Source organism: Leptospira adleri, assembly GCF_002811985.1.
Taxonomy (GTDB): domain Bacteria; phylum Spirochaetota; class Leptospiria; order Leptospirales; family Leptospiraceae; genus Leptospira; species Leptospira adleri.
In genome coordinates this window covers 1-86,405 of the sequence record NZ_NPDU01000012.1, presented here as the reverse complement: position 1 = coordinate 86,405, position 86,405 = coordinate 1, and the positions used below count along the sequence as shown (strand labels likewise).

General features: G+C 42.6%; 71 protein-coding genes. 23 read left to right on the top strand and 48 right to left on the bottom strand.

The features are described 5' to 3' along the window. From CH376_RS06565 to CH376_RS06555, 3 genes are all read right to left on the bottom strand, one after another. Positions 1-1,711: chloride channel protein (locus CH376_RS06565; RefSeq protein ID WP_100788027.1), on the bottom strand; the 1,711-nt coding region annotated here is incomplete at its 3' end. Positions 1,712-1,774: 63 nt separating this feature from the next. Continuing rightward, positions 1,775-2,542: a hypothetical protein gene (locus CH376_RS06560; protein WP_165781700.1), complete on the bottom strand. Its 768-nt coding sequence runs from the start codon at positions 2,540-2,542 to the stop codon at positions 1,775-1,777. Further along, positions 2,539-3,450 carry a CPBP family intramembrane glutamic endopeptidase gene (locus tag CH376_RS06555; protein ID WP_100784637.1) on the bottom strand — a complete coding sequence of 304 codons (912 nt, stop codon included), beginning with the start codon at positions 3,448-3,450 and terminating at the stop codon, positions 2,539-2,541. The genes CH376_RS06560 and CH376_RS06555 overlap by 4 nt, the downstream gene beginning before the upstream one ends. A 62-nt stretch (positions 3,451-3,512) precedes the next feature. On the opposite strand from CH376_RS06555, the gene CH376_RS06550 reads away from it, so the two are divergent. Both CH376_RS06550 and CH376_RS06545 read left to right on the top strand, forming a co-directional pair. After that, complete coding sequence (locus tag CH376_RS06550) at positions 3,513-4,433, top strand: LysM peptidoglycan-binding domain-containing M23 family metallopeptidase (RefSeq protein ID WP_100784636.1); 921 nt, start codon at positions 3,513-3,515, stop codon at positions 4,431-4,433. Beyond that, complete coding sequence (locus CH376_RS06545) at positions 4,426-5,508, top strand: SMP-30/gluconolactonase/LRE family protein (protein WP_100784635.1); 1,083 nt, start codon at positions 4,426-4,428, stop codon at positions 5,506-5,508. The genes CH376_RS06550 and CH376_RS06545 overlap by 8 nt, the downstream gene beginning before the upstream one ends. Before the next feature lie 5 nt (positions 5,509-5,513). On the opposite strand, the gene CH376_RS06540 is transcribed toward CH376_RS06545, so the two are convergent. The 6 genes from CH376_RS06540 to CH376_RS06515 are packed head-to-tail and all read right to left on the bottom strand — an operon-like array spanning position 5,514 to position 11,544. Next, positions 5,514-7,199 (bottom strand): NADPH-dependent assimilatory sulfite reductase hemoprotein subunit, encoded by a 1,686-nt coding sequence (locus tag CH376_RS06540; protein WP_100784634.1) that lies wholly within the window; start codon positions 7,197-7,199, stop codon positions 5,514-5,516. A 42-nt stretch (positions 7,200-7,241) separates the two neighbouring features. After that, positions 7,242-7,844, bottom strand: a complete 603-nt coding sequence (locus tag CH376_RS06535; RefSeq protein WP_100784633.1) for a precorrin-2 dehydrogenase/sirohydrochlorin ferrochelatase family protein — start codon at positions 7,842-7,844, stop codon at positions 7,242-7,244. Next, positions 7,834-8,637: a uroporphyrinogen-III C-methyltransferase gene (cobA, locus tag CH376_RS06530; protein WP_100784632.1), complete on the bottom strand. Its 804-nt coding sequence runs from the start codon at positions 8,635-8,637 to the stop codon at positions 7,834-7,836. Before cobA ends, CH376_RS06535 begins: the two co-directional genes overlap by 11 nt. A 5-nt stretch (positions 8,638-8,642) precedes the next feature. After that, on the bottom strand, positions 8,643-9,893 hold the full coding sequence (locus CH376_RS06525; RefSeq protein WP_100784631.1) for a sulfate adenylyltransferase subunit 1: 1,251 nt from the start codon (positions 9,891-9,893) through the stop codon (positions 8,643-8,645). Beyond that, a complete protein-coding gene (gene cysD, locus CH376_RS06520) occupies positions 9,893-10,798 on the bottom strand; it encodes a sulfate adenylyltransferase subunit CysD (protein WP_165781711.1) in 906 nt (301 codons plus the stop codon). Before cysD ends, CH376_RS06525 begins: the two co-directional genes overlap by 1 nt. 8 nt (positions 10,799-10,806) lie before the next feature. Continuing rightward, on the bottom strand, positions 10,807-11,544 hold the full coding sequence (locus tag CH376_RS06515) for a phosphoadenylyl-sulfate reductase (RefSeq protein WP_100784629.1): 738 nt from the start codon (positions 11,542-11,544) through the stop codon (positions 10,807-10,809). 418 nt (positions 11,545-11,962) lie between these two features. Between CH376_RS06515 and CH376_RS06510 the strand changes: the two genes are divergently transcribed. Next, positions 11,963-12,874, top strand: coding sequence for a CPBP family intramembrane glutamic endopeptidase (locus tag CH376_RS06510; protein ID WP_100784628.1), 912 nt, complete (start codon positions 11,963-11,965; stop codon positions 12,872-12,874). A gap of 355 nt (positions 12,875-13,229) precedes the next feature. Here CH376_RS06510 and CH376_RS06500 read toward each other — a convergent pair whose 3' ends face one another. Next, positions 13,230-15,134 carry a hypothetical protein gene (locus CH376_RS06500; protein ID WP_100784626.1) on the bottom strand — a complete coding sequence of 635 codons (1,905 nt, stop codon included), beginning with the start codon at positions 15,132-15,134 and terminating at the stop codon, positions 13,230-13,232. Here CH376_RS06500 and CH376_RS06495 point away from each other — a divergent pair. From CH376_RS06495 to CH376_RS06465, 7 genes are all read left to right on the top strand, one after another. Next, complete coding sequence (locus CH376_RS06495) at positions 15,133-16,266, top strand: lipocalin-like domain-containing protein (RefSeq protein WP_100784625.1); 1,134 nt, start codon at positions 15,133-15,135, stop codon at positions 16,264-16,266. The genes CH376_RS06500 and CH376_RS06495 overlap by 2 nt on opposite strands. A gap of 95 nt (positions 16,267-16,361) precedes the next feature. Beyond that, positions 16,362-17,372, top strand: coding sequence for an ABC transporter permease subunit (locus CH376_RS06490; RefSeq protein WP_100784624.1), 1,011 nt, complete (start codon positions 16,362-16,364; stop codon positions 17,370-17,372). Then, positions 17,369-18,412 carry an ABC transporter permease gene (locus CH376_RS06485; RefSeq protein WP_100784623.1) on the top strand — a complete coding sequence of 348 codons (1,044 nt, stop codon included), beginning with the start codon at positions 17,369-17,371 and terminating at the stop codon, positions 18,410-18,412. The genes CH376_RS06490 and CH376_RS06485 overlap by 4 nt, the downstream gene beginning before the upstream one ends. Continuing rightward, complete coding sequence (locus CH376_RS06480; RefSeq protein ID WP_100784622.1) at positions 18,409-19,404, top strand: ABC transporter ATP-binding protein; 996 nt, start codon at positions 18,409-18,411, stop codon at positions 19,402-19,404. The genes CH376_RS06485 and CH376_RS06480 overlap by 4 nt, the downstream gene beginning before the upstream one ends. Positions 19,405-19,413: 9 nt before the next feature. Continuing rightward, entirely contained in the window at positions 19,414-20,376 is a 963-nt protein-coding gene (locus CH376_RS06475) for an ABC transporter ATP-binding protein (RefSeq protein ID WP_100784621.1), read from the top strand. Continuing rightward, the gene (locus CH376_RS06470; RefSeq protein WP_100784620.1) at positions 20,373-22,424 is read left to right on the top strand and encodes an AsmA family protein; all 2,052 of its coding nucleotides are present in this window, start codon (positions 20,373-20,375) and stop codon (positions 22,422-22,424) included. Before CH376_RS06475 ends, CH376_RS06470 begins: the two co-directional genes overlap by 4 nt. Before the next feature lie 14 nt (positions 22,425-22,438). Then, on the top strand, positions 22,439-22,864 hold the full coding sequence (locus CH376_RS06465; RefSeq protein WP_100784619.1) for an LIC_13387 family protein: 426 nt from the start codon (positions 22,439-22,441) through the stop codon (positions 22,862-22,864). 214 nt (positions 22,865-23,078) lie between these two features. Here the strand turns inward: CH376_RS06465 and CH376_RS06460 are convergent, their stop codons facing one another. Both CH376_RS06460 and CH376_RS06455 read right to left on the bottom strand, forming a co-directional pair. Further along, on the bottom strand, positions 23,079-24,911 hold the full coding sequence (locus tag CH376_RS06460) for a MutS family DNA mismatch repair protein (RefSeq protein WP_100784618.1): 1,833 nt from the start codon (positions 24,909-24,911) through the stop codon (positions 23,079-23,081). Beyond that, positions 24,908-25,144 carry a hypothetical protein gene (locus CH376_RS06455; protein WP_010573237.1) on the bottom strand — a complete coding sequence of 79 codons (237 nt, stop codon included), beginning with the start codon at positions 25,142-25,144 and terminating at the stop codon, positions 24,908-24,910. The genes CH376_RS06460 and CH376_RS06455 overlap by 4 nt, the downstream gene beginning before the upstream one ends. A gap of 175 nt (positions 25,145-25,319) precedes the next feature. Here CH376_RS06455 and CH376_RS06450 point away from each other — a divergent pair, with 175 nt between their 5' ends. Beyond that, positions 25,320-25,526, top strand: coding sequence for a hypothetical protein (locus tag CH376_RS06450; protein WP_100784617.1), 207 nt, complete (start codon positions 25,320-25,322; stop codon positions 25,524-25,526). Between the two features lie 302 nt (positions 25,527-25,828). On the opposite strand, the gene CH376_RS06445 is transcribed toward CH376_RS06450, so the two are convergent. The 4 genes from CH376_RS06445 to CH376_RS06425 form a co-directional block, all read right to left on the bottom strand. Next, entirely contained in the window at positions 25,829-27,451 is a 1,623-nt protein-coding gene (locus CH376_RS06445) for a caspase family protein (protein WP_100784616.1), read from the bottom strand. A gap of 371 nt (positions 27,452-27,822) precedes the next feature. Beyond that, positions 27,823-28,713, bottom strand: coding sequence for a porin OmpL1 (locus CH376_RS06440; RefSeq protein WP_100784615.1), 891 nt, complete (start codon positions 28,711-28,713; stop codon positions 27,823-27,825). Positions 28,714-29,406: 693 nt separating this feature from the next. Continuing rightward, complete coding sequence (gene ilvC, locus CH376_RS06430; RefSeq protein ID WP_069608911.1) at positions 29,407-30,408, bottom strand: ketol-acid reductoisomerase; 1,002 nt, start codon at positions 30,406-30,408, stop codon at positions 29,407-29,409. A gap of 362 nt (positions 30,409-30,770) precedes the next feature. Next, positions 30,771-32,360: a methyl-accepting chemotaxis protein gene (locus CH376_RS06425; RefSeq protein WP_100784613.1), complete on the bottom strand. Its 1,590-nt coding sequence runs from the start codon at positions 32,358-32,360 to the stop codon at positions 30,771-30,773. A 323-nt stretch (positions 32,361-32,683) separates the two neighbouring features. Between CH376_RS06425 and CH376_RS06420 the strand changes: the two genes are divergently transcribed. Further along, a complete protein-coding gene (locus CH376_RS06420; RefSeq protein WP_100784612.1) occupies positions 32,684-33,133 on the top strand; it encodes an OsmC family protein in 450 nt (149 codons plus the stop codon). A 10-nt stretch (positions 33,134-33,143) separates the two neighbouring features. Here the strand turns inward: CH376_RS06420 and CH376_RS06415 are convergent, their stop codons facing one another. From CH376_RS06415 to CH376_RS06405, 3 genes are all read right to left on the bottom strand, one after another. Beyond that, positions 33,144-36,311, bottom strand: coding sequence for a SpoIIE family protein phosphatase (locus CH376_RS06415; RefSeq protein WP_100784611.1), 3,168 nt, complete (start codon positions 36,309-36,311; stop codon positions 33,144-33,146). A gap of 185 nt (positions 36,312-36,496) precedes the next feature. Next, positions 36,497-37,960 (bottom strand): NAD-dependent succinate-semialdehyde dehydrogenase, encoded by a 1,464-nt coding sequence (locus tag CH376_RS06410; protein WP_100784610.1) that lies wholly within the window; start codon positions 37,958-37,960, stop codon positions 36,497-36,499. A gap of 153 nt (positions 37,961-38,113) precedes the next feature. Then, entirely contained in the window at positions 38,114-39,889 is a 1,776-nt protein-coding gene (locus tag CH376_RS06405) for a GMC family oxidoreductase (RefSeq protein ID WP_100784609.1), read from the bottom strand. A gap of 118 nt (positions 39,890-40,007) precedes the next feature. On the opposite strand from CH376_RS06405, the gene CH376_RS06400 reads away from it, so the two are divergent. The 4 genes from CH376_RS06400 to CH376_RS06385 all read left to right on the top strand — a co-directional run bounded on the left by CH376_RS06400 (position 40,008) and on the right by CH376_RS06385 (position 44,728). Continuing rightward, a complete protein-coding gene (locus tag CH376_RS06400; protein ID WP_100784608.1) occupies positions 40,008-41,447 on the top strand; it encodes a flavin-containing monooxygenase in 1,440 nt (479 codons plus the stop codon). Between the two features lie 106 nt (positions 41,448-41,553). Further along, positions 41,554-42,465 carry an alpha/beta hydrolase gene (locus CH376_RS06395; RefSeq protein WP_243394677.1) on the top strand — a complete coding sequence of 304 codons (912 nt, stop codon included), beginning with the start codon at positions 41,554-41,556 and terminating at the stop codon, positions 42,463-42,465. Between the two features lie 105 nt (positions 42,466-42,570). Continuing rightward, positions 42,571-43,896 carry an alkaline phosphatase D family protein gene (locus CH376_RS06390; RefSeq protein WP_100784606.1) on the top strand — a complete coding sequence of 442 codons (1,326 nt, stop codon included), beginning with the start codon at positions 42,571-42,573 and terminating at the stop codon, positions 43,894-43,896. 7 nt (positions 43,897-43,903) lie between these two features. Beyond that, the gene (locus CH376_RS06385; protein WP_207767163.1) at positions 43,904-44,728 is read left to right on the top strand and encodes an alpha/beta hydrolase; all 825 of its coding nucleotides are present in this window, start codon (positions 43,904-43,906) and stop codon (positions 44,726-44,728) included. A 6-nt stretch (positions 44,729-44,734) separates the two neighbouring features. On the opposite strand, the gene mtnP is transcribed toward CH376_RS06385, so the two are convergent. From mtnP to folE, 8 genes are all read right to left on the bottom strand, one after another. Next, positions 44,735-45,598, bottom strand: coding sequence for an S-methyl-5'-thioadenosine phosphorylase (gene mtnP, locus CH376_RS06380; RefSeq protein ID WP_100784605.1), 864 nt, complete (start codon positions 45,596-45,598; stop codon positions 44,735-44,737). A gap of 107 nt (positions 45,599-45,705) precedes the next feature. Continuing rightward, a complete protein-coding gene (locus CH376_RS06375; protein ID WP_100784604.1) occupies positions 45,706-47,274 on the bottom strand; it encodes a methyl-accepting chemotaxis protein in 1,569 nt (522 codons plus the stop codon). A gap of 136 nt (positions 47,275-47,410) precedes the next feature. Further along, entirely contained in the window at positions 47,411-48,979 is a 1,569-nt protein-coding gene (locus CH376_RS06370) for a methyl-accepting chemotaxis protein (RefSeq protein WP_100784603.1), read from the bottom strand. A gap of 135 nt (positions 48,980-49,114) precedes the next feature. Next, on the bottom strand, positions 49,115-50,224 hold the full coding sequence (locus tag CH376_RS06365; RefSeq protein WP_100784602.1) for an alpha/beta hydrolase: 1,110 nt from the start codon (positions 50,222-50,224) through the stop codon (positions 49,115-49,117). 114 nt (positions 50,225-50,338) lie between these two features. Continuing rightward, a complete protein-coding gene (locus CH376_RS06360; RefSeq protein WP_100784601.1) occupies positions 50,339-51,178 on the bottom strand; it encodes a methylated-DNA--[protein]-cysteine S-methyltransferase in 840 nt (279 codons plus the stop codon). Between the two features lie 295 nt (positions 51,179-51,473). Further along, positions 51,474-52,271: a cobalamin-binding protein gene (locus tag CH376_RS06350; RefSeq protein WP_100784599.1), complete on the bottom strand. Its 798-nt coding sequence runs from the start codon at positions 52,269-52,271 to the stop codon at positions 51,474-51,476. Next, positions 52,259-54,223: an acetate--CoA ligase gene (gene acs / locus CH376_RS06345; RefSeq protein ID WP_100784769.1), complete on the bottom strand. Its 1,965-nt coding sequence runs from the start codon at positions 54,221-54,223 to the stop codon at positions 52,259-52,261. Before acs ends, CH376_RS06350 begins: the two co-directional genes overlap by 13 nt. A gap of 118 nt (positions 54,224-54,341) precedes the next feature. Continuing rightward, on the bottom strand, positions 54,342-54,893 hold the full coding sequence (gene folE / locus CH376_RS06340; RefSeq protein WP_100784598.1) for a GTP cyclohydrolase I FolE: 552 nt from the start codon (positions 54,891-54,893) through the stop codon (positions 54,342-54,344). 191 nt (positions 54,894-55,084) lie between these two features. Between folE and CH376_RS06335 the strand changes: the two genes are divergently transcribed. Next, a complete protein-coding gene (locus CH376_RS06335; protein ID WP_100784597.1) occupies positions 55,085-56,296 on the top strand; it encodes a glycosyltransferase family 4 protein in 1,212 nt (403 codons plus the stop codon). 115 nt (positions 56,297-56,411) lie between these two features. On the opposite strand, the gene CH376_RS06330 is transcribed toward CH376_RS06335, so the two are convergent. From CH376_RS06330 to CH376_RS06315, 4 genes are all read right to left on the bottom strand, one after another. Next, positions 56,412-56,615: a DUF1289 domain-containing protein gene (locus tag CH376_RS06330; RefSeq protein WP_100784596.1), complete on the bottom strand. Its 204-nt coding sequence runs from the start codon at positions 56,613-56,615 to the stop codon at positions 56,412-56,414. Further along, on the bottom strand, positions 56,616-58,379 hold the full coding sequence (locus CH376_RS06325) for a cation:proton antiporter (protein ID WP_100784595.1): 1,764 nt from the start codon (positions 58,377-58,379) through the stop codon (positions 56,616-56,618). 307 nt (positions 58,380-58,686) lie between these two features. Next, complete coding sequence (hpt, locus tag CH376_RS06320) at positions 58,687-59,232, bottom strand: hypoxanthine phosphoribosyltransferase (RefSeq protein WP_100784594.1); 546 nt, start codon at positions 59,230-59,232, stop codon at positions 58,687-58,689. Then, positions 59,229-59,774, bottom strand: coding sequence for a SixA phosphatase family protein (locus CH376_RS06315; protein WP_100784768.1), 546 nt, complete (start codon positions 59,772-59,774; stop codon positions 59,229-59,231). The genes hpt and CH376_RS06315 overlap by 4 nt, the downstream gene beginning before the upstream one ends. A gap of 48 nt (positions 59,775-59,822) precedes the next feature. On the opposite strand from CH376_RS06315, the gene CH376_RS06310 reads away from it, so the two are divergent. Then, positions 59,823-60,500, top strand: a complete 678-nt coding sequence (locus CH376_RS06310; RefSeq protein WP_100784593.1) for a hypothetical protein — start codon at positions 59,823-59,825, stop codon at positions 60,498-60,500. 47 nt (positions 60,501-60,547) lie between these two features. Here the strand turns inward: CH376_RS06310 and CH376_RS06305 are convergent, their stop codons facing one another. From CH376_RS06305 to CH376_RS06275, 7 genes are all read right to left on the bottom strand, one after another. Further along, a complete protein-coding gene (locus CH376_RS06305; protein ID WP_100784767.1) occupies positions 60,548-61,120 on the bottom strand; it encodes a hypothetical protein in 573 nt (190 codons plus the stop codon). Between the two features lie 34 nt (positions 61,121-61,154). Continuing rightward, on the bottom strand, positions 61,155-62,600 hold the full coding sequence (locus tag CH376_RS06300; RefSeq protein ID WP_100784592.1) for a M43 family metalopeptidase leptolysin: 1,446 nt from the start codon (positions 62,598-62,600) through the stop codon (positions 61,155-61,157). Positions 62,601-62,730: 130 nt separating this feature from the next. After that, positions 62,731-63,837, bottom strand: a complete 1,107-nt coding sequence (locus tag CH376_RS06295; protein WP_100784766.1) for a quinone-dependent dihydroorotate dehydrogenase — start codon at positions 63,835-63,837, stop codon at positions 62,731-62,733. Between the two features lie 26 nt (positions 63,838-63,863). After that, a complete protein-coding gene (locus CH376_RS06290) occupies positions 63,864-64,946 on the bottom strand; it encodes an ABC transporter permease (RefSeq protein WP_100784591.1) in 1,083 nt (360 codons plus the stop codon). After that, positions 64,943-65,896 carry an ABC transporter ATP-binding protein gene (locus CH376_RS06285; protein ID WP_100784590.1) on the bottom strand — a complete coding sequence of 318 codons (954 nt, stop codon included), beginning with the start codon at positions 65,894-65,896 and terminating at the stop codon, positions 64,943-64,945. Before CH376_RS06285 ends, CH376_RS06290 begins: the two co-directional genes overlap by 4 nt. 72 nt (positions 65,897-65,968) lie before the next feature. Continuing rightward, positions 65,969-66,700, bottom strand: a complete 732-nt coding sequence (locus CH376_RS06280; RefSeq protein ID WP_100784589.1) for an SDR family oxidoreductase — start codon at positions 66,698-66,700, stop codon at positions 65,969-65,971. 61 nt (positions 66,701-66,761) lie between these two features. Beyond that, the gene (locus CH376_RS06275) at positions 66,762-67,652 is read right to left on the bottom strand and encodes a fructosamine kinase family protein (protein ID WP_100784588.1); all 891 of its coding nucleotides are present in this window, start codon (positions 67,650-67,652) and stop codon (positions 66,762-66,764) included. Positions 67,653-67,761: 109 nt separating this feature from the next. Between CH376_RS06275 and CH376_RS06270 the strand changes: the two genes are divergently transcribed. Continuing rightward, positions 67,762-68,691 carry a glycosyl hydrolase family 18 protein gene (locus CH376_RS06270; protein WP_165781699.1) on the top strand — a complete coding sequence of 310 codons (930 nt, stop codon included), beginning with the start codon at positions 67,762-67,764 and terminating at the stop codon, positions 68,689-68,691. Here CH376_RS06270 and CH376_RS06265 read toward each other — a convergent pair. Next, the gene (locus tag CH376_RS06265; protein ID WP_100784587.1) at positions 68,688-69,398 is read right to left on the bottom strand and encodes a hypothetical protein; all 711 of its coding nucleotides are present in this window, start codon (positions 69,396-69,398) and stop codon (positions 68,688-68,690) included. The two genes, CH376_RS06270 and CH376_RS06265, sit on opposite strands and share 4 nt — an antisense overlap. 397 nt (positions 69,399-69,795) lie before the next feature. Here CH376_RS06265 and CH376_RS06260 point away from each other — a divergent pair, with 397 nt between their 5' ends. Then, on the top strand, positions 69,796-71,211 hold the full coding sequence (locus CH376_RS06260; RefSeq protein ID WP_100784764.1) for a hypothetical protein: 1,416 nt from the start codon (positions 69,796-69,798) through the stop codon (positions 71,209-71,211). Here the strand turns inward: CH376_RS06260 and CH376_RS06255 are convergent. Further along, positions 71,204-72,184, bottom strand: coding sequence for a GlxA family transcriptional regulator (locus CH376_RS06255; protein ID WP_100784586.1), 981 nt, complete (start codon positions 72,182-72,184; stop codon positions 71,204-71,206). The genes CH376_RS06260 and CH376_RS06255 overlap by 8 nt on opposite strands. A gap of 159 nt (positions 72,185-72,343) precedes the next feature. Between CH376_RS06255 and CH376_RS06250 the strand changes: the two genes are divergently transcribed. Further along, the gene (locus CH376_RS06250; RefSeq protein WP_100784585.1) at positions 72,344-72,730 is read left to right on the top strand and encodes a DUF1304 domain-containing protein; all 387 of its coding nucleotides are present in this window, start codon (positions 72,344-72,346) and stop codon (positions 72,728-72,730) included. Positions 72,731-72,867: 137 nt separating this feature from the next. On the opposite strand, the gene CH376_RS06245 is transcribed toward CH376_RS06250, so the two are convergent. From CH376_RS06245 to CH376_RS06210, 8 genes are all read right to left on the bottom strand, one after another. Beyond that, entirely contained in the window at positions 72,868-73,689 is an 822-nt protein-coding gene (locus CH376_RS06245; protein ID WP_100784584.1) for an NADH-quinone oxidoreductase subunit B family protein, read from the bottom strand. After that, positions 73,686-75,098 carry a hydrogenase large subunit gene (locus CH376_RS06240; protein ID WP_100784583.1) on the bottom strand — a complete coding sequence of 471 codons (1,413 nt, stop codon included), beginning with the start codon at positions 75,096-75,098 and terminating at the stop codon, positions 73,686-73,688. The genes CH376_RS06245 and CH376_RS06240 overlap by 4 nt, the downstream gene beginning before the upstream one ends. Further along, positions 75,099-76,307, bottom strand: a complete 1,209-nt coding sequence (locus tag CH376_RS06235; protein WP_100784582.1) for a proton-conducting transporter transmembrane domain-containing protein — start codon at positions 76,305-76,307, stop codon at positions 75,099-75,101. Further along, positions 76,304-76,924 (bottom strand): formate hydrogenase, encoded by a 621-nt coding sequence (locus CH376_RS06230; protein WP_100784581.1) that lies wholly within the window; start codon positions 76,922-76,924, stop codon positions 76,304-76,306. The genes CH376_RS06235 and CH376_RS06230 overlap by 4 nt, the downstream gene beginning before the upstream one ends. A 16-nt stretch (positions 76,925-76,940) precedes the next feature. Next, complete coding sequence (locus tag CH376_RS06225) at positions 76,941-77,828, bottom strand: NADH-quinone oxidoreductase subunit H (RefSeq protein ID WP_100784580.1); 888 nt, start codon at positions 77,826-77,828, stop codon at positions 76,941-76,943. Further along, positions 77,795-79,516 (bottom strand): proton-conducting transporter transmembrane domain-containing protein, encoded by a 1,722-nt coding sequence (locus tag CH376_RS06220; protein ID WP_100784579.1) that lies wholly within the window; start codon positions 79,514-79,516, stop codon positions 77,795-77,797. Before CH376_RS06220 ends, CH376_RS06225 begins: the two co-directional genes overlap by 34 nt. A 23-nt stretch (positions 79,517-79,539) precedes the next feature. Continuing rightward, complete coding sequence (locus tag CH376_RS06215; protein ID WP_100784578.1) at positions 79,540-81,501, bottom strand: alginate export family protein; 1,962 nt, start codon at positions 81,499-81,501, stop codon at positions 79,540-79,542. A 164-nt stretch (positions 81,502-81,665) separates the two neighbouring features. Next, a complete protein-coding gene (locus tag CH376_RS06210; RefSeq protein ID WP_100784577.1) occupies positions 81,666-82,634 on the bottom strand; it encodes a sodium-dependent bicarbonate transport family permease in 969 nt (322 codons plus the stop codon). 716 nt (positions 82,635-83,350) lie between these two features. Between CH376_RS06210 and CH376_RS06205 the strand changes: the two genes are divergently transcribed. Both CH376_RS06205 and CH376_RS06200 read left to right on the top strand, forming a co-directional pair. After that, the gene (locus tag CH376_RS06205; protein WP_243394684.1) at positions 83,351-84,934 is read left to right on the top strand and encodes a helix-turn-helix domain-containing protein; all 1,584 of its coding nucleotides are present in this window, start codon (positions 83,351-83,353) and stop codon (positions 84,932-84,934) included. A 224-nt stretch (positions 84,935-85,158) separates the two neighbouring features. Continuing rightward, entirely contained in the window at positions 85,159-86,313 is a 1,155-nt protein-coding gene (locus CH376_RS06200; RefSeq protein WP_420843527.1) for a FecR family protein, read from the top strand. The last annotated feature ends 92 nt before the right edge of the window (positions 86,314-86,405 follow it).

Below are 86,405 nucleotides of genomic sequence, written 5' to 3'. Positions count from 1 at the left end.
CCAGAGAATCTTCCGGTTTTCCAAAGGAAGCAGAAGTATCGGTCACATCCCCGACCGTTATCAGATTGCCCGCGACATTCCGTGATTCCAGAGTATGTCTTACTTTTCGAAGAGAAAGAATTCCCAGGTATCGATCCTCCTTATCCAAGACAATGTAATCGCTCGCTTGAATTTTTAGGGCTTCCTCTTCCAACTCGGAAAGAAGAAGATAATCTCTCGTTACCGCTATCTTTCGTAATCGATCTTTCCAAGTCTTTACTTGAATCTCTTCCAAAAAGTCCCGATTCATATCCCAAAAGTGAGCCGGAGATTGAAATCTAGTTTCCTTCTGCGCTCTGTATAAACTCAACTTATGACTTAGGACAAAAGTCAAAATAGAAACGACCATCAAAGGTGGAAGCAGCGTATAACTTCCGATCATCTCGCAGATCATAATCATCCCCGCGATCGGTGCGCTCGCTACTCCCGCATAGAACGCGCCCATTCCGACCAGTATAAAAGACGCTACCGAAAGATCAGGATACATTAGAATTTTCGCAAGTGTTCCAACACCTCCGCCCAACATACCTCCGATAAACAATGAAGGACCGAACATTCCCGCAGAACCTCCGGTTCCGATGGTAAAGGAAGTTGTAAGAATCTTCATTCCCGCCAAAATAAAAAATAAAACGACCAGCCAAAGCCCGGTGCCTTGGTAGACGGAGGAAAACAATCCTTGAGTTCCGATCGGATCCTTTCCGTCGAGAGCAACTTGTAATATTCCCGCTCCGGTTCCTATCGTTTCCGGAAGAAATAATCCGACCGTACCGACAAAAAGACCGCCTAACGCAGGTTTAATGATCGGAGAAATTTTTAAGGTCCCGGAAAACGACTGAACTCTTCTAAAAATTCTTATAAATATATCGCCGCATAAAAAGCATAGAACTCCGAGTCCAAGATAGAAGATGAGATCCGTATAACGGAAGAATTCGTTGTCTGCAACTCGATAAACGGTTCTAAAACCGTTGAGGCTCGAATACACAAGATACGCGGAAACGGAAGAAATGATACATGGTATCAAAGAATCACTTTCGATATCCTCTCTATAGATCATTTCCACCGAAGTCAGAGCTCCTCCCAACGGAGCGTGAAAAATCGCGCCCAATCCGCCCGCGGTTCCCGCAAGCAACAGAGTACGTCTCGCCCTTGCCCCCGCTTTGAGAAGAGTCGCGAGCAAGGATCCGAAGCCTGCTCCGATCTGAGAAATAGGCCCTTCTTTCCCGCCGCTTCCCCCGCTCGCGAGAGTAAAGACGGTTGCAACGGATTTGATAAGCGACACGACCGGATTCATCTTTCCTTCTTGATTGTGAAAGGAATCGATCATCGCGTCCGATCCGGTGCCGCCCGATTCCGGTGAAAAACGATTCACGATCCAACCGGTCAAAAGACCTCCCACGATCGGTAAGAAAAAAACCAACCAGGGACGATATTCATCCGTAAAAGGAATTCCCCAGTTCACAGTGTCTTTAGATTCTATGAGAAATTCTCCGGAGGCGCGGGGAAGAGCCAAACCGGCGGCGCGGTCTAAAAACAAATATTCGGATACGGCGAGAAGTCTCGAAAAAAGATAAGCTCCCAAACCGGATACGATGCCTGTCAGAATACAATAAAAGTATAATGATCTTCTTCCGCTGATTCTAAATAAGGGTTGTTTTACTTCTTTCATCTTCATCGCAGAATAAGATCGCTCCGTTTCAACGAAGAACGATCTTTTTGAAAAAGAAATTCTTTAACTTCAGTATTTAAAAGAATAAGACAATTCAAACAAACGATTGTGAGTCGTGGTGTCTTCCAAAGCGCCCATCGCGCGATAAAACCGGGGAATTGCGACCGCGGCGATAAATATTCCGCTGTATTTTGCATCAAAGACGTTTCCGCTCGGACCGTGTTTGTTAAGAAGATTGTCCATCGCGCTTTTTTTATCGTTATTGCTCATGACGAAATAATAAGCAAGACCGCCGATGAGCAAGTCCGTAAGCAAATAAAAGGCGGATCTCGAAAACGCGTCATTCGAAGTATAAACCGGAGATTTGCTAGCGTTATACATCACTGAAAATGCCGGAGAAATCAAGTTTAGTCCTTGCGAAACGATATGGGACTTCTTCTCCAACTTTTCAAGACGTTCATCTCCGGTCGAGGACGTCGCCGTTCCGATTCCGTTCGCATCCTTTTTCTGCAATTCTTCCTGAAAATAATTCCGAAATACCTTTTCCATTCCCGATTTCGGGGCTTCGATCCGCATGATACTCACGTTATCCCGCTTTGCGAATTCTCCCAAATAAACGTTAAACGCATATCTTGAATACCAAGGAGTTGTATAATGATATTTGAATCCTTTTGTTTTCTTGCTTAGTTTTACCGAACCTTCGGCGAACTTATTCAACGCCGCGAAAACTCTCATATTATTGTCTTCGATTTTTCCCTCGATCTCGATGACTTCGGATGCAAACGCAGGAACCGTTGCCAAAAAGAATAGAATCGAAACGATAGAAAAGCGTCTCACTGAATATCTCCCCCTTTGAAAAAGGCGATCAACAACATGATGGAATTGTAACTAACGTGGGCGGAGATAGAATACCAAATGTTTCCCGTTCTTAAATAAAAAAGTCCGAAGAACATTCCCACAAAACTCAATAGAATGGGAACGCTGACCGAAGATTGACCGCTATAATGAACAAGTCCGAAAACCACCGACGTAAACAAAAGACCCGGCATTTCCAAACCTCTCGCCTGGAATTGTTTGAGACAAAACCCTCGAAAGAAAATCTCTTCAACGATTCCGGTAATCAATCCTACGCTGTACAATGACCATAGCAACAAGGATCGATTCCCTTTCATCTCCCTAAATAGAACTTCCTGAAATTCGTTCGGAGATTGTTTTCCAAAAATTTTGGTGAGAAAGAATCCGAATACAATAACAAAAAGAAAAACCAAGGCTCCGAGTCCCGCACCGGTGAACATCGTCTTTAGAGTAAATGGATCGCTCAGATTGGAATATTCGGCTTTAAAAAAACGAACGAGTATAAAATACGCGGGAAGAATAAAACAAAGAGCCCAGATCAATCGATCGACGATCAAAAGCCAGGGTTTTTCCTTTACCATCACTTCGATGTAACGTTGATAAATCTGCTTCGTATCGGTCTGAATTTCCTTCTGAAATTTTTCCGTGGTTTCCTTATAAATCTCAGCTCGAGTTTCGGCGTCCAAATAAGGAAAGTCGCTCGGTAATTCTTTGGAAATCAAGACCGTAAGAACGATCGAAGTGGCGATCAACGGAAGAAGAACGTAAGTCCCGAGGATCAGAACAAGAAGTTGTTGAAATGCGATAAATACCGGTTCAAACGGTTTGTTTTTCGGGTTACCGGTAGTTTCTAAGGATTCCATTGGATCGGGAGTCTCGGTTACAAGCATTTCTGTCTCTTTTTTTGCGTCATTGTTTTTTTAGAATCGGCCGATTCTACAAGTATAAGACCATGATACGATCTCTCAGGTATCCAATCGGAATAATTACTGTGATCCTCGCGGTTATTTTTTTTAAGAATCCGATCCACTCCCGTCAGAAACCGGAGCTTCTTCGAAATCTGGATTATAACAACCAATCCATCAAACGTCTGCGGGAAGATGTGAAAAACAATCTTAGAATTTCGGTCTCCAATCTAGAGAGATCGGAACTGACTTCTCTTGAATTCTATCGATATGTGGTGAAGAAAGAAGATAACTTCTTCAAGATCATGGCGAGAACGGGAATGGATATCGACACACTTTCTTCCGTAAATAGTCTTTCCTCTCCTTACGACATTTATCCAGGTATGGAACTTATGATTCCGAATATGCGCGGAATCTACGATTCGGACGAAAAGGAAAATTCCCCGTCCGTCCAAAGAAAACTTTCCAAAAAATACAATCTCGCGGAGAAGTTTGTAAACTTCGACGAAAGCAAAGGAATGTGGTTCATTCCCGGCAAAGGACTTCCCAAAGAAGAAAGATCTTTCTTTTACGGAATGGCTTTTTTTCGTCCGCTCGGCGACGAGGGAATTATATCTTCCAAGTTTGGTAAAAGAAAAGATCCGTTCACTAGAAAGGAAACCTTTCACGGAGGACTCGACATCGCCGCTGAAGAAGGAACGGACGTCTTTGCTTCGGCAGACGGGGAGGTTTCCTTTTCCGATAAAAAAGGCGGTTACGGTAACTTGATCGTTTTGAATCATCGACTCGGCTACGAGACGTTATACGGACATTTGAGTTCGATTTCGGTTCGGCCCGGTGAAAAGGTACGAAAGGGTCAAAAGATCGGAGAAGTCGGCCAAACGGGAAGGGCCACCGGAAATCATTTGCATTTTGAAGTGAGAAGATTCAACCAAAGACAAAAACCCGTTTTTAGAGACCATGCTTAAAAAGACCGCCATCTTCCTTTTCGTCCTAGGTCTGACGTCCCTAACTTTTGCCGGAATTTTATTCCTTCGCTCGGGAAAATTTGAAACGGAGAGTTATCTGCCCGATTCTCCTTTTGAAACATTAAAAAACAATCATCTGCTGGAAGCGGAATGGATTCATAAGGACGTTTTAGAAAAGCCTTATGGGATCGCGGTCGATACCTCGGGTTTTATTTATACCGGCACTGAAGATAAAAAAATAATCCGAATTCGCACAAACGAAAAGACCGAAGTTTTTGCAACGTTAGGCGGAAGACCCTTAGGGATGAATTTTGATCGCCAAGGAAATCTTTTAGTCTGCGTTGAAGAAATAGGAATCGTTTCCATCTCCAAAAACGGCGTTCAAAAGATTCTTATTTCAAAACTTCCTGACGGAAGTCCTTTGCGTTTTCCTCATGCGATCGAGATAGCGCGCGACGGAAGAATCTATTTCACCGTTTCTAGCAAAACTCATTCCTTTAAAGAATCTTTTTTGGAAGAGTTGTCCGCGCTTCCGAACGGAATGATTCTCACGGCGGATAAGAATCTAAATTCATTAGAAATATTGAATGAAGAATTGTACTACCCGACCGGAGTCGCTTTGTCTTCAAAGGAAGATTTTCTCCTGGTGACCGAACCGTTTCGACACAGGATTTCTTCGGTTCCTCTTTTCGGGCCGAAACGAGGAGTTGAAAAATTCTTTCTAACAAACATCCCGGGAATTCCGGGTTTGATCTCGAGTAGCGGCGGATCTTTCTGGATAGGAGTTCCATTCTATCGAAACGAACTTCTGGATAAGGTTCAAGAATATCCTGAAATCAAAAATTTATTAGCAGGACTTCCTGGTTTTCTACATGCGAAAAATTCGCCGATGGGATTTGTGATCGCGATGAACGATTTCGGAGACATCACCGCGAACTATCAGGATTTTACGGGAACCTCGATCAACGGAATCACGGCGGTTTTAATCCACGCCGGCAACGTTTACCTGGTTTCTTCGACTCAGGGCAAAATCGCTAAGATGAAACCCGTCGTCGAAGAAATTCGTTTTTTCTAATATTCTTACATCGAACCTAAGGCTTCTCTAAATCTTTCCAAAGGAAACCGGTTTACGAAGTCGCCGAATTTTTCACCGGGAGTTCCTTCTTCTTTCCAGAGAACAAACGCTTTTTCCAGTTGGGCGGGAATGTCCGCAAAAGCTACTTTCTTTGCGACGTATTCTCCGACCTTCGTTCCCTCGGAATCCGCGCCGAAAAATAAAGAATACTTTCCTCCGGCCTGTTGACCTACGATTCCCACCTCGGCGGAATAAGGTCTCGCACAACCGTTCGGACATCCGGTCATTCTCACGACCGGAGCACGATCACTGAGACCGTGTTTTTCCAAAACTTTCTGAATTCCGTTTAAAAGCTCCGGAAACGTTCTTTCCGATTCCGTAAGAGCCAAACTACAAGTAGGAAGCGCCGGACAAGCGAGCGCGCGGTCGAAAAGAGGATGCGGGCTTTTCGGAGTTACATTCAATTCTTCTAATCTTTTTTCGATCTTTGTCCGATCCGATTTCTGAACTCCGATCAGGATCAAATCCTGATCCGCAGTCACTTGAACTCCAAGTTTGTAAGTTCCTATGATTTCTTTGAGAGCCGACTTGAGAGGTTTTCCGGGGAAATCTTTGATTCTTCCCGCAAGCGTATGAAATCCGAGCGAAAGAGTTCCGTCCTCTCTTTCCGTCCAACCCAAATAAGAAGGGGTTTCCCATGCAGGAAGCGCTTTGTTCTGATCAAACTTCGTTTTTGAACGGGATTCGACCTCGTCTCTAAACCATTCCACTCCCTTATCCGCAAGAACGTATTTTAAACGAGCGTGTTTGCGGTTGGTTCTATCTCCGAAATCCCGGTGCGCGGTAACGATCGCTTCGGCAACGGCGACTAACGCGCTTTCCGGAACCCATCCCAAAAGACTCGCTGCGCGCGCAAAAGTATCCGGTTTATTATGAGTCATTCCGAAACCGCCGCCGGCAAAAACGAAATAACCGTCGATCTTACTTCCGTCGGCGTTCAAGGTCGCCGCGAAGCCCATATCGTTCGCGTAAAGGTCGACGGTGTTGTTTCCGGCTAGAGTAACCGCGATTTTAAACTTTCTCGGAAGATAGGTTTTACCGTAGATCGGATCTTCCTCGTCCTTATTGATCTGTTTATCGCCTAACCATACTTCTGCGTAAGCGTTTGTCTTAAATTTAAAATGATCGGATAGAAGTTGCGCCACTCCGTCCAAAAGTTGAAGACTTTTTTTACCCTGAGGGTTTACGGCTTGGGTCACGTTTCTAACGACGTCCCCGCAGGCTCCCATGCTGGAAAGATTGATCTTATTGATTTCCTGCATCACTTCTCGAAGGTGAAAAATCCGCAGAGTGTGAAGCTGAACGGATTGCCTCGTTGTTAAACGAATCGCGCCTCCGCCGAACTTATCTCCGAGCGCGTCCCAAACCAAGTACTGCTCCGAAGTCAATCTTCCGCCGGGAATTCTTCCGCGAATCATAAAGCTAGTTGGAGCTTCGATATCGTTTCCGTTTTCGTCTTTTTTACGGTCTCTGTCTTTTTGCTGATAGAGTCCGTGAAATTTCAGAAGTTGTTTTTCATCTTCTTCGTAAGAATCGATGTTTTGATCGATTCCCTCGGCGATTTTTCCTCTCAGATTGTTCGAGTTCAGTTTAATTTCTTCAACCGGGGACAGTTCTTTTGTTTCTGACATGATTTAGGTTTTTCCTTTTTCGGGGTTTATGATTTCGTTCCGTTATTTTCGATCTATGGAGGCGCTGAAATATTCTTCTTTGAGAGTTTGCAAAAGATTCTTTAAAATCCTTTTTCTAAGTTGAGGATCCGGTAAGATCGATTTGAGTTCTTTTCTAAAAGCGATCAACTCCTGAAAATCTTCTTCGTGATCTTTTGGAATGAGTTCGTCCAAAGCTGATTTGACCACGCCCGAAAGACCGGCGAAATTTCCTTCCGTCGATATCGCGATTCTCAGAGGTCCGCGATCCAACACGGCGGCGGAATAAAAATCGCAGTTGGAAGGATCGTCCGCGCAGTTGATCCAAATTTTCCAAGAGTGCGCGTATTCGCAAAGTCTGCGATTCAATTCGGAATCGTTTGTCGCGGAAAAAACGAGTGCGCGGCCTTGCAGGTCCGAAAAATCTACGGATCTATATTCAACTTTGATTTCGGGATGTTTTTCTAATATAGCGAGGACTTCTCCGCAGATTTCCAGAGCGATCACCGTGATTTTCGCGCCGCAGTCTATGAGATGTGGGAGCTTTTCGAGCGCGACCTTACCCCCGCCGATCAAAAGAATATTCTTATTTTCTAAATTAAGAAATGCCGGATATTTACGACTCATTCTTTTCCTCCGAAACTTGCGAGGAGAATGCGATAGATTTATCCTTTTGTAAAAACCGAACCACATTTCCGATGTAAACGATTCCCGGCCCTTTGGTTCTTTTTTCCAAATTAGAATCTGCGGCTTCCCTCAAGGAACATGTCTGCACCTTACAGGTTTCAAGCGACGCGTTTTCCACAAGAGCCACGGGAAGATCTTCGGAACTTCCGTGATCCAAGAGCAACTTTGCGATTTTGGGAAGCGAGGTCGTTCCCATAAAAAGAGCGATCGTTCCTTGAAACCTCGCGAACCATTCCCAATCGGTCGCTTCATTAAGAACGGTATGTCCGTCCATGATCAAAACCTGACGAGAAAGACCTCTGTGCGTCAAAGGAAAACCGGCGAAAGACGAACCCGCGTTGAGAGAACTCACTCCGGGAACGATCTCGTATTCTATATTATGATTGATTAATGTGATTAATTCTTCTCCGCCTCGTCCGAAGACGAAAGGATCCCCGCCTTTAAGGCGGACCACATTCTTACCGGAAAGCGCGTAGGAAAGAAGAAGGTTGTTGATCTCTTCTTGCGTGGCCGAATGTGCGCCCGAACGTTTTCCGACGTAGTGAACGATCGCGTCTTTCGGAAAAATTTCCAGAAAAGAAGGATCCAAAAGCGCGTCATACAAAATAACTTCCGCCTTTGCAAGAATCCGATATGCGCGAAGAGTCAGATCTTCCGGGTTTCCGGGACCGCCCCCAACGAGAAAAACCTTTCCAGGTTTTTGCAAATCGGATTTAGAATCGGCGATGGACATTAAAGTCAGGCTCCAACTCCGGTAATCATACCCGCACCGACGGTGGAATTAGTTCCTTCATCCACGAGAATAAAACTTCCGGTAGTACGATTGATTCTGTATTCGTCGAAGCTCATCGGTTTTGCCGTTCTAATTTTGATCTTACCGATTTCGTTTAACGTAAGCCCTTTACCGGCGTCCAGTTTTTCGTGCGTATCGGGCGCCACTTTGAATTCGATTTCTTTTACGATCGCCTTTACCGCGTTCGTCGTTTGACGGAGAAGGTATTTACTTCCGGCCGAAAGGGCTTTGGAATCCATCCAACAAATATTGGCTTCGATATCCTGAGAAACGATCGGAAGATTGTCGGATTTTACGATCATATCACCTCGGGAAATATCGATCTCGTCTTTTAAACGAATCGTTACGGACATCGGAGGAAACGCTTCGTCGACTTCTCCGGCATAAGTATCGATCGCTTCGATCGTGCTCGTAAAACCGCTCGGCAGAACGGTGACCGCATCCCCTTTTCTTAATATTCCGCTTCGAACCTGACCTGCATAACCTCTGTAATCGTGGTGTTCGTCGGAAAGAGGACGAATGACGTATTGGACGGGAAAACGAGCGTCTTCGAAATTCTCATCGCTTTCGATGTAGACCTCTTCCAGATGAGAAAGCAGAGTTCTACCCTCATACCAGGAAAGATTTTCGGATTTGTCGACGACGTTGTCTCCGTTGAGCGCGCTGATCGGAATAAATTCAATATCCTTAATATCTAAACGTGAGGCGAAATCGAGGTATTCCGCTTTGATCTCTTCATATCTTGTTTGAGAGAATTCCACGAGATCCATCTTGTTGATACAAACGACGAGGTGCGGAATTCTCAGCATAGAGGCGATATAAGAATGGCGATACGTCTGCTCGATCACGCCTTTTCTCGCATCGATCAGGATGATCGCAAGATTGGAATTGGAAGCGCCGGTAACCATGTTTCTCGTATATTGAACGTGACCGGGCGCGTCCGCGATGATGAATTTTCTTTTGGGTGTGGAAAAATATTTATAAGCGACGTCGATGGTGATCCCCTGTTCCCTTTCGGCTTTGAGTCCGTCGGTTAGAAGAGCCAGATTGATCTGACCGTTGTTTCCTCGACCGGTCTTTTCGATCGCTTCGAGCTGGTCTTCGAAGATGGACTTGCTATCGTAGAGAAGTCTTCCGATCAAAGTGGACTTACCGTCGTCCACGCTTCCTGCAGTAATAAAACGTAATAAATCCATCAGAAGTAACCTCCCCTTTTTCTGTCTTCCATTGCCGCCTCGGAACGTTTGTCGTCCAATCTGGAACCGCGCTCCGTGGTTCGGGTCGCTTGAATTTCGAGGATGATGTCGTCGATATTATCCGCTTGAGAATCGACAGCCGCAGTGCAGGTCATATCTCCGACGGTTCGAAAGCGGACGACCTTGTCTTCCACGCGATCGTTTGAGTCGATCGTAATGAACTTGGAAACGGGGAAAAGAAGATTCTCGCGATAGATGATCTGACGAGTATGAGAAAAATATAATGAAGGAAGATCGATGTTTTCCTTGCGAATGTATTCCCAGACATCCAATTCGGTCCAGTTGGAAATGGGAAACACACGAACGTTCTCGCCGGGGCTGATTTTACCGTTATAGATATTCCAGAGTTCGGGTCTTTGCAATTTCGGATCCCATTGCCCGAATTCGTCTCGAACGGAAAAAACTCTTTCTTTGGCTCTGGCTTTCTCTTCGTCTCTGCGGGCGCCGCCGATACAAGCGTCGAATTTGAATTCTGCGATCGTATCCAAAAGGGTCACTGTTTGGATTCCGTTTCTACTAGGAAACTTACCTTTTTCCTCAACGGCCTTCCCTTGGTCTATGGAATCTTGAACGTAACGAACGATGAGCTTTTCGCCGATTTTGTTCGCGAGTTCGTCTCTAAAATCCAAGGCTTCCTGAAAGTTATGGCCGGTATCGATATGCACCAAAGGAAAGGGAAATTTTCCCGGACGAAACGCTTTGAGTGCAAGGTGAACTAACGTGATGGAATCTTTCCCGCCGGAGAATAAAAGAGCGGGTCTTTCAAATTGGGACGCGGTTTCGCGAAGAATGTAAATTGATTCCGCTTCGAGTTGTTCGAGATGTGTAAGTCTGGATCTGTTCATAGTTGAATTCATATTGCTCTTTTAGGACCGGACTTCTGACGCACTAACTTACCGTCGACCACGTGAAGTCCGCATTCTTGATTGTCTTCTTCCCACCACCATCTTCCGGAGCGAATATCTTCTCCGGGAGCAACTGCGCGGGTACAAGGCGCGCAACCGATCGAGGGAAAACCTTTGCTATGGAGGACGTTCACGGGAATTCTATAAGTGGCGATAAAGTCCTGAGTTCTTTCCAAAGTCCAATCAAGGATCGGATGGTATTTTAAAATGTTACGGGAAGAATCCAATTCCACTTTTGTGAGAGATCCTCTGGAATCCGACTGTTCGGAACGAATACCGGTGATCCAGAGTTTGGTATCTTTTAGGGCGCGGTTGAGAGGTTCCACTTTTCGAATAAAACAACATTCTTTTCTGTTTTCTACGGAGTCGTAAAAGCTATCAGGGCCTTTTGTGTTGATGAGATTTTGAACCGAGGTCGTATCGGGAAAAAAGGTTTCGATCTTTTTGCCGTAGCTCGCGTTCGTAAGTTTGTGAAGATCGTAGGTTTCGTTAAAAAGACGACCCGTATCCAAAGTAAAGACGCGAATTTTTAAATTTCGAGAAAAGATCACGTGAGTGATTACCTGATCTTCAAGGCCCAAGCTGGTGGAAAAAGCCGCAGACTCTCCGAACTCCTCACTGATCCGTTCCAAGGAGTCTTCCAAGCTAAGAGATGCAAGTTTTTGTTCTAATTCTTGCGGTGACATGTTCGTAATAATCTCAGTCTCGAAATTGGAGGCTTACGCATCCAGCTTGATTTTATAATTGAAGCAAGAAATAGTTCAAATTTTGGAAAAAAGAGACCTATTTCTTCACCAAAGTTTTATATATTGGATTTTTTGTAAACTATATTTGATATACTGCACTCCTTAAGCGCAAAATTATCGGTATTACTGGAAATTTTTGAGAATAAGATCGGAATTTGTCGGAACTCCGACCTTCCCGTAAAAACGCGCGCCCCCACCCTCATCGGGTGGTGGAGGTGGGCTCGCGGGAAAAATTCCGAAAATTCTCCTTATCACAAAATGACGTTTTACGCATACAAAAATAACATCCGAGAATTTGTAGGACCTCCTACAAGAAAGTATTGGAAAATTTTATTCGGCAAACTCCAATCGGTTGTCGATGGAAATCATTTCGATCCTAAGAGGTTTTTTTCGAAAAAATTCGAAAATCTACGTTCTTCTTTTTGGACTCTACGGCGCCGTCTTTCTCTTCCTTTTTTTCAATGAAGAATTCGGATTCCCGATTCTCACATCGAAACATTTTCCGACAAAAGCGATCGGAACGACAATAGTTTACGGAATTTTAATATTCTTTTTTTATTGGAATCTTTCTCAAAGAAGAAAGCGCCTTTTACGGAAAAAAGGAATAGTAGAATTTCTTTTTGTGTTTTGGGTTTGTTTGATTGGTCTTGAACTTTTGAATCTTCCGTTCGAGAAAATTCTCGTTCACTTGCCGAAAGAATATATGTTCTGGTCTTATAAGGTTCTCAAACAAACGGTTCAATTTTTTCCGCTTCTCTTGTTTCCTCTATTTTATGATTATTATAGAAACAAAACGAACCCGATTCCTTTTGAAAAAAAGAAAAGCCCCGCTTATTATCCGATCTTGATCATCGGAATCGTTCTTTCCGCGATTGGGACTTTCATTCCCGGCTTTCAGGAATATTATCCGAGAGCGCCTTTGAGTTCGGAACAGTTTTTATATCACGCGACTTGGATCACGACCTTGGTCTTTGAAATCGTCTATCTCGCTACTTTCTATTTTACCGAATTCTTTTTTAGAAAATTTCTGATACGTTATCTTTCATTTGCGGGAAGATATCACGCGGTGGGAATGAGCGCTCTTGTCTACGGACTTGTTCACTTTCAAAAACCTCGGGGAGAAATCCTCAGCTCGTTTTTAGGAGGATTGTTGATGGGGGCTTTGAGCATTCGAACACACTCGATTCGAGGAGGTCTTTACGCTCATATCGCGCTCGCGGCGGGAATGGAATTTTTTACCGGAATTTTTGTCTGGGAAAAACTTTTCTAATTCTCAGGGCGACTCCTGCGCGCGAGGATCAATAAAAAAGAAATCCGCCGAGTAATGCGCAGGACCGGGCTCTTCATTCCAATCTGCAAAGCGCCATCGAAAGACTTTCTTTTCATAGAAAGATTTTTTGAACAACGATGACGCATCGCAGGATTTCCATTTCGATCCCTGTCGCGCGTCTTTCTCTAAAAGACCGACTTCGATTTAAAATTCTTTCAAAAAAAATCCGCGTCCGTTTCGAGATCGTAAAAGAAAAATCGATTCAAAAAAAAATTTACTTCCTTCGAATCGAATGGATCCATACAAAAAAATCCCGAATTCACAAATGAAATTAGAACGTCGTCCTGCGTAAAAATCAAGGAATCCCTTTCACCTTTACGATGCAAGCTCCGCGAATCGGAAATTGTTCGACCTCTTTTGAGAACTTGGATTCTACTGGAGAAGACCAAAGATTTCCTTCGATCTCTTCGCATGATTTCGCGGCGATAAACCAGTCCGGTTTTTCCAAAAGATTCTTCTCGGAATAAAACCCTTCCTTCTTTTGTTTTTCTCTCGCTTCTTGACGATTGATAAGACCGGCTCGATAAAACGAAAGGGTCAGATCCGGCCGATTGTGGTGTTCCAAAGGAAGTCGGTTCCAAAAAACGGAAGGTCTGTTCAGATTCTTCTTAAAAACCTCTTCGGCATCGTCAGCCGTATAAAACAGGGAACGATCCACCCCGGAAAAACAAAGATTGGTTTTTTCCCAAACGGCGAACTGATTGCCGAGCGTATAACCGGCAGTAAACATTAAAATAATAGAATATACTATCGCCGTGAAAATCCGATATTTTTTGGAAATGAACCATTCGTAACAGAAAATTCCGATCGAAACGAACATCGCCGGATACAAATGATAGATATGTCTCGGCTGATGATTCGGCGTCATCAAAGTCAATCCGAGAATCGAAATAAAAATCGAAAGAATGAGAAAGAACGAGGCGCTGATTTTTTTTTCTTTTTTGAAATCGATGACTCCGAAACAAAGTCCCAAAAATAAACAGAACAAAAGCAGCGCACCGCCGTTAGGCGCATAAAAAGAATTCTCCAAAATCTCCTGAAAGTAGGTCAGAGTAAAAACGGAGCCGTCGCTCTGTCCCGGCAGCAAACCCGCGCCCTGCGCATGCCCGATCGTGCTGCTCGAACTGGAAAATCGATCCGGATGAAATAGAACCCAAGAACCGACGGGAAGAATACAATAGGTCCAAAAATTCTTCCAGACCGGAGAAATCTCTTTGTGAAAAAAAGGTTCGGCTTTTTCATTTTTAAACGAAGGATAAAATTCTTTCCAAAGGGAACGGCTCACGCTGATCCAAACGATCAGAACACCCGCATAACGCAAAAGTCCTTTTGTTTTTCCCGGAAGAATTTCTTTGGAAAGAATTACGGAAACTAAGATCGCAGAAAAACCGATTAAGACCGGGGTCGCTTTTTTAATACTCTTTCGATACGAATCTAAAATTTTGAAAGTAAGTTCTTTTGTCTCAGTAAACCGGAAAAAGGATAAAAATAAACATCCGAAAAAGATAAAAATATAACCGTAAGGGTATTTGGTGTGGAACAAAAGGTTCACGCTGAAAAATAAAAACCAAGGAGAATAAGAATCCGCGTTATCCGCTTTTGTCCCATTCGGATCCAAATTTTTTTCTTCATTCGAATCTTTTTCCGAAGAAAAATGTTTTTGCATTTCCCACAACGCGAGAATCGAGGGAAGATAAAACAACCCGCCTTGGATCTCGAGCATTCCGGAAAAAGTATAATGCATCCATCCCGGATTCTGCAACAAACCTCCGCAGACGATCGGAAATAAAATTCCGGCCGCGATCCAAGATCTTCTTTGCGTAAATCTAAAAAGAATCCAGGGAACTACGCAAAATAACAAAATCAATTCTGCAAACGTAAACAATGAGACCGGAGTTCCGCCCGGACCGAAAAGAGAAACAATCAAAGCCTCCGGAAAATTCCGGAGGACCGGCCAAGTCGGAGAATCAAAAGTCAATCTCACGACGGTCCAAAGATCGAAGGAACGAAACGCTTCCGCAAATCGGATCGAAGTGACCAGTCTCGCGTCAGGATCCCAAGTCAAAAAGTTTTGATTGGGACAAAAGGTAAGAAATTTAAAATAGAGTTTCCGTAAATAGATTCCTAAAATGACGAACTGCGGAAGGAAAAGCCCAATGATAAAAAGTTTTGAAAATCGGAAAATTTCGGAGAATCGCATGACGGATAAAAGGAATCAATACAACTTCTCCTTACTCTCGGTCAGAAGTCGAATCGGAATCTTCCTTTTATTCTTCTTTTTTTTTCCGCTTACCGCGGAAGATCGTCCTTTTAATTTTCCAAAAGATCATTCCTTTCACTCCAAATACAAAGTGGAATGGTGTTACTTCGTCGGAGTTTTAAAATCGGCCGAAGGAAAAGAATACGGATACGAACTCAGTTTTTTCAAAGGAACCTTCGGAAAGAATAAGGAAGTGTTTCCCGTCCATTTCGCGATCTCCGATTTTGAAAACCGTAAACATAAGATCGCTCAAACCATAGAACGTAAGTTAGGCGGAATGGCCGGTTACGACCCGGGAAAAATTTTCAGCGGAAATTATTCGATGAAGATCATCGGTCCAACCGAATTCCATCTCTCTGCAAAGGACAATGAAAATTCTTCCATTTTCTTAGATCTAAGATTGAAATCGAAAACTTCGAATATTCTTTTACACGGAGATCGCGGCAAGTCGATCAAGAGCAGAAAAAATCCGAATTTCTATTCTTATTATTATAGTATCCCCGGACTTTTTACCACCGGCGAACTCGCGATCGGAGAAAAAAAAATCCGGATCGTCGGCGGAGATTCTTGGATGGATCACGAATGGAGCAGCCCGTCCGATTCTTTCCAAGGCGCAAAACTTTCGGATGAATCGAATTCTTGGGATTGGATCTGCATTCAACTCGAGGACGGAACGAAGATCATGTCTTTTAATTTCAGAGAATCTCCGACTTCCAAATCGGAATCCTTTGCAACGATCAAACTCGGTTCCGGAAAAAAAATCGGCCTGGATCGGGAAGGAGAAGTTTTTCTCGCGCACGATTCTTCGAATTGGAAAAGCGAAAGGACTCAAAAAGAGTATCCTCTTTCTTGGAGTTTGATCACCGATTCTTCCGAAAAAGAAGCGGCTCTTGATTTAAAAATCGAACCCGTTTTCGAAGATCAGGAATTCGATTCAAGACCTACGACCGGCTTCAGCTATTGGGAAGGCGCGGTGCGGATTTCAGGAATTAGAAACGGAAAAAAAGTCAAGGGGACCGGTTATCTAGAATTGAAAGGAAATCGGAATTCGGATAACCGCAAAATATTCTAATTTCGCTTACCAATTATTGAAATTCTTTTTTTTGAAAAAGACTTTGTCTTACGATCCGATTCTTCGAAACTGTTTATCCGGGAGACGGAAATGAAATGAAAAAATATTTCCTAAAACGATTTCTTCTCATCATTCCTACGTTATTGGGAATGACGTTTATCGTTTTTTTGATCTCCCATTTTGCCCCCGGTGGACCTCTCGAAACGGAAATTGCGAAAATTCGCGGTTATGCGAACGCACAAGGCGGAAGCGCAAAAACCATTTCGGAAGAAGAAATCGACATAATAAAAAAAAGACTTCACTTGGATAAGCCGGCGGGGATCGCCTATCTCTACTGGCTCAAAGAAATTCTTACTTTCAACTTGGGAGAATCAAGACTTCACAGTCGCCCCGTAACCGATTTGATTTTGGAAAAATTACCGGTGTCTCTCACATTCGGTCTTTCCGGATTTATACTTTCGTATCTGATTTGTATTACTCTCGGAATTTCTAAGGCGCTGCGCAACGGAGAAAAATTCGATATAACAACAAGCGGTATTATCCTAATCATCTATTCCATTCCCGCATTCGCTTTTTCGGTTCTTCTTCTTTATACGTTCGCTTCGGGAGAACTTCTTTCCGTCTTTCCGCTCGGTCACGAAGTTTCCGACGAATACGAATCTCTTTCCGCGTGGGAAAAAATCAACGATCGAATCCAGCACATGTTTCTTCCGGTGATCTGTTACGTTTCCGGTTCCTTCGCGGTCCTTACACTTTTGATGAAAAATTCTCTTCTGGATCAAATCTCGAAAGAATACGTTCGGACCGCGCTTTCGAAAGGATTCAGTTTTAAGGACGCTATCTTCAAACACGCGTTTCGAAATTCTCTCATCCCGATCGCAACCGGTTTCGGAAATAATCTCAGTCTGGTTCTTGCGGGTTCTATCATCATCGAACTCGTATTCAATATCGACGGAATGGGACTTATGAGCTTCCAAGCGGTAACGGAAAGAGATACGGAACTGATGATGGGACTTTTATTGGTTCAGAGTTTTCTTTCCCTCGTCGGAAATATTCTTTCCGATTTCTGTTACGTCCTGATCGATCCGAGGATTCAATTCGAATGATCCTAAGTCCGATTTTAAAAAAAAGATTTTCCAAGTTCAGAGCGAACCGAAGAGCCTGGTATGCTTTGAATACATTATTGATTTCTTATATAATTTCTTTGTTCGCGCCGCTGATCGCGACCAATCAACCGCTTATCGTCAGTTATCAAGGGGAATGGAGTTATCCGGTTTTTTCTTTTTATCCGGAGTCCCGCTTCGGCGGCGAGAATCTAACTCCGCCCAACTACAAAAAACTCGCGCTCAGAGAGGACTTTCGGTCCGGAAACAATTGGATTCTTTTCGCTCCGGTTCCCTACGGATACAACGAAGATAATTTGGAAAGTTTAGAAGAAGGAGATACGCCTCCGTCCGCACCGAACGTAAAACACTGGCTCGGCACGGACGATCGGGGACGAGACGTTTTCACGCGGGTTTTCTACGCTTACCGCAACGCTCTTAGTTTCGGACTCATTCTCGTATTTTTAGAATTGGCGATGGGAACTTTGATCGGTGGAATGCAAGGTTACTTCGGCGGTAAACTGGATATTCTGATGCAAAGAGTAATCGAGATTTTATCCGCGATTCCTTTCTTATATTTGATTCTCATCGTAGGAGCTTTTTTCGGAAGAGGGTTTGCGGTTCTTTTGATCACGTACGGCGCGTTGAGTTGGATCGGGATTTCCTATTATATGCGCGGAGAATTTTATAAGCTCAAACAACTGACTTACGTGGATTCCGCGAAAGCGCTCGGTGTGAGTTCCTTTAGAATTATGGTAAGACATATTCTTCCTAACGCGATTACACCGTTAGTCACATTCTTACCGTTTACTTTAATCGGATCCATTTCCATCTTGAGCGCTCTGGACTTTTTGGGATACGGAATCCCGGCTCCGAATCCTTCCTGGGGGGAAATGATCGGACAAGGAAGAGAACGATTGAGCGCTTGGTGGTTGATTACGTTTCCTTCGGCGGCGCTTTTTCTTACGATCCTTCTGACCTCTTTTATCGGAGAAGGGCTGCGCGATTCCTTCGATTCGAGAGAGAAGGCGGTCTACGAATGACCTCGTCCAACCTTTTACAAGTGAAGAATTTTTCGCTCGATCTTTTTTCGGAAAATCGTTGGCTTCCGGTTCTTCAAAATCTGACTTTCGATGTGAAACAAGGGGAAATCCTTTCTTTGATCGGGGAATCGGGCTGTGGAAAATCTCTGACAGCCCTCGCATTGACAAGGCTCATTCCATCCAATATTTCCAGAGTAAGATCCGGAGAAATTTTATACCAAGGAAAAGATCTTCTAAAACTTTCGCCGGAAGAATTGAGAAAGGTCCGAGGAAAAGAAATTTCTTACGTGTTTCAGGAACCGTTCGCCGCACTGAATCCTTTGATGAAAATCGAAGACCAGATGATCGAAGCCTATCTGATGCACGTTTCTCCCAATCGTAAGGAAGCGATCGAAAAAGCGGAATACCTTCTTTCGTCGGTGGGAATCACCGATATCAAGCAAAGACTTTATTCTTATCCGAATCAGATGAGCGGCGGAATACTACAAAGGATCAGCATCGCGATGGCCTTGATGTGCGACCCTTCCCTTCTCATCGCGGACGAACCGACAAGCGCGATTGACGTAACGATCCAAGCACAACTCGTCGAACTTCTCTTGAATCTGCAAAAGCAAAATCGAATGTCCATTCTCTTTATATCCCACGACTTCGGTCTCGTAGGAACCATCGCTCACAGAATCGCGGTCATGTACGCGGGAAGAATCGCGGAACTCGGCGATACGGATTCCGTCATCGATTCGCCTAACCATCCTTATACGATCGATTTGCTCAGATCGATACCGTCCCTTGCAAAGTCGGTTCACGATCTTCTTCCCATTCAAGGAATCGTACCTTCGCCCGATCAATATCCGCAAGGATGCCATTATTCGACGCGTTGCGGCTCCGTGTTTGATGCTTGCAAAAAAAGCAAACCTGATTTGTTTCCGATCGGTTCCAACGGAGAATCGCATCAATCCGCTTGTTTTCTTTCCAAAAAACAGGATTCAAATTAAGAGCTTCTTATGATTCGTATTCAAGATTTAACAATCAGCTTTTATTCCAAATCCGGTTTCGGATTTAAGAAGAATCGAATCGCAGCCGTGGACGGAATCAATTTAGAAATAGATAAGAACGAAATTCTCGGTCTCGTAGGAGAATCCGGCTGCGGAAAATCCACGTTAGGAAGAGGACTTGTAAAACTTTTACAACCCGAATCCGGAAAAATTTATTTCGAAGATCGGGAGATCACATCTCTTTCCTCTTCCGATTTTTTCCCTTTTAGAAAAAACATTCAGATCATCTTTCAAGATCCGTATTCTTCCTTAAACCCGAGAATGACAATCTCCGAAATTTTGAAGGAAGGATTGGAGATTCACGAAAAACTCGCCGAAGAGGAAGTGCAAAAGAAGATCAAAGAAATTTTAGAACGAGTCAATTTGTCTCCGGAGATTCTCACTCGTTTTCCTCACGAATTCTCCGGAGGACAAAGACAAAGAATCGCAATCGCAAGGGCTCTGATTCTTAAACCTAAGTTTTTAATCTGTGACGAATCCGTTTCCGCCCTCGACGTTTCCACCGGGACTCAAGTTTTAAAACTACTTGTCGAATTAAAAAACGAGTTCGGATTGTCATATTTGTTTATCTCTCACGATCTCGGTGTGGTAAAATCGATTTCGGATCGGATCGCCGTTATGTATTTGGGAAAAATCGTAGAAATCGGCAGGACAAAGGACATCATTTCGTCTCCGGCGCATCCTTATACAAAGGCGCTTTTTCAATCCACCTTCGACGTATATGATCGTAAAAAAATAAGAACGCCGCTCAAAGGAGAAATTCCGAGCACGGTCAACAAACCTTCCGGTTGTCATTTTCACACCCGTTGTCCGATCGCTCAAGATATCTGCAAATCCGAATCCCCGAGCTGGAAAGATCGAGAAGCGGATCAAAAAGTGTTGTGCCATTTTCCCTTGGAACGAGGAAAATGAAATCCATTCATCGCATTAAAGATTTCTTTTATAGCAATCGAATCAAATTTCTTGCGATTCTTCTTTTTCAAATCCTGTTTCTTGCTCTTTTTACGATTCTTCCGATTCTTTTCCGTCAGGATTTTTATAAGGATTTTATTCTTTCCGAAATCGAAAAGTCTACGGGTTTAGAAATTCAAGTCGATCAATCCGACCTTCTTCTATTTCCGTTTCCCGGCATAGAGTTGAATTCCGTAGTAGTAAAAAAAGGAGATATAATCGTAGGAATCAGCGACCAAATCAAAGTGGATATCTCTTGGTTCGGGTTATTAGGACAAAAAGTCGAAATCCGAGATATTTATATTTCCGGCGGCAACATAAACCTTCACAAATCAAAAGACGGTTCGATCGATTTGATTGAATTTTTACAAAAAGGAAAAGAAGATCCGGAACATTCTCATAAATCGAATACGGTTCGTCTCTTTGATCCGGCGTCGACTGAGATTTCGTCTCCGATCAGTCCTAAAGAAATTCTCAAGGTAGGACTCAAAAACGTTCACATAGAGAATTTTTACGTCAATTATCAAGACGACACTCACACTCGAACCTACGGAATTTATCTTTGGAAATCCGCTTTTGAAATCTCGTTTTACGGAGACACATTAGATCTGAATTTGGTCGGGAAGTTAGACGAACAGAGTTTTCAAATATACGGAAGCGCCGGCATAGATGAATTTCCTCCTTCATTCGATAAACTTCAATTTCAAACTACCGTCATCTTTGATAATTGTTCGTTATCCATTTTTCGAGATTTATTTTTTATTTTTCCAAAAGCTGATTTCACCAAGACCGTTCTCAACGGAACCGTTCAGGTCAAAAAATCACCCTATGAGACGATCAACTTTAACATCACAGCGCAGGCGAAGAATTTTGCTTATAAAGGCGGAAACCCGTTCGGTGATATAAAAGTAAATCTCGGTTTAAAATTGGACCTTCCTAATAAGAAATTAGAATTTCCTTATATCTCGATGACCTGGCCGGGTATCGCCGAAGGAAGCGCAAAAGGAAGCGTTCTTTGGAACCAAAAGACGAACGCGTCTTTTCAAATCACCTCAAACTATCTCGATTATCACAGCGTTTTCCGTTTAGGAAAACTTTTCGAATTCACGACGGCGTTCGACGATCCTAAAAGACCGGACGGAGTTTTTTATTTTACTGCCGATCTCAGAAACGTCTATGCTCTTAAACACAGATTTCCAGTTTTGAAGGCGGACGTAAAATACAGTTATCCTTGGATTACCGTTCCGAGTTTTCACGCTTATATATACAACGGAGAAATATTAGGAAAATCTAAAATTAATCCGTTCAAGTCTAAATTCGAAGTCCAAGGAGAAGCGTATCGCGTTTTATTAGATAGAATTCTGATGCCTTACGTCAGCGAGAGAATCATCAACGGAAATTTATTCAGCAAATTTAGTTTTTTAACCGAGGTCCCGGAACGATCCTCGGATTTCTCGGCTGATTTTTTTAGAAACATGGAAGGCTCGGGAAACTTACAGGTACTCAACGGAGAACTTTTGGGTTACGCAAACTTTATGGTTCCGGTTTTGAACACTCTGGGAAAAATCATTTCTTTTAACGGGATCGACGGCCGCAAAGTGGAGTTTACTTCCTTAAAATCGGATTTTAAAATAGAGAACAACCGATTCTATTTTCAAAATCTTAAATTGCAGGGGAATGGACTTGAAGCCGACGGAAAAGGAAGCATAAGTTTTGAGAAGAACGTAGACGTCTTAATCAATTTACGGTTAGGCGGAAACATCGTCGGCAAGGCTTTAAAAATTCCGATCATTTATAAAGGCGTTTTTAAACAATCGATTCCTTATGTCGATCCGATCTGGTTAGGTTCCGTATTTGCGGGAAGTACGATTCTTGCTCCGTTTTTTACTCCTCTCGGAGGACCGTATGGCGGAGGAATCGCCGGATCGGTGGTGTCCGAATATGTGCGGGACGCTTGGGAAGGATTCAAAGGACTTTTCTCCTCAAAGGAAGAAAAAAAGAATAAATAAACTCAGAGGATAGAATGAAACCGAAAATACTAATAAGAATTGCGTCCGTTCTAATGTTGATTTTCACGCTAGGTCATTCGATCGGACATTTCACTCGGTACAATACGACCGACATAAGAGCAATCAACACGATCACCTCGATGCAAATGACTAAAATTCCAATGGAAGGGGTGGATAAAACATACGATCAATTTTATTCCGGGATGAGTTTGAATCTAAGTATAACTTTAATAACTTTCGCAGTTTTACTTTGGCTTTTATCGAATTTGGTTCCTTCCAATCCAAAAATAGTCCGTAAATTATTGATTCCGATATTTCTCTGTGTTTTTTGTTTTTCGATCACGGGATTCGTTTATTTTTTTCCGGCGCCTACTCTTATATCCTGCTTAGCCGCGTTATCCATTCTGACAAGCATCTTTCTATTAAGGAAAGAATCGTAATTTTCATAAGAAGTGGTTGCCGACTTTATATATCGGTTCTCAAATCAAGACAACGAGTAGAATTAAAATTTTTTTAAAAAAGTATATTAAATTTTTTGAAATCGTTTTCCGAAAACCCGCCTTAGACTTAAGGCGTCAGGCGTCAGGCTTGAAATAAAAAGTAAAAAAAACCGCCTAAGTGCGAAAACCGCGATGTTGAAACGGCGCGCTTTTCTCAAGAAAAATCCAGATCCATTCCTTCCTGAATCAAAATTCTGAGAGCGTTGCTAGTTTCGACGAGCCCGTCCCGAATTTTGTAATCAAAGTGCATCGTTCCGTTCACGACTTCTTCTTGGAAGTGCTTTAAAATCACACCTTCCACTTTAGCAAGTTCCAGATCATGGCTGGTAACAAGGCTCATCACTCGATTCTTCTTAAGCTCTTTAAGAATTCCTTTGCAAGCAAGAGAACGTTCTCTGGTATTCGTCCCTTTTAAAATCTCATCCAGCAGAACAAGATGGGGAATCGTAGAATCTTTAATATTACGAACGATTTCGGAAAGCCGTCTGACTTCCGCGTAAAAAAAGGAAATCCCTTCCTCTAAATTGTCTTCGTTTCTCATGCTCGTATGAATTTTTAAAACGGGAAGAGAGAATTCGGAAGCGGGGGTCGGACCACCGGCGAGAGCAAGAATAGAAGCGACGCCGATCGTACGAAGATAAGTTGTCTTTCCTGACATATTGGAACCGGTGATTAGAACTACGTCCTTTTCTTTAACCGAGTCGAGAACGTTAGACACCTTAGAATCAAAAGGAATCAGAGGATGATGAATATTCTTTCCTTCGATCGATGTCGAAGAAGATTCCGGAAGAATTTCGGGAAAACAATAATCCGGAAACATCCACTTGAGATTGGCAAAGGAAAAAAGAGAATCCGTTACTATCAAATCATCGATCGATTTTTCCAAAAGTACGGAATGTTTTTTTTGCCACTTAGAAATTCTCTGTAAGATCCAAAGATCATATAAAAACAAATTATTGAGAATCAAGTGAAGAAGAGGAGCCTCTGTCAAAGCCACTCGTTTTAGAATCCGATCCAGATCTTCGTAAGCCGATCTTAATTCTTCTTTGGAAGTTTCTTGCAGAAGAAATTTACCATTTCGATCCTGAATTTTCAAACCTTTTAAATAGATAAGAATTTTCTGAAGCCCTTTGATGCTTCCCGAAAGCGAATAGTATTGTTGAAATACTTCTAAAGAAAGAGAACGATAAAGTCCGAATAGAATTAAATTTAAGAATAAGACCGACGCCGGAAACGGAACACCTAGAAGAATATTCGCGGGAATCAGAGCCAAAACCAGAATTGTAACCGGCTTATAAATTTTAGAAAGCCAAGGGTAACGTTTCCAAAGGTTCGAAGACAAATCGGACTGGATAAGATTCGGACTCGTCTTTTGCAGCGATTCCGAAGAGTCCCTGTTTTCCTTTAGATAAGAAGCAAGCCTGAGTATTTTAGGAATTGCTAATGTTTTTTCGGATATCGATTTTACGATGGATTGTCTTTGTAGAACATTCTCCCTTTGAAAGTCGAAAAACGATTCCTTAGGATCCAATAGAGAAATCAACTTTTCTTCCGCATTCGTAGTAAAGGTCGTATCTAGCCAGGGGAAAAGGCCCGTTTCGCGAAAAAGATCCAGATCTCTTGCAAGAGGAGAAATCTTTTCTAAAGAAAGTCGAGTTCCGAATTTTTTTCCGAAACCACGGATTTTGATTCTTGCAATTTCTCTTTCCAAAACAGATTGCCAAAGCCGAATTCGATCTCTGGTTGAAGTTGTTTTTTTATATCTTATGACAAAGAAAAAAAACACGGAAAGAAGAAACAAAGACGGAAGATAGAATATGGATTCCGATCTCAGATAATAAAAAACCGAAATCCACAGAACAAATGCCGAGAAAAAGAGAAGTCGGAATAAGGAAAGTTTCGAAAGGAGATTGGATACTTTATCGTGAAGTCGTTTTAATTTTCCGCTTCTACGTTCAAGCAATGCGATCTTAGAGGAAGAAGTCATCCTGTAAGAGAGTTGATATTCTCGTAGTGTTCGTTTTCTCGTTTATAAATCTCAAAATCCAACAAACGAACCAATGATCCGAGATCGGGCATTACCCAGCGGGAAACGAGTTTTCCACGTTCCTTACCTTTGATCTTATCCACATAGACGTAACCGAACAAATCCGTGCCGTACTCGTAGGCGACGAATCTTCCCGTTCTTTTACCGGTGTTGTTGATCAGCCGAATCTGCATTTTTTTGCAATTTTACCGTTTTAGGAAAAATCGTACAAGAAAAAAAATACTCAAGTATTTTCCAATTTCAGCGATATGTAGTTTAGGGAGTCGATTGCTTTCTCAAGGATGAGATGGGGCAAACTTCCAATATATAAAGCACGAACCAAACCAGAAAGTCGCATGGAGGCGCAAAATGTTTTACCCGGACATGGATCCCGAACTGAAAAGTTCCTTTCTCTCAATCGGCAAAACCACCGCAAATCTCGTAAACAACACAATTCTCCCCCAATCCGGATTGAAGGCCGGAAACCTACTCAATTCCGCTCAAATGGAAAAGTTAAAAGAAATCCGTAAGCGCAGATTTCAATCCAGTGAATGGAAGAATTTTCTAAAAGACTGATTTAACGTCCTGAAACTACTTTCAGAGTTCAGCTCGAAACTCCGCGATCGGGAAAAAAGTTCGATTTCGAGGAAAGATTCAAAAAATGACTTTCCTTGCAATTGAATCCGATTCGGACTTTAAGTCCGATTTCAAGTATTTTTTAAATTGAATTCTTGTGTCGAAAAAGCTGAGAAACGGATTTCAGTTCCGTACTCAATGAAATCCAGACTTCAGAGAAAACTCTGATTTTCTAGGGAAAATTTTAGAATAAAAAAGCCTGCTAAGTTAGCAGGCTTTTTCTTTAGGTACGGAATACTTGTTTAGTATTTCGTTTTAGTGGAAGGCATCTTCACATTGAGAATGACATCCACCTTTGTAACGTCCCCTTCCCTTACGTTGATCATAGAATTGTTGAGATTCAGATCTTCCGCAAAAGAGGCTTTGATTTCGTAATCGCCCGGTTTCAAATTCGTGAACCAGAAATTACCTTCGCTATCCGTGTTCAATTTTTGAATTCCCGTCACGCTGGAGATTGTCGGCATGAAGATAGGTTGATTGATGACCGGATTGTCCAAAGTTTTATAAAAAACCTTTCCTTGAATCGCACCAAAACCGCTCATCGAAGCGTTAATCGTAAGTTCGTTCTTCTTATTGGGAAGAACCGCAAAGGTTTCTTGAATTTCAGGATAGTCGTCAGCCTTGATCGTAATCTTATGAACTCCGGCAGGAACTTTGCTCAGAGAAATCGTATAAATATTTCCCGGAATCAATTGTCCTTGTCTCTTCACCGCTCCCCAAAAATTCGAAGAAGAAGCGGAAACCGTTGAAGTAAATTCCTGATCGTCGATAAAAACTTTTACATTACGATTTCCCTTTCTTTTCTTTTTAGCAAAGATCAAAACATCAGGTGGAAGATCGGAAAGTCCGTAAGCACGATCTTGAATGATCGTAGTTTTCAAAACCAAATCCCCTCTTTCATTCGTTGGAACCACAGGTGGTTCTTGCGGAGTTACGACGGGTTGAACCGGATCCGGTTTTACCGGATCGGTATCCGGTTCCACGGATGGAGGCGGAGGTTTCGGAGGATCAACCGGTTTCGGAGGTTCCGGATTCTTTTTACCGGAAAGAAAAATTCCGGATGCGTTTCCGGAAATTTGCGGAACTTGTTCGTGTTGAAATTTCTTCGCCATCTGAACGGTTTCGTCTTTGGATTTAAAGAACGCTTCCAACGCCGTAACGACGTTGTCTTTGTTCAAATCCGCGGAACTCAAAGCCCTTCCGAAGTTGTAGGTAAAAATTCCATGATTGATGCTTCCGCCGACTTCGATCGCGGTTTGATTATCGTCCGCCGAGGAAATGATCGCTTTGTCTTGGAAGAAAAAATCTTCGGAATCCTGTTTCACGGTTCCATTGCTTCCATCCGGAATCGGAACATCGGCCGAACCTCTGGTTGCTTTTCCTTTCTTGGCGATTCCTCCTGAAAAACAGCAGTCAAAAATGAATACCGTTTTAGGGGATTTTACTTTTTCCAAATATTTGTTTAATTCATCGTCCTGGAGGTGAGGCCGATCGTAACAGATGATCAAGTTTCTCATTCCGTTTTTTGCGGACGCATCTCTTTGAAACGCACCGTGACCAGAGAAATAGAGAAGAACCGTATCGTCATCGCCCGCTTTTTTTCCTAAGGCTTTGATCTCTTTTTCAATATTATCCTTTGTTACGTCTTTACCGAGAACAATCTTAACTTCGTCGAAATTTCCGACTCTTCGAATTTCATCGTTTAAATACTTTGCGTCCGCTTCGCAAAGGTTGAGTTCCGGAATTCCTGCTTTATTGCCGGTGTAGTTCGAACCGAAAATGAGCCCGTATCTTTTTTGTGCAAATGCATCCGTTGCAAAAAATAAAATCAAACAGACGCTGATTGCCGATAGCTTGGATTTCAAACCTGGCCTCCTGGGATGATTGAGAATGGAATCAGGGTAACAAAAGAAATCCTTTTGTCATTATTTTTTTAAGGAAAGAATTCCTTCTTCAGAATTTAGGAAAGAATTTTCCGTACGAAAAAGAAGGTCCGCTTTTTAAAAATTCTTAGAAACCGAAAAAGAATCATGAGATGCGAAGAATTTTTTGTCTGTTTCCGCAAAAAAAGGAATACTTTAAGGAACGCTTTGAATCTCAAAAAAGTTCTGTCATTCTTCGGGGAACGAGACCGAAAGTTTGCAACTTGTGAGATTTAGAGCTTATTGTTTCTTCTTAGAAAAAAACGGGCTCCTAATTTCTAAAGAACCCGTTCAAAGAAATCAAATCGTGAATATTAGAGTTCGTGTTTGTAGCCGACACGGTATTGAGTTCCACCCAATACGATCGGATAAGAAGGAGAAGGCGCTAAACTAACCAATCCTCCCGCGGATTGCGTATGTCCCGTGCCGAGTTTTTCAGAATATAGGGTTTCCGCTTCCATAAAAACAAAACCTTTATCCGTTACCCGCGTTTGGGCTCCTACTAGCCAGTTCGGCGCGAAACCGCCCACACTAAAACGAACGTCTTCCCAAACGGCAGAAGGGGCTGTTCCGTCGGCGACCAAATTTGCGATCGTAGAAGGAGCGCCGAGCATTACCAAACCGTCGTGCAATGTTCCTGAATTATTGGAACCGGATAAACTCCAACCTCCTCTGAAATAATGAAAACCTCCGCCGATATAAACGGAAGTGTCTTCCGAAACGGAGGCCTTGATTCCAAAGTTGATCGGGATTTGAACCGCGTTGTAGTCCCAAACGATATCATAGAATTTAAAACCCAGAGCCTTCGCTTCCGTATCGCCGCCCATCACCTTCCGAGTGTAGTTCGCCGCCACTCGAACGAAAAAATTCTTTCCCAAGTCGCGTTCGTAACCGGCTGAAAAAACGAGTCCGGTCATCGCTCCGTTGTGCTTTACGTTGATCATACCGGCAGTTGTGTTTTCCAGAGTTTGAAGACGGTTCTCTGGGATCACAGCTCTTCTCGTCGCAACTCCGGAAGTTCCGTCCGTCGCCGTCACGGGATAATAATTCGCGGCGTCTAAACCGTCTTTCTCTATCGTTCCGCCTAACTGGCCCAAATCGAACTGCATGCCGAGACTTCCGAAAGCATACGACTTCGCGGTCAAATTTTGGGAAAAAAGAATCACACTGAGAACGATTCCGAATTTTGAAATATTTTGAAACATACCGATACCCCTATTTTATTTAACTCAATCCCTTAAGAAACAAATCCCTGTTTCAGACTTCCTTTTTAAGCTGGTTATACTTAGTAATTGTTTAAATCGAAGTCAAATAAGATTTTTAAAGGAATCAATTAATGGAAATATTCCGATTTAAAAAAGAAAATTATAAAAGTAGTATATGCTAATAGTTTAAATCTTTTGTTATTATAGATTTGCTCTTGATGTCAAAACGATATTCTTTTCGAGTCTAACTAAGCCATAACTGTTTTTTTCGAAGTTCAAAAGAATACAAAACGAATTTCCGGAAATCTAAAGATAAGGGAAGTCTCATATATTTTATTGAAGTTTATAAAAAGAATTTCTCACTTCTCTTCTAAAATTATAAGACAATCATTAAATCTACCCTTCAATAAAACAAAAAAATTGATCAAACAAGAACGATTTTATTTGTATTATAATGCCGAACAATCATACAAACAAAAGTAACGAAACACGACCGAGTGTTTCAAATTGAATCGTTCGTTTATAGTTTCGGAAATCCAAGACCGTCCGTTCGTTTCGAGAAAACGAATTTTAGATTTCAGCTACGTCCCGTTTCGAATGCGAAAAATTTTATCTCAATTCCTCAGAAAATAAAAAAACCCGGAAAGATTTCTCTTACCGGGTTTCTCTTACGAAAGATGAAAAAGAAGACGGTTACTTAGACAACCATTTCATCATGCTTCTTAATTTTTTACCGACCGATTCGATCGGATGAGCCGCATTCTTTTCTCTCATATTCTTGAAGTTAGGATAACCCGCTTTTGTTTCGGCCATCCAGTTGTTCGCGAATTTCGCTCCTTTGTCTTTTTGAATGTCGTTGAGAACTTCTTTCATTCTTTGTTTTACACCGGCGTCGATCACACGGGGACCGCTTACGTAATCGCCGTATTCCGCTGTATCGGAGATGGAGAATCTCATTCTCGCGAGGCCGCCTTCATAGATCAAATCGGTGATCAACTTAACTTCGTGAAGACATTCAAAGTATGCGATCTCCGGATCGTAACCCGCCTCGGTAAGAGTCTCGAAACCGGCCATGATCAGATTGGAAAGGCCGCCGCAAAGAACGACTTGTTCTCCGAAAAGATCCGTTTCCGTTTCTTCACGGAAAGACGTTTCCAAAATTCCAGCGCGTCCTCCGCCGACTCCCGCTGCGTGAGCGAGCGCTCTCTTCTTAGCTTCTCCGGTGGAATCTTGATAAATTGCGATCAAACAAGGAACCCCGCCGCCTTCCGTGTAAACTCTTCTTACGAGATGACCTGGTCCTTTCGGAGCCACCATGTAAACGTCCACGTCTTTTGGAGGTTGAATAAAATCGTAGTGAATGTTAAATCCGTGAGAGAAAACGAGCGCGTCGCCTTTTTTCAGATTCGGCTCGATATCTTTTTTGTAAAGATCGGCCTGAATCGTGTCCGGAGCTAAGATTTGAATGATATCTGCTTTTTGTGAGGCTTCTGCGACGCTATATACTTCGAAACCCGCGTTTTTCGCGTCTTGCACTGATTTGGATCCTTCTTTCAGACCGATGATAACTTTGAGTCCGGAATCCTTCATGTTCTGAGCCTGGGCGTGTCCCTGGCTTCCGTAGCCGATCACTGCAATGGTTTTACCTTTGAGTGAACTTAAATCACAATCGGCGTCGTAATAAATATTTGCCATTTTCCCTTTCCTCGAGTGTTCCTTTTTACTAAACATTTGAAAAAGGGTAGAATGACAACTGAAATAAACGGACGCAATCTCTTCAAAAGAGCGGGTTTATAAGAATCGAATTCGACGATTACAAAACGAGAAACGGCTAAGGACAACAAAATCGAAACTGAATGTAGCCTTTGGATTCTTCTCGAATTAGAAAATTCATCACCGGAAAAACCGGGAAAGAATTCTAAAATTATGTATCATAAGAATTTAAGAATTCTTCAAAGCGCTTCTTACTGAAAAAACAAAGGACAAAATCATACGAGAAGAATCCGCTCTTCGCGAACAAGCCGATTCTTCTTGAAATGAATTTCGATCGAATTATATCAGAGCGCGTCCGATTTCGTAAGAGTGTCCGCTTGCGCTTCGAGTTCTTTGACGATCTCGGAAAGATTTTCGCTCTTTTCCATCAAGGATTCCATCGAAGTCTGAAGAGAAGAAATCGCTTCTACGATTCCGTGAAGTCCTAATTTTTGTTCCGAGGAAGAAAGTTCGATTTCGGAAGATAAGGATCGCAGACGATCCAACGTTGAGAAAAACTGAGAATTTATTTTTTTCTGTTCTTCGAACATTTTGGCAAACTCGTCAAAACGAGCGAATAAATCCTGGAATAAAGTATCCTGTTCTTTTACGTGACCCGCCGTGGTTTCAGCGGACTTCTGCCCGGTGAGGACGTGATTGGAAGAATCTTTGATGATCTTAGAAATCAGATCCGCGTTTCCGGCGCTGCTTTCCGCGAGCTTTGAAACTTCTTGCGCTACCACGGCAAATCCTTTTCCTGCCTCGCCAGCTCTTGCAGCCTCGATCGAAGCGTTGAGAGAAAGTAAATTGGTTCGATCCGCGACCTCGGACATGATTCGGTTCACTTCGCCCACGCTTCTAAAAGAATCGCCCAAAGAAGAAAGAGACTTGGAAAGCTCTTCCACAAATCCGGTTACCATCGATCCGGATTTACGAACCTTTTCCAAACTTTGATCCAGGATTTGATTGAACTGGGAAATTCTCTCTATGATCGATTTCAAACTGGAACTGTGATCGATCAAAGTTTCAATATTGCTAAATTGATTCTTTACGTTATCCGCGGAGCTTTCGGTCTGCGACTGGAATTCTTCCATCGTAGAACTGATCTCTTCAAAAGAAGAAGCGTGTGTGGAAACCAGAAGAGAAAAATCGGACATGAATTCTTTTAGATTCTTGGAAGAATCCTTTAAATAAAGAGCAGACTCGCGCATCTTATTACTTCTCGCAGCGATCATCTTGTGAGATTCTTCCAATTCTTTTTGTCTATGTTCGGAATTCTCCCTTAAACTCATAAAAAGTTTTACTAGGGTTCTTACGATCAAAGCGCAAGCCATGATAAAAAGAATCTTAGTAATCTGCTCCGATACGGAAACGTATCCTAAAGAATTTGCAAGTTTGATATCTTCGGTCAAAATTAACCCGTATTGAGCCGCGGTTGAAACGACGACTAAATTCGAAAGCACGGATAAGGCTCCGATCAAAAGAATAAAATTCGGAGCCAAAAGGAGACCGGATGAAATAATATAAAGATAACTGATCCCGTACAATACTGGGCTTTTTACCATTCCGGATGTGAATTCCGGAAGATCCATCGCGGCGCCTTCCATCACTAAAAACAAAACCAAAACGTCCGCAACGACGAACACCTTACTCAAGAGATGAGAAATACTTCCAGTGGTTCTGATTTTAAAAAAGCTATAAAGAAAGTAAAACAACATCGCCGTTGTTCCGACCAGATACAACGTATTCTGAACTGCGTTGGTTCTCTTCCAACCGATCGCAATGGATGAATAGTATAATAAAATTAAACCGAGGCGGATCCAGTTGATATACGCGGGACCGGATGCTATGATTTCTTCGTCTGTTTTTCTTTTCGATTCTTGCTTCGATGACATGTTACTAATGACGAGAATTTACTATGAAAAATCAATGGTTTTTCTAAAAACTGCAATTTATAATTTATAACGTTGAATTATTCTTTTAGGAATTCCGGAGATTGCATTTCTATTATTGTATTTTCGTATTCTTAACTTTCCAATATTTGAATGTTCCCAATCACCGGAAAGACCCGAGCCGGTGAAATCCGTGGGAACAAATCAATTATTATTTTTCCCGTTCTGTCTAAATTCAAAGAATGAAATGAAAATTTTAGGAAAAAATTTATTCTTGAACTGAGATTGGATTTGGTTGTTTTTTTTATAAATAAGAAGGTTTAAACATGTCTGAACACACAATTGGCTTATATTGGAAAAAAGGCCCTGAAGATTTCAAATATGACTCTTACGATCGAACTCATACAATTCAGTATGCGGGCGGGCAGAAGCTAAACGGATCCTCAACGACGGAAACTTACGGAAAATCCGAATACGCAAATCCGGAAGAATTACTGGCTTCCGCCGTTTGCAGTTGTCATTTCCTTACTTTCTTAGCGGTGGCGGCGAAAAGCCGTTATACTGTATCGACTTACGAGGATAAGGCGATCGCCATTCTCGAAAAAAACTCCGAAGGCAAAATGGTGGTCACAAAAATCGATCTCTATCCTAAGGTAACGTTCGAAGGAGAAAGAATTCCAGATCAAGAAGTCTTATCCGAGCTTCACGAGAAAGCGCATCGAAATTGTTTTATTTCCAATTCGATCAAAAGCGAAGTTACGATTCACTTTGGATAAGAGCTTGGATTTATGTTTCGCTTTCCGCAAGATTGTGAGAATACTTTCTAAGAATCTCTTGAATCTTTAATATGACTTCATGATGCGGATCCACGGTGAGAGCGATATCCACCATTTCCATAGCGCGTTTGTAGTTTTTCAAAGCGATATAAATTTGGGCGAGATTCACTAAGTTTTTGATATGAGTCGGCTCGCGAAGTTTTAGTCTTTCTCCGAAGTCTAACGCCTTCTGAAAACTGCCCGACTTTCTTGCCGCAGTGGAGGCGATGTATAAAATTTCTTTGTCCACCGGTTTCAAATTCAAATAGTCTTCCGCGTAAAGCGCGGCGTTTCGATAGTCTTTCTTTTTGAGAAAAAGACTGACGAACAATTTTTTGACTTCCGGAATTTGATTGTTCAGAGTTTCCGCTTGTTCCAAAAACGAGATCGCCTCTTCGATTTCCTTGTTATTGGCGCCTTCCTTTGCTTTTTTCAAAAGCTCGCGGATCTGCTCTTTCTCGTGCGCGAGTGCGATTTTGGATTCGCTCAAATTCTCCTTAAACGAAACTCGAACCAAAGAAAGATCGTCGGTAAGCGCCCCATGACTGTGAATCCCTTCGTAGATTCCCTGCAATTCCCCGCGGGCTTCTTCCACTTTTCTTAAGAATTCTTTTTCATCGTCGTTGATGATTCTTCCGCCTTCACGATCCATTCCGAGCAGGATATCGTCCCTTCCGTCCGAACCGGCTATGATAATGTCTCCCGGTTCCATCTGAAAAGTTTTGATAAAGACGGTTCCTTCCATTCCGGTTGTGCCCAACTTACGAAACATCAGATCGTCTTCGATAAAGCTCGCAATTCCGTCCCTGTATAAAACGGTCCAAGGATGTTCGGCGTTAATAAAATACATAAGACCGGCTTCGTCGTCCACAACGCCTAACACAAGTGAGACGAGCATGGAGCCGTCGAAACTTTCGAATACTTTATGCAATTCCAAGAATGCGTTTTTCAACCATCGTTCCGGAGATTGCTCCTTCATGGTCGTCGCCATTCTTGTTCGTTCGATTATGGATTCGAAAACGGCTCCGAGAACCAAAGCTCCTCCCGCTCCTTGCATCGATTTACCCATCGCATCCGCGTTTAAGAATACGGTATAATAACGATCCTGCAGATCGATAAAATTGGAAATGTTGATATCTCCTCCAATCTCATCGTTAAATCTCCGAAAGGAGAATTTTTTCTTCTGCTCGATCAGAAAATCCACTTTTACGTTTTCCTGACGCGCCTTATTGGACCCGAGCGGTTTGATCAGAAGAGAAGTTAAAAAATAGTCTCCATCCTGCTGCTGTTTTAATTCTTGAACTTCTTCCAAAGTCTTCTGCAGTTCTTTCGTTCTCTCTTGAACTTTTTCTTCCAATTCTTCCGCGTATTGTTGCAGGCGTTTTCTCGCCGCCTGAATGGAGCGCACCATTCTGTTAAACGAACGAGCGATAAACCCGATTTCATCCTCGACCTTTACTTGAAGTCTATATTCCAAGTTTCCGGAATTCGCTTCCCTCAAACCGATAACAACTTCCTCCAAAGGATTGAGAAGCGCGCCTTGAAAGAAAAAGCGAAATCCTAATAACACAAGAAGAATGATGCCGATCGCCGATATGTAAAGAATTTGCCCGGTCGGATGCAGAAATTCCCGTAAGGATTCGTAACGAAAACCTACGTCGTAAATTTTTCCATTCGAAGGCGAAACGTAAAAGTAAGCGATATAATGTTTCGGAATCGGTCCGCCGAGTTCGTAGATTCTTTCGCCCTTATAGGTTCTCTCGTCTTGTTTACGAACCTGAGTGAGTAGCGCGTGAAAGATATTTTCCCTTTTAGCGGGATCGGTTACGTTCGCGGCAAGCGCATTCTTCTTTAATTCTTTTAAATAGGCGGAAACTCCAGGTTGATCGGAATGAAAAAGTTTTTCCAGTGCGAGCGGATCGTTTTTTTCCTTCGGAGGCAAATGAAAGTATTTATTTCTAAGAACGACTAACTTCTTTTCCAAATTATCGAAGAAGAATTCAACGTCCTTTCCAGATAGTTGAGCCTCTTTTTTAGAAGAAAAATATTCTCTCACCCCGGCTCGATAAGCCTCGAAACCCGACGGAGAATTTTTTAAAACCGACTCGACCCTTTCTCCGAACTCACGGTTCGAAAGCTCCGGGAGTTCGAACAAGCTGTGCGAAATTTTAAAAAAACGAAACTCTCTTAAAGCGGTTTCATTCGGTTCAATCGAACCTAGGGAAGTATAAGAACGTGTGGAATCTGATTGCGGATCATATTCGAAAACGTATTCCGCGTCGCGGGAAAAGTCCAATCCGGAAACGGAAAGTCTCACTTCTTTTCTTTTGATCAGATCGTAAGATTCCTCGTATTCGTTAAAAATAAATAAACTCACGATCTGCAAAACGAGAAAGAAAGTAGCGAGCGTGATTCCGGTAATCCGGGATAATATCGAAGTTTTCTCGCTCGTATAATTTATGTAACCCACAAGAATCACAAACAATCCGATCACGAGAGAAATATCCAAAACGGTTTGATACAATTCTCTCGAAACCGCTCCGTCCCTGCTCATCGCGTTCAAAACTCCCGGAACAAGAGTGATTAACGTCAAAGGAATCAAAATGATCGCGGCTATGATTCTTTCTTTTCCTTTGAGTTTAATCATTCTCCAAGTTCCGATTCCCATAAAAATAACGGTGTAAAGAATGATAACGCTCGAATAGATTTTGTAAAAAAGATTGATCTGAAAGTCCCAGTAATGACCGGAAAAATAAAAAACTCTTTTTGCCGTGAGCGATTCGTAGAAATACCAGACAAATAGGATGATCACTCCGATAAGAGCGCTGATAAAAATCGACCATACGATCTTCTTAGAAACCGGTTCCGGGTAGTGAAGAAAAAACATGATGAGAAACAGAAAGCCTAAGAACGGAGAAGGAATCACGATCCATCTGTGAAAGACCGACCAAGGTCCGTAAAACGGAAATCCCACCATGTAACCTAGATGAAAAATCCCAAGGCTGAACAATCCGATGCAGAGATAAATCGTGCCGGACGCTTTTTCCTGAATCGAAAAGAAAAAGAAGACGGTAAACCCGATAAAAAGGACTCCGATCAACGAAGCCAGTGAGAAATAATTTAAATAGATAAGATCCATGGCAGGCACTCTACTAACTTCTTAAAATCAATACCGTCAAGCAAAAAGGAATTTCAGATGTTTGTATCGCTTGTTATAATTTATGCATCGTAATCGCCGAGTTTAAGAAAAAGACAAAAGTTTTCCCTAAAAAGAATATCGCCCCGTCTCAAGACAGCGTGGAATAAACTAACTGCGATTGTTAACTACTGAAAGCCACCGACGCAGACATATTTGACGTTAAGATATTCCTGAATCCCGTACTTAGATCCTTCTCTTCCAAAGCCGGATTCTTTCAAACCTCCGAAAGGCGCTTGTTCCGTTGAAATCAATCCTTCGTTGATTCCCAGCATCCCTGCCTGAATATTCTCTGCGACAATCCGCATCTTGCGGTAATCCTGCGTATAGGCGTATGACGCTAACCCGGAAGGAGTAGCGTTTGCGATTCTTAAACCATCCTCCATAGATTCAAACCGATAAATGGGAGCGACCGGACCGAAAACTTCTTCGTTCATAGAAAGAGAATCTTCGGAAATTTCCGAAATGACGGTCGGAGAAAAAAATAATTTCCCAAGTTCGGATCTTTTTCCGCCTAATTGGAGTTTGCCTCCTTTATCGATAGCGTCCCGGATATGACCTTCCACCTTCTGAACCGCGACTTCGCTTATCAACGGGCCGATCGTTATGTCCTTTTCCAATCCATTGCCGACTTTTAATTTTAACGCCGATTCCGAAAATAAACTTACAAAATCGTTATAAATTCCTTTTTGAACCAAAAATCGGTTCGCACAAACGCAGGTTTGTCCCGCGTTTCGAAATTTAGAAAGAATCGCGCCTTTTACAGCCGCTTCCAAATCGGCGTCGTCAAAAACCAAAAAAGGCGCGTTCCCGCCAAGTTCGAGAGAAAGTCTCTTCAAAGTTTTGGCGCTTCTTTCCATGATAAGTTTACCAACCCGAGTAGAACCGGTAAAACTGATCTTTTTTACTTCCGAAGAATCGATCAGAGTATTTGCAATTTCCTCCGGATAACCGGTTAAGACCTGAAACACTCCCTCCGGAATTCCGGCTTCCAGTGCAAGAGCGGCTAACGCAAGTGCGGAGAATGGAGTGAGTTCGGAGGGTTTTCCGATAACCGTGCAACCGGCGGATAACGCGGCGCCGGCTTTTCGAGTGATCATAGAGGAAGGAAAATTCCACGGAGTTAAAATTCCGCAAACCCCGACCGGTTCTTTTATTACTTCGATTTTAGTGTCTCTTCTATGACTCGGGATGATATCTCCGTAGACTCTTTTTCCTTCTTCTGCAAACCATTCGAGAAAAGAAGCCGAGTAGTCGATTTCCGCTCTCGATTCGATCAAAGGTTTTCCCTGTTCCAAGGTCATCAGAAGAGCAAGGTCTTCTCGATTTTTTTTCATCAGATCGGACCATGTACGAATCAGAATCGATCGTTCTTTTGCTGGACGCGCGGACCAATCCTGGAAAGCGAGTAAAGAAGTTTGAACCGCTTCCAAAGTTTCTTTCCTACCCAACGAAGGAACCGTGCCTATGATGTCTAACGTTGCGGGGTTGACGACTTCGATTTTAAGATCGGGATTTCCTTTTCCCCAAGCGCCGCCCCAAAACGCTTCCTGTCTAAATAAATCCTTTTTTTGAAGAAGTTGTAAGCTCAATGGAAAACCTCGATTCCTTTTCTAACTTCAAAAGAAAGAAAAGAAAGAAGAATCTCCTACCGAACTTCATTTTATTTAAGAATCGTAAAATCGAGTCAAGGCGACCCGTTTTCACAGGAAGATCGTCTTAAATTCTAAAACAAAGAATCGGAATCATCGGGCCTTTGTTTTTTTTGCGGAAGGTTGTTTCGCTTTCGGCTTCTTCTCGGATTTGAAATTTTTCGAACGCGAAACGGAATTTAACAAGGGAGTAATTCCGAACTTCTTCTCGAAGTGAAACTGAAACGGCTTAAAACCGTTCTTTACGGGAATCAAAGACATCGCTCTTTCAGTGAGAGCCGTGATCGAAAGACTCGGGTTCACTCCGAGGTTAACCGTGATCATAGAACTGTCGCAGATCCTTAGATTTTGATAACCGAAGACTTTATTTTCAAAATCGATCACTCCCTCCTTCGGGGAATCTCCCATGATACAACCGCCCATGATATGACCAGTGATCGGTGCATTTAAAAGGACGTCGTTGATCGAACTTCTCGGAACGCCCCCGGTTTTTTGCGCGATTCTTCTCGCCGTTTCATTTGCGATCGGAATGTATGCTGGAGTTTTTTCTCCTTCCGTAAGAGTCGAACTCATGCTCTTTTCAAAAGGCCAAGCGAACCGTCTCGTTCGAACGAGACGAATCTTATTATCCAAGGTCTGCATCACAAGAAGAATCAAAGACTTCTGAGCAAATCCGAAAGGCCAGGAAGCCTTGAAAAAATAAAACGGATTGGTGAGTAAGGTGAGAAAATATTTGAAAGGTCTTGGAAATTTACCGCCGCCGTCCGTAAGAACCGAAGCGATCGTTCCGAAAAAATCCGAGCCTTTCGGATAACGTACCGGTTCCATGTGTGTGTGTTCGTCCGGATGTATGGAAGAAGTGATCGCGACTCCGCGGGAATAATCTACTTCTTTCGTAAAGTTTGTAATCGCTAAAACGGTTTCGCTGTTTGTACGAACACAATCTCCAAGAGTCGGAGAAAGCCTCGTCATCTTTCCCTTTTGTCTCATCTTTAACAAAAGCCCGACCGTGCCCATTACGGCCGCGGAAAGAATTACGTTTTTTGCATAGAATGTTCTTTTTGGAAAACCGAAAAATCCTGTCGTAGATCGGGTTTGAATCTGATAACCGAATTCTCCGGTCGCAGAAGGATCGGGTTCTCCCGATTCGTCAATCGGAATCAAAGATACGACCTTTGTCTCCGGGAAAATTTTCGTTCCCATTTTCTCCGCAAAAAAAAGATAATTTTTATCCAGCGTATTCTTAGAATTAAATCTGCAACCGACCATACAACCGCCGCAATGATTACAGGAAACCCGATCCGGTCCTTCTCCTAAAAAGTAAGGATCTTTTGAAAGTTTTCCGGGCTTCTCTCCAAAATAAACGCCGACCGGAGTGGGGCGGAATGTTTCTCCTCTTCCCATTTCTTCCGCAATTTCTTTTAAAATAAAATCCGATTCGTATAACTGAGGATTTTGAGTGACACCGAGCATTTTTGAGGCGATCGAATAATAAGGAAGAATCTTATCTTTACCGCCTAACTTTCTAAAGGTGGGAGAATTGAGAACCTTTTCTCCCGGAATATAAAGCGTATTCGCGTAAACAAGACTACCGCCGCCTACCCCGGCGCCGCTCACTAGAAAAAAATCCTTTAATAAATTCAGTCTCTGAATTCCGTAAAAGCCGATTCTCGGCATCCAGAGATATTTGTTAAGCGACCAATTCGATTTTGGAAAATCTTCCGATCTCCATCTTTTGCCGGATTCCAAAACGGCAACGGAGTATCCTTTCTGACTCAACCTCATGGCGGACACACTTCCACCAAAGCCGCTACCTACTATGACGTAGTCGTAATCATAGTGAACATTTGTTCTCTTTTTTTGTTCCATAAGTATTCAGTAATAATCGGATGATTCATAAATTCAAAACTTTTTTTAATTGACTGTCTCATATTTTAAAGCCGTATCATAATTCCTAACGTATTGTCTAAATAAATAGGAGAAGGATATGTCTTCATTGCCTCGTGTTTGTGTGATAGGAGCCGGTTCCAGCGGAATCACGGTTTGTAAAGCTCTCAAAGATAAGGGAATCCCTTTTGATTGTTATGAGGCGGGAAGTGAAGTCGGTGGGAATTGGAGATTCAACAACGACAATAAGATGAGCAATATCTATAAGTCTCTTCATATCAACACTCACAGAGATAGAATGGAATACAGAGACTATCCCATGCCAAAGAGTTACGCCGACTATCCAGGACATCAAAGAATTCTTGAATACTTTATAGATTACGTAAATCATTTCGGACTTCGAAAAAACATTCATTTTAAAAATCCAGTTGTTCATGCGGACTATCAAGACGACGGAACTTGGTTGATCACGACCGGCGACGGAAAACAAAAGTTTTATGATGCACTGGTGGTTTCCAACGGACATCACTGGTCTCAGAGATGGCCCGATCCACCGTTCCCCGGAAAATTTACCGGCAAGATCATTCATTCCCATTCTTACGTAGATCCCGATAACCCGATAAAACTCACCGGTAAAAGAGTCGTGGTTTTGGGAATGGGCAATAGCGCGATGGATATCACGGTCGAACTTTGCAGACCGGGCGTGGCCTCTAAGGTTTTTCTCGCCGCAAGAAGAGGAGCTTACATCATTCCAAATTATCTTTTTGGAAAACCGCTGGATAAATCCACGGAGATGATTCCGGTTCACACGCCGTTCTGGCTAAAGAGTTTTATTATGGGTTTGGTTTTACGTTTTGGAGTAGGAAAGGTCGAGGACTTCGGTTTACAAAAACCCGATCATAAACCGGGCGCCGCCCATCCGACGATTTCGCAGGACATCCTTGTCCGCTTAGGAAGAGGTGATGTCACTCCAAAGCCGAACATCGAATCTTATAACGGAAACAAAGTCCGCTTTGTGGATGGAAGCGAAGAAGAAGTCGACGCGGTTATCTACTGCACAGGATACAACGTAAAGTTCCCTTTCTTTGACGAGAATCTGATTTCCGCGAAAGACAATCACTTGCCTCTCTTTCATCGCATGATAAAACCTGAATATAACAATTTATTCTTTGTCGGTTTGTATCAACCCCTAGGGGCCATCATGCCTTTGGCGGAATTTCAAGGTAAATGGATTTCCGAATATCTGACCGGCAATTATCAACTTCCAACCGAAGAGGAAATGAATCACGCCATTGAAAAATACGAATCGCAAATGAAGAAGCGTTATGTGGCATCGACAAGACATACGATGCAGGTCGACTTCGAAGATTTTCTGTACGACATGAAAAACGAACTCAAAAAGGGTGTTCAAAGAGCCAAAAAGAATGGGAACGCCGTGAACGTGGAAGCGATCGCCGAACACAAACAAGTTTCTAAAAACGGAGTCGGCTCGAGCAAACACGGAGTGAAAAAGAAAACGCGTGTTCTTGCAAAAGTTTGAACGGTTTCTTCTTCGCTCGATCTTAAAACTTCCGGAAGGAATTCTTAGAAAAATCTCGGGGGGCGCTATACGAAAGCGAGGCCGGATTTTGGACGCAAAACTCCAAATGTCCTTATTTCTCGCAAGAATGAAACCGAGAGTTGAATCCCTCGCACCGAAAGAAGCGAGGGAATTTTTTAAGAATTCCATGTTTTTGTTCGATCTTGAACCGGAAGAACTTTTTCAAATTGAAAATTTCACAATTCAAGTTCAGCAAGGAAGAATCGGGATCAGACTTTACAGGCCGACTGAAACTTTGACGCTTCAACCGGCGCTGGTTTATTTTCACGGCGGCGGCTTTGTCATAGGCGATTTAGATTCTCACGATCGGCCTCTTCGTTATCTTTCTAAAAAAACCGGAGCCGTAATTCTTTCAGTTGATTACAGGCTCGGACCTGAGAATAAATTTCCCGTCGCGGTTGAGGATAGCTTTGTCGCTTATCAATGGATTCTTAAGAACGCAAAAGAATTGGGAATTTTAACAAAGAAGATCGCGGTCGCCGGGGACAGCGCGGGCGGAAATCTTGCGGCTAACATTTCCATTCTTTCCAAAAGGAAAAAGATCCAGTCCCCCTGCTTTCAATTATTGATTTATCCTTACTTGGATCTTCTCAGAATGAGCGTTAGCCGAAACGAGTTCGGCCGCGGTTACGCATTGACAAATAAATTATTGGATTATTTTAACTTTCACTACTTAAACGATCCGCTCGAAGCGAAAAAAGTGACTGCGTCGCCGATTTTACATAAACAAAAGACCGACTTTCCAAGAACCTATATCCAGTTAGCCGGTTTTGATCCGCTTCAAGACGAGGGATTGGAATGGATCGATTCTTTAAAAAAGGCAAAAGTCCCGGTCACTTATAGCATATATGAAAGTTTAGTACACGGGTATTTTAATTTTGGAGGAGCGATCCCCGAGGCAAAAAAAGCGTTGGACGAACTCGTTCTTTTTATCGAAGAAGGGTTCCAGATCCAATAAGTCCTCATTTCTAATTAATAAAACGATCTCCGGATAATGGTAAAAAGTTTCTCTTGAATTTTTTAAACGAACCTGAAAGGGTTTGGATTTAAGGGAAATTTTATTATGAAATCCATAATCTCATCGATTCAAAAACTTCTTTTTTTATTTTTTGTTTTTCTCCAATCGCCTATAGGAGCCGATGTTTCCGGAATCGCTTCGGGTCCAATCGTAGGGTACTCCACTCTCAAAGAAGTTTTGGTATGGGTTCAAACCGAAAAAAAGTCCTCAGTCATATTAGAATATTCTGAAATTCAAAATCCAAAACGGAAATTTCTCTCCGAAGAAATTCAAACGCAATCCAAGACGGGATTTATCGCTAAGTTGATTGCTAACCAGGTAAAACCGGGTACGCGGTATCGATTCCATCTGATCGTAGACGGAAAAAAAATCGAAGCAAAACACGCTCAAACATTCCAAGCACAGTCGTTTTTTGCCGCAGGTCAAAATCCCCCGAACTTTACCTTTGCTCTTGGCAGTTGTGCTTATGTAAATGAAACCGAATACGACGTTCCCGGAAAACCGTACGGTGGAGATTATTTTATCTACAATTCCATTCTTTCTAAAAGACCGGATTTTATGCTCTGGCTCGGAGACAATATCTATCTGAGAGAAACGGATTGGGATTCGAAAACGGGATTTTTACATCGATACAAACATCAAAGAGGAATTTCCGAACTGGCGCCCTTGTTTTCTTCCGTTCATCACTACGCGATTTGGGACGATCACGACTTCGGCCCGAACGACGGAGATTCTTCCTTTTGGATGAAAGATACTGCTGAGGAGATGTTCAAACTCCACTGGGGAAATCCGAACTATGCTAAAGAAGGAATTTACGGATCCTTTACTTGGGGAGACGCGCAATTCATTCTTCTCGACGATCGAACCTTTAGAACGGCTAACAATAATAAGGTGGTTGGTCCAAGACAGATCCTCGGGGAAAAACAATTTCAATGGTTCGTTAACTCGCTGGCGTTTTCGAAGGCCACTTTTAAATTCGTTGCGATCGGAGGACAATTTCTAAATCCGAATGCGCTTTATGAAAATTACGCGACCTATCCCGAAGAAAGAAACAAAATTCTTTCCGCAATCCGAGATCTCAAAATAAAGAACGTAATCTTTTTAACCGGTGACAGACATCATACTGAGCTGAATCTTCTCAAAGAAGACGGACTCGAACCGGTTTATGATTTTACCGTTTCTCCATTGACCTCGGGAGCTTATCCCGTGACCGAAAAAAATCCGTTACGAATCGACGGAACCCTAGTCGAACAAAGAAATTTCGGACTCATTTCCGTGTCAGGCAATCGTGGAGAAAGAAAACTACTTCTCCAAATATTCGATGCAAAAGGAAAAGAACTCTGGAATAGGGAAATCATTCCAAGTCCTTAATATTCTTATGAGCCGAACCATGACAATTCTTCTGAGCGTTATTCTTTCGATCGCGTTTTTTCTTCTTTTACTTGCTTGGCGGAATCAGGATAAACTGATTTTTTTTCCCGAAAAATTACCGAAAGATTATTCGTTTCAATTTCCAATCCGATTTCAAGAGATCGAACTCTCGACGAAAGACGGAGAAAAAAGTTACGCACTCTATTTCAAAGCAAAGAATAACGATCAAAACAAAACTGTATTTTTTTTCCACGGAAATGCGGGAAGTTTGAGAACCTGGGGAGGAATATACGAAGATTTTGTTCCTTTAGGTTGGAACGTTTTAATTTGCGATTATCGAGGTTACGGAAAGAATACCGGACATCTTTCCGAAAACTTGATGTACGATGACGCAGAACTCTGGTTAAATTATACAATCCAAAATTTGAATATTCCGAAAGAACGAATCGTGATCTACGGAAGATCGATCGGAACCGGGGTTGCAATCGAACTGGTTTCCAGAAACCCGGACCTTATTCTTTTTTTAGAAACTCCTTTTACGGATCTTCCTTCTTTAGCGAAGAATTATTATCCGTTCGTACGGCCTTGGATGTTTCGTTTTCGATTTGAGAATTTGAAAAAGTTAAAAAAGGTGAATTCAAAAATTAGAATATTCCACGGAACGGAAGACGAAATCATCCCTTATCGAAATTCGGAAATTATATTAGAAAATTTGAAATCGCAAAACAAAAACGTTGCTCTTTTTACGATTCGGAACGGAAGCCACAACGATTTAACCGCTTTTCCGGAATATCACCAGGCTTTGAAAAAAAGCCTGGATGAAATTCCGTAATTCTTACTAGAAATATTCAGGAAAAAGAACTTTGAGTTTTTTAACTGTCTCGGGATTTCTTTTTTCCGGCGCGGTGATGATAGAATACTTCGTGCTGTTTTTCAAACTCAAATCGTCTCCGTTTCCGATAACGTCGATAAGTTCGGCAAGTAATCTTTTCGCGGTTTCCGCATTCTTCGTGAGATTAGCGATCACCATCTCGAGAGTAACGGATTCTTCTCCCTCTCTCCAGCAGTCGTAATCGGTGGACATGCAGATCATCTGATAGGCAATCTCAGCTTCTCTTGCAAGTTTTGCCTCCGGAAGCACGGTCATGTTGATGATGTCCGCGCCCCAAGAACGGTAAAGATGAGATTCTGCTTTAGTGGAAAATAAGGGGCCTTCCATACAAACAAGCGTTTTGTTTGTATGAATTCCCAAGCCAATCTTTTTTGCGGTCGCTTCGATTCTTTTGCTAAGATTCGATGAGAACGGTTCCGCAAAAGGCGCATGCGCGACTACGCCGTTTCCAAAGTAAGTCGCGTTTCTAAGACGCGTACGATCGATCACCTGGGAAGGCAAAACGAAATCGAGAGGTTTGATTTCCTCTCTTAAACTTCCTACGGAACTAAAGGCGATGATCTCTTCCACGCCCAATTGTTTTAACGCGCAGATATTCGCGTGATTCGGAACCTCGGGAGGCAACAAGAAGTGCCCGACTCCGTGTCTTGGTAAGAATGCGATGAGCTTTCCTTTATAGTTACCGATTTTGATTTTATCGGAAGGCTTTCCCCAAGGGGTGTCAGGGTAGATCTCTTCGATCAATTCCATTCCGTCGAGACTGTAAAGTCCCGTTCCTCCGATGATAGCCGCTTTTACATGATGAGGCATGAATCCTTACTCCTAACGAAAATTCTCGCATTCATTAGGGTCAGTTTCGGAAGAAGGACCTAAATTGTAAATCGCAAGTGGTCTTCGCTGCTCGATGATTTACGTTGTTACGTTGTGCTGAGATTTTTTAATTCCAAAGATTGAGTTCGAATTTTCTCGACTTCGATTTGAAGTTTACCCGATTCCTGATTGATCTGGTTGATTTCTTTTTCCAGATGAACCATTGTCTTCACCATCTCTTCCTGACCTACCATCTGTTCTTTTGTGGATTCGAAAATTTCGCCCGAGAGTTGTTTGATCCGTTCTACTTCCGATACAAAGTCTTGTATAATTCTTCTTTGTTCCTGATAGAGTTTGCCCATTTCTTCGATTCGATTGACCGTCTCCGAAATTTTCTGTTTTTGACGATTTGTCAGATCGCCCGTATCGTTCGATGCCTTGTTTGCTTCTCCGATAAATTCCCTGGATTGTTTTACGATGTCGGAAATATTTTTCGCATTCTCCGAAGTGAATTCTGCAAGTTTACTTACTTCGTTCGCTACAACCGCAAAACCTCGTCCGGCTGCCCCTGCGCGCGCCGCTTCGATCGAAGCGTTGAGCGCTAGTAAGTTGGTCTTATCCGCAATCTCACCCATGATCTGATTGATCTCGTCGACTCTATTAAAAGAATTTGATATGTTTTTTAGGAAGTGGGTCGTCTTTCCCGCAGCCTCGGATACGTTATCCATATCGACCTTGTTTTCGTTCGCATAAGATCCGAGATCCTTTGAAAACTGAGCGATACTTTCGATGATCTCTCCGAGATTTTTGGACTTTTGATCGAGATCCACCAAACTTCGATTTTGCGTTTCGATCGATCCGGCAGTGCTCTGAGAAGCCGCGGATAATTCTTCGATCACTGCGTTTACTTCCTCTAAGGAAGCCGCTTGAGATTCCATTTTTTCACCGGTTGTATTGATGAACTGAGCGAAATTCTGAATGGAAGTCTCCAAACTTTCAGCCGAAATGTGGATCGCTTTTTGATTGGATTCCAATCTCGATAAAAATCCCCGACTCTCTTCGGTAAGTTTCACTGATTGGTCCGCCAGCTTCATAAAAAGATTCATAAGCTGCGAAAGAATGATCCCGGCGACAAAGACGAATACAATTTTGATGACTTCCACGCTCGTAGTCAGCATCCCCGGCTTGTTCGCCAAATTTGGATCTTCGGATAATTCCACTCCGAACAAAACGGCCACGCTCAAAGCAATGGCGGATCCTAAAGCTCCTAAAAATCCGATTAAAATCACGAACCTTTTTTCACCTAAAAGTCCGGCGTAGATGTTGATGTAGAAGTAAATGAAGAATAAAATCACATTCTTCATAACACCGGAGGCGACCGTCGGGGAGATCATAGCGTCGAAAATCAAAGTGCAACTTAGGATGATAGAGTCCAATATTACAGAAGTCTTATGAACCCAGTTAGGAACCTCTCCGAAACGATTCCAAACAAAAATTCCTATACAATAGATCCACATCGCCAGCGTTCCGCTGGAATGAATGATTAACTGCGTTGGATTAAATACTTTCAGAGCTCCCAAAATCGAGAGGGTAAATAATATAACGAGACCAAGGCGGATTCGATTGATTAAGACCGCGCCATTCTTTTGAATGAGATCGAGCGAGGATTGACTCATATTCTTATGGGAAGAATGAAATTTTGTATTTCATACAATTTCCCCGAGAGAAAAGAGTTTTTAAGATTTCAAATTTGTTTCAATAAGACACAAACAAAAGGAACGGTAAATTTTTGCGCCTTTCAAGCAATAGTGCTCAGACGACGCTCAATGCCTTAAGGTCCTTAGACTGTGTTTTGATACTCAAAACGCCATCCTGAATCTTACCTGATTCTCGAGTAATCTCGTTGATTTCCTTTTCCAGCGCAAACATCGCTTTCATCATTTCTTTTTGTCCGACCATCTGCTCGTGAGTAGAATGAAAGAGTTCGTCTGAAAGAGTTTTTACTTTACTCAGACTCCGCGCAAAGTCCTGAACGATCTTGGTTCCTTGTGAATACAATCTTGTCATTTCTTCGATGCTCGAAACCGTGCCGTTAATTTTGACGCTTTGTCCATCGGTAAGATAACCCGTATCCCTAGAGGAACGGTTCGCTTCTTCGATAAATTGAAGAGAATCATGAACGACTTTGGAGATCATCTTCGCATTGGAAGCGGTGAATTCTGCGAGTTTGCTCACCTCTTGCGCTACTACGGAAAATCCTCGTCCGGCCGCTCCGGCTCTTGCCGCTTCAATCGAAGCGTTCAACGAAAGAAGATTTGTTTTGTCTGCGATTTCTCCCAAGATACGATTGATCTCGTCGACTCTCTGAAAAGAATTCGAGATATTTTTCAGAAACGTATCCGTCTTTTCGACCGAATTCTTAACGATTTGCATTTCGATTTTACTTTCGTTTGCATTTGTTTCCAGATTTTTTGAAAGATCGGAAATCTTCGTTATGATTTCCAAAAGCGCTTGAGACTTCTGGTTCAATTCTATAAGATTTTCATTTTGTGTCCGTATGGAATCCACGTTATTTTCGGAAGACTTGGAAAGCGAAGTGATAACCGCGTTTACTTCTTCCAAAGACGCGGCCTGAGATTCCATTTTAGAACTTGTTAAACTCGTAAATTCAGAAAAATTCGAAACTGAAATTTCCAAGGTTTCTGCGGATGAATGAATCACCTTCCGATTGTTTTCCAATCGGGAAAGAAAGTCCTTATTTTCCTTGTAGTAAGAAGCCGCTTCTCTATAAAGATTATCGAATAAATCCATCAAACGATAGAGAACGAAACTAACGGCAAACATAAAAATGATTTTCGTGATTTCAGAACTAAGTTTTATAAAACCGGGGGCTGTGTTGATCGTATTATTTTCCGAAAATTGAAGTCCATGAACCGTTGCGTTGATTAAACCTAAGGCGTAACCCGACGCACAAAACAAACCGGTCACCAAAACGAATCTCGGCTTTCCGAGTAACCCCGAATAGGCGATAATAAAATAATAAACGGTATAGAGAATGGCGTTCTTTAGAACGGGCGCGATTATTTCCGCAGAAACCATACCGTCGAGTAGAATCGTTCCGCTCAAAAGAAACGTATCGAAAATCACAAAAATCTTATGAGCCCAGGGACTTATGTTATATTTTTTATACAAAGCAAAACCGACGAGGGTATAAACACACATAAAGCTGGCGGCCGCCGTGTGATTGATGAGAATCTGCGGATGCAACGTTTTATAACTCGAGATAAGAGAGAAAAGCATCATTACCATTATTCCAATTCTCGAATAATAGGTTAACGCTTCTCCCTTCTTTCGGATGGATTCGATAGACTGCTTGGACATAGACCAATCGTCCGGAGAAATTAATTTAAGTAAATGAAAAGTAATGATAAAAAGGAGGATTAGATCTTTTTATTATAAAAAGACACCTCTACGTTCCATAAAATTGGTTTTTCATTCCTATCTTTGACAAAGAGGTTAAAATCTTGGATTCAAAGAATTAGAAAACGGATGAATGAAAAAGTTTTCCGGATGTAACGGTGTCGGAGAATCGGAAACTGTCATTGTTTTCACAGATTGTCCATCGGAATATACACCCATCATCTTTTGGTTAACAGATCCGTTGCCTAAAGCGATATCTTTAGCAGCAGCCGAATTATGAAAGCTATAATCGGCTAACGCGTCCAGTTGTCTCCAAATTCCGAAATAATCTAATGTGTCCAAAGAACCGAGTCCGATGACGGTATTCTTAATCGGAGTATAATGATCCGCGTTGAGCGTGTATCCGTTGCGCGCTTCGGAATAGACGATCTCAAAATCTTTCTCTGAATTGGCGATACCAATGTTCGTAAAAATATCGATCGCCATTCGGTTATCGACTTCATCGTCATTATCGTAAATCTGCGCGATCATCTTTGTCGAATTTGTAAACTGCGTGAGTTGGGCGTTACTGATCGAAAAAGAATACCATGGCGCCAAAAGAAAAATGAACGAGCCGTTGCTTCCCCAACCTTTTTGAACGATTCCCTGATGCGCTAAATAAGGAGTCGCGCCGCCTCCGTAAGAATGTCCCATATAGCCGACCCGAGTCGTATCGATGATATTCGAAAATTTATCCACCGCAAAGTTGATCCCATCCAACATAAATTTGTAATTTTCGGTCGGGTCTCTTCGATCGGAAATATAAATAGGAAATACTACCACATATCCTTTCGAAACATAAAAGTCGATTAAGGGATAATAAGCTTCCGCAGAAGGCGAACTAAAACCGTGCATTAGAAATAAAACCGGAGCCTTTGTATTCTGACCCGTCGGATAGTAGACACAGACGTTTCGAGGAGCGCTTGGATTCGGCAAAGCAACTACGGAAACCGAATTGTTACCCCGAGAACCGTATCCTTGCGAGATAGGCGGGATCGGTCCGTAATATCCGACCGGCGTGATCGCACAAGTATCGATCAAATAAGGATAACTCAACACCAGAAGAATTTCAAAGAGAGGTTCCAGAGTTTCTTCCTGGAAACTCTTTGAATTCTGCTTACAAAAGAAAAGTCCGAAGATAATTACAAATCCTATCAAACGTTTCATAAACTCTCCGAAATTTTTCTACCTATATAAAATCAAATCCTAAGATTCTCTTTTCGCGCGGAAAGGAATTTTAGAAATCGGTTCAAACTTCATTCTAAGAATCGAAATTGAAATTCAAGCGGAAAGTGAATTCGTTTTACTGGCTTCCCATCCGATCATAGCCATCTTTCTTTGAGAACCCCAGCGATATTCTCCGATTCCACCCGTGTTCTTGATCACCCGATGACAGGGAATCAAGTATCCGATCGGATTCTTTCCGATCGCGGAACCCACGGCTCGCGAAGCGCTTTCTTGTTCGATAGACGCTGCAATTTTAGAATACGAAGACAATTGCCCTTCCGGAATTTTCAACAATGCTTCCCAAACCTTGATTTGAAAATCGGTTCCTTTTAAATGAAGTTTGATTTTGTCCCCTCCATGCAATGCGTTATCGAAAAAACGAACTACACGTTCTTGGTTTTTGTCCGTCTTTTGGACCAATCGAGCCTGGTCCCATTGGTCCTGAAGTTCGGATAAAACTTCCTCCTTCGGAACATCATAAAAGAATAAATTACAAATTCCTTTTTCAGTGGAAGCGACTAAATATTCTCCGAAGATTCCCTTTTGAAAACTATAACGGATCGTGAGTTTTTCCCCTCCGTTTTTATATTCACCTGGAGTCATTCCTTCGATCTTAATAAACAAGTCGTGCAGCCGGCTCGTTCCGGAAAGACCGGTTTCATAAGCCGCATCAAATAACGTAGATTGCGGTTTGGAAAGAATCGATTTTGCGTTTTGAAGAGTCAGATATTGCAGAAATTGTTTCGGGCTGACACCGGCCCATTCGGTAAAAATTCTTTGAAAATGAAAAGGACTCAGATTTACGGATCTTGCGATCTCTTCCAATTCCGGTTGCGACGTTGAATTCTTTTGAATGAATTGAATGGCTGTTGCGATTTTTTTGTAGTGATCCATATCAAAAAGAATATCTCAAAGGTTATTTTTTAAAACCCGATCCTTGCTATTTTTGATTTTTTTGAAATCGTTTTAGGAAATATTTTCAACTCTTTTGCAACCAAAAAATATGACTTTAATTTGTTCCGACAAACCGTATATTCTCTGAAAACGTCTTAAAACGGACTTTAAGTACGTTTCTAAGTAAAATTGGAGAGCGGTATTTTTTCCGTGATTACCATTCTTTAAAAAAACAAAAATCTGAAACTTGTAAAAGGAAAACATACGAAGATCGGGCAAACGAACAACTCTTCCGCTAAGAATGAATAAATTTTACGAGTTGGTCGATCCCTTCTTCGAAAAGGGCAGGCCCCGGTTGAAGGATGATCGAAGGATCCAATTCGAAAATTTTTTGATTTCGAATCGCGTTCGTGTCCTTCCAATCCGGATGAGTTCGAACCCAATCAAAGTTTACGGGCTTTCCGCACCAAGAACCGAGATAGACATCCGGATTTTTTTCCGCGACAACTTTGGATGAAACGATTCTTTCGTTCGCCATGGATTTATTTCTGAGATCTTCGAAACAATCCTTTCCTCCGGCGGCTTCAATCAATTCTCCTACCCAGGAGATTCCGGTGATGATCGGTTCATCCCATTCTTGAAAGAAAACTCTCGGATGATTTTTAGATAAGTTCTCCTTCCGAATTCTTTCCAACTTCGCTTTCCATCCGTCGATCAAATTTTCCGTTTCTTTCGTTTTGCCGACTATCGAACCGAACAAAAGCATGGTTTCCATAATTTCGGAAATCGTTCTTTGATTTGTAACGAGGACGTTCAGACCTTCCGCTATCAAGTCTTTTGCGAGATTCGCTTGGATATCCGAGAATCCGATCACAAGGTCCGGTTTTAATTCTTTGATCTTCTTTACGTTTCCATTGATAAACGCAGAAACTTTCGGCTTTTCAGTCTTCGCACGGAGAGGACGAACCGTATATGCGGAGATTCCGACGATACGATCCTCTTCTCCTAAAAGATAAAGCAGCTCGGTCGTTTCTTCGGTGAGACAAATGATTCTTTTCGGACCGACCAGATTCTTTCTCCTTAGCTGTGAAATTCTTTCTTATCGTCGATCAACTTCTGAACCACCGAAGGATCTGCGAGAGTAGAAGTATCACCCAATCCCTCGAATTCCGCAGAAGCGATCTTTCTCAAAATTCTTCTCATAATTTTACCGGAGCGAGTTTTCGGTAAACCAGGCGCCCAATGAATCACGTCCGGTCTTGCGATTTTACCGATCACTTTTTCGACGGTTGCGATGAGTTCTTTTTTGAGTTCGTCGTTTGTGGTAACTCCTTCCTTCACGGTCACATAGGCGTAAATGCCCTGACCTTTGATATCGTGGGGAAAACCCACGACTGCGGCTTCGGCCACGGATTTATTTTCCACAAGTGCGCTTTCGACTTCGGCGCTTCCGATTCTATGACCGGATACGTTGATCACGTCGTCCACTCTTCCCGTGATCCAATAGTAACCGTCCTTGTCCCTTCTCGCACCGTCTCCGGTAAAATAATAACCTTTGAACTGTGAAAAATAAGTATCGAAGAATCTTTTGGAATCCCCGTAAACTCCCCGCATCATCGAAGGCCAAGGTCCTTTGATACAGAGATTTCCGGATACTTCTCCCTTATCGGTGAGTTCCTTTCCTTCGTTATCCACAAGAACCGGCTGTACGCCGAAGAAAGGCAACGTTGCGGATCCGGGTTTTTGCGGAATCGCTCCGGGAAGCGCGGTGATCATGATCGATCCGGTTTCGGTTTGCCACCAAGTATCCACGATCGGACAACGGCTCTTTCCAATATTCTTATAATACCATTCCCACGCTTCCGGATTGATCGGCTCGCCCACGGATCCGAGAAGTCGAAGCGAACTCAAATTTCTTTTTTTAATCGGCTCCAATCCTTCCCGCATCAAAGCGCGGATCGCCGTGGGAGCCGTATAAAACACGTTGACTCCGTATTTATCGATCACGTCCCAAAATCTTCCCGCGTCGGGATAAGAAGGAACTCCTTCAAACATCACCGAAGAAGCTCCGTTGGAAAGCGGACCGTATACAAGATAAGAATGTCCCGTAACCCACCCGATATCAGCCGTGCACCAATACGTATCCTCCGGTTTGATATCGAATACATAATGAAAAGTTAAATTAGCTCCGAGTAGATAACCGCCCGTTGTGTGCAAAACACCCTTCGGTTTTCCCGTAGAACCGGAAGTATAAAGAATAAAAAGAGGATCTTCCGCATCCATAGGTTCGGGTTTGCAGTATTCCGGCAATTCCGGATCGTTCATTAAAAAATGATACCAGTGATCTTGTCCGTCCTTCCAAACGAGCCCGGATTCGTTTCCGGTTCTTCTGACCACGATCACACTTTTGACTTTTTCCGTAGCCGCGCCGATCGCAACGTCCACGTTCTTTTTGAGCTCCACCGGTTTTCCGCCGCGATAACCTCCGTCGGCGGTTACGATCAATTTCGGTTTACAATCGTCGATTCTGCTTTGAAGAGCCTCGGGGGAAAATCCTCCGAATACAACCGAATGTATCGCACCAATACGGGAACATGCAAGAATTGTAATGGCTAACTCGGGAATCATCGGAAGATAAACCAAAACCCGATCTCCCTTTTTCACTCCGTATTTTTTTAAAACGTTCGCGAAACGATTCACTTCTCTATATAGATCGTAATAAGTAAGAACTCTCGATTCGGAAGGACTATCGCCTTCCCAAATCAAAGCCGCTTTGTTTTTGTGCGAAGTCTGGATATAACGATCCAAACAGTTGTAGGAAACGTTGAGCTTTCCTCCCTTGAACCATTCTACTTTTGCGTTTTTAAAATCGTGACTGAGAACCTTAGTCCACTTTTTAAACCAAGTGAGTCGGTTGGCTTCTCTTCCCCAAAACTTGTTCGGGTTTTCTATGGATTCTTTATAAAGTGATTTGTATTCTTTGAGACTGAGGTTAGCTTTTTTTTTGAAATCTGCCGACGGTGGAACGATCCGTTCTTTTGCCATGACTTCCTCCAGATTCGGTAAAGAATGTTTCTTTTTTTTTCTCTGTCTACCAAATTGCGGAAAATCAAACGAGAAACCTCCTCGCAACGAATTCGCAAGGAGAGGAGGTCTTCGTTACTTAGGTGGAACCGGTTCGGATCAAATCTAAGAATTCGGAACGAGTCACCATATTGTCTTTGAAAGCTCCCAACATACACGACGTGAACAATTCCGAGTTTTGTTTTTCAACGCCGCGCATCATCATACAAAGATGTTTCGCTTTGATCACAACGGCGACTCCTTGCGGATCGAGAACTTCTTGTATCGCATACGCAATTTGTTCCGTAAGGCGCTCCTGCACTTGAAGTCTTCTCGCGAAAACGTCCACGATCCTTGGAATTTTGCTGATCCCAATGATCTTCTTATTTGGAAGATAAGCGACGTGAGCCCGTCCGTAAAAAGGCAAAAGGTGATGTTCGCAGAGAGAATACATTTCGATGTCTCTCACCAATACCATTCCTTCGGTCGGTTCGTCAAAGATCGCTCCGTTTACCAGCGTATTGATATCGGCTCGATATCCCGAGGTCAAAAAATCATAGGCCTTCGAAACTCTTTTCGGAGTATCACGAAGTCCTTCTCTGTTCGGATCTTCGCCGATCGATTTTAGAATTTTTACAACTTCTTCTTCCAATTTAAACTCTCTTCAGTTATATTTCCTAAGATTGGATCAGGGTCTCTTGTTAGATTCTATTTCGAAGAATTCGGTTGATCTTTTTTAGAATCCCAAGAGAGAACATTCCCATTCTCAAAATAGGCTATAGAATCTTCCATCGGATTTTGATTTTCTTGCGGATTTCCCACCGCGAGCGAATTTGTCCTATCATGAACGTCGAGAATTTCCGAACAAAACGAGATCGACCCGTAAAGATCGGGTTAGACGCCCGTATGATCGCACATTCCGGGATCGGGATGAGAATCCGGGGAATTCTTAAATACATCGGCCCTTTGGCGGAGAAGATGAATTTTCAGATATTTCTTTTTGGAAATTCGGAAACAATCCGAAAGGAAGGAATTTCCTGCCATGAAATTTCCGGTCTTAAAAAGGAACCGCAAAGTGACGGTCCTTCGAATTCTCGCGCGAGCGGATCGGAATCCTATTCTTATCCGGTAATATCCTACGAAGTTCCGATCTATTCTCTGAAAGAATTTTTCGGACATCCGTTGATGAGGGAGATGGATCTTTTGGATATTCCTCATTTTAACGCTCCGCTGCTTTATCTTTCAAAAGTTATCGTCACGATTCACGATATCATTCCGTTTCGTATGAAAGAATTTCATTCAAGTTTTGCAAAAAGAATCTATATGCAGATCGTATTTCGATTGATCCGATTTTTCTCAAAACAAGTCGTTTCCGTTTCTCGATATACCGCACGGGATTTGGAATCAGTTTTTCATTTTTCAAAAGATACGATCGAAGTGATTCCGAATGGAATCGACGAATCCGTTTTTTATCCCGCTTCGTCCGAAGAGAAAAAAAAATTCTTAAAAAAATACAAACTCAAAGAAGGATATTTGCTCAGTGTGGGAATCGGAAAGGGTCATAAGAATTTAAACTTCGTCTTAAACGTTCTAAAATTCTTTTGGGATTCTAAGATCTTAAAATCGAGTTGGGTCCTCGGAGGCGCTTCGGGAAAAATTCCGGATTATCTCGAGCCGGAAGTCCAGGATTATAAAAATCGAATTCTTCCGATGGAACGGCTTTCCTTGGAAGAACTTCGTTGTCTTTATTCTTGCGCCGGAGTTTTGATCTTTCCTTCCAAATACGAAGGATTTGGATTTCCTCCTCTGGAAGCTCAGGCCTGCGGATGTCCCGTGTTTTCTTCCAACGCGACGGTTATGCCCGAAATGCTGGAAGAAACCGTTTCATATTTTTCTCCGGATCAACCGGAGGAATTAAAACAACTATTAGAACGTTTTTTTAAGAATTCGAAAGAAACAAAGGCTCTCGTACCGAAAGGAAAAAAGAATTCGAAAAGATTTTCCTGGAAACGTTCCGCAGAAAAAACATTAGAAATTTATAAAATTCTTTCTTAATCGGATTTTGCCGTAACTTACGCAACGGTCTTAAAACCCGTGCAAGAATTTTTCGAAGAAAGTCTGCGTTTGTCGGAGAGACAATTTCATTTTAAATGAATGAAAGAGGGAAATTCTAAAACTCGATTTCTTTTTTGATCTTTTTTTTCCGGGAAAGAATCTCTTCCTTTCTAGATCGGACGATCAAGAAAAGATTCTCCCTTTCTAAGTCGGAATAACGAGACCAATTTCCGATTTCTTCGATCGTTCGAAAACAACCTTCGCAAAATCCGGTTTCAAAATCCATCGTGCAGATTTTATTACACGGAGAACGAACCATTCATTTTCCTCGAACTTTAGACTTCGCCGCGGCTTTCTTTTTCACGGATTTTTTTTTCGTAGGAGCGTTCGTCTTTTCATGACCGTTTTTAGAATGATCGACGATCGTTTTCATTTCTTTGAAAAGGGACATTCCGCTGATTCTTCCCGGAACGATGACATGAGCCGCGCCGCTTTCTACGAGGACGTCCGCCTCTTTCGCGTCGTCGGTCGTAAGTACGATGGAAGGTTGTGTGTGATGACAGATCGTTTTCAGAGATTCCAAAAGTCTTCGATTGGTTGTACCTTTCAAAATCATATCGGAAATCGTACAGATCACGTATCTTGCGTCTTCGATTCCCAAATGATGCAGTGTTTCCGGATTGGCAAGATCTCCGTACGCCCATCGTATCCCCTTCGCTTCCAAAGCCTGTCTAAAGACGGGATTAAAATCCACGATAAGAATCCGATTCAACCATTCCGGTTTTTCCCTTTCGATCCCTTCCAAAAGTCCTTGAGCGATTCTAAAATAACCCAGAATTACGATATCCCGTTTCGGTTGACCGGTAAGATCGGACTCGGTACGGTTCTCTTCTTTTTCCTTGAGACCGATTCCGGCTAACATTCGTAAGATGAATCTCGAAATCGGATCGTTAAAAAGTATGATATAAGTGGAAACTACGGATGCGAGAATCATCGAAGTCAAAACTGTCGATTCCAATTCTTTGCTGATATGTCCGTAACCCATTCCCAATGAAAGAATCACGAGCGAGAATTCGCTGATCTGCGCCAAATTTAAACCGGTTACGACGCCGGCCCTCAAACCTTTTCCAGAAAAATAAACGGGAGTCGCGACTGTAATCACTCGACTCACGATCACAAAGGCAACGGCGATCAAAGAAATACTGATGATCTGAATCGAAGGAATCGGAATTTTCATTCCGAGGGCCACAAAAAAAAGAGTGATAAAAAAATCTCGGATTCCCGAAAGTTTTGCGATTACATCGGCTCCATAGGGAAACGCCGCGATGCTCACTCCAGCGATCAAGGCGCCCATTTCTTTTGAAAGACCAGCTCTTTCCGCGAAGCCGCAAAGTAAAAAACACCAAGCAATGGACGTGATTAAAATGAGTTCCGGTTTGGAGGCGGCCGCTTCAAACAATCTGGAAAGAAAGAATCTACTGATTAAAAAAGCGACTCCGATGAGAACCAGTCCGATTCCGAGCGAACTCGCAATCTTAAGAATCTGAGGATCCTGAAGATTCGGTTGAACGCCCATAAAAATGATCGCCCAAATATCTTGAAGAACGAGCACGCCGATGGTAAGTCGGCCAGCGATCGTACTCACTTCGAATTTATCGTGAAGAAGTTTGACGACGATCATCGTCGAACTGATCGCAAGCGCGATCGCAAAGTAAAGAAGATCGAATTTTCCGGGAGATCCGGCGAGAATTCCTTTGAAGAAAATTAATCCGAAGAGAACACAAAAGACAAACTGGCTGATTCCGAGGATGAACATGGACTTTCCCATCCGCGCCAATTCTTTTAGATCGATTTCAAGACCTATGATAAATAACAAAAGAATCAAACCGATTTCGGAAATTAATTCTATACTTTCTTCATTTACGACAAGACCGAGACCTAAGTTCGGTCCGAGTAAAAGCCCGCCCGCAACATAACCGAGAATCAACGGCTGTTTGGTAACCCTAGCAATATGGGAAAAGAAAGTCGCAAAGATGATGCTCAACGCGATATCGTTTAAAAGAGAAAGAGAATGATGCTCCATATTTACAGTTCGTCCTAAATTCTAATTTCTTTTTTAAAAAACCCGAAGCACAAGTCCTAAAACGACGCGGTAACTTGATCGCATTCTTTCTCTGGTTTCTTATAAGCGAACGGCAGAATCTTATAAAAAGATTCTACTTACTAAACTAAAGAAGATTCCTTTGGTAAAAAACATTTTTTTTCTCCATCTCGCAAAAACTTGAGATTGAAAATGAAATCTTTTTTCTCTCAATTTTTCTGCTGTGAAAGAAGGAGTTTCGCAAAAAAATAAATCAGTTCTTTGAAATTGGTAGCAGCTAAAACTTCAATTAAACGGAGAAATCTCCCGGTTCCAAAACGTGAATATCCGGAAGATTCCGGTATTTACCGTCAAAATCAAGACCGTAGCCCACGACAAATTCGTCCGGGATTCTCCAGCCTACGTATTTCACCGGAAATTCGAGAATGTTTTTTCTTTCCTTTAGCAAAAGTGTCACGATCTCAAGACTCGCCGGATTCCGCGTGAAGATATGTCTTACAAGATATTGCAACGTGAAACCCGTATCTAAAATATCTTCGACAAGAATCACATGACGATCGGAAAGATCGGTGTTGATATCCTTTAACAGATCAATTTTTCCGGTAGAAACCGTACCAACATACGATTTTGCCTGTACAAAATCTATCTCCACGGAAAAAGGAATCTCTCTTGTTAAGTCCGAGAAAAAATATACTCCGCCTTTTAATACGCATATAAAAACAGGATTTAATTTTTTATAATCCTTTGCGATCTCGGAAGCTAAGGACTTTACCCTTTTTGCAATTTCTTCTTGGGAGAAACGAGGATGAAGAATGTCTGAAATTTTTTGATTCATCCCGGAATCCAAAATCGAATTATTTTTCCGGGAACCTTGCTGAGTTCCTTCCACGAATCAATGTCGGCGTGTATACTCAAGAATCCGGATGTGGGAAATTTTAATAGAATCGATTCGGTTAAGGACAAGTCTTCATTTCCTCGGATCAAACGGTTTGCAATTTCTTCAATTCCAGGATTATGACCTAACAATGCCACACTCTTTAGATTAGAATCCAATTCTCTAAGTTTAACTAAGATATCTTCGCTATCAGATTCGTACAATTCTTCGGTTACTTTGATCTCGGAAGAGATATCCTTATGCTTGGTAAGAATTTTATAAGTATCCAAAGTCCTTTTAGAATCAGAAATTAAAAACAGATCCGTTTTAAATTCAATTTTCTCCAAATACTTCCGAAGAGATCGAGCGTTTTTCTTTCCTCGTTCCGAAAGAGGTCTTTCGCGATCGGATTTGAATTCGGATTCCCAATCTGATTTTGCGTGTCTGATTAAATGAATTTGTTTCAACGAACTTTGTCTCTCGTTTTCCTCTTCTCCGGTCAACTTTAAATTCATTGACAAGAGGTAAAAGATCTCTTTAATTATGGAGCTATGAAAAAGGTCTTCGCGTTAGCTGGAACTGCTTTGCTCATTTTGATGCCCACTTTGTTGAGCTCACAATTAGCCGGTCCCCCCGACGAAGAAAGAGCAAAAAAAGACGTTCAAATTCATTGGTTGAAAAAGAATCTCGGAGATAAAATTCAATCTATTGAAAGCAACGGCGAACCCGTTCTTATAGAAAAAGACGATCCGAAGTCGGGCGTCGATATACTTTACAAATTTCCATTCTTAGTCACGACAAAACGCAAAGATGGAAGCGTAACCAGAACCGAAGTAGGCGCAAATTACGTTTTTGTACGCACAAAGGGTTGGCTTTTTTCCGAATTGGGTTTTGGAAAAAATATCGTTTTATCCGATCCGGGAAAAGAATCTCCTGACAAAGAAACCGTTCTGAAATTAATCGAAGAGAGCCTTTTGCAAGATCGATGGAAGGGAAAAACAATCGAAAATTTAAGAATCGGAGAAGCCATCTCCGGCAGCGATTTAGACGTTTCTTGGTTTCGTTATTCGGGCGATTACGAAGTATCAATGGAGAATAACGTTCGTTATTCCTGTACAAACTTGATCGTTCGTCTTTTTAAAGACGATTCAGCGAGCGAATGGAAATTGGACTGGAAAGAAAAGGGAATTTGCAGACAAACTGCGACGCCCAACGATTCTTCTCCTTGACGCAGCCTTTTCGTCAAATTTGATCGACCTCGTTCAAAGAGAATTTCTCAATCGTTCTTTTTGTGATCGGAGCCGGGTCTACGAAGATTCTTATCTTTGATGCCTTCCAAATTTGATTTTTTCAAACGATCCGAAAATCGAACCGAATTCATTTTCCCGGCCTTGAGATCCTTCAAAGTATTCTGAATCGTACTTCCGATCGTATTGTGATTTTGATATTGTTTTAAGAAATTCTCAGTATGAGTTTTATCTGATGGATAGTACGACTTTCCGTACGCAAAAACCGCGGCGCTTCTTACCGAGGGATGAAAATTCTCGTTCGAAATCGTTGATTCTAAATACGTCTTCGCCGAATTTCCTCCGAAGTCCGCGATCAAGTCATTGATCTGCGATAGCGCATAGACTCTCATACCCGGTTCTTTTGAGATCGCAATCAGGTACTCTTGCGGATTCGGATTGATCGCGTAGACTTCCTTCACGAGCGTTTCCTTATCGATATGGCCCGTTTGTAATACGACGGATTTTATTTTTTCATACTGATCCGGATTGAGCGGTTCCGCTTGAATTGCGGAAGTGATCCAGAGTAAAACGAACAGATACGTTAAAAAGATATTTCCCATTCTTAAACCGATTTGATTTTTCTTTGTTCTCATATTAGTACACCAGAGGATGCGAACGAAGCACCCAACCTTGTTCTCCGGTAAGTTGTGTCTGATTGATCGTAGGATTGCCCGCCCAAAACATAAGATTGAGTCCCCCGCTATTGTAAAAGCCGGTCCCTAAACATTCTCCCAAACCGACGAGATTGTTTCCATTTTGATCCTGACATTCCGGAGTTTCCGGCAAAGGATCGAGAGAATAACGTCCTTTGACTACGTCTTTTTCCACCGGATGATAAAGACCTAAAAAGTGGGCTCCTTCGTGCGCGATCGTCTTCGCTAAAAAGATCTGATCGGATGCACAGGTTAAATCCGCGCCAACACCTCCGCATCCTGTCGCGGTTCTATGATTTTCAATAAATACGATCATACCCGACTTAGGCGTTCCCGCCACTGGAATTCCGGGAATACCCGATGAGATCCCTAATATTCCGGCGGGCGCGCTACTGGAAACGGTATAACCTCTCGTTACATAAATATTCAAAGAATTCGGATCCTGAACCGCCGCCGGATTTGTTTTATACAACGTAGCCAATGAACCGGCGACGTCTCCGTAATCGTCGGAGACGTTCGCGATAGTTAGAAAGTTGGTGTCTGCACCGGTTGCAACAACAGCGTTAACCGTAATGTCTATCTTCACCGTATCCTGTGCATAGATATCCTTTAAAGTTTGAATCATCGTCGCCATTCCAACCGTAGTAGGCGTCGTTACCGCGGTTGGAACAAAGATCAGATTGATGTTCAATTTTTTTCTGGATTGCCAGACCTTAGACAATCCCGAACTAGCGCTTCCGAAAATCCCGTTCGGTTCAGCGCGAAATTTATATTCTTCACATGTATGAGGAGTATTATTCGTAACTCTACGCGTTGGAACGGACGGATTTGGAACGGCAGGAAGAATAAAATCCACTCCTAAGATATTACTTCCGAAATTATTATAACCCGCACTCGGAGCATAATAACCCGGACTCGCTCCGATCGGAAAAGCGGTGGTTACGGAGCGGGATCCGGCCGCTTCGCTTTTGCCGTTATCCTGAATCAAATTTCGCGCGGCATTTTCCCAAAGAGGATAGATAAAACGATTCGCGTTGGAGGCAAAGGCGTGATTTTGTTCCGCGTAAACAATTCCTACGGGATTATTCTTTCCGATTCCCGGAAAGTTTACGGTTCCCGCAAGATAGGCGGTCCCTCCATCCGCGTATGCGTTACTCTCCGTTAATAAAACTTGGCTTAAGTTGGAGGAAGTGACGCTGAAATTCGGAGTCGCACCCGAAGTTCTCGTATTTTCCGAAGGATCACAACGATAAAGCGATTCATTAAAAACGTACAAACCGAGAAGAAGATTTATGTTTTCGGATGTTTTATCTTTGTCCTTATCAACCGGACATCCCCAGGAGAATAAACAAAGAATCAAAAGCGGGACGAAAGTTTTTATCAACATATCACTAATTTCCTAATACTTCTTTTAGAGAGCGATCCTATTCCATTTTTATAAAATAAATTTCCTCTTCGATTGTGAAATCCAAGAAGAGTTTTTCTGTTTCACGGAACCATCGTCCATTTTTCGGGATTCAATTTATTTCCTTTTCTTTTCCAACTAACTGAGAGATCGAATCGTAACGATTTTTTTTAAGAAATCGATCTAAGAATTCAAGAATACGCAAAGGTAAAAACGGACCCTGATAGATATAACCGGTGTAAACTTGAATCAAATCAGCACCTGCAAGAATTTTTTCCAATGCTGTAACACCCGAATCAATTCCACCCACCCCGATAATAGGAATTCTCCCCTTCAATAGATTATACGCAACACGAATGAACTCGGTCGATTTTTTTCTAAGCGGAGAGCCGGAAAGACCTCCTTCTTTTTCCACATTAGGATATTTCGAGAGGAGCGATTTATCGATCGTAGTATTCGTAAGAATGACTCCGTTCAATTTCAAGCTGAGAGAAGTTTCTAGCAATGCTTCCAAGTCCTTTTGTTCCATGTCGGGTGCGAACTTGATGAAGATAGGAATTTTAAAATTTTCTCCAAGTCCGGAACGAATACCTTCGATCAAAGAAACAAAATTCTCCTGCTTCTGAAAGTTTCTAAGACCCGGAGTGTTCGGAGAACTGATATTGATGACCGTATAATCGGCGTAAGGCGCCAAACGTTTCAAAGTGTAGACGTAGTCCTCGACGGCTTTGTCTTCCGGAACGATCTTTGTTTTGCCGGCGTTGATTCCCCGGATTTTTCCTTTAGTTTGTTTGGAAAGAATTTCGAATGCGAGATCCGCGCCTGGATTATTAAAGCCCATTCGATTAACGAGCGCTTGGTCTTCCGGATAACGGAAAACTCTCGGTTTTGGATTTCCCGGTTGTGCCTGACCTGTGATCGTTCCCACTTCGACGTGACCGAAACCCATTCTGCTCAAAAAAGGATACAACTCTCCTGTCTTATCAAAGCCTGCGGCCATTCCCAACGGATTTTCGAATTCGATTCCGGCGACTTTGGTTTTCAATCGATCGCTTTGATAGGAAGTCATCGATTCCATAGCGGAAAGAACTCCCGGAATTTTTCGACTCACTCCGAGTAAAGTTTTTGCGAGTCCGTGCGCCGTCTCCGGATCTAGAGAAAGAAAAAAAGGTTTCAGAAAAGCGGCGTAAGCGCCTTGTCTCAACGAGGAAGAAATCATCTCTGAAACTTTTTTCTCCTCTTGGATCAAGACCAGCGAAAAATTCTGCTTCCCGCAAAAAGAAATACGATTCCGTAAATAAGCAATCCGGCAACTGCGGGAATCGCGGCCGCCAAACCGGCGCCTTCTATAAAAACTGCGCGTAAGGAATCCGCCATCAAAGTAAGAGGAAGATTTCGAATGAAAGGTAAAACCGCTTCCGGAAAATTTTGATAAGAGAAGAAAATTCCGGATAAGACCATCATTGGAAAAGTGACGGCGTTTACCAAACCGTTGCCCACTTGAGAACTGGCCGCTCTCGATCCGATAAACATTCCGATACAAGCGAACGAAAAGTTGCCCGCAAGATAGATTAAAATAGCGGCTCCCACCGAACCTTCGAAAGCGTTTTCAAACGTTAAGAAGGTAAAACTCAAGAGGATCATAGATTCCACTGCGGTGACGACCAATCTTGTGAAAAAGAAGGATAATAAAAAATAAAGTTTATTCATCGGAGTGGCGGACATTCTACGGAGAAGTTTTTTCATTCTCATCTCGATGAGATTCCAACCGACTCCCCAAAGACAGGAATTCATCACTCCCATCGCGAGCATTCCCGGGACTAGATAATCGATGTATCTCGTTCCTTTCGAATCCAGCTTTTCGATTTTGAATTCCGAATCGGATCGGTTGGAGCGGACTTTAGCAAGAATCAACAGATAGTCTCTCTGTCCGTTCGGATTTTCCGGATCGAAAGAAAAATGAATCCTACCTTCGTTCGTCCTTTCCAAAATCAGATTCAACTTTCCCTTTTTCAGATCCCGAATGGCTTCCTCTTTCGAAAGGACCAAGAATTTGAGAGACGGTAAGGATTGAGAAATGTCATTCTCTTCTATCGGCTTCGGTTCTTTCTTTATGAAATCACCCGCTTCGAGGGTTCTTTTTAATTCTTCGAGTTGATAAGAATTTTCTAATACGGCGATTTTTACTTCTTCGGAGCCGCGATTTTTAAATGCGATCCCGAGAACTCCCGCCATTGCGATCGGAAAAACGAAAGCCCAAAAAAGAATTCCGGGTTCTCTGTAAAATTCCTTGAGTTGAATGCTCACTAATTGAAGGATTTGTTTCATTCTTCCAGTCCCCTTCCCGTCATGCTAAGGAAAAGATCGTCTAACGTTTTTTTATGACATTCCAGATTCTTTAACTTCTTCCCCGAGGAAGAAATCGTCTGGATCAATCGAGGAAGATAATCGGCGATCGCTGAAACGTAAATTCTAGCTTCCGATTTCGCCGGGTCCCAATAATATTTATACATTCCTTCTGATGGAAGTAAATTCTCCGGATCGGATCCGTCCTCCACCGAAAACCGAATGATTTCTCCGCCCCCGGTTCTGCCTAACAGATCGGGAAGAGTTCCTTGGTCCAAAATTTTTCCACGGTCCATGATGATGATTCTTTCGCAAAGAGTTTCAGCCTCTTCCATATAATGTGTTGTAAGAATCATGGTGGTCTTACTTTTTCTAAGGCGGTCCAGAATTTTCCAGACGTCTCTTCTCGCTCCCGGATCGAGACCGGTCGTAGGTTCGTCCAAAAAAAGAATTTCAGGATAATTTAATATAGATACTCCGAGCGCCAGCCTTTGCCTTTGACCTCCAGAAAGATGACTAACGTAAGCCTTCCGTTTGTCTTCCAAGTTAATCAATTCCAAAATTTCGGTGAGTCTTTCTTTTTTACTTTTATAAAACGTTCCGAAAAGATCGAGGGTTTCTTGGACGGTGATTCGATCCATGAAACGAGTTTCCTGTAAAGCCAATCCGATTTTGGATCGCAAAAGGGTTTCGTTTTCTTTCCAAGTCGTTCCGAGGATGGAAATCGATCCTTGATCCGGTTTTTGAATTCCTTCGAGCATTTCGATTAAGGTCGTTTTACCGGCTCCGTTCGGGCCTAGGAGCGCGACAAATTCTCCCTTTTGAATTTCAAGACTTAAGCCGTTGACCGCGGTCGTATTTTTAAAACGTTTGATTACGTTGCGAACGTCGATGACGAGGTTCTTAGATTCGTTTGAATTTTCAGGATTCAAGAGAACGTCCTTTTCCTTATGGATTGTAGAATTATGATTTTCATTTTTTGACTTCCGATGTGGCGAAAATTCTCAAGCGTTCCTTACGAGTCTATAAATCAAAGAAGGAAAGAGACGGAGTAAAAATCTAAGGTATCGAACCACTCCGATTCCGATATAAACCTTGTCCTTTTCCAGCGCGGAAAAAAATTGATCGGCTAATTTCTCGGTCGTTAACTTATTCTTTCCGCGGCCGGCCGTCATCGGAGTATCTACTTGAGGAGGCAACATTTCGATCACTCGAATGTTCGATCCATCGAGCTGATAACGAAGCGCCTCCGTGAACAGGTGAAGCCCGGCTTTTGTTCCGCAATATAAAGGGGCGGACTTTTTGGGGACCAAAGCCAAACCGGAAGTCACGTTTACAATTGCGGAGTCGGAATGGACTTTAAGGATCGGAATTAAAAGAGAAATCAAACGTATCGGAATCGTTAGGTTTGTTTGGATTTCTTTTTCAATGTTTGCGCTTTGATCGGGGTCTTTTAAAAAATCGGGATTAAACTGAATTCCCGCGTTATTGATCAGAACGTTGAGAGAAGAATATTTCTTTTTGATAAGCGAAATCAACTTATCGAAATCGGCGGGTTTCGTAAGGTCGCATCGAATCGTTTCGATTCCGGGAACGGAAGATAATTTGGAAAGAGATTCTTTATTTCTTCCCAAAGCAAGGACGGTGTTGCCGAGCGACGCAAATCTCATTGCAAGTTCCAAACCGATTCCGGACGTCGCGCCGGTGATCAAGATCGTATTTCCGGAAAGTTTCATGATCCGCTTATCTTCTTTTTTGAAACGGAACGATCAAGCACTTCATCGATCGAAGTTGGAATTAACTTTTGCCGTAGTAACGAAGAATTTGTCTGAGCGAAGAAAGATAGGAAGGGCCGAAAAGATTGATATGAACTAAAACCGGATAGATCTGCCAGAAAGGAATTCGATCCTTCAGGTGTCCCGGATCCTCAACTCCGATAAAGGAAAGAATCTGCTGCATCTCTTCCAGATTCAAAGGACTTCCGAATAGATTCAACATCGCAAGATCTTGTTCCGGATGAGAAAAAGAAATCGAAGGATCTATCAAATAAGAATGTCCGTTCTTTCCGGTAAGAATATTACCGGACCAAAGATCTCCGTGAATCAATCTCGGACGGGATCGATTGAGGGACCATTCTTCCGTAAACTTTCGAAAAACGTCGGTGACGTGATCCAAATCTTTTTGGGTCATCAGTTTTCGTCCGAAAGCCAAGTCCAACTGCGGTGATAAGCGACATTCCCAAAAAAAGTCCTCAAAGGTTGAAAACCATCGGTTCTTTTGAGAAAGAGTTCCTATAAAATTATTTCTCTTCCAACCCCAGGAGTTTGAATCTTTTTGATACAATAGTTTCAAACTTCGAATCAAATCCTCTCTCGCGCCGGAACTCGTTCCGGATTCTATATAATCCATTACAAGAAACCAAGAGTTACCGGCCTGCGCGGTTCCATAACATTCCGGAACTCGTACGCCGACTCTGTAGAGTTGTTCAAGGGATTCTTTTTCGGTTTCCGCCATCTCTCGACTGGGAATCACTTTTACCGCGAAAGAATGGGCTGGCGCCGCAACGAGGTAAATTTCATTGAGACTGGAAGAATGCAAAGAGATCCTAGGTCTCGAGCCGGAATTCAAAATTCCCAGCCTTTCCAGACCGTCGTAGATCGCCTCTTCTAATCCCGCTTTGATGACCACACTCGCTTCCTCCCGGATGAGGTCCGGTCCTTCTCTCTGATTAAAAAATCGGTCTGAAAGGTTCCCGGATTGATTGAAATTTAAAAAAACGTATTATATTCCGTAAGACGTGAACCTTCTTCCAATTCTTACCTTACTCTGCTTACTTAAAGTATCTTCTCTTTTTGGAGAGGAATCAAAACCTCTTTGGAATTATATGATCCATCCATCGATCGAACAAAACTCTTCCTTAGATTGGACAGAAATTTTCTCAAAATCGCATACTCTTTGTTTTACGGGAACCTATCTGAGAGCCGATGGAAGCCTCCGATCTGCTCCTCTCCCGAAATCTTTTTTATCGTTAAGCAGAAAATATAAGGTCCGATTGATTCCCTTAGTTACGAGTTCTCATCCGAACGACTGGCATTTCTTAAAAACGGAATCGGGAATTCAAAATTCGATCGATAGTCTTAGTCGTTTTATAGAACAAAACCCTAATCTATCAGGATTGCATTTGGATATCGAATACATTTCAAATTCTCAGATATCGAATTATAAAAGATTTCTAAAAGAATTGAGGAAGAGACTTCCACGCGAAAAAGTTTTGACTCTCGCTTTGTTTCCTCAGATCGAGTTTCCGAATTCGAATTCTAAAATTCACGCGGGCCTTTTGGACGCCGATTTTATCGACGAATTTGTTCTGATGAGTTACGATTTCCATTCTTCCCAAACTGCACCCGGACCGGTGACTTCTATTTCTTGGACTAAGAAGAATTTGGATTTTCTGTCCGATAAAATTCCGCCCTTGAAACTTTGGCTGGGACTTCCTCTTTACGGATATTTCTGGAAACAAGGAGGAAAGATAAAAATCATCGATCAAAAAATCCTAACAACAAATCGAAACCGTTTTGAAATCATAGACTCGGAAGACGGATTTATAAAAATCAAAGATTCCACGGGAACCGGATTTATCTCCGACCCAAGGTCGTTGTTTCAGTTACAAGAACTGACGAAAAGCTACAAGCTCCGAGGAACTGCATTTTGGAGAATCGGGTTTTAACGAAAATCGTATGTGATTTTTACGTTCAGGCTTTTTCCTTTTGAATCGTTAATGTTGGAAGTTCCCTTATATTCCATAATTCTTTTGGATTCCATATCATAGACCATGTCGATGGGTTTCACAAAAACGGAAAGAAGCGCGTTGTCGATTTTCATTCTTAGATAAAGCGCGGGTTTTCCTTTGTATTCACCGAGCTTCGTTTTGGAAACCGAGAAGCCGACCGTATCCCTTTCCACGGGAACTAAAAATCGAAAACGAATCGTTTTACCTTCCAGAAGAGAATCCCAATAAGACTTTATAAAATAATCAAAACCTCCGTCCATCGAAGCCGGTTCCGAAAAAGAAATCGTCTTCTCCTCTAAAGGTTTTTTAGAAGTCCTTCTTGCGAATAATTTCGCCGATCCGTTTTTTAAGAACGTTCCTCCTTCCAGATAACCGTCTCTAAAATCCTCCAACTGAAAATCGGGAACCAATTTGTTTTTAGAGAATTGAATTTTCTTTTTCGCAAATATTTTTCCCTGAGGATCCTTGTATTGAATCGTAGAATAAGAATGGTTTCCGTCTTCCCAAACTTCTTCGTGGTGATCGTAATATAAAATTTTACCCGACTCTAAATCCGTTGCCGTTCCATAATATTGCATCTTCTTTGTTTCTCCAATAACGGGAAATGATAGATTCAAAATTAAGAATGGAATCATCACTTTCATATCTGCCTTCCTAAAATCACTTTCTTAGACTGAGAGAGGCGATTTCGGAATTGAATTTTTTAATTCTTAGAAAAGATTAAACATCTGTTCAATTAGGAAATAATAAATTTCTTTTCGGGAAAGTATTCCAGTTTCAGCAAATTTCGAATTCTAACTTGTTCGAAATGAAAATTTGTCAGGTCGATGAAAGATCGATCGCAACGGATTCTTAAAAGAAGAATTTAGCCGGACTTCTTTTCGGAATTTAATTTTAAACGGATCTTTAAATGAATTTTACAATTCCATTCTTATCTTTAGAATGGGAACGACAATTCCTCCCTCAAGTAAATCCGTTTCCAGTTCGATTCTTGCGGATTACGGGTTCGAAAGATTTAGGAAATTTGTAAAAGGGGTTACAGTGCAGGAAATTCACCGGTACTTGGATCAGTATTTAGAGGAGAACATTCTTCAATCGGAAACCATTCGAAGAATGAAACACGTCATTCAAGAATTCAGTATTCGCGCGCCCAAAGTTCTAGTCACGAAGTGCATCGATGGTCGAGTACACGGCAGCAAACTCAAAGGTTATCCCGTTACTACGATTCGCTTCGGTAGAACTGACGGAAATATAGTCGCGACCAATCTCAACAATTTCTGGTTTTGGAATCGGATTGATCGATTGATCAACGACGCTATCTGCAACACTCCGAACACTCCGGCTCTTTTTATCGCTTATATGCACCGATCCGATCTTCCCGGATTGGGTTGCGCGGCTCACAACCACGACGACGTTGCCGCGAGAAAGGCGATTCGGGAACAAACGCTTGCAGTTCGTAACGTATTCCAAAAGGAAAGACTCTACGTCTTGGAAGGAATCACGAACACCGATTCCATGGCGGAAACCTTGATTTTCGGAGACGGAAGTACTTTGGATACTTCCGAGATCATCCGAGATTTCGACTTTAAAGCCCCGTCCGAAATATTTCACAAAGCCTTTTTGAAATATCCGTTTAAGGATCCTTCGACGGCGAGATACGTGGGATTTAAAACTCCGGAAGAATTGTTTATGGAACCGGAACTTCTGTTTTATAACGACTTCCAAACGGCTCTCTGCATGAAATCATGTCTTTTGCGAGAAGTCACTGCTATCGTCGTTTCGGACGACTTTGCTTCTCAAAAGCTGATTCAGCCGGATCTATTCAACGCGATCATACAAAAACTTTTTGCGGTGAAGGATCTCCCTCCTCTTTTAATTCCCGCGTTGATGTATCAATCTCTTTGGAATATAGCGTATTCACTTTATACCAGACGAAAGGTTGAAATGTTAAGCGAAGAGGAACGGTGGAAGGTTTTGGATCACGCGGAAGAATTGATCTGCTACGGGGACGGGTTCGAATTGCTTCAAAGAAACAAAGCTATTCTGGTTAAAACGGGAAGAGGCAACGATACGGATGCGCTGCTTGTGGCTCGTAAAGTTTTGGAAAAAAATAAACAAAAGAGATCCGATTCGAGTCCGATCCTAGTCCATCTGAATATCGAAAACTCGGGCGAACTTTTGGCTTGGGAGGACATCAATGAAAATATAACTTCTAAAACGAATACTTTACTCAGAAATTTGGAAGCCGTCTTTCACGACGTGGAGACGATCGTCCTTACGACTTATTCTTATCGAGATCAAAAACGATTCTATCCTATCCACACGAAACAAGACAAACGAATCACTTATCCGGTCAACATCATCGAAGGAATCAATTCAGAGACTCTGTTTTCCGGTATGAGTTTAAAATCAAGGGAAGGCCTTTACGCTACGGAAAGAATGAGTAAATTTATTTGAATCGAACCGGAACTTTGATCGAATGACGGCGACGGTGTTCTAACGGCGTAACACCCACATATCTTTTGAAAAGAACTCGAAAGAAACCGACGTTTTCGTATCCGACGGCGTAGCTGATCTCTTCAATCGAATCTCCCGTTTCCTCCAAACGACGCCTTGCCCATTCGATTCGAAGGCGTTGCAAATAAGTGGAAGGCGGATCCCCAGTGGCTTGTTTGAATCTTCTCTTCAAACTTCTCGAACTCAAACCCACTCTTTCCGCTAGAGTTTCCATCGATATCGCCGAAGTGAATTCGTTTTCTAAAATATCTTGGGCAGTTGCGACCGGTAAATCTCTATGATGTTTTTGAACGGCAAAGGTCATAAACGGCGTTTGAGAAATTCGATCGGAGTCGAGAAGAAAGTGTTTCGCGCATTTGAGAGCCACTTCTCTTCCTAAAGACTGCTCCAAAACATGAAGACTCAAATCGTAGAATGCGTTGCTTCCACCGGAGGTTAAAAAATTTCCCTGATCGATGACGAGTTTATCCACGTCCAAGTTCACGGAAGGAAACATCCTTCTAAAAAGGGAAGCGAATTGCCAATGGGTTGTGGCGGATCTGCCTTCCAACAAACCGGTGGACGCAAGCAAGAACGCGCCTGAACAAACGCTCGCAATTCTTACTCCTTGCGCCGCCGCTTCTTTGAGCCATTCTATCTCGAGTCCGCATCTGCGTTTGATTCCGACTACGTTCGGTCCGATCGCGGGCACGATAACGAGATCCACCTTTTCGCAGCGACCTACGAGGTCGGGTTTGATTTGAACCTTCCCGTGAAGTTGCACCGGCTCCGATTGAATCGCCGCCGTTCGCACGCGAATCATCGAAGGCTTTCTACGATTCTCAAGATCGATTCCGGCAAATTCGAAAAACTCAAAAAGGCCGGTAATCACCGAAGCAGGCGCTCCGGGAATTAGAAGAATGACAACGTCCATAGCCCGCAATTCTACGGGATTTGGCCGAATCGCAATAAAAATACCATTTCGGCAAAGAGTATTGAGGCCGAATCGCGTCGAAAATTGGCGTAGAAGCGCCTTTACAAAAGAAAATGCAACTGCTAAACTACCCCAACAAATCTTAAAGGAGATTATGGAATGATTTTAGCCGCAAGAATTTTAGCCGGTATCGTCGGTGCGCTTCACGTGTGGATTTTTCTTATGGAAAGTGTGCTTTGGATGCGCCCGACAATCCACAGACGTTTTGGTGTTACGGATAAAAAGTTAGCGGAAGCTATGAAAGGCGTCTTTTTAAACCAAGGTTTTTACAACCTCTTTCTCGCAATCGGAGCTTTGTACGGAGCGATCTTTTTCGAAGTTCATGCGGCTTACGCACCGGCAATTATGATCTTCTCTTGTCTTTCCGTTTTTGGAGCCGGTCTTGTTCTTTTCGCTTCCAAACCCGCTATGGCGCGCGCGGCGATCATTCAAGGTTTACCTCCATTGATCGCAATCGCACTGATCGGAGCTGCGACTTATAACTGATTGAGGAAGGAATCCGGAGACAGATATAAATTCTAAACCAAATTAGAATTATTTTTGACCGATTTTTTACAGGCTTTCGGATCACATTCGAATTTTCTAATTCTTCTTGTGATCCGATTTTTTAAAATCCTTTCGAGTTATTTACTCTCTCTTAAACCCTGTACAAATTTTATCAATTCCGCTCGAAACGAAAATTCTCTAGTTCCCATTAGATAACGGAATGCGGATACGATCACATCCGGTCGCGGAGGATCGCCCCCAATAAATAGGTCCGGTTCTTTAGGAAGTTTTCCTAGTTTGAATAATCCTCCGGAAACCGCTTCCGATCCGCAGGCAACCAGAGCTTTCGGAGAAGGCATCGTTTCCCAAGCGGTGTCAAGCGGGCCTTCCATATTCGGACCTACCGGCCCGGAATAAACGAGCGCGTCTGCATGTTTAGGGGACGCGACAACTCGTACCATACTCGCTTCGCTGTCAAAAAGCGCGTTGAAGCTGGCGTTAATTTCCGCTTCCGTGGTATTGTTTCCGCTTGCGGCGACTTCTCTGAATTGAAATCCGGTATTCTTTGTCGCCTTACGGAATTGTTTTACTTCTTCGCCGATAATTTCCGCCCGTTCTTCGGGGATCCCGTTCGTATAAGTTACTTGCAACGCTTCACGATCCGTAGAGTAGACGTGCACAAAACCGGAGTCGATAATTTTTCCATCCGAGCAGGCTTCGGAACATCTACCGCATTGCAGGCAAGCCCCGTAATCAAAACGGATCTGGTCCTTAGATAAAACCTTAAGCGAATGAGTCGGACATACTTGCTCGCAAGATTTACAGGAAAGACAGGATTCGTTCGGACCAAGGACGGGTACCGGAATTCCCCTCGCGTTCGAATTGATCGGCGAGACTTTTTTGTAGTTCATCGTCTTTGCGGGACGAAGTATGTTCAATATTTCGAATATAACTTTCATAGGTCCACTCCTACATAACTCAGGTTAAAGGACTTATTGTTTAAAGGAAAATCTCCGATGTATTCTCCTCTAACCGCCAATTCCAAAGCGTGCCAGTTAAAAACAGAAGGATCTCTGATATATGCCTCTTCTATCGCGCCGTCCGCATCCAAATCCAAAGAAACCAAGACGGGACCGCGCCATCCTTCCACCGCAGAAAAATAAGTTCCTTTTTTAACCGCAGCCTTCGAGGAACCTACCTTTTCGATTTTCGGGTCGAGCGCCGATATCAGCTTCGGAATCGCCTGTACGAGCCACTTCCCGCTATTTTTTAATTCTTCGTAACGTAAGTAGAATCTCGCCCAAGCGTCGCCTCTCATCTGATCCCGATTGAGGTCCAAAGAAATCGATCCCGCAAACGTATAAGCCTTTTCTAAATGACGAAGATCACGATTTAATCCCGTGCACTTTTCAGCCATTCCCACAAAACCTAAGTGTCTTACTTGTTTTTGACGGATAACTCCGCAAGACTGAAGTCTTTCCCTGTTTGTGGAAGCTCCAACGGCTCTTTCAAAATGACTGGCAACATCCGCAGTTACGGATCGGATTCTTCCAGCAAGTTCATTCAGTTTTTCCGAAGTGAGTCCTTTTCTAAACGAGACCTTCCCAGGCGCCAAGGCGCCTCTTCCGAAACGATTTCCCGTAAGAGCTTCCATCACTCCGAGTGGCACTCCTCTTTGTAACGAACACACGCCTTGCAAAGGATAATAACCGATGTCTCCTGCGATGGCGCCGATATCTCCAATATGGGTCGCGATTCTTTCCAACTCGAGAAGAACCAGTCTCGCAAAATCCAATTCTTGCGGAACGTTGATCTTCAAGGCTTCTTCAAAGATTCTTGAAAACGCGATTCCGTAAGCGACGGTACTGTCGCCGGAAATCGCTTCGGCGTAAGGCGAAGAATCTTTCGGTCCTTTGCCTTTGATCAGCTCAATCAATCCTCGTTTTTGAAAACCGAGACGAATGTCTAAATTTCGAATCTCTTCGCCTTTTACGATAAAACGGAAATGTCCAGGTTCGATCACACCTGCGTGGATCGGACCTACCGCGTGCGAATAATGACTCGCGGGAATCGGCACTTTCAATCCCTTATATACTAAATCCTTAATGCCTTTTTTAGTTATGAATTTTTCAACGTCGGTCTTACGATCCGCAACAAGATATTTTTCGAAATCGTAAGAGGAATAATCCTCTTCTCCTTGGTCCGTTCCGAGAGAATGCCTGAGCATCGAAATCGGGTTGATCGAATCCTCGTAGACTTCTTTTTCGGAATATTCTATAACTTCGTGTTCCACTCCTGAGTTAGTCAGCCAGAAGCGGTTGTAGCCTTTTTTACCCTTCTTCGGATATAAGCCCGTTACGGTGCGCATTCAAAATTCTCCTTGGAGTAAGTGATAAAAACCCCAGATACCGATTCCCAACACCATAAGAAAGAGAAGAAGGGAATTTGTTAAACGAATCTGCAACGTTGTCGCAAACTCTTTCACGAAAGGACGGTCTTCTAAGTTAAAAAGAGGAACAGTTTTGTATAATAAAACCCCGAAAAAGACTAGACCCAAAACCGGAACAGTGATTACGAACCACTGACCTTGTGCCCATCCCGCCTTCAGAAGCAACAAGTCGTTCACGAAAATCGGAGAACCGGGAAGAACAAAAGCCAAGAACAAGGAAGCCATGTAAAGGGATAAAGCCTTCTTGTTTATGGAGTCCAGATGAAAAATTTTGCTTAGTTCTCTTTTTCCGGCGTCCATTCTCACGATTCCCATCGTAAGAAAAAGAAAGGATTTCAAAACGATGTTGCCGGCCATCACGAAGTTAAAAGTCGAATCCGGAAGATCCATCCAGAGAAAAATTCCAAGCGCGCCGCTGTGAAACAATGCAACCTTTGCGGTCATCATTCTCAAATCGTTTCTTTGATAGAGTGCGACTATACTTTGCAACATCGTAATCACTCCAAGGATCAAAAGTCCGTCCGAAGCGCTGAACGTAGTCGGATAGAGTTGATGGTCCATATGAATGAACGGGCGAAGCGCATAACTTACTGCAACCGGAACGAAGGCAGCGATTAAGGCCGAAATTTGACTCGGGCTTTCCCCGTAAGTGTCCACAACCCAAACGTGATTCGGAAAAAGACCGAGTTTCGCGGAATATCCGAAGATCGCCAACCAGAGACCGATCTCGATCCAAAGGTTTTCCGGATGTTCGGAAAGTTTTCCGGCTAAAACCTCAACCGGATGATCAATGCCGTGTAACGTTGCAGTCACGATTATAATTCCGAGGAAGGCGATCCCCAAACCGAAAGAGTTGATCAAAAGAAATTTCCACGCGATCGGAAAAGACTTTGCGGTTCTACTGGAAGAAACCAGTAGCGCGCCCGTAAAGGTGGTCGCCTCGATCAAAACCCATTGTAATCCGAATCCTTCCAAATTCCACGCGGCAAACGTAAGGCCGACGCAAAGAATCATTAAGAAAGACCACATCATAATCTGTCTCTGTCCCTTTGTGGGAGCGAGAATATAAGCGAGAAGAATCAAAAAAAGAACCGTTACTGCGATTCCGTTTAAAACGAGAAGATTCATGCCGACACCTCTTCTTTTTCATGAGAGGAAGAACCTTCCATGCTGATACGCAACGTCGCCGCCGCTCCGATGATAAACACCGCGTCTAAGAATGAACCGAATTCGATTCCTAACGGAAGGTTAGTTCTTAGGATTTGCGTCAACAAGAAGGTTCCGTTTTCAAAAACCGCGAAAGAAGCGATAACCCCGACCCAGTGACGGCGAACCACAAAACCCACCATTCCCAAATATAAAACCAAAAACGTGTAGAGGAAGGACATCTGATTCACTTCACCGAAACGAAATTTAGTAAAACCTAATATAATAAATCCGACGAGCGCCCCGACCAAAAGTAGGGCGAACGTTGGAATATATCCGACTCTTGGAAAAGTGGATTCTACGGAGTTTGTTCTTCTCGCGGTCCAAAAAAGAATCAGAGGGGTCAATATGACTTTGAAAAGAACGATCATCCCCGCTAAAAACAAACTGTGAGTTTCGTAACCGCTGTCTTCAAAAAGCGGCACAAGAAGAAACACACTCTGAAAAGCCAATAGGAGTACGAGTCGTTTTAGACGATTCTCGAGTAAGATAACGACGCCGAGTAAGAGAAGAATTAAATAACTGAATTCTGTGCCCATAATATTTCCCTTAGGATCATCCTAACTTAAGAAGAATGCCTAAAAATAGCATAAAGATAAAGTTTAGCCCGAGAAGTTCCGGAATCCAGAGCCACTTTCTTCTTGTGCTGTTCGCTTCGATATAACCGACACAAACAGAAACTAGAAGCGCTCCGAGAATCGCCACGGAATCCAGCCAAAAAGAAGGAATCGATTTGTTTAAAAAGAATTCTCCGTGATAAACTCCCATCTTCGCTACAAACAAAAATAAGGAACTTGTTTTGAGCTGCTGAGCGAGTTCAAAGAAAGCCCTTCTGCTTCCGGACGCTTCCAATAACATCGCCTCATGAACCATCGTCAACTCGAGATGCGTTCTAGGATCGTCAAACGGCGGTTTGGCGAGCTCGGCTAGAATAACCAAAGAAGTTCCCAAAAGAAAGAGACCGCCGAACGCAAGACTCGCGAAACTCGCGTTGAATACGAGATGAGATTCGAAAACGACTATGACTAAAATCATGATCGGTTCGCAGAAAACGTATAAGATCACTTCTCTAGCGGCGCCCATACCGGCGAAGGAGGTTCCGTTTTCCACCGAGTAAGCAAGGAGTGCGAACCTCATGATTCCGATCAGAAATGGAATCAGAAGATAGGATCCCCATTCAAAACTCGCCAAACTCCACACTACGATTCCGGAAAGGCACGCGATCAAAGGAGACGCTTCCGTAAAAAATCCCGAAAACGGGCCGTCTACGGGCTTCTTTCTTAGCATTCTCAACGTATCGTAAAAGATCTGAAGAACCGGAGCTCCGACCCTACCTTGAGCATAGGATCGAATTTTCATAACGATCCCTCCGCATAAAAACGGAAGCGTGATAAACGAAATAATTCGAATTATTGGGTCAAGGTATTTAAGAATAATTTCCATAAATCTCCCTCGGCTAACTTAAGGCCGATAATCACAAACAACAATAAGACGACGGTAATGGACGAAAACGCAAGATTGATCGATATCGATTCCTCGTCAGATTCGTTTACGCTCGCTTTAAAGGTATTTAAGAATTTTATAATACTATGAAGTATTGCTTCATCCAAACGGGAATTTCCCTGCTCATTCGTGAAATATCTTCCCAGAGAAGGAAATAGAGGATCCGAAATTCCCTCCGCAGGAATAGCTACGTCCGCGCCTCCGTAGTTTCCGCCGCAGTCCCACAGTTTTCTTTTGGAAATTTTTGTCCGAAGCCCTAGGACTCCCACAAAAAGAAACATAACCAGTCCGATGGAATTCACGATCGCGAGACCGCGATACCATTGTTCATCCAACCATTCTTTCGTTGGAGAATAATAGACTGCGTAAGCCGAAATTCCCAACGAAACCAAAAGAATCAAAACGCCGCTTATCGAAAGAGAATAGAGGATCGTTTTTGCGGGTTTGTGTTCCGGCCAATTCGTTCTAGGTCGAGAAAGAATCATTCCTAGGAAAATTCTTAAATGCCCCGCGGCTCCCAATACCAAACCGGAAGAAACCAGAATCAAAAGAGGTAATACAAGAATCGCGCTTTGTCCCGGAATTTCCAGAACTCCAGCCACTAATTTTACGAACGTAGCCTCTGAAAGAAATCCAGTGGTTCCCGGAATTGCGAGAAAGCTGACGGTTCCTAAGCTCAATAAAGAAGTCGGAATTCCGGAAATTCTTCCCACTCCGGTACTCTGATCTACATTAGAAAAACCTGATATCTTTGTGAGATAACCGATGGAAAGGAACTGAAACGTTTTGCTAACGCTATGATGGATCAGGGAAAGAATAAATAGAAAAGAGAAAGACCGACTTAGAACTCGAAGACTTTCCAGTTCGTGATCTTTCCACAACGCCGACAGAAGAATGCAGAGAAAGAGAAAGTTCATATTCTCCACCGTGCTGTAAGCGATCGCTTTTTTTGCATCTCTTGAAAAGAGAGAAGAAAGACCCGCCCAAAGAACTCCGAAACCCGCCATAGGAATCAAAATTTTAATGAAGATTGTGGTTCCGATCCAAGGGCCTACCCACTGGTGAAACAGAATCAAAGGAAGATTTACAAGAATTCCCGAATAAGCCGCGGACGCGTGCGCCGGAGAGCCAGAGTGAGCTTCCGGAAGCCAGAAGTGGAATCCGAAAAAAGCCGCCTTTACAAGCAAACCTGTGACCAAGAAAAAATTTCCGAATTCGCTATCCGGAGAATAGATCCAATAGGTAAAACAAAAGGCTCCGATACCGCCCGCGACGACGAGCGCGATAAAACTTTTGATGGAATTCGGATTCCACTTTCCACCCTGATACAAAAGAAAAGCGCTCACCGTGGACAATTCCCAAAAAAGAATCAGCCAAAGAGTTTTTCCAACTAAGTAACAAAGTCCGGTGCTCAGAAAGAATATGGCGTAACCTAAAAGTACGGTCGCCTTCTTTCTATGTTCGTAACCGTAGACATAGATGGAAATCACAATCCCTAAGACGGCTTGGAGAGTCAGACCGATGAATATCGGTGTGTCCTGTCCAAAAAAATTCTTACCGAGCACCCTCCCAGCTAGGAAGGGTGCGATAAGAGACATTGCGACTATCAAATAAGATAGGATGATCATCGGCTGATAAGGTCTCCTTTTTTCTATAGAGCGGCGTTCACTTGAAAGAAGAATACGCTGGCGTTGTTAGCCGAAGTGTGTTGCTTCGTAAACGCCGCCGCATTCAATTCAAATTGATTTGTGGAAGAATTGTAGAGCAACGGACTGTTTCTGTAATTTCTAACGGAATTTCCTGCGATTAAGAAACCGGCTCCCGTCCAGATGGAAACGTTATCGTTGATTTGATACATCCAAGTTAGATCCAATTCGTTGTAGATATTTCTGCCAGTGGAATAGGCTTGTGTGTAAGCGTTTCCCGTATAATTCTCACTCGATCCGGAAGCCGCGGTTTGACCGGCCGCGTTCAATGACGTTGCAACCGGAGAAGACAACGCCGAGCCAGCGATCGAATTCGCACCGCCGTTGATCGCATACCAAGCGTCGTTTTTCTGAGCTTTATCATTGATGATATAGGCCACTTGAAACATACCCCACTTTTCATGTTTGTAAGTGACGTTTGCGTTCCAAGAACTTAAGTTTTTTGTATCTATATTTTCCGAAAGACCGGCGACGTTATTCCAATAAGGAATGACTCCGAATCTAGGGTTAACGAGCGTTTGAAATGTGGAAGCGCTTCCGTCCGCTCGGTTATTATCACCTGAGGCATAGGTATATTGAGCGCCTAAACGAAAACCGGCGACGGTATAACCCGTTTGAACGACGTGAAATTGACCCGAATATTTTACTCTTTCTGTTCTCGTGTCCGCGATCTTTGCTCCGTTATCGAAAGTGCCGGGCAAATCATAACCTAAGAATTCCTTATGAATTCTCTGCCCCGTATAACCGTTCTGCCACGCACTTTCGATCGTCCAGTCCCAAGACTTGCCTTCCGGGAGATTATTCTTATTCGTTCTATTGGTAAGTCGGAAACCGGTAGTGTAAAGATTATCACTTTGTCTTTTACGATTCGTCGCCAAAACATCGTCTACCGTAGAGGCTGGCGTGGTATTCGGAGTCCATTTCTTAACGACATCTATATTATAGATGTCTAAAACGACTTCATCCAGGATTTTTACAGTATTGTAAGTTCCGAACAAAGTTGTATCCGATTGAGACGCGGAGGGGTTTGTGTTTCCCGGAGTGGAATTAACTTTCGGGTCGTTCGAGGAAAGAACTCCGTTCACACCGCTCTGGGTCCAATACGGTCTGGCGGCGAAAAAATGTGAACTAAACTTATCGAAGTCGAACATCACTCTCGCACCGTCGTAAGAAAGTCCATTAATCGTCCAGTTCGCGCCGCCTAACATCCTTTGATCCCCGTAGGCCCAAATCTGTCTACCGACCTGAACCTGTGCATTGAGAGGTAGTTTTTTTATCATTACAAAGGCTTCGCGAATACTCGTATTGTTTTGAGCGATAGAATTATTAGGCTTACCCGGAGTGTTCGGATCTGAGCTTAAAGTCGGAGTATTGCTAAAAAAACCGGATCTTATATCGCCCACGTTGGCCGGAGATTCTCCGCCCCAAACTCTCGTATCCTGAACCGTAATTTTGAAAGTAACGTAAGGACTCGGATCGATTAGAAAGTAGAATGCGGAGGTCTGCATCACCCTGTCCGTATAAGCGTGGTTCGACTTATCAAAGTTGAGATTATTTCTGGATTCGTATCTCGGTCTCAGATAAAAACCGAGTTTGATCCAATCGTTCAGCCAAAGTTTATTGGAATTCTTATTAACCGTTTTTGAAAGTTCCGGTTCGATAAACATGTGCCGATTGTATTCCGCACCGATTCCACCTTTTTTCATCGGGGAAACAAAATTCTCCGAGTCGTCCGTTTTTGCCGGGGCCGGATCGTTTGCCGGTTTAGAAGCGGTAACTTCACTCGCCCCTTTGTTATCGATCGCGGTCTGTTGAGCCGAAAGACCAACGTTAACAAGGAAGGTGAGAGAAAAGAAAAACAGATTGAAACCTATTGTCGAAATGTATTTTTTTTGATTCGTAGTCATTTTGATTACTCTTCTTTTTTTTATTTAGAAAGGATTTTTAATATTCAAAGTTTCGAATAGAGCCGGTTGAAACAGGCTCCATTCTTCAAACAAAGCGAATTACCTGACCTTATCTCGACGAAGTTCATAACAATTGATTCCTTCGTCGAGATCAAATTCCCCTCTTAGAGGTTTGTAACTAAGTAATAGTAGAATGGAATCCCGAAGATGATGTTGATCGGGAATACGATGGATAGCGCGACCGTGAGATAAACGCTCGGGTTGGCCTCCGGGATCATATCTTTCATCGCCGCGGGAACCGCGATATAAGAAGCGGAAGCACAAAGAACGACAAACATCAAAGCGTCGCCGACCGGCATACCGATGATTTTTGTAAGAAGCAAGCCGAGACCCGCGTTCAGAACCATCAAACCGATCGCAGCCACGATTAAGAAAACACCGACGTGCGTGAGTTCTTTGAATCTTCTTGCTGCCGAAATCCCCATATCCAAAAGGAAGAAAGTTAAAATCCCTTTGAAAAGATCGTCCGCGAAAGGCTTTTCAGCTTTCCAACCGGAGTCGCCGGTTACGTAACCAACGATCAGGGCGCCGACTAAAAGATAAATGGAAGAACCAAAAAGCGCTTCGTGCAAAAGGGCTTTCCAGTTAATAGCTCCACCGCCGTTCGCTTTGTTTTTGTTAAGACGATCCAAAACAACCGCGATCACGATCGCCGGTGATTCCATCAAAGCCATACCGGCTACGATAAAACCGCCGTATTCGACACCTATGTTGTGCAAGAAGGCGCCGGCAGTTACGAACGTCACCGCACTGATAGAACCGAAGGAGCCGGCCAAAGCCGCAGCGTTGTGTTTGTCCAACTTGATCTTCAACACAAAGTATGCGTAGATCGGAACTAACGTTGCCATAACCGAACAAGCGATTAGGGTAAATAGATGCTCTTGGCTAAAAGCAGTTCTGGATAATTCGTGTCCGCCCTTGAAACCGATGGCGAAAAGCAAATACATCGAAAAGAATTTAGACAAAGAATCCGGAATCACCAGATCCGATTTAAAAACGACAACTCCCATACCGAGGAAGAAGAACAAGACTGGCGGGTTCAGCACATTCTCTAATATTGCGTGCATGTCCATAGTTAGCTAACTCCATGATTTTAGGTTCGTTGCGACCGACCTGAAAGATCCAAATCAACCGTTCCCGAATCCAAATTTACTAGGGGAGGAAAGAATTTTAGAAACCTATTCAGTGATTCCCCTACTGAGGGAATAGACTTTCCAGGATTATAAAATTGGACAATCATTTTTTGAAAAATTGAAATTCCAAGCAGGTTGAAGAATTCGGAGACGTAAGGAATAGCAGGACATAATGTCCGTTTAGAGTTAGTCCCAATAGACTAACAAAATCTGAAGCAGCTTTGAACGAGGCTGCTTAAATTCAGAATAGTTTTCCTAAATATTAGGACATTTGTTTTAACGTTAAGCCGGATTCTCCTTATTTTCGCGTATTCTTTGGGTGAAGAGGAGGTTGAATTTTGGTCTAACTTTATAAAACTGGACTCGATCCGCGCCATTCTTCGTCGGAATCATTTTAAAAAGAACAAAATGAATTTTTAAGTTTCTTTTAGAAAAAAGTACTGGTCTTACAAACATTTTCAGGAAAAAATCCAAATCGGGAAACGAGGAATAAAAGGCTTTAATTCAGTCGAATCGGCAAAATCGGAATTTTTTCATTCTTAGCGTAACCTGCATCAACAATGTCATACTATCAAAATCTCATCCAAAAAATCGGATATTCTACGAGATGCGCTCAAAGAACGTTTCAAGTTTCAGCAAGGATCTTCGTTTTACTAATGATACCCTTTGTTTCACCGATCTTTTCACACTCCGATTCGGTGATTTTAGATGAGAACACAGCCGTAAAAAACATAAGCTCCCTTGTGGAATACCGTTACAGGGGTCAGCAATTTGCAGGATGTTCACCGGAACATATCTCAGGATTGGAAGATTTAGAATGGCACCCGACCGTGGGAAATGTGTTACGCGTAAAAAGAACTCCTTTTGGAAATTGGCTCCGATTTAGCGTAAAAAATGCGAGCGCCGAAACTCAGAGTAGAATTTTGATGCTAGCCTGGTTGAACGTTCCCGATACACAACTTTGTTATTTCGACAAACAAGGAAAGTTCATATCCGCCGACTCCGGATATATGAATGCTCAGGATGATGAAAGAATTTTAACTCGCCTCCCCCATTTTAAAATCGATTTGAATGCGAATGAGAACAGGATCCTTTATCTATATGTTTCTTCCAACGAAGATATAAATTATCAGATAAGAATCATGGGTTTGGAAGAGTATGAACTCCACAAAAGACTCAGATCGATCATTCCATATTCGATCATAGGAATCGTGGCGATCGCGGTTTTTTATTCTCTTTTCGGTTACTATCGGTTTAAGAATTCCGTATTTATCACGCTACCGATGTATATTATTTCCGTTCTTCTAACGTTTTATTTTTTGCACGGAAAGACGTTTGCTCAAATCGCAGGAAACACCAATAATCTTTTTCGGCACAGTTACTTTCTTTTCCTCGGAATATCTCACATTTTTCTTTTTCTTTATCTCTTCACAATCGACAAGTCGAACGAACAACGCGTATATCGTTCCATGTTTTTCTGGATAGCCGGGGCTCTCGGCGCGCTCCATACTCTGATCCCGCTGCTTCCGTCTTGGTATGAACATCGGATCCTTCTTTTGATCGCTACGGTCGGGCTTTCTCTTTTCTATTTTGTAAGAGTTCATTATCAGTTTTTTCGTCCGAATTCTTCCATCGGTTTCATTTACACAGCCTCGTGGACGGCATTCTTATTTTTAGATACTTATAAAACGATCTTCCATTTTGATTTTTACCCATTCAATTCCTTCTCCGTTTTCGGAGTGGTTTTGTTCTTACCGTTTCACGCCATCTTGGTAAGTTTTTCTTTGAGTGAATTTTTCAACCGAAAAGCGGCTGTGATCGCCGAGGAAAAAGACGGAAATTCTCAGATCAGAAAATCAACAACAAGCTCACTTAACGTTGGGGAAATCGTAAAAAATATAAAAAATCTTTTAGAGAAAAAGAAGGTTTATCTTCAAAAATCTCTGAAAGAAGAGAATATGGCTAAAGAACTCGGGTTGAGTCTGCATCAACTTTCGGAAATCATTAACGTAGAATTCGGAAATAACTTTCCATCACTGATCAATCAATACCGAATCGAAGAATCCAAAAAACTTCTTTTGGATCATCCTGAAGAAACCACCGCGGAAATCGGAAGCAGAGCCGGTTTCAGTTCTAAATCCACTTTTTATATGGAATTTAAGAAACTCACCGGAACAAATCCAAACGCATTTCGAAGCAAAAAGATCAAAAACGAAGCCGCCTTCGGCAAACGTGTTTGAGTTGATTCCTTTTTTTTACTTTCACTCAACCAAAATAAGTTTATAAGAACCTGTCCCAAAACTGGGACAGGACCCTGTAGCTTGATCTTTCCGACAAAATAAAATAAGGTTTTGGGAGGCGCTGTAAATAAAATATAGAGTAAGCTGGAAAAAAATAAGCGCATCGTCTGTTAACCTAATTGAAATCGATATAGATAAAAATGTTCGATTAGGAAAAGATGATGCTGATTAGAACTCTCTACTTTCTTGTTTTTCTGTGTGTCTTTTTGGGAAGTACGCTTTCCTGCGGATTTATCTCCTCGCTCCTCCTAAAGGACGATCCAACGCCAACGGGAATGATCGTCATATTTCAAAACGGAGACGTCGCAATCGAAAGAGAAGGCAAAATAATCAACTCCTCTCCCGGCTTGATTCTCAGAGAGAATGATACGATCAAAACCAAATCGGGATCCGTCGACGTCCAAACCGGCAAAGGCGACGTAATCCGAATCAAATCTTTCAGTCAAGTTACTTTGAAAGAGATTTCTAAGTCCGGAAAACCAAATACAAATCTTTACGTTCAAGCCGGCGAACTTCTTATTAAAACGAACAAACTCAAAGCAAAAGATTCTTTTCTACTTACTACGCCCACCGCGGTGGCCGGCGTCAGAGGAACGACTTTTTCTTTCGAACTTACTAGCGGCAATCCGCCGAAGGTAAAGGTTTACGAAGGCGCGGTCGCAATCACATTCAAAATTCCTAAAGAACTTATTGAAAATAACAAAGCTCTGGATAAGGAACTTTACGGTGAGTTCGTTCAATTCTTGGAAAAAAACGAAGTCGTTTTAGAAAATGGCGAAGAATCTTATGTGAAACCGAGCTTGGACGAGATGATTCAACTCGTTATAACAAGAATGGAACAGAATGAAAGCATTGATAAAGAATTCGAACAACTAAGAAAATTAGAAAATCCGGAATTTCAAAAGGAAGAATTTTCCCCGTCCCCTCAAGAAAAGGCCGAAGTCGAGACGATGGTCTCGGTGGAACAAGGTTTAATAGACAAAGCCCTGGTCGAAAATCCTAATTCTGCAGAGCCGGTAATTTCTTCGATTTCTATGGACATTGAAAAAAATCACGAATCGAAATTGGATCAGGCGCTGGACCATATCGAATCGGAAGCCCAAGCGAGCAATCTCAAGGACGAAGCCAAAATCAAGGAATACTACAATATTCTTGAAATGATAGTTAAAACGGATGGAACAAAATTGTCCGGCGCGATCGTCACCCAAATCGGAGATAAGTTGATTCTACATTCTCCTTCCGGCGTGATCCGATTGAATAAGAACGATATCGACTATGTGGATTATCAATCGTTCCAAATTAAGACAAAGAAAAAATAGTATTGAGGCGAGGTTTGATTCAATCGGATCCAACCTTGGTTTTTATTCCCGCGAAAATCGGTCCGATTCTCAGGTTTTCTTTTTGATCTTTT

Excerpts from the sequence above, each read along its gene's own strand:
- CH376_RS06555 (WP_100784637.1), bottom strand. The coding sequence starts at position 3,450 with ATGCTTGTAACCGAGACTCCCGATCCAATGGAATCCTTAGAAACTACC.
- CH376_RS06550 (WP_100784636.1), top strand. The coding sequence starts at position 3,513 with ATGATACGATCTCTCAGGTATCCAATCGGAATAATTACTGTGATCCTC.
- CH376_RS06545 (WP_100784635.1), top strand. The coding sequence starts at position 4,426 with ATGCTTAAAAAGACCGCCATCTTCCTTTTCGTCCTAGGTCTGACGTCC.
- CH376_RS06540 (WP_100784634.1), bottom strand. The coding sequence starts at position 7,199 with ATGTCAGAAACAAAAGAACTGTCCCCGGTTGAAGAAATTAAACTGAAC.
- CH376_RS06535 (WP_100784633.1), bottom strand. The coding sequence starts at position 7,844 with ATGAGTCGTAAATATCCGGCATTTCTTAATTTAGAAAATAAGAATATT.
- cobA (WP_100784632.1), bottom strand. The coding sequence starts at position 8,637 with ATGTCCATCGCCGATTCTAAATCCGATTTGCAAAAACCTGGAAAGGTT.
- CH376_RS06525 (WP_100784631.1), bottom strand. The coding sequence starts at position 9,893 with ATGGATTTATTACGTTTTATTACTGCAGGAAGCGTGGACGACGGTAAG.
- cysD (WP_165781711.1), bottom strand. The coding sequence starts at position 10,798 with ATGAACAGATCCAGACTTACACATCTCGAACAACTCGAAGCGGAATCA.
- CH376_RS06515 (WP_100784629.1), bottom strand. The coding sequence starts at position 11,544 with ATGTCACCGCAAGAATTAGAACAAAAACTTGCATCTCTTAGCTTGGAA.
- CH376_RS06510 (WP_100784628.1), top strand. The coding sequence starts at position 11,963 with ATGGAAATCATTTCGATCCTAAGAGGTTTTTTTCGAAAAAATTCGAAA.
- CH376_RS06495 (WP_100784625.1), top strand. The coding sequence starts at position 15,133 with ATGACGGATAAAAGGAATCAATACAACTTCTCCTTACTCTCGGTCAGA.
- CH376_RS06500 (WP_100784626.1), bottom strand. The coding sequence starts at position 15,134 with ATGCGATTCTCCGAAATTTTCCGATTTTCAAAACTTTTTATCATTGGG.
- CH376_RS06490 (WP_100784624.1), top strand. The coding sequence starts at position 16,362 with ATGAAAAAATATTTCCTAAAACGATTTCTTCTCATCATTCCTACGTTA.
- CH376_RS06485 (WP_100784623.1), top strand. The coding sequence starts at position 17,369 with ATGATCCTAAGTCCGATTTTAAAAAAAAGATTTTCCAAGTTCAGAGCG.
- CH376_RS06480 (WP_100784622.1), top strand. The coding sequence starts at position 18,409 with ATGACCTCGTCCAACCTTTTACAAGTGAAGAATTTTTCGCTCGATCTT.
- CH376_RS06475 (WP_100784621.1), top strand. The coding sequence starts at position 19,414 with ATGATTCGTATTCAAGATTTAACAATCAGCTTTTATTCCAAATCCGGT.
- CH376_RS06470 (WP_100784620.1), top strand. The coding sequence starts at position 20,373 with ATGAAATCCATTCATCGCATTAAAGATTTCTTTTATAGCAATCGAATC.
- CH376_RS06465 (WP_100784619.1), top strand. The coding sequence starts at position 22,439 with ATGAAACCGAAAATACTAATAAGAATTGCGTCCGTTCTAATGTTGATT.
- CH376_RS06460 (WP_100784618.1), bottom strand. The coding sequence starts at position 24,911 with ATGACTTCTTCCTCTAAGATCGCATTGCTTGAACGTAGAAGCGGAAAA.
- CH376_RS06455 (WP_010573237.1), bottom strand. The coding sequence starts at position 25,144 with ATGCAGATTCGGCTGATCAACAACACCGGTAAAAGAACGGGAAGATTC.
- CH376_RS06450 (WP_100784617.1), top strand. The coding sequence starts at position 25,320 with ATGTTTTACCCGGACATGGATCCCGAACTGAAAAGTTCCTTTCTCTCA.
- CH376_RS06440 (WP_100784615.1), bottom strand. The coding sequence starts at position 28,713 with ATGTTTCAAAATATTTCAAAATTCGGAATCGTTCTCAGTGTGATTCTT.
- ilvC (WP_069608911.1), bottom strand. The coding sequence starts at position 30,408 with ATGGCAAATATTTATTACGACGCCGATTGTGATTTAAGTTCACTCAAA.
- CH376_RS06425 (WP_100784613.1), bottom strand. The coding sequence starts at position 32,360 with ATGTCATCGAAGCAAGAATCGAAAAGAAAAACAGACGAAGAAATCATA.
- CH376_RS06420 (WP_100784612.1), top strand. The coding sequence starts at position 32,684 with ATGTCTGAACACACAATTGGCTTATATTGGAAAAAAGGCCCTGAAGAT.
- CH376_RS06415 (WP_100784611.1), bottom strand. The coding sequence starts at position 36,311 with ATGGATCTTATCTATTTAAATTATTTCTCACTGGCTTCGTTGATCGGA.
- CH376_RS06405 (WP_100784609.1), bottom strand. The coding sequence starts at position 39,889 with ATGGAACAAAAAAAGAGAACAAATGTTCACTATGATTACGACTACGTC.
- CH376_RS06400 (WP_100784608.1), top strand. The coding sequence starts at position 40,008 with ATGTCTTCATTGCCTCGTGTTTGTGTGATAGGAGCCGGTTCCAGCGGA.
- CH376_RS06395 (WP_243394677.1), top strand. The coding sequence starts at position 41,554 with ATGTCCTTATTTCTCGCAAGAATGAAACCGAGAGTTGAATCCCTCGCA.
- CH376_RS06390 (WP_100784606.1), top strand. The coding sequence starts at position 42,571 with ATGAAATCCATAATCTCATCGATTCAAAAACTTCTTTTTTTATTTTTT.
- CH376_RS06385 (WP_207767163.1), top strand. The coding sequence starts at position 43,904 with ATGAGCCGAACCATGACAATTCTTCTGAGCGTTATTCTTTCGATCGCG.
- mtnP (WP_100784605.1), bottom strand. The coding sequence starts at position 45,598 with ATGCCTCATCATGTAAAAGCGGCTATCATCGGAGGAACGGGACTTTAC.
- CH376_RS06375 (WP_100784604.1), bottom strand. The coding sequence starts at position 47,274 with ATGAGTCAATCCTCGCTCGATCTCATTCAAAAGAATGGCGCGGTCTTA.
- CH376_RS06370 (WP_100784603.1), bottom strand. The coding sequence starts at position 48,979 with ATGTCCAAGCAGTCTATCGAATCCATCCGAAAGAAGGGAGAAGCGTTA.
- CH376_RS06365 (WP_100784602.1), bottom strand. The coding sequence starts at position 50,224 with ATGAAACGTTTGATAGGATTTGTAATTATCTTCGGACTTTTCTTTTGT.
- CH376_RS06360 (WP_100784601.1), bottom strand. The coding sequence starts at position 51,178 with ATGGATCACTACAAAAAAATCGCAACAGCCATTCAATTCATTCAAAAG.
- acs (WP_100784769.1), bottom strand. The coding sequence starts at position 54,223 with ATGGCAAAAGAACGGATCGTTCCACCGTCGGCAGATTTCAAAAAAAAA.
- CH376_RS06335 (WP_100784597.1), top strand. The coding sequence starts at position 55,085 with ATGAACGTCGAGAATTTCCGAACAAAACGAGATCGACCCGTAAAGATC.
- CH376_RS06330 (WP_100784596.1), bottom strand. The coding sequence starts at position 56,615 with ATGGTTCGTTCTCCGTGTAATAAAATCTGCACGATGGATTTTGAAACC.
- CH376_RS06325 (WP_100784595.1), bottom strand. The coding sequence starts at position 58,379 with ATGGAGCATCATTCTCTTTCTCTTTTAAACGATATCGCGTTGAGCATC.
- hpt (WP_100784594.1), bottom strand. The coding sequence starts at position 59,232 with ATGAATCAAAAAATTTCAGACATTCTTCATCCTCGTTTCTCCCAAGAA.
- CH376_RS06310 (WP_100784593.1), top strand. The coding sequence starts at position 59,823 with ATGAAAAAGGTCTTCGCGTTAGCTGGAACTGCTTTGCTCATTTTGATG.
- CH376_RS06305 (WP_100784767.1), bottom strand. The coding sequence starts at position 61,120 with ATGGGAAATATCTTTTTAACGTATCTGTTCGTTTTACTCTGGATCACT.
- CH376_RS06300 (WP_100784592.1), bottom strand. The coding sequence starts at position 62,600 with ATGTTGATAAAAACTTTCGTCCCGCTTTTGATTCTTTGTTTATTCTCC.
- CH376_RS06295 (WP_100784766.1), bottom strand. The coding sequence starts at position 63,837 with ATGATTTCTTCCTCGTTGAGACAAGGCGCTTACGCCGCTTTTCTGAAA.
- CH376_RS06290 (WP_100784591.1), bottom strand. The coding sequence starts at position 64,946 with ATGAAACAAATCCTTCAATTAGTGAGCATTCAACTCAAGGAATTTTAC.
- CH376_RS06280 (WP_100784589.1), bottom strand. The coding sequence starts at position 66,700 with ATGAAACTTTCCGGAAATACGATCTTGATCACCGGCGCGACGTCCGGA.
- CH376_RS06265 (WP_100784587.1), bottom strand. The coding sequence starts at position 69,398 with ATGAAAGTGATGATTCCATTCTTAATTTTGAATCTATCATTTCCCGTT.
- CH376_RS06255 (WP_100784586.1), bottom strand. The coding sequence starts at position 72,184 with ATGGACGTTGTCATTCTTCTAATTCCCGGAGCGCCTGCTTCGGTGATT.
- CH376_RS06250 (WP_100784585.1), top strand. The coding sequence starts at position 72,344 with ATGATTTTAGCCGCAAGAATTTTAGCCGGTATCGTCGGTGCGCTTCAC.
- CH376_RS06245 (WP_100784584.1), bottom strand. The coding sequence starts at position 73,689 with ATGAAAGTTATATTCGAAATATTGAACATACTTCGTCCCGCAAAGACG.
- CH376_RS06240 (WP_100784583.1), bottom strand. The coding sequence starts at position 75,098 with ATGCGCACCGTAACGGGCTTATATCCGAAGAAGGGTAAAAAAGGCTAC.
- CH376_RS06235 (WP_100784582.1), bottom strand. The coding sequence starts at position 76,307 with ATGAATCTTCTCGTTTTAAACGGAATCGCAGTAACGGTTCTTTTTTTG.
- CH376_RS06230 (WP_100784581.1), bottom strand. The coding sequence starts at position 76,924 with ATGGGCACAGAATTCAGTTATTTAATTCTTCTCTTACTCGGCGTCGTT.
- CH376_RS06225 (WP_100784580.1), bottom strand. The coding sequence starts at position 77,828 with ATGGAAATTATTCTTAAATACCTTGACCCAATAATTCGAATTATTTCG.
- CH376_RS06220 (WP_100784579.1), bottom strand. The coding sequence starts at position 79,516 with ATGATCATCCTATCTTATTTGATAGTCGCAATGTCTCTTATCGCACCC.
- CH376_RS06215 (WP_100784578.1), bottom strand. The coding sequence starts at position 81,501 with ATGACTACGAATCAAAAAAAATACATTTCGACAATAGGTTTCAATCTG.
- CH376_RS06210 (WP_100784577.1), bottom strand. The coding sequence starts at position 82,634 with ATGGACATGCACGCAATATTAGAGAATGTGCTGAACCCGCCAGTCTTG.
- CH376_RS06205 (WP_243394684.1), top strand. The coding sequence starts at position 83,351 with ATGATACCCTTTGTTTCACCGATCTTTTCACACTCCGATTCGGTGATT.